Origin of the sequence: Tateyamaria omphalii, from assembly GCF_014651375.1 — a bacterium.
GTDB lineage: Bacteria > Pseudomonadota > Alphaproteobacteria > Rhodobacterales > Rhodobacteraceae > Tateyamaria > Tateyamaria omphalii.
The window spans coordinates 903,354-1,014,676 of the sequence record NZ_BMWT01000001.1; the positions used below are offsets into that span (position 1 = coordinate 903,354).

Consider the following 111,323-nt stretch of genomic DNA (forward strand, 5'->3'; position numbering starts at 1 on the left):
TGTATCCGTCCATCGAAGCCGCAGTTGCCACGGTCAGATAGCGTTGATTGGTTTGGAATGCAGCGTATTTCACCAGGTCGTTGATCACACCCGAGCCAACAGACACGGGAAACAGTTCGTTGTCTTCGGCAAGGCGTGCGCGGAACGGCTCTGCAGTTGTAACCGCGGCTTTTGGCAAGGGGTCGCTTGGCAGAACAAGTGTCTCTGTTTGAAAGCCTGCATCGGCCAGCGAAGCGACGACAGCATCACCGGCTGCGCCAAATCCGGCGTCATCTGCCATGATCAGGGCGCGTGGTTTGTCTGTGACGCGGCGCGCCACTGCGCCTGTTTGTCTGGTCGCGCCGGGGGCGATTAGTAGCTCGTCTGTCGCTTCCGACTGGCGGACAGCCGGGCGGATGAGTTGGTCAAGCTGTGACTGCCAATTTGCCATCCCGAACTACCTCCGCGCCTTTCCGTCGGCATCGAAACGGTGAATTCGGTCCTCCATCAAAACCAGATGGATCGTATCGCCCGACGCGAGCGTATCTTCTCCGTCGGTTTTTACGACAATCTGCGTTCCGTCGCTGTCCGCCGTGTAAAGATAGCTCTCACCACCCAGTTGTTCCTTCACCTTTATGGTGACAGGCAATCCATCGGGCTCGACGCGAATGTGTTCTGGCCTGATGCCCAGCTTTGCCGTGTTTTTGTCCACGCCTACAGCCTGAGCCAATTGGCTTGCCGCGGGCACGATGTTCATGGCAGGGGACCCAATGAAGCTTGCAACAAATTCCGTGGCTGGGCGGTGATACAGGTCCATTGGCGCGCCTACCTGCTCAAGTTTCCCGCCATTCAAAACGACAATCTGATCCGCCATCGTCATTGCTTCCACTTGATCGTGGGTGACATAAATCATCGTTGCGCCAAGCTCTTTGTGTAGCGCTTCCAGTTCGATCCGCATTTGCACTCGTAGCTTGGCATCAAGGTTCGACAGCGGCTCATCAAAAAGGAACACTTTGGGGTTCTTCACAATTGAACGCCCAATGGCTACGCGCTGACGCTGGCCGCCGGACAATTGCGAAGGTTTGCGATCAAGTAGCTCCGAGAGCTGCAGAATTCTGGCCGCCTCTTCGACTCGGCGCGCGCGTTCATCGGGCGCAACCCCACCCACTTTCATGCCGAATTCCATATTGGCGCGAACCGACATGTGAGGATAAAGCGCATAAGATTGAAACACCATCGACAGGTCGCGGTCGGCAGGCTCAAGGTCCGTTACGTCTCGTCCGTCAATCTCGATCGTGCCGGTGTCGATCCCTTCAAGCCCTGCGATAGACCGCAAGAGAGTCGACTTCCCGCAACCTGATGGGCCCACAAAGACCACGAACGCGCCATCCTCGATATCCAACGACACCTCGGTCAATGCTTGTAAGGCGCCGTAAAACTTATTTATTTTCGAGAGCTTAACCTGAGCCACGCGTGTTTCTTCCATCTCTGTGCTACATGCCAGCATCGTGACATTTTACATTTGAATGTTGACTTATACATCTGAATGTACATTTGTATGCTTCCAGAAACAAAAGATTGTCAACCTTTTCTGGATGGGAGGATCACATGAATTTCAGAAAGCTAATGGCGTCGACCGCAATGGCGGCGACGATGGCCACGACGGCCGTCGCAGATGGCCACGGTTGGTCGCTGAAAGAGGCGGCGGCCCCCTATGCGGGCACCACTGTAGATGTCGTTTTTCTTCTGCGTCCTGGGTATGAAGCGATCGAAGCGATGCTGCCGGCCTTCGAAGAAGAAACCGGCATCAAGATCAACATCATCAAACACCCGTACGAGAATGCCTTGGGTGAGCAGGTCCGCGACTTTGTGGCCGGAGGGGATCTGGATATTGCCCTGATCGACCTCGTTTGGATCGGCAATTTTGCCGAGAATGACTGGATCCTGCCCTTGGCGGATGTGCAGGCGAAATTCCCGGATGCCGTCGATCCTGATCTGGACATTGACGATTTCTTTCCGCTGGTGCTGAACGCCTTCGGTGGCTGGAACGAAACCCTCTATGGGCTGCCGTTCGACAATTATTCCGGTCTGATGTTCTACAACAGCTGCATGTTGAAAGAGGCTGGTTTTGATGGCCCGCCTGAAACGTGGCAACAGCTCAAGGATGAGTACGGTCCTGCGCTCACCAAGGATGGGAAATACGCCTTTGCGCTGCAGTCCAAGCGTAACGAAACCCAATCGGCAGACAGTTTTGCCCGGGTCCTCTGGCCCTTTGGTGGCTCGTTCCTCAATGATGAATTCAAATCGAACCTCTTGAGCGAAGAAAGTCAGGCGGGTCTTCAGTTCCGTCAGGACCTGATGCAATACATGCCTGACGGTATCGTGGCCTATGACCATGCCGAGACTGTCAACGGCTTCGCCCAAGGCGATATTGCGATGATCACGGAATGGTCGGCCTTCTACTCGACCGTCGTTTCGCCTGAGACATCGACCGTGGCAGATTGCGTCGAGATTGCACCTGAACCCATGGGACCTGCGGGTCGCAAGCCTGCGCTGGGCGGTTTCTCCCTGGCCGTTGCAGCGCAAGCTGATGATGCTGAACAGGCGGCTGCCTACTTGTTCATTCAATGGGCCACCTCGAAGGCCAATGCGCGTGAATATCTTGAACGCGGCGGCGTTCCGGCCCGTCAGTCGGTTTACGTGGAAGATGGGCTTGAGGACTTCAAATTCGTCCCGGCTCTGGTCGAGTCCTGGCAAGACGGTGTGCCGGAATTCCGTCCACGTTTTGCCGAGTGGCCAGAGATCACCGAGATTGTCCAGGAGTGGGGCACCAAGATGATGCTGGGTGAAGTGACCACCGTGGAAGGGGCCGAAGAGATCGGCACCCGTATGGAAGCCGTCCTTGAAGAAGCGGGTTACTATTCCGGCGAAAAGCCAATGGCACAGTGACACGTATTCCTGAATAAAGACCGGAAGGGCGCCTTAGAGCGCCCTTCGCGCCGAGGTAATAGGAGCAGAAATGCGCGGAAAAGTATCCCGTAGAACGATCTTCGCGTTCATCGGCCCCGCGGTCATAGGGTTGGCAATGGTCGGTATTGCGCCGTTGCTTTACGCGCTGTGGACCTCGTTGCACTTTTTTAACCTGACCAAGTTGAAGAAGGTTAAGTTTATCGGGTTCGAGAATTACTGGACCGTGCTCACAGACGAAGTGTTTTGGCAGGCTATGGGACGCACCATGTTTCTGCTTGGCACCGCGCTGCCTCTGCAACTGGCCCTTGGACTTGGAATTGCGCTGGTCTTGCACCAGCCCGGTTTGACGCTCATTAAAACGCTCGCGCGTCTCAGCCTTGTGTTGCCGATGGCGACAACCTACGCCGTTGTTGGCCTGTTGGGCCAGGTAATGTTCAACCAGAAATTTGGCGTTGTGAACCAGCTAATGGGCGGGGCGAACATCAACTGGATTGGTGACCCCGAGAACGCCTTTGTGATGATTGTCTTTTGGGATGTCTGGCAGTGGACACCTTTCGTGGCTCTTGTATTGCTGGCAGGTCTGACAATGGTCCCGGGCGAGATCGAAGAGGCTGCACGGCTGGAAACCACGTCAAAATGGACTGTACTGCGTTACGTGCAACTGCCTTTCCTGATCCCCGGCCTTGTAGCCGTCTTGATCCTTCGTACAGCAGATACGCTGAAACTGTTTGATATGGTGTTCACCCTTACCCGGGGTGGTCCAGGGTCTTCGACCGAGTTTATCTCGCTCATGATCCAGCGCGTAGGTTTTCGCGGTTTTGATCAGGGGTTGGCGTCCGCCCAGGCCATCATCCTGCTGATCATAACCATCATCTTGGCGCAGATTTACATCCGCGTTTTCTATAAGGAGGTCAATTGATGGCCGCCGCCCGCACGCAAAGCCCGCTTTGGGGGCAGATCGCACTGTTAATCGTGATCATCGCCGTCTGCGTCTTCCCATTCTATTGGATGGTCACAACGTCGCTGAAAACCCATGTGGTCGCCCTCGAAGCCCCGCCAGTCTGGATTTTCGAACCGACTCTGGCCAATTATCGAGAGGCGTTGTTCGAAGACGGCGTTTTGCGCACGCTCATCAACTCGTTGGTGATCGCCATATGCACCACAGGCCTTGCTTTGGTGCTGGGGGTGCCGGCGGCCTTTGCACTGGCGCGCTTCGAGTTTCGTGGCAAGAAGGACCTTTGGTTCTGGTTCATCACCAACCGCATGGTGTCGCCCATTGTGCTGGCCCTGCCGTTCTTCCTGATTGCCCGCAACCTTGGCCTTTTGGACAAACACGTCACGCTTATCCTGATCTATCTGACCTTCAACCTGCCGATCGTGATCTGGATCGTCACGGATCAGTTCCGCGGCATCCCCTATGATTTGGACGAGGCCGCGCGCCTCGAAGGCGCATCGCAGTTCCGCATCATGCGTTCGATCTGCCTGCCCCTGGCGATGCCGGGCGTGGCCGTGTCCGCGATCTTTTCTTTCATCTTCTCTTGGAACGAGTTGATGTTTGGCCTGATCCTGACCCGTACCGACGCCAAGACTGCACCCGCCATGGCGGTCAGCTTCATGGAAGGGTACAACTTGCCCTATGGAAAGATCATGGCCACATCGACCTTGATCGTCATCCCTGTCTTGATCTTTGCGCTCTTGGCGTCGAAACAGCTGGTCCGCGGCCTCACGATGGGCGCGGTCAAGTAAGGGGCTGCCATGTCACGGCGAACGAAAACCGAAATCCTCGATGCAGAAGAACAGCTTCTGGTGCGGCTCGCCTATGCCTGCGAAGTGGAAGGCATGACACAAGCGCAAGCCGCAGAGACTTTTGGCCTGACCCGACTGCGCGTGAACAAGGCGCTATCCGACGCGCGCGAGCGTGGGATCGTCCGGGTGTCGATCAACTCTGCTCTTGGTCCCTGCGTTGCGCTGGAATCCGATCTTGTTGACCGGTTTGGATTGTCTTCGGCGACCGTGGCCCCGGTTGGGCAAGAGACATTCAACCCTCACACCATACTTGGCGCCGCACTTGGGCAGTTTCTGACCCGCCTGTTGTCACAGCCGGACATTCGTCTCTTTGGTATGTCCTGGGGCAACACATTGAACATGGCGACCCGTTTCATGGAGCCTTTGAACCGCCCCGATTTGGAAATCACCAGCGTTATGGGCGGTTTGACCAAGGGGTCGGACGTTAACAGCTACGAGATTACAACCCGGCTCGCGGACCTGTGCAATGCAGCCCACAGTTATTTCACTGCTCCGGTTTATGCTGCCAGTGTTACAAGCCGCGATATTCTGCGCGATCAAAAGGAGTTTCGCGGCTCTATCGACAAGATATTGCAGGCTGATGGCTTGGCCCTCGCTGCAGGAGACATGAAAAACTCTCTCCTTCTTGCGGATGGTTTGCCGGACGATGTCTCGGTTGAGAGCCTCGCAGACGCCGGTGCGGTGGGTGACATTATGGGGTACTTTCTGGACGCGAGCGGTGCACTGCTCGACCACGAAATCAATGACCGGGTTCTTGGTATCGCACTTCAGGATCTGGATGATTTGCCGAACGTGGTTGTTGCTGCGGGAGGACTTCACAAGCTGGCAATCGTTCGTGCGATCCTGCTGCGCGGTTGCGTTGACCATCTGGTGACGGATGAGCATCTGGCGCGTGCCCTTTTAGAGACCGCATCTTGATTTTTGCGGGCGTTGATCTGGGCACCTCTGGTATCAAGGTTGCCTTGGTCGATGAAGACGGAGCATGCCTCGCCTCTGCATCGCAAAGGTCGCCCGTAGATATTCCGCAGCAAGGCTGGAGCCAACAAGACCCAGAGCAATGGTGGCGGCTGACCGCTGTGTGTTTTGATGCCTTGGCAAGTGAGCACGCTCATCTTATGGCGCGCCTGAAGGGCGTCTCATTTTCCGGCCATATGTTGGGTCAGGTTCTACTCGACAGAGATAATCACCCAACAACCCCTTGTATTCTATGGAATGATCAGCGGTCGATCATTGAATGTACCGAGTTGCTGGAACGTGTTCCGGATATCGGCTGGCGCACCAATGGACAACCTGATCCCGGCCTTACTGCGCCGAAACTGCTGTGGTTGGCAAAAAACATTCCTGAAGCGTTGGACCGTGCGGATATTCTGATGCTGCCCAAGGATTTTGTGCGGCTTCACATGACGGGTGAGCGCGCAACGGAACTCAGCGACGCTTCTGGCACGATGCTTCTGGATTGCAAAACCGGCACTTGGGACGATGAGTTATTGGCGGCAGCCGGATGGGACCGTGGACGCTTGCCAAAACTTCTCGTGTCTTGCGATCCCGCTGGGCAATTGCGGGCCGACCTGTGCCGTCGTTGGGGGACCCCGGACACCGTTCTTGTCGCGGCGGGCAGTGGTGACAACTATGCCGGCGCTCTTGGAGTGGGAGCAGCACTGCCTGGGCGCGCTGCGCTCAGCGTTGGAACCTCCGGTGTGTTGAGTGCAGTAGACGATCAGTTTCATCCGGCACCGGACAAGGCGATTTTGACCACACCGCATGCTGCGCCAAACACATTCCTTTCCATGGGGGTCGTCATGTCGGCCACTCAGTCCTTGGATTGGTTGGCGCAACTGACTTCGACAGGTCCGGCTGATCTTGCCAGTCTAGCAGAAACCGCGGCTGCAAAAGGTGTTGCGGACTTGCCGATCAGCCGTCCGTCCATCACCGGAATCCGAACGCCTGACAATCGTCCAGATGCAACTGCAATCATATTGGGAATGACAGCCGGACACAGTAAGGCTGAAATCGCCTATGCCGTGATGGAAGGCGTCGCAATGCAAATTTGTGCGGCCTACCAAGCGCAAAGGTCATCCAGCGTTCCAATCGACGACATTCAGGCCATTGGTGGTGGCACGCGGTCTGCGTTTTGGATTGAATTGATGGCAACGCTCCTTAGCACAGAAATCACACTACCGGCCCATGGTGACATTTCGGCCTGTCTTGGTGCAGCAAGGATGGCGATGGCTGCCGTCATGCCGTCCAACACTGAGGAAATCCTCAGTCGACAACCCAAGAGCAAAGCGATGGTCGCGCCGAATCCAGACCTTCACCAACTGTTATCCGAGCGCTACGCACGCCACCGCTCCCTGAGTTTTTGCTAGTTGTCCTTTTGGTCTTGACCATGGCGGTGACACTTACACGCAGCTTGATTGCATGACGCGGCTCACTACGTTTGACATTTGACTGCCCACCGGTGGCACGGCGCGTTTGAGTTCAGTGTTGCGCGCATCACTTCACATGCATGGAGTGAGAACGACCACCGAAAACCTCGCGTCAGCATCCGTATAGCGAATCGCAACGTCCCATCCGGTGCTTTGTGCCAACTCCCTCACGCTTTCGGGCGTGTATTTTCGGGCCGCACTGATATGAATCGCTTCCTCCGCCTGAAATGCGATTGTGTGCCCGGCGAGCCTGATATGTTGATCGTGGGCCGAGACAAGATGCATGTCGATCCGCGCCAGTTCCGAATCCCAGCTGGCTTGGTACCTGAACGCTTCGGTATCGAAATTGGCCCCTGCTTCACGGTTCAATCGAACGAGGATGTTTTTGATGAACTTTGCCGTTACCCCTTGGGCATCATCATACGCGGCCACAAGCTCTTTCGTGTCCTTTACCATGTCCATCCCGACGATGAATGCGGTGATGCCGTCCCAGGCGCGAACCCCGGCCAGCAGGGCCTTTGCGCGCTCTGGTGTAAGGTTGCCAATCGTCGAACCAGGGAAGAAGCCGACTTTCGGAATCTGTGCCAGTGGGTCGGGCATCGTGACTGGAGCGGAGAAATCAGCAACGAGCGGCGCAATCTTCAAAGCCGGGTATCGGTTTTGAAGATCATCTGCCGTCTGCATCAGGAAATCACGTGAAATATCAATCGGCACGTAGGTGCCAAAGTGAGACCCGACATCCAGCAAGGTGCGGGTCTTGATCGATGCGCCAGACCCCAGTTCGACGAGGGCACCGTCGTGCGGGACCAGACCAGACAGTGCAGCAGCATGGTTGCGTAGAATGCCTGCCTCAGTTCTTGTGGGGTAGTATTCGGGAAGATTTGTGATTTGTTCGAACAAGGCACTGCCATGATGGTCGTACAGCCATTTGGGGCTGAGCGACTTTTGCGGTGCCGTGAGACCAGTGAGTGCATCCGCGATCAAAGCGTCGAATTCTTTCTGATCGACCTCAGAAATTCCCAGCGTGCCATCCATTACGATACATCCCGTGCGAGGCGCAGGCCCAACATTTGCCAGCGTTGGTGCGGATAAAAGAAAGTGCGGTAGGTCGGCCGCATTTGCTCGCGTGGGGTTGCGCAGGATCCGCCGCGCAGCACACGCTGGTTCACCATGAACTTACCGTTGTATTCGCCAAGTGCGCCCTCGGGCGGCCGAAAGCGCGGATAGGGGCTGAAGTCTGAGGCCGTCCATTCCCAAACATCACCCCAGATGCCGGATCCGGGCAGGGGGCGCAGCGCGCCCGTCGCACCTGCGTCACCCATGAGGTTGCCTTGGATGGGTGTGTCGCGAAACGCGATCTCGTGCTCGGCCTCGGTTGGCAGACGCCCGCCAGCCCATCGCGCAAAAGCGTCAGCCTCGTAACAACTGACATGCACAACCGGGGCATCAAGAGCGACCGGTTGGGGCCCGCGCAGTGTGAATGTCCACCATTCATCGTCTTGCTGCCACCAGTACAGTGGATGCGACCACTGTTCTTTCTGTGCGACCGCGTGCCCCTCCATCAACCAATGGCGGGTGTCATCGTACCCACCATCTTCCATGAACGCGATCCAATCGCGATTGGTGACGGGCCGGTCGGCGATATCAAACGAGGCAACAAAGGTTTTGTGGCGGGGGCCTTCGCAATCATATGCGAAACCGGGCCCTTCATGCCCGATTTCAACAAGACCACCATCGTGGCGAGTGTACGTAAGCGGTACTTCTGATGTGACAGGAAGTGGTTCCGGGTCCTTGTAGACTGGCAGTAGCGGGTTGAAACTGAGCCCGTGCAGCAGATCCGTCACCAGAAGTTCTTGGTGTTGCATTTCGTGATGGCAGCCCAGTTCAACCAAGGCGGCAATATCATCAGTGTCATCACGTGAGGCGGTCAGCAAATCGACAAGGCTGTTTTCGACATGCGACCGATAGGACCGAACGTCATTGACTCCCGGACGGGAAACAAGGCCGCGCTTGTCGCGAGCATGCCGCGGCCCCGCCTGCGTGTAGTACGAGTTGAACAGAAAGGCGAAACGGTCGTCAGGTGATGTGTAGCCCGGCATTCTGGGTTTCAGGATGAACTCTTCGAAAAACCAGGTGGTGTGCGCCAAATGCCATTTCGCAGGTGAAGCGTCCTCCATGCTCTGCAACATCATATCTTCGGCTGTGAGCGGGGCCGCCAAAGCATCCGTGCGCGCCCGCGTGCGAGTGAACAGTTCAGTTACTCTGTTCGGCGCGATAGAAGAGTGAGTAAGCGTCATGACAGTGATGTTCCTTGGATTGCGAATGATGCGTTCATCTGATCCGTTTGTCTGAGCCAATGTTGTCAGGAATTGACGGCAGAACCACAGGCTACACGCGAAAGTGTAGTGCGTTGATTTTCCAAGCGATGCAGCGAATAAGTCGGCATGGTGGATCGAATTCGATCCGTTGCGAGGAAGGCAGCAATGAATTGGGATCATATGCGCATCTTGCTGGCACTGCATCGCGCGGGCAGCTTCCGTGGTGCGGCAAGTGCGTTGAAAGTAAATCACGCCACCGTTGCACGAGCATTGGAAGGGGCCGAGCACAGCCTTGGGACCCGGTTGTTTGACAGATCCTCTCGTGGTTTGACATTGACCCAACCTGGCGAGCTACTGTTGCCGCACGCTCAGGAAATGGAGCAACGGATGCTGGAAGTTCAGCGACGTTTGACCGGTCTAGACAATATCCCCAGCGGGACATTGCGGGTCAGTTTGCCACCGTCCTTTGGCCATTCATTCTTTGTTTCGATACTTGTGGAGTTTACAGAACGATTTCCGGATATTCGCATTGATGCGGTTCCAACCAACAAAATCTCGGACTTGTCGCGGCAAGAGGCTGACGTGTCGATAAGAGCGGCGAGACAGATAGATGATGATCTCGTGGGGCGAAGGTTGGTCGACTACGTGAACGCGGCGTTCGCTACGCCTGACTATATCAGGGACCATCCTGATCTAGCGGCCTCGCATGGCCAAGGCGCGCATTGGATTGGATGGGAGGCTGACGACAAGTGGATTGCTCAAACTCCGATGCCAATGGCTGCGCCGCGCCACAAACTTCCTGAAGTTTTTATGCAGACCGAGGCGGCGGCCGCGGGGCTTGGCATGGCCTGGGTGCCCGCCTTTCTTGGGGACATGCATTCTGGACTAGTGCGTGTTCCCGACGTGCCGGTTGGGCCAGGGCGCAGCATCTGGGTGTTGATGCACGGAGATCTGCGGCACAGTGCCCGTGTCCGCGCTTTTGTCGATTTCATTGCGGAATGGTTTGCGGTGCGCAGACCAATGTTTACAGAATAGCCGTCAGCGCGTGATGATCGGTCGTGCGCGATCACCGGACAGGGATGCAGCACTGCTTTGGCCATCCGCGGGTCGCAAAAGTGACGCCCGTTGGCCTTGCGCCTCTGGCACAAGAACAGCACGACGCGCAACGAACCGGCCCGTGTAGGGACCGAAATAGACTGCCCGGCTGTTTGCGAAACTGGCCAGCTGAAGGCGGTTGTCAAAACTGTGGCCCAAACCCGCCAGACGGAAGCCCGGCGCTTGAACCACAGGTTCAAGGTACCCCTCCACCGACAACTGTCGCAATGTCTCTCCACCCTCGCGGAAACGCCCGAACCGCAGGGAATGCGCTTGCAATGTGCCATGGGTGAATTGCCCTTTGGCCACCACGAATTGCCCGCCGATCAAGCTTTGTCCGCTTGGGGGCGTGATCGGGGTTTGACCTATTGTCCAGCCAGTGGATGCAGACCCCTCCAAAACACCTGAAACACTATCTTCAGAAGCCGATGCGCGTCGTATCAGGCTGGTGCGCACCGACCCGTCAGCTTGCCAAATCCCGCTCACAGACACCCGCTCGCCAACACGTCCGGAGGCATCATTGATGCCGCGCACCGGTGTGCTGTTGACCGAATAACCGTTTGCCTGCCTCAACAATATGCCGGTCAAAGGATCATCAATGTCTATGCGCTTCGCTTCGAAGCGACCCAGCCTAGCCCGGGCCAGCATCGTAAGTGTTCGACCAGGCACAAGCAGGGTGTCGTTGGTTCGTTCATTGGCATGGAAAATGCGCGTCGCAGATGTAACTTCGACCCGAAGCCCGTTCACGAGCACGCTGCCGGTACCCGTCATCAAGCCAACAATCCCGGTGCCGCCGATACCCCCCTCAAACGGGTCATCGCCCAGTTGGGACGTCGAGATGGCGGGGGAACAAGCAGTAAGTGCAGTGCCCCCCAAAAGCCCAAGCGCATTCCGTCTGGTCAAGCGTGTCACGGATCGTGCGCCTTTTCTTCTGTTTCCGCGTCTTCCCGATAGAAGTAAATGCCCAGCCGGTAGCGTTGTCGAGGGCCATCATGCCTTTTGCTTGAATGGTGAAGTTCGCTCGACTGCCTGTTCAGGTCTTCAAGAAGACCCTGAGCTTGCATGCGCGCAGCAGCCTCAATCGTATCGACAGCCTCTGGAGGAAGCTGGTTGTAAAATACCGCGCGTTCAAAAAATGGCGGTGCTTCGGCCAGCAGGTTTTCTGTCGCTGCGGCCAGGTGGTCGCCGACATTCGCTGCAAAGAACGCCTCTTTGTCTGGCGCGCTGCGCGTTCCGACGACGGCTTCTGCTTCCAGCTGCAACAGCCCGTCGCTGGTTTCCGTCACCATGCCGGCATACTGCAATTCGTCCAGTACAGTGCGCGGCCGCACGTCTCGGCTGACGGATCGAACGAGCGTCTCAAAATTCACTGCATCGTCTGACTGCCGCGGCAACCGAATTGGAGAACCATTGCTGTCCGTGAAATCCGGTGCAGACATCCACTGCCCGATCACCGTCGCGAGCAGCGCGCTGTTGCGGCGCGTCTGGCCCGTCGTGTCGGTGCCCTCGGCTTTAATGGTCCGAATATCCTTGCGGTGCACACCCGTCAAAAGGGCGATCCGACTGTCAGTCAAAGGTTTGTTATCAAGTCCAAAGGACTCTTCGGCGACTTCGACATAGACCCGCTTGAGCAGGTTGTAGATGGCTGGAGCGGTCAAACCACGCGCAATCATTGTACGCACTAGAGGCCGTAGTAACCCTCTGAGAACACGCAGAAATGCGTCGGATGCGTCGGTTTGCTCGCCTCTTGCCATACATCAACAATATCGTGCGTGGAAATTTTTTCCACGCAAAACCTTGAAATCTGATGGGTCTGCGTCATTTCGCCATGCGTGGGAAAAAATCCCACACAAATCTTCGGCCCCGCGCCATACCTTTGAGGAGACACACCTATGAAACGCCGTTCCTTTATGAAGATGACCGCCGTCGGCGCGGCCCTTGCCACTCTTGGCGCATGCGCCGACATGAATACACAGCCCGACATTGTTGATACTGCTGTCGCTGCCGGATCGTTTAACACGCTGGTTGCCGCTGTGCAGGCCGCTGATCTGGTCGATACGCTGAAAAGCCCTGGACCGTTCACTGTTTTCGCGCCAACGGATGAAGCCTTTGCTGCACTGCCTGCAGGCACAGTTGAAAACCTGCTGAAGCCTGAGAACAAAGACCAGCTGGTCAGCATTCTGACCTATCACGTTTTGCCGGGGCAAACCCTGTCGTCGGATTTGGCCGGTCAACGTCTGGGCGTTGCAACCGTCAATGGTGCCAACGTCCACATTGATGGTCGCAATGGCGTCAAAGTTGAGAAGTCGAACGTGATCCAAGCCGACATTCTTGCATCGAACGGCGTTATCCACGTGATCGACCGCGTTCTCATTCCCTGATTGCCCCCCAGGTTTCAGGGATGATGCTTGCTCGAAGCCGCAAACGGGTGGGCATCTAAGCGGCGGTTCTGCACGAAGTGGGAGCCGCCGTTTGTCTTCCGAGATCATTTGCGCATAGCGCTATTGCCCGAGGCTATGCGACAGCTGCACGTCTGTCCGAAGATGCCAGTTCACCTTGCGCAAAAACTGCCAGTGACCAAAACGTCCTGACTGCGCCCTTTGCTTGGGCGCGCATGTTCAAGCCACTTGGCGTCCTTGGCTGAACACTTCGCGCGCGACTGCACTTCCGTCCAATTGGGCAAAGCGGACCAAATCGGCCCGCTTGCCAATGGCGATCTCACCGCGATCATCAAGTCCGACCGATGTGGCAGGCGTGCGGGTGACTGTCGCGATGCCGCGGGCCATATCGCCCCACATGTTGCCCAATTGTACGGCAGACATAAGCAGTGCTGCCGGTACGTAGTCAGAGGACAGGATGTCGAGAAGGTCACGCTCGGCCAGATCCTTGGCCGCGACATTGCCTGAGTGGGACCTACCTCGCACCAGGTTGGGTGCGCCCATAATGATTGCAATGTCTTTGGATCGACACATCTCTGCCGCTTCAATGGTAGTTGGAAACTCGGCGACTGCGACGCCGTGTTGCGCAGACGTCACGACCTGATCAGACGTGGTGTCGTCATGGCTGGCCAGAACTGCACCCAGCCGAGCTGCTTCTGCAACCGCTGCTTCTTCGTGCTTCTTGCCAAGTCTGTCCTGCAAGCCTTTCAGTTTTTCGACATGTGCCGCGAACTCCTCCTCGCTGAGGCTGTTCTTGCCCATCACGTAGGCTTTCATCTTGTCGAGGTCACGGAACTGTCGTTGGCCGGGAGTATGATCCATTAGGCTGACGATGCCCACGCGATCCTCGGGCGTGAATTCTGTGAGTTCGTCCACAAGCGTTTCGGAACAGATCTCGGCACGCAAATGCAGAAAATGGCTGATCTTGAGGACACCCTGGGCTCGCATGGCTAGCATTTCCGAAGACAACTCGCGCGCATACTTCAAGTACCGCCCCTTGCCCGATGGAATTGAGCCGACGCGCATGGCGTCAAAGACCGTGGTGATGCCGGTGCCGGCAAGTTCCCGGTCATGTGCCAGGATCGCCGGACCGTGCGGCCACGGCACTTTGGGTCGGGGGGAAATATGTCGTTCGAGATTGTCGGTGTGCAGTTCGATCAGACCGGGGGCAAGGAAATCCCCACCGCAATCGAGTGCGCCGGTGGGCACGGATGCGCCGGCTCCAATGTCAATGATCAAGCCGTCGCGGACGACGACATGCCCAATGACCACTTCGTTTCGCAGTACGAGCTTGGCGTTGGCGAGGATCGTATCTTGTGTCATGTGCCTGTCACCTCGAACTGGAATGTGATGGAATATGTTTAAGCGCTACGCCGTCTACTACACGCCCGAAGAGGGCACGCCCCTGGCCGAATTCGGGGCGGCTTGGCTCGGGTGGAACAGCGCCAAGGGTACGACAGCTCAGCATCCCGAAGCGGGAGGTCTGGATGTTGCCGCGATCACGGAAACACCGCGTAAATACGGGTTTCACGGAACAATCAAGCCGCCGTTCCGGCTGGCCGAAGGTGCCTCGGTGGATGATCTGCAAACAGCCCTTGCTTCGCTTTGCACCTCGGAACCGGTTGTAACCCTGACCAGTCTGCGGCTGGCCCGATTGGGGCGTTTTCTGGCTCTCGTGCCATCTGATGATGCCAAGGCGTTGGGAAGCCTGGCCGCTCGCGCCGTCCGCGATCTTGATCCGTTTCGTGCGCCACAGACGCATGCGGAACTGGCCAAACGGCGGATCGCTCGGCTGACGCCGGCTCAGGACGCACATCTGGTCAAATGGGGATATCCCTATGTGCTTGACCAGTTCCGGTTTCATTTGACGCTCAGTGGAAAGCTGGACAGGTCCACGGCCGACCGGGCCGAAGCGGCGCTTGTACGGCATCTGGATGGTCTCACGCTTGAGCCGTACCAAATCACAGGACTGACTCTTTTGGGTGAGGACGCGAAGGGTATGTTTCATCAAATCCACCGCTATGCCTTGACCGGATAAAGAACGTCGAGCGCGGTTCGAACTGTTTTCGCCAGCGCGCCGGAATTATCGATGATGGTTGGATTCACGCCTGGAGGCATCGGCAAATCAGCGCGAGCAAGACGCTGGGAAATATCTTCGCTCTTTTCTCTTCCGCGCGCCGCCAATCTGTTCGCCAAAACATCCGGCGCTGCAGTCAGAGCAATGACAGTCATGCCCGGAAACCGCTTTTGTGCGCGGGACAATACCCCGCGTGACAGATTGGCCAACACATCCTTGCCGCACGCTAGCGTGGTGTCGACTGACGCTGGGATGCCGTAATGCAACCCATGTGCAGTCCAAGAAAGTGCAAAGGCCCCTGCCTGTTCCATGGCCTGAAAGGCGGGTACGGTCTGTCCATCAAACTGCTCGCCCCCGGCACCAGTTGGGCGCGTGATTACGCGCCGAACCAGTTCAAGCCGTGGCTCGGCGGATGCCAACGCTTCCATCACGGTGTCTTTGCCCACGCCGGACGGGCCGACAATGGCGATCAATCGACCTGTCATGCGATGTATCCAGGGGTAAACGTGCTTACATCCACTTCGCGGTCGCATACCTGCGCTCGCGCTGCTTCGTCATGAAAGATACCTACGATTGCTGCGCCGCGTGCCTTGGCCCTTTCAATTAGCTCAAGAACCACGGCGCGGTTGGTCGCGTCCAAGCTCGCTGTCGGCTCGTCCAGCAACAGTGCTGGATAGTCATGTGCAAAACCACGCGCGATGTTCACACGCTGCTGTTCTCCTCCGGAAAAGGTGGTGGGGCTCAGCGACCAGAGACGTTCCGGAATGTTGAGCATCGCAAGCAAGTCTTTTGCCCGCGCTTCGGCGCTCCCTGCCTCCATACCCACAGCGCGCAAGGGTTCTGCCACCACCTCCAGTGTCGGTACACGCGGTACCACGCGCAGAAACTGGCTGACATATCCAAGTGTTTCGCGTCGTAGTGCCAGGATATCGCGCGGCGGGGCCGAAGCGACGTCGACCTCTCCGACAATGATGCGCCCGGCTTGCGTGGTGTAGTTGCCATAAATCATGCGCATCAGCGTAGATTTGCCGGCACCAGAAGCACCGACCAAAGCGATACATTCGCCAGCGCTGACCGACAGGCACGCGCCGTCCATGACAGGGATGATTGCACTCCCTTGATTGTGCAGAACAAAGGATTTGGCGACGTTTTCAACTGTGATCATGTTCTATTTCCCAAATGAAGGGTTTGGCCCAGACAATCAGACCTGCAACACACTCGACACCAGCAGCTGCGAGTACGCGTGTTGCGGATCATCAAGCACCTGATCGGTCAAACCTGTTTCGACGACGTGACCGTCCTTCATCACCATCAGCCGATCAGCCAGCAGGCGTACGACGGCCAAGTCATGTGTGACGATAATCGCACTCAACCCCATTTCGCGTACCAACCCGCGCAACAGATCCAACAGTCGCGCCTGGACCGAGACGTCCAGCCCCCCGGTCGGTTCATCCATGAACACCAGCCGCGGGCCTGTTACCAAATTGCGCGCAATCTGTAGGCGTTGCTGCATGCCACCGGAAAACTGCTTGGGTCGGTCATCAATTCGATCAGCGGCGATTTCGACTCGACCCAGCCAGTCCATTGCTTGATCACGGATGCCTCCGTAGTGCCTTTCTCCGACAGCCATCAGGCGTTCGCCGACATTTCCACCGGCGCTGACATTCATGCGCAATCCATCGCGGGCGTGTTGGTGGACAAAGGCCCAATCGGTTCGACCCAGCATGCGCCTTTCAGGCTCACTCATTGTCACGACATCCCGCATTCCGTCTGTGCGGGTGTTAAAAAGAACCTGGCCAGCGTCAAGCGGTTGGTGCCCGGCCATGCAATTCAGCAACGTCGACTTGCCGGACCCGCTCTCACCGACAATGCCCATCACCTCTCCGGGATAGAGGTCAAAGCTTACGTCTGCACACCCGATGCGTTGGCCGTAAAACTTGGACAGCCGCTCAACTTTCAACAGTGGAGTCACGTGTTTTCTCCAATCGCAGCGCTGAATGCCGTTGGGGTCAAAACAATGTCTTCAATGCCGAGCACAAACGTGCCGTGTTGCGCAGATGTTTCTTTCTTGATTTGAGCCCATTCTTCGTCTGCCATGAAAGAAGCCCAGCGATCCGTCATTTCTGCTTCGCTGCCCCATGCGAGCAAGTAGACAAACCGCAACCGTTCTTCAGTGTGTTCTGTCCACATTGCTTGAATGCGGAAGCCATGGGTTTCCATCAGGCGCTTCGCGTGGTCGCGGAAACGGTCAAGGAATGGTACTTCATTCTCTGGTGGGACGTCATAAATACGCAATTGATTGATCATACCGCTTCCTCCTGAAAGGGCGCTCCTGAAGTGCCCGTATGACCCTTGGCCCGACGGGCGCTACAGAAGTCGGTGTCCGAACACATAAACATGCGCCCTCCTGCGTCATCGACGATCAGCTCGTCCAAGTAGCTGTCGGTCGATCCACACAAACCGCATGAGTGGTTGGCCTTGGTCGCCTCGAAGGGGTAGTCCTCGAAGTCGAGACTGACCACCTGTGTGTATGGGGGCAGGGCATAAATACGCTGTTCTCGTCCGGCACCAAACAGCTGGATTGCGGGCATGCTCAGCTTGGGATTGTCGAATTTCGGAATGGGGGATGGATCCATCACATAGCGATCTTCGACTTTGACCGGGTAGGCATAGGCAGTCGCAATTGCCCCATGGGCGCTGATGTCTTCGTATAGCTTCACATGCATCAGACCGTAGTCTTCCAGCGCGTGCATCTTGCGGGTTTCGACTTCGGACGGTTCCAGAAAACGTAAGGGCTCAGGGATGGGCACCTGGTACACAAGGATCTGATCCTCGGTCAGCGCCTGCTCGGGGATACGGTGACGGGTTTGGATAACCGTCGCCTCAGTTGTGGTTTCCGTGGTGCTCACGCCCGCTGTACGCTCAAAGAACCGCCGTATAGAGACCGCATTTGTGGTGTCATCAGCGCCCTGATCAATGACCTTGAACACATCTTGCGGCGTCATGATTGCAGCGGACACCTGCACCCCGCCAGTGCCCCAGCCGTAGGGCATTGGCATCTCCCGGCTTGCAAAGGGCACTTGATATCCAGGAATAGCGAGACCCTTCAGGATCGCACGGCGGATCATGCGTTTGGTTTGTTCGTCAAGATATGCGAAATTGTAGTCGCTCATTCTGCAGCCTCCTGCTGGCGGTGGCAGCTTGTCGCCTCACGTCTCAGCTTGCGGATAAGCTCCAGTTCAGACTGAAAATCGACGTAATGGGGCAGCTTGATATGTTCGAGGAAGCCGGTCGCCTGAATGTTGTCCGCGTGATAGAGCACAAACTCTTCGTTTTGTGCTGGTGCGCCGACATTGTCCTCGCCCAATTCCTCCCATCGCAGTGCCCGGTCAACCAACGCCATTGAAATCGCCTTGCGCTCGGACATGCCAAACACCAGGCCATAGCCACGGGTAAACTGAGGTGGCTCTGTCTTTGACCCCTGAAACTGGTTCACCGTTTCGCATTCCGTCAGCTCAACTTCGCCAATCTCGATCGAAAACCCGAGCTCGGGAATGTCCATCTCGACCGGGCAGGAGCCGATGCGCAACTCGGCAACAAATGCGTGGTTTCGGGCGTATCCCCGCTGGGTGGAATAGGCCATTCCAAGAATGAACCCTTCGTCCGCCCGGGTCAGTGATTGCAAACGCAGAGGGCGGTTTGTCGGCAATTCGAGAGGCTCTCTTGTCAGATCAGGCGGGCACTCTGCGCCCCCCGGTTCCGGTTGGATCAATCCCTCACGATCCAGAAATGACATGATGTGCGGCTTCGTGTTTGCATCGCCTTCACTTTGAGGCGTGTGTGTCGCTTCGCCCTCAGCGGCCAATTTGAAATCCAGCAGCCGGTGCGTGTAGTCGAATGTCGGACCAAGCACTTGTCCACCTGGCGCATCCTTGAACGTTGCAGACACCCGACGGTCACAGGCCATGTCTTCGGTATTCAGTGGTTCTGATCCTCCAAACCTGGGCAGCGTTGTGCGATACGCGCGGATCAGGAAGATTGCTTCGATCATGTCTCCGCGTGCTTGTTTGATGGCAAGTGCGGCAAGGTCGGGGTCGTAGAGGGACCCTTCGGCTATGACACGGTTCACGGCGAGTTTCAGTTGCCCCTTGATCTGCTCGATCGACAACTCCGCGACATCCAATGGCCCGCGTCGTTCTTCAGCCAACCAGCTATGGGCAGCGTCGATGGCCTTTTCGCCCCCTTTGACGGCAACATACATGTCAGGACACCTTTGTGGTTCGGGGCAGGGCGGCGATTTGGCCGCTGCATGTGAACATGAAATCAAGTCCAAGAGGGAACAGTGCAGCGTTGTTTTGGAGCGCCGCCAGATCGGGCAGATTGAGCTGCGCGGTATCTTTGATACCAGGCCCCACTAGCGTGTGCCCCGTAGCTTCGAGGGCTGGCATTTCGACAATGACGGTTGCTGACCTGTCGGGATATTCCGGGGAACCGGTCGCCAAAACGGTCAGATTCAAGTCTTCCCAACAACCCAGAACAAACTGAGCCATTTCGGCTTCAACCAATGGCGCGCCTGTCTGGAACGTGATCCAATCGCGGACGACTTGCGTGTCGGTGCGTCCCGCCAGATGCACCCCGGTATCGTGATCGCAAAGAGTGACCAGAACCGACCCCGCCGCGACGGAAAGTGGCGCGGGTGGTGTTGCGCCAGTTATGTCGCATATCGATCCCGGGCAGGACATGGCACGCATGATCCCACGAAAAGCGCGCGCGCTCTCTTGGGATGGGTCGGCGAAACCTCCTGCCAGACTCGAAGCTTCCATCAGTCTTCACCCCGCACCATTGTAAAGAAATCCACCTTTGTCGCCGCGGCCTTTGCGGCTCGCGTGGCGCGGCGTCGCTCGGCTGCTTTCAGCAACGGTGTGATGATCTGAGCTTCTACGGCCTTGGCTTCTGAGGTTTGCATAAGGGCGTCTGTCAGCGCAGCTTGTTTCGCATGGTTCTTGTCGCGCCCCTGGACATGGCCATGACCGACTTCTCCGGTGGCGAGACGAACGGAGCACCGCGTTATGGTCATTTCACCCAGATTGAACGGGGCTCCAACAGCACCCGCACGGCCACGGACCATGACGGCGCCAATCTCGGGGGCGCGCAGCACATCGTGTGCCGGATCAAGGCCAGCTTTGATCCAAAGGTCTGCGAGATGAGCAGCAGGTGCTTTGGCAAGCACTGATAGCCATGCCTTTCGCGCTGCATTGGGGGCGTTCGATCCGTCCATCTATACACCTTGTGAAGTTGTCGAGAGATCTATACAACTAGACAAATAATAGGTGAGTCGCTCCGGTGCGTCCACTGGCTTGTTGTGAAAGTTTCGTGACACATGGCGCGCACACCAATCTGGAAGTCTATTTCCGATACGCTTTCTGGCGAGATTGCCGACGGTCTGTACAGCCCGGGCGACAAGCTTCCGACAGAGGCACAGCTTTCAGCCAGGTTCGGTGTCAACAGGCATACAGTCCGCCATGCTTTGTCTGCTTTAGTCGAGGTGGGCACCGTCCACACGCGGCGGGGCGCGGGCGCCTTCGTTGCGCAGCGGCCAACAGATTACCCGATCGGTCGACGTGTGCGGTTCCATCAGAACCTCAGGGCTGCTGGCCGTACACCAGCCAAGAAAGTCTTGTCTGTCATTTCCCGTATTGCCAGCCCCAGAGAACGCGAGGCTTTGCACCTTGACGAGGGTGCTTACGTACATGTCTACGATGGTCTGAGCTTTGCCGATGCCCAACCAGTCGCGCTGTTCTGCTCAACCTTCCCGGCGAACCGGTTTCCCGGCTTGCCCAAAGCATTGGAAGCCTCGGGTTCGGTCACTGAGGCACTGAAGGCCGCCGATGTTTCGGACTATACGCGTTCCTGGACGCGTTTGACGGCAACGGCTGCGACACCAACGCAAGCTCTGCATCTACGCCTTTCCGAAGGGGCACCAGTTTTGCGTAGTGTGGGGGTGAACGTCGATCTGTCCGGCCGCCCAATTGAATTGGGACAGACATGGTTCGCTGGTGATCGCGTTACGCTGACTTTGTCCGACACGCCATGAAAGCTCCTTGATGTCACGGCGCTGACATATCCACAGGCTATTCTAGCAAGACGAGTATCAGAACAAGTGTTTGGGCAGATTGATGCAGCAGTCCTATCCTTCCATACGCATTGTCGGTGCGCAGGTTTTGCTTGGTGACACCTTGGTTGACGCACCCATAAGTATTGCGGGTGGAATGCTGGTCGAGTCCGCGCATCGCGATCTGAGCCTTGAGGGCTACCTGATCATGCCGGGCATTATCGATTTGCACGGCGATGCATTCGAACATCACATGGCGCCCCGCCCCTCTGCGCCTTTTCCCTTGCAAACCGGGTTGGTTGGAACAGACCGGGAAGCCGCTGCAAATGGTGTGACGACAGCCTGGATGGCCCAAAGCTGGAGTTGGGAAGGAGGACATCGCAGCCCGGAATATGCAGAAGCGTTCCTGGCAGCCCATGCAGCGTATCGTTCGCAGATGCAGACGGACCTTCGGGTGCAGATCCGGTGCGAAACACACACGATAGACTATCAGGATCAGTTATTGGCTGCGATCCGCGAATATGGGATCGACTATGTCATATTCAACAACCATCTCGACGAGGCTGTGGAAATGGCGACGGCTGTACCAGATGCAATTGCAATTTGGGCTGCTAAATCCGGGCGGACTCCAGAAGAGCATATGGCTCTGGTCAGAGCAACCAAGGAACGGGACGGGGATGTCCCGCGTTACCTTTGCAATCTCGCATCAGCATTCGACCGCCTTGGTGTGATCTACGGAAGCCACGATGACAACGACGCGGCTACGCGGGAACGCTACTCGATGATTGGGGCCAAGGTTTGTGAGTTCCCGACTTCAATGAGAGCAGCAGTTGTCGCCCGGACATGGGGCGACCCGATACTTATGGGTGCTCCCAATGTCGTGCGCGGGGGCAGCCAGTCAAACAACATCGCTGCTGCGACTTTGATCCAAGAAAACGCCTGTGACGCGCTGGTTTCAGACTACTATTATCCTGCGTTGGCACAGGCGGCTTTCGCGTTGTTTGACCAAGGTTTGCGCAGCTTGCCTGCAGCATGGGATATGATTTCCTCCCGTCCGGCGCAGATTATGGGGTTGGACGATCGCGGCACCCTAGATATCGGAAAACGCGCTGATCTGACCATTGTAAATGCTGACACACGCCGTATCGAGGCGACCATGGTTGGCGGGCGATGGACACATCTTTGTAGTGACGTGGCCAACCGAGTAACGGCACTGCCTGTACCGCTGTCCGTTGCGGCGGAATAGTTCAGCAGCTTTCGAATTTTTCGAGAAACGCCTCGGCACTCAGGCGGCGAAAGTCGTCAAGGCGCGCGCGCAAAGTTGCGTGGTCCCAATCCCACCAAGCAAGCGATATCATGCGAGCGCCTACACCGGGCGCATACCGGTCGCGAAGTTTGGTGGCGGTGACGCCGCCGACAATTGTGTACGGGGCTACGTCCTTGGTCACGATGGCGCCAGAGGCAATGACAGCACCGTGCCCGACAATCACCTCGGGTTTGATCTGCGCGTTGTGGCCAATCCACGTGTCATGGCCAATAAAAGCGCGTCTTGAGGCGCGATGGTCGAACCAATCTGAGTCATCTTCCACGTCCTCCCAATAACTGGCAGAGCGATACATGAAGTGATGCAACGACGCGCGATCCAGTGGGTGGTCAGTTGCACCGATGCGAACAAAGCTGGCGATATTTGCGAATTTGCCAACGGTCACATTGGCCAGATCACAATAGCGGTCGCAATAGCTGTAGTCGCCCAGGTTGACCTGAGCGAGACGGCTGCCTTTGCCAATCTCAGTGTAGCGCCCTAGCGTCGTGTTCACCATGTCCACTTCATCATGCAAAAGCGCAGTTTTGCTTAGTCTGGGCATCATTGGCCGCCTTCGTTGCCGTTAATCAGTTTGCGGCGCAGTAGTCCCGACAGCCAATCCATGAAGATCACCATGATGATGATAAGCATGATGTAGTAGCTGACCTCTTCCCAATCCTTTTGGGTGATGATGGCCTGCGTCAGCAACAGACCGATCCCACCGCCAGTGATAGCACCGATCACCGTTGCGCTGCGGGTATTGGATTCGAGGAAGTACAGGATCTGACTGATCAGTACGGGTGTGATCTGCGGGATCACACCAAATCGGTAGCGCTGTATCGGCTTGGCCCCTGTCGATTGCACGCCCTCGATCTGCTTCTTGTCCACGTTTTCCAACGCTTCCGAGAACAGCTTGCCGAAAGTGCCGGTGTCTGTAATCAAAATGGCCAGTGCGCCGGTCAATGGCCCAAGGCCAAAGGCGCGCGACAGGATGATTGTCCAGATCAGTGCATCCACACCGCGGATGAAGTCGAACAACCGCCGCGTCGCCACCCGTATTGCCGGCAGAGGCGCGAAATTGCGTGCTGCAAGAAATGCCAACGGAAGGGCGACGATGGCGCCACCCATGGTGCCAAGGAAAGCCATCAGAATGGTTTCGAAAATGGCCCATGCGACGTCACCGTGCCGCCACATCTTGTTGCTCCAGAAGTCATGCGCAATGGCGCTGGCCTCACCGCCAAAGGCCCGGCGGATCACCTCGCCAGCCCCCATGCCGTGATAGGGGCTGTCCAGAGTGAAGAAGAACAGTTCCCAGCCAACAAAGTAGCGGAACACCTCGGTCCGGTTGCGGGTGATCGACAGGCGTCCTGCCTCGGTCGTTACGGCCACGCGGTTTTTTGATGCGTTAATCCAGTCAGGAGTATCATCTGTCGGGTAATTTTGAATGACGCCTTGCGACCGCGACACTTCGAAGGTCATCAGCCCATATCCGGGGACATTATATGTCACACCATTGTTTTCGGGCAGATAGGTGATGATGTGACCATCACCCAAATCAATCACAGTTTCATCGTCAAGCGAAACCCAGGCCGGGCCCTCGCCGTCGGGATAGGTTCCCTTGTTCTCGCCCTCAATCGCGACACGTACAGCACCGTTTCGGTTGTCACGCGTCACATGCACTTTGTGACTGTAGGTGTCTGCAATCAGTGTGCGTGCATTCGCCCCGCTCGCCTTGGCGATCAGGTCAGGTACGCCGAAGGCAAAAAACACGTAAGTCAGATAGGCAAGAACCAGCGCGGGAAGGGCGAAACTCACGATCCGCTTGCGCGACATGACGCGGTCGGCGGACCCTTTCAGATCGGCTGTATCAAGCATGGTCATGAGCGGCGCTCCGATTTGGCCCCGTGGGTCAGGCGATCCCGGTAGTGGCTTGAGGTTTGATCAATGACGACAATCGTGATGAACAAGAGCAGAAAGATCGCAGCGGCTTCGTCATAGCGACCCTGGCCCCAGCTGATGGCGTTCTTGAGCTCGTAGCCAAGCCCGCCAGCACCCACAAAACCCAGAATGGCCGAGGCGCGCACGTTGATCTCGAACCGCAGCAGCGCATAGCTTAGCCAGTTTGGTGCGACCTGTGGGATGATGCCGAGTGCCATCTTTTGCCCCCATGTGGCGCCAACAGATGTAAGGCCGTCGAGCGGCTTCAAATCTGCATTCTCATTCACTTCCGAGAAAAGCTTGCCCAATGCTCCAGCAGTATGGATCGCAATGGCAATCATTGCGGGCACTGGCCCGCCACCCAGAATGAAGATCAGGACCAGCGCAACCACGATCTCTGGGATCGCCCGGCTGATGTCCATGAGGCGGCGAAAAACAGGTATCAGCGCCGGAAATCGCGCCATCCCGCGCGTTGACAAAAGCGACAGAAAGATCGCTGCCAAGGCCCCCAGCAATGTCGCCGCGGCCGCGATATTTACCGTTTCAACCAGCGCCGGAAAGAAGGTTACGAAGTGAGCCGGGAACTCGCTCAGCTTACCGCTGGCCTCAATCACCAATTCTGACGGGTAGTCGAAAAAGTTGTCCAAACCACCCCAGAACGACCCGGCGTTTCGCCCGCCTGCAACGGAAAAACCGGCAACCATAAGAGCGACAAAGATAATAAGCAGAACAAGGGAATACAGACGCTTCTGCCGCGTCAAGGCCATGTAATCGTCGTGGATGCCGCCCAGATCGCGCGTACTTGCTGTCGTGTCTGCCATGCCCCTATCCCCAATAAATTACCGGGTCCCCAATCCATTTTGGGGACCCGGCAGAGATGCACTTAAATCAGTTGGATTTGGCTTTACGTGCTTCAATCACGGACACATACGCCTCGTGGGTGATTGGGTCGAAACCGAGGCTTTCACCGGCCGAGATGTTGTATGTGCAATCCTTGTCAGTGTCGTACATGTTGTCGACCAGAGCGGTCATTGTCGCTTTGACATCTTCTGGCAGATCCTTGCGCAGAACGATGGGCCCCTCGGGGATCGGCTTTGATTTCCAGATTTGCACAAGGTCGTTCATGTCGACGAGACCGGCGTCGACCGCCTTGCGCAACGCGCCTGAGTTGTAGCCGTCTTCCCAATCGCCTTGGCCATCGGCCCAGGTCACTCCGCCGTCGATATCGCCATTGTTGACGGCAACGATGGTTTGCTCATGACCGCCCGTGAATTTTACTTCGCCGAAGTAGTCACCGGAGTCCATCGTGATGCCGTCTTTGTATTGTGGAATCTCAATGGACGGGATCAGGTAGCCGGAAGTCGAGTTCGGGTCGCCAAATCCAAAGACCTTGCCAACCATGTCGTCAATCGAAGCAATGCCAGCGTCTTTGCGGGCAAAACCGATCGAGTGATAGCCATAGGAGCCATCAAGGTTGATCTTGACCAGAACGGGTTCAACGGCGTCGGGGTTTTGCAGATATGTCGCGGCGTAAGAAGACGCGCCCAGCCACGCCATGTCCAGCGTGCCGCCAACCAGACCTTGGATCACACCGGCATAATCGGCAGGGGCAAACAGCTTGGTTTCGACACCCAGGGCTTCCTCGGTGTACGCGCGCAGGCACTCGTTCGAGTTCAGGCGGTCCTGTGCGTTTTCGCCGCCCAGGATGCCAATGCGGAATTCCGTGATGTTTTCGGCCTGCAAGGACGTTGCGACGCCGGCCGCCAGTACGGTTGTCGTCATTGCAAATGCGATGAAGGTTCTCATAGTTCTCTCCGTTGGAACGAAAAAACCCCGGCGCAGGATGGCGTCGGGGTTGAAGGTCAGACGTAGGCCTCGGCCTCCATCTTGGCTTTTTCCTGGGCGTCCAATGCCTCGATTTCGGTCGAGGTTGCGCTTTCGGAAAACTCTGCGCCAGCGCCGTAGATTTCGCGGGCCATGGATGTGGTCAGCTTGTCTGGCGTGGCGTCAAAAACGATCTTGCCTGCCCGCATACCGATCACTCGATCACAATAGCGCCGCGCGGTGTCGAGCGTGTGCAGATTGGCAATGACCATACGGCCATCTTCTTCATGGATGCGTCGCAGAGCTTGCATGACGACCTGGGCGTTCATCGGATCGAGCGATGCAATCGGTTCGTCGGCTAGAATGATTTTCGGGTCTTGCATAAGGGCGCGGGCAATCGCGACACGCTGTTGCTGTCCCCCAGAAAGGGCTTCAGCCCGCTTCGGCGCGTGTTCAGCAATGCCCAACCGATCAAGAATGTCGATGGCACGATGGATGTCCTCTGTCGGATACAGGTTGAACAGGGTCGCCATGGTTGAACGCCGGTTCAATGTGCCATGAAGAACGTTCGAGACGACATCCATCCGTGGCACAAGATTGAACTGCTGAAAGATCATGGCGCATTGGCTTTGCCATGTGCGTTTTGCAGCGCCCTTCAGAGCCGTGATGTCCTGTCCGTCGAAGTGTATGGTGCCCGACGTATGTTCGGTGAGGCGATTCAACATACGAAGCAAGGTCGACTTGCCAGCGCCAGAGCGGCCGATGATGCCAATCATCTGGGGCCGCTCGATAGCAACTGATGCAGCATCAACTGCGATATTCTGGCCAAACGCTTTGGTCAGTTTTTCGATTTTGAGCATACCATTCCCCGGTTTTTTGCGGGGTATGAGATGAATTGGATTCGAAAATGTATCAGCGAAACGAAACTTTTGTGACACGACCGCGTTAAAGGCTGTGAAACATAGCGGGATCGAAACCGTGCACTCCGCGTGGCGGCCGAACCGACGCGCGTAAATCAGCGGCACCGTGAAGATGCAAGTGCGCCGGATGGTGCGTTATGTTTGAAAGGGATGGTGGAGCACAGCGGGATCGAACCGCTGTACTCAGAGTGGCTGCGCAGCAGACGCGCGTAAGTCAGCGCCTACAGATACCAACCGGTGCGCCGGTGCGGTTGTGAATTTAGAGAAGGGATGGTGGAGCATAGCGGGATCGAACCGCTGACCTCCTGCATGCCATGCAGGCGCTCTCCCAGCTGAGCTAATGCCCCATCCTTGTTCAGCTGTTTCCAGCCGTGCGCCGCTGATTAGGCGCTTTGCCAAACGGGATCAAGCGAAAAAGACCCCGTTTGACGGATGCGTTTACGACTCGTCTTCTTCGGCGGCCACATCGGCCAGTTCGTCAAGCGAGACGTTGTCTTCGTCGTCGTCATCGTCGTCCAGAAGGTCATCATCCAGCTCGACATCGACATCATCGTCGTCCAGCACTTGATCCTCATCATCCGCAACTGTCTTGGCCTTGTTCTTGGCCGATGCGGCATCTTCGGCATCTGCTGCGATCATGCGGGTTTTCGAGCTGTCGACCTCGACCACATCGCCGGTATAGGGGCTGATGATGGGCGTCCGATTCATATCATAAAACCGTTTTCCGGTCGTCGGACAAAGTCGTTTCGTGCCCCATTCTTCCTTTGGCATGTGTCATCCTCTTGTCTGCGCGTGGCCCGGTCCGGCGCTGTGAAAGCGTGCGAAAGGGCGTGCCTCGTGTTGCGGCGATTCTGGGCAAGTGCCATAAGGCCAAGACGGAGTCAAAGCCTTATGGGCCGGAGTTGGCCCGCGATGCGGAGATGGGATGGCGGATCGGGTACTTCAAGGACACCCTGACATTGCTCTGACGTTGCGCCGGTCTGCCCGGGCACGCCGCATCACGTTGCGTATTTCATCCCTTGATGGCCGCGTCACACTGACCATGCCAAACCATGTGGCGGAACAAGAAGCTCTTGATTTCGCACGTCAGAAAGAGCGCTGGATTCGCAAGCATCTGGCGACACGGGTCGAAGATGTGGTCGTTGGAGCTGGGACACCTTTGCCGATCGAGGGTCAACTCCGCATGATTGTCCAAGGCAAAGGTCGCCGGGTTGTCATGACAGAGGATGAGTTGCTTGTGCCCGGCGGATCCGAAGCCGCCGCTGCCCGCACGCTTGGGTTTCTCAAGGCCCGCGCGCGCGATGTTTTGGCGGCAGCCTGCGATGACTATGCACGGCGACTTGGCCGACCGTACCATGGTTTGACCTTGCGTGATACGCGATCTCGCTGGGGATCGTGTTCGTCGGCAGGTCGGTTGATGTTTTCGTGGCGCCTTATCCTCGCGCCGCCCGAGGTTCTTCAGTATGTGGCTGCGCACGAAGTGGCCCATCTTGAGCAAATGAACCATTCGCCTGCATTCTGGAACGCGGTGACCCGCATTCACGGGCCTTATGACACGCAACGACGGTGGCTAAGGACTGAGGGTAACGCATTGCACCGATTCCGTTTTGGCGATTGACCCGCCTGACATCGTGTGATCACAAATGGTGATGCAGCAGGTTCCACGCACCCGAGATACCGCCTCCGCAGCCCATGATCGTGTCTATCGCCGTTTGCGAACACGTATCATGCATGGTGACATTGCACCTGGCCAGGCTCTTACACTGCGCGGGATTGGCAAGCAGTATGATGTGTCCATGACACCGGCCCGAGAGGCCGTGCGGCGCCTGGTGGCCGAAGGGGCGTTGTCCCTGTCGCAATCCGGTCGAGTATCGACGCCAGAGCTGTCCAATGAACGCATCGAAGAACTTGCAGCCTTGCGTGCCTTGATCGAGGTGGAGTTGGCGACCCGGGCATTGCCGCGCGCGCACTTGGCCTTGATCGAAAGATTGCAAAGCATCAACGGGGCCGTGGCAGAGGCCGTCGCCCATCGTGATGCCGTCAGTTACATCCGCACGAATCTCGAATTTCACCGCACGCTCTATCTGCGGGCACAAGCCCCTGCTATGCTGGCCATGGCTGAAACGGTGTGGTTGCAGATGGGTCCAACCATGCGCGCCCTTTATGGTCGCCTGCGCCGGACCGAGCCGCCGCGATATCACCGGCTGATCATTGCCGCCTTGCGCGCAGGAGATGAGCCTAGCCTACGGCTTGCGGTGCGGTCCGACGTGACGCAAGGTTTGAGGATGTTGGCGAGCTGATCAGGCAGCCAGGCCGGTGCTGCCAAGGCTAAGGAACTTGTGCCGACGATCGCTTATGAGGGCCGCGCGATCCTTGCTTTCAAGCTCGTCCAGCATGGCGGACAACGCGTTTCCGACGGAACCAATAGTATCTTCGCGATGTCGGTGCGCTCCGCCCACAGCTTCGGGTATGATCCGGTCGGTCACGCCCAGCTGCTTGAGGTCCTGAGCGGTCAGGCGCAATGCTTCTGCCGCCTCGCGCATCTTTTCTGCGTCTTTCCACAGGATCGATGCACAGCCCTCCGGGCTGATCACCGAGTACACCGAGTGTTCCAGCATCGCGACACGGTTCGCTGTGGCAAAGGCAACCGCACCGCCTGAGCCACCTTCGCCGATGACTACGGATACCAGCGGCACACCAATCTGAAGGCACTTTTCGGTTGAGCGTGCGATCGCTTCTGATTGCCCACGCTCCTCAGCACCTTTGCCCGGATAGGCACCGGGGGTGTCCACGAGGGTGATGACCGGCAATCCGAAGCGATCCGCCATGTCCATGAGCCGGATTGCTTTGCGGTATCCTTCCGGTCGGGCCATGCCGAAATTGCGTTCAATGCGAGACTTTGTGTCGTTGCCCTTTTCATGGCCGATCACGACGACCGGCCGATCATTCAACCGCGCCAAACCGCCCATAACTGCATGATCGTCAGCAAAATTCCTGTCGCCCGCAAGCGGAGTGTATTCCGTAAACAAGGCTTCAATGTAATCACGACAATGGGGGCGTTCGGGATGGCGGGCCACCTGGCATTTGCGCCAAGGAGTCAGATCGTCATAGAGATCTTCAAGCATCTGGGCCGCCTTGGCATCCAGCCCGGCGGCTTCGTCCGTCACGTCCATGTCCTCGTTCTGGCGTGCGAGGGCTCGAAGCTCTTCCGCTTTCCCCTCGATTTCAGCCAGGGGTTTTTCGAATTCAAGATACTGCGTCACGCCTGCGTCCCCGATGCGATTTTTCGCTATATGGCCGTAGGATGCAGCATTTGCAACGTTAGGGAAAGATCACGGGGTACAACGACGCAACAAGAAGCGCGGCCATTGACCAGTTGAACACCGACAATCGGGTCGGATTGGTGAGCACGCGCGCCATCTGTTGACCAAGCAATGTCCACGAGCTGACGGACGGAAGGTTGATGGCCCCGAAAACGATTGCGACGACAGCAATTGCCCAGAGGGTGGTCTCTGGCGTGTAGACGGTGACGGCGGTCAGAGCCATCGTCCATGCCTTTGGATTTACCCACTGGAATGCTGCGGCTTGCAGGAATGTCATGGGCACCCCCTTTGCGTCGCCATCTTTCAATGGCGCTGCGGTCGCAATCTTCCAGGCGAGGTACAGGAGATAAGCAACGGAAGCCACTTTCAGGACAGAGTGACTGACCGGGAATGCGTCGAAAACCTGGACAAGCCCTGCGCCGACCAGAAGCACCATGAACACAAACCCCAACCCGACGCCCAGCATATGGGGGATCGTGCGGCGAAAACCGAAATTTGCACCGGATGCCATAAGCATCAAGTTGTTGGGTCCTGGCGTGATCGAGCTGACAAAGGCAAATGCAGCCAGGGCGGTGAGAAGGTCATACGTCATATGCAATAACTGGCGGATTTTGTGCTGCCAGTGATTGTGATCTGAATGTTTTTTCGCGTACCTTTGCAATCAATGTCGAAACTTGACCGAATTAATGAACGAATATTGCATGAGTTGAGCGAGAACGGTCGGATCAGCAATATCGAATTGGCAGATCGTGTGGGGTTGTCTCCGTCCGCTTGCCTGCGACGTGTGCAAGAGCTGGAACGTGCAGGCATCATCTCCGGGTATCGGGCCGTACTGAACAGATCCAAAATGGGCGTCGGATTTGTAGCCTATATTGGTGTGGGCTTAAACAACCACTCGAAAGCCAGTCAGGAAGCGTTTGAGCGCGCGATTTCCCGTGCGCCGGAGGTGCGCGAATGCCACAATATAACGGGCACTATTGAATATCTTTTGCGCATCGAATGCGCTGATTTGCCGAGCTACAAAACCTTTCATACGGAAATGCTGGGTGCATTGCCGCAGGTGAATGCCATCACGTCTTACGTCGTTTTGGGATCCCCGAAGGATGAACGCGCCTAGAGATGCGTTTTATTGTGCAGCTTGATCCGAAATGGCAGTGAAGATTGCATCCAGCTCTTGGGCCAGAGTCGCGAGTTCCGGACCTGCTTCCTCAATGTAAGGCGCAAAAACCATCGAGGGTTTTTTGTAGCTGAGCGTGGCGGTCCCATCCGCATTTTCGGTGACGTATACGCGCACGGGTGCTTCGATCATTGCGGCCGTGGACAGGTTTAGGATGTTGACTGCGTAGACGTTGTTAAACAGGCCAATGACGCGGTTCCCGGGTATGGTGATACCGCGAGATTTTGCGGCCCCGGTTGGTCCTGCCTGGGTCACGACGCCCATCTTGTTGGCCTTTGCTGCGGTTTTGACGTCAGCAATCAGCTGGTCGTAACTTTTGGATGTTGGCGTGACGGACCATCCGTCGCGTTGCGTCATCTCCGCATGCGCAGTGAGCGTGGTGACGATCAAGGAAAGGGTGGCGATTGTCAGGCGCATGCGCTTCTCCGGTGGTGCGATTCCCTCTGCAAGGAAGCATGTGAGCGGGGACTTGCCTAATCACGTCTGTGTGCGTGGTGCAAAGGCTTGCCAGCCTTTAGGCATCCGGCATGACCCGATTTATCATGATTTGTGTTGTTGCCTTGCTGGCAGCGTGTTCTGGCCCGGAACCCGAAGCACCGCCAGTGTCGACGGTGCCCCTTTATCCAAACGAAACGCCGGAGTTGCGGCAACAAATCGAAGCCGCAGCAGCGGCCAATGACATTCCCGTCGCCTTGGTGCAACGCGTTGTCATTCGAGAAAGCACGCATCGGCCAGAGGCGCGAAACGGGCCCTATTACGGGTTGATGCAAATCCTTCCGGCCACGGCACGCAGCATGGGGTTTCGAGGCGAGCCCGTTGACTTGCTCGATGCGGAAACGAACTTGAAGTACGCAACGCGTTACTTGCGTGGAGCGTGGCTCGTGTCGGGTCAGGATATGGATGCGGCGGTGATGTGGTACGCGCGCGGCTATTATTTTGAAGCCAAGCGGTTGGGACTGATCGAAGAAACCGGTGTGGATGGCCGCAAGGTCTGGCCGGATTAGAAACGGTCGGCGGACGCTGTTTGCCTGCGGCAAAGACGCCCCGCCCACCGTCCCGTTCGATCCTCAGTTGGCAGCAATCATTTCTGATTGCCGCACGATGACTTCGGCCTGTTTGATTGACGCAATGTCGACAAGGCGGCCCTTATACACAGTTGCCCCTTCGCCCTTGGCTTTTGCCTCCTCCATCGCGGCGAGGATTTCCCGCGCTTCGGTCACGGCATCTTCGGATGGCGTGAACACCTCGTTTGCAAGTGCGACCTGTTTGGGGTGGATCGCCCATTTGCCGACCATGCCAAGCGTCGCGGAGCGCAGGGCCTGCGCCCGGAATCCATCGTCGTCCGAAAAGTCACCAAAAGGGCCATCGACGGGCAGGACGCCATGGGTGCGGCAGGCCGCGACGATTGCGGCCTGAGCCCAGTGCCAGGGATCGGACCAGTGCTTCTGGCCTTCATGCATCATGTAGTAATTGACCTGTGTTCCTCCGATTCCGGTCGTCGCCATCCCCATCGACGCGGCAAAATCTGCGGCCCCAAGGGACATAGCAGCGAGCCGCGGTGAGGCGGCGGCGATATCTTCAACATGAGCGATGCCCGCAGCGGATTCGATAATGACTTCAAATGTGATCGGTTTCGTGCGGCCTTTGGCGGTTTCGATGGACGTGACAAGTGCATCGACGGCATAGATGTCTGCCGCATTGCCAACCTTGGGGATCATGATCTGGTCCATTCGGTCACCTGCTTGCTCTAACAGATCAACGACATCCCGATACCAATAGGGTGTGTCGAGACCGTTGATGCGCACGGAAAGCGTCTTGTTTCCCCAATCTATGCCGCTGATGGCCTCAATCACATTTGTGCGCGCGCTGTCTTTGTCGCTGGGTGCGACACTGTCTTCGAGATCGAGGTTGATGACGTCCGCAGCCGATGCCGCCATCTTCTCGAAGATTGCTGGACGCGAACCGGGGCCAAACAGTTGGCAGCGGTTCGGACGGGCTGGAGGCGTGGGTTGAAGACGAAAAGACATGGCGCAACCTTTGGTAAGATAATTTCGTTTGAGGTCTCGTGGCTGGTATTAAATTGCGCCCCGCTTCGCAAGTTGGATTTTGCAGGTGCAGCATGACGCAGCGATTCTGCTGGGGTTGCTCACTGCGCAGAAGAATCTTCCAGCTTTTCTACTTTCCGTGCAAAATTCTACGTCAAACAGCGAGATCCGGTGTGGTTTCGCGATGTGATTGCATTCAGGGTAAGTAAAATACCGCGCAACGACAAAGGGGATGTCCGATGATTCAAACACCATATCTTTTGTTCCTTGGCGACGCGCCGGACCAGTTGGCTGCCAAAGTGGCACAAGGGATCAAGGACTGGCGTCCCGAAAATGCCGTGGGCCAGATTCGGCTGGAAGGGTGCGGTGCAGATATGGGCCTGACCGACATGACGCTCGAAGAGGGGCTGGCTGCAGGTGCCAAGACCCTTGTAATCGGCGTTGCAAACCGTGGCGGTGTCATTTCCGATGCATGGAAGGTCGTGCTCGTTAAGGCGTTGCAGATGGGATACGATCTGGCGGCTGGTTTGCACAACTTGCTGCGGGACGAGGATGAGCTTCAGGCGGCCGCACGGGTGAACGGGTGCACGTTGCATGATGTGCGCATTCCCACGATTGCATACCCCATCGCCAACGGGAAAAAACGCAGCGGCAAGCGTGTGCTGGCGATTGGCACAGATTGTTCCTGCGGAAAAATGTACACTGCCATGTCGATGGACGCGGAGATGCGTGAACGCGGTATGAAATCGGATTTCCGGGCAACGGGTCAGACCGGTATCCTGATCACCGGCAAAGGTGTGCCGCTGGATGCCGTGATTGCGGATTTCATGGCGGGTGCGGTTGAGTACCTCACGCCAGACAACGACGATGACCACTGGGATCACATCGAGGGGCAGGGCAGCCTGTTCCACGTCTCCTATTCCGGTGTGACAATGGCGTTGATCCACGGCGGTCAACCTGATGCACTGATCCTGTGTCATGAGCCCACACGGACCCACATGCGTGGACTGCCCCACTATGGGCTACCGTCGCTTGAGCAGTTGCGCGATACAGCATTGCCGATTGCCCGTGTGGCAAACCCGGATTGCTTCGTTGCTGGAGTGTCTGTGAACACCAAGGCGCTGGATGAAGACGCAGCACGCGCATGCCTGGCAGAGATCGAAGATCGCATGGGTTTGCCTGCTGCTGATCCGTTCCGCTTCGGCGCTGGCAAGCTGGTGGACGCTCTTTCATCCTGACGAAATGACAATGGAATTTTGCCCTCTCCAGGGGTGATGCTTGAACAAGAAATGGTGGGCGCATGCGCATTGATGTAACTCAGGATGTTTTTCGTCTGGCGCAGGCATTCACCATTTCTCGTGGGTCACGAACCGAGGCACATGTGCTGACCGCCAAGATCACAGACGGGGTGCATACCGGTGTTGGTGAATGTGTTCCCTATGCCCGCTACAACGAAACTCTGGACAGTGTTGCGGCAGAAATCAAAGCCCTGCCCGAGACTGTGACGCGGGCGGCGCTGTACGACCTTCTGCCCGCCGGAGCGGCCCGCAACGCTGTAGACTGCGCCTTGTGGGATCTGGAGTGCAAGCAAGCGGGCAAGCGCGCTTGGGAACTTGCGGGCCTTCCAACACCCGGCCCCGAGATCACGGCATACACGCTGTCGCTGGACACGCCCGAGGCTATGCAGGCGCAAGCCGCGCAGAATGCGCACCGACCTCTTTTGAAAATCAAGTTGGGCACACCGGATGATATGCCCCGGCTTGAAGCCGTTCGGGCAGGTGCTCCAACTTCCCGCATCATTGTCGATGCAAATGAAGGGTGGTCTGCCGAGATTTACGCTGATCTGGCACCGCATTTGCTGCGCTTGGGTGTGCAGATGGTGGAACAACCATTGCCCGCCGGAGATGACGAGGCCTTGATCGGCCTGGACCGTCCTGTCCCGGTCTGCGCGGATGAATCCTGCCATGATCGATCGGATCTGTCTGCCCTCAAAGGCAAGTACGACATGGTCAATATCAAGGTCGACAAGACCGGTGGGCTGACGGAAGCACTTGCCCTGCGTGAGGCCGCGCGGGCTGAAGGTTACGAGATCATGGTTGGTTGTATGGTCGGATCGTCCCTTGCCATGGCGCCGGCGACGCTGGTTGCGCAGGGAACTGCGGTTGTGGACCTGGATGGGCCACTTCTGTTGGCGGAAGATCGAAAAGCGCCACTGCTCTACGATACTGCTGGTGTTCACCCTCCGACCTCCGAGCTTTGGGGATGAGCGAAACCGCAGCCAATTCTGTTTGTGAATTCGCGACAGCGCCAAGTGCCCCGCTTGTCGTCACCCCGTTGAATGCCAGGCTGAATGCCGACACCGATAAAAATTGGGCGCAAATTGGCATGTCACTCGCCCATGTTCTGGATCCGCTTGACCCAATGCGGCTGTCCGCCCCATTGCCCGCATGCGATACCTGACTTAACGCCCGCATCAAACGCGCACTGCCAGAAGGAACCTCGCCATGACCAGAACCGTATACGTGAACGGGGAGTATCTGCCCGAAACGGAAGCGAAGGTTTCCATTTTTGACCGTGGGTTTCTGATGGCTGACGGGGTTTATGAGGTTACCTCTGTGCTTGATGGCAAGCTGATCGACTTTGACGGCCACGCCGTGCGCCTGCAGCGGTCGCTTGATGAGCTGGACATGCAATCGCCCATCACAAAGGACGATCTTCTCGAAGTGCATCGCGAGCTGGTCCGTGTGAACAGGATCGAAGAAGGCATGGTTTATCTGCAGATCACCCGTGGTGCGCCGGATGATCGGGATTTTGTCTTCCCCGACCCGGAAACAACCGAACCGACCATTGTGCTGTTCACACAGAACAAGCCCGGTCTGGCAGACAATCCGGCGGCCAAGAAGGGCATGAAGGTCATCAGCATAGATGACATCCGCTGGGGGCGCCGCGACATCAAGACGGTGCAACTGCTCTATCCGTCCATGGGCAAGATGATGGCCAAGAAGGCGGGGGCTGACGATGCCTGGATGATCCAGGACGGGTTCGTGACGGAAGGTACATCGAACAACGCCTATATCGTAAAGGGCAACAAGATCATCACCCGCGCCAAGTCAAACGACATCCTGCACGGCATCACACGTGCCGCGGTTCTGCGGTTTGCACAGGAAGCTCAAATGGAAGTCGAAGAGCGCAACTTCACCATTGAAGAAGCGAGAGAAGCGGATGAGGCATTCATCACATCTGCATCGACCTTCGTAATGCCGGTGGTCGAGATTGATGGCGTTGCTTTGGGTGAGGGTGTACCTGGCCGCGTCGCACCGCGCTTACGCGAGATATATCTGGAAGAAAGCCGAAAGGCTGCTGTCTAAGTTCTAAACTCAGGCCCGCTTTTCGATAACTCTTGAAAAGCGGGTTTTTTATACCCATCATGCTATGTAAATAATATTAACATGGAGGTGCATCTTGAATGAATGAAGACCTCATTCTGAACCTGTTGAGCGAGAATTCGGTTCTCATTATTGCTGCAGTCTTTCTGTTTATTTGTCTGTTCCTGGGAGTGCGCATCGTCCCGCAGGCTGACAAATTCGTCGTCGAACGCTTTGGCCGTCTGCATTCGGTGCTTGGCCCTGGCATCAACTTTATTGTCCCGTTTCTGGATGTTGTTCGGCACAAGGTGTCGGTGCTCGAGCGTCAATTGCCCAATGCCAACCAGGACGCCATCACATCAGACAACGTGTTGGTGCAGGTCGAAACCAGCATCTTCAATCGCGTGACCGAACCGGAGCGGACCGTGTACCGGATACGTGACGTGGACGGGGCTGTACAAACGACCGTGGCTGGTATCGTCCGCGCCGAGATTGGCAAGATGGAACTCGACGAGGTGCAGTCGAACCGGTCTCAACTGATTGACCAGATCAAGCATCTGGTTGAAGAGGCCGTTAACGACTGGAGGATCGAGGTCACGCGGGCCGAGATTCTTGACGTGAATCTCGACAAGGCAACGCGCGATGCAATGTTGCAGCAATTGAATGCAGAACGCGCGCGGCGTGCCGCTGTAACCGAGGCAGAGGGAAACAAGCGTGCCGTCGAACTGAATGCTGATGCCGAGCTTTACGCCGCTGAGCAGGCCGCCAAGGCCCGCCGGGTTGAGGCGGAAGCCGAGGCTTATGCAACACAGGTGGTGGCCGAAGCCATCGCGACCCATGGTATCGAAGCGGCGCAGTATCAGGTCGCCTTGAAACAGGTCGATGCGGTGTCGCACATTGCATCAGGGGCGGGGCAGCAGACAATTGTTCTGCCGGCCAGCGCCATGGACGCGTTTGGAGAAGCTTTCGGCATGCTGACTGGGAGGAAGAAGCAATGGCTGCTCTTTGGAGCGTCTGGTGGGTTTGGATCGTAGCGGCCTTTGTGTTGGCCATCATTGAGGTATTCGTGCCTGTCTTTGTTTTCCTTGGTATGGCCATCGGGGCTGTGGTCGTCGGCGTAGCCTTGGGCTTTGGTGCGCTGGGCTGGATCGGCGCCGGACTGCCTGTGCTGCTTCTGCTCTTTGCAGTGTCATCGGTGCTCGCAGCGCTTGTATTGCGCAACGTGATTGGCGTGCGGCGGGGGCAGGTCCGGATCGTGGATCGCGACATCAACGAGTGATACTCTGGGCGGAGGACACCTCCGCCTTACGACAAAATTGCGATTTTCGGCGGAGTGAACTCCGCCTTACGCGCCATTCCCAGAGCGGTCGACGGTCGTTTCTCCGTTGTGGACCAACCGTGTGGTCCAAGGGATCGGGTTGCGTAACGCGAAATGCGCCATGCACGCGCCCTCCGCCTCGGCCAACAGGGCCTCGATTTGTTCGCGGGGTTCGGGGCTTTCAATCAGCACATGGGTTTCAACTAGTTCCGTTTTGCCATCCGTCGTATGGCCGAAGTCGCGCATATGACCGAGGTTCGTGGCGAACCGAACGCGCTGCTCAAGGCGCAGAGATGTGATCTCGATCTTGCGGGCGGTGTAGATGTCCGTCAGGTGCGTCATCAGGCAAAAGCCGATGCCCGCGCAGAAATAGGCAAGCGGTGGCGGGGCCTGATCCTCGCCGACCGGGGGCTGTTCGTCACAATACAGGGTCAGTGGTGAAAACCCGGGGATGTTCACGGAAACAGACCCGGTCTTGTGCTGTTTAGTGCCGGCTTCGGCGACCAGATTAACCTCGAATTGCAACGGGTCAGGAGCCCGGGCGCGCCTGAACGGATCAGGCGTGAACGCAGAGGGTTCGGGCGCAGCGGTTGCCCGTTCACCTACGCGATAAATCTGGTCATCGGACATGATATTGAACCCTAGTTCTTTTCGACGTTTTCGGCGAATGCCGTTTTGAACGCATCCTGCTGTGCGGGCGATGCATCTGTCTGGTAGTTGGCTTTCCACTCGGCCATCGTCATGCCGTAAAACACCTCGCGTGCTTCGTCCTTGGACATTTCAATGCCCTTTTCGGCCCCGGCTTCCTGATACCAGCGCGACAGGCAATTCCGGCAGAAACCAGCCAGGTTCATCATGTCGATGTTCTGAACATCCGTGCGGTCCTCCATCAGGTGTTGGCGCAGACGGCGGAAGGCAGCGGCCTCTAGTTCAATGCGGGTTTGATCGTTCATGTGATGGTCCTTGTGATTGCGCGAGATCAGGTCGTGATGACCCACCATTGCCATTTCAGGTGACAAAATAAACCAGACTAAAGATTGGCCTCATTCCTGGCGGCTTCAAGATGAGTTGCGAGCACTGCTGCCCAATGCTGTTGCCCTGTGGGGTCCGAAATGAGATCCTGCCGGACTTCAAGTATGACATTGGGGCGTCCTGGAATATGTGCGTGCTGGCTCATTGCGTCGCCGGGAAAGAAGCCTGCATAGGGGGCGTTATCACCGACAGGGCTGCTCAGTGTCCGTTGCAATCCGGCGATCAACGGGTTCGCAATGCGCCGGTCTTGTGCCGAGAGAATACCAATCTCCCATGGTCGGCGCGGACGGTTCACAAGCTGGGGCGTAAAGCTGTGGACCGCGAGAAATGCAATGTCGCGCTGCGCGGCTGTACGGGCAATCGCATCGTGGTAGGGCGCATACAGTGTATCAATCCGGCGCTGCCGTTCCGTGTCAGGCAGGACCCGGTTCCCCGGAATGATTGTGCCGTCGTAAAGCTGTGGGATCAATGTTGGGTCATCAGCCCCACGGTTCGGATCGATGACGAGGCGCGAGAAGTTCGCGCTGACCACCGGGGCATTCAGCAATTCTCCCAACGCGTGGGCAAGTGCCAAGGCACCAATGTCAATCGCGATATGTCGCGACATCTCCGTTTCCGGCAGGCCCAACGTGCCGCCGTTCACATGGTTTGGCACAGTGTTCGTCGCATGGTCACAGGTGATCACCCAGCCACCATTGCGGTCCGCGCCATCGATGAGAAAGGGTGTGTGTGTCATCTGTCTGTCACCAATTGTGTCGCAGGTTTAGGTCAGTTGCCTCGGGATGTGAATTGGGCAATAAGGGCGCTGTTAGCGGTATCAGAAAAGGGCAAGACCATGCGACGCCTGCGGAACGTGAAAATCGTGGCCACTCTCGGCCCGGCCTCCGACACCTATGAAACGATCCGGGCGTTGCACGAGGCAGGGGCGGATGTGTTCCGCTTGAACATGTCTCACGGTAGCCATGAAGAGATTGCCGAAAAACACGCCATCATCCGGAAGGTGGAAGAAGATACAGGCTCCGCGATCGCCATTCTGGCCGACCTGCAGGGGCCGAAACTCCGAGTTGGCGTCTTTGCCGGTGACAGCGAAATGCTCGATGAGGGTGCAAAGTTTCGTCTGGACCTGAACGAAAAGGACGGTGACAGTAGCCGTGTTTGCCTGCCGCATCCGGAAATCTTCGAAGCGTTGGAAGTGGGTAAGACCCTGTTGGTCAACGATGGCAAAATCCGCTTGAAGGTCGAGGATTGTGGTCCCGACTTCGCCGATTGTGTCGTGGTTGCGGGTGGCGTGATCTCCAACCGCAAGGGCGTAAACGTTCCAGATGTTGAGCTGCCGCTGGCGGCGCTGTCCGAAAAGGACAAGGCGGATCTGGCATTCGTGGCTGATCTGGGTGTGGATTGGATCGCCCTCAGCTTTGTGCAGCGGGCAGCGGACGTTGAAGAAGCCAAGACTTTGATCAAGGGCCGCGCAGCGGTGCTGTCCAAGATCGAGAAGCCGAATGCCGTTGATCGGTTCGATCATATTCTGCAGGTCAGTGACGGGATTATGGTCGCGCGCGGCGATCTGGGTGTTGAGCTGCCGGTTCAGAACGTGCCGCCCATCCAGAAGCGTTTGGTGCGCAAGTGCCGCCATGCAGGAAAGCCGGTGATTGTGGCAACGCAGATGCTGGAAAGCATGATCGAAAGTCCCATGCCGACGCGCGCCGAAGTCAGTGATGTTGCTACAGCGATCTATGAAGGTGCGGATGCCGTCATGCTGAGTGCAGAAAGTGCTGCGGGCAGCTATCCGATCGAAGCGGTCACAACCATGGACCGGGTTGCAGCCGAGGTGGAACAGGACCCGACCTACACTCAGATCATCGAGGCCAGCCGGAGCGCCAGCCGTGCCTCCGTTGCCGATGGCATTGTGGCTGCGGCGCGCGAGATTGCAGAGACAACCGACATCAAGGCAATCTGCTGCTTCACCCAAAGCGGCACAACCGCTTTGCTGGTCGCGCGCGAACGGCCCCGTGTGCCGATCATTGCACTGACTCCGCTGGCGCGCACTGCGCGGCGCATGGCGCTGAGCTGGGGATGTAACTGCTACATCACGACAACGATGGAGCGTTTCAAGCAAGCAGTCGTCGGTGCAGCCCGTGCGGCGCGCGAAGGTGGCTTTGCCGGACCGGAAGATCAGATCGTCGTGACTGCCGGTGTCCCCTTCAACGTGCCCGGTACCACCAATATCCTGCGCGTTGCGCCATGTGATGAACGTTTGATTTACTCGACTGATCCGGAGTAACGTGACCTGACTTAAGGTAAGGTCACGTTCATGAGCCCCGACTACTACTTGGTTTTTGGCATCCTGCTTGCAGGGTTTTCCATACCTTCGGTGCTTTCCGCCATCTCTGATCGACGCGCGCCGCGTGCGTCGGCCATCACGATCCTAATCGCTGGCGGCCTGATCCTGCTGGCCATTCAGACCAAACCGGGTGGCTACAGCATCGAAGAAATCCCCGATGTCTTTGTCCGTGTGATTGCCGCCTTCATATAATCGAACGCAAGGTCGGCATTGCACTGCAAACCCCCCTTGCCATGGGGTGTATCTGCCCCTATACGCCTCTTTCATTCCGCGCGTCCGGCCCAAGTGGCATGCCGAGTCGCGCATCTACCGCACTCAAACGATGGAGACGGAAATGCCCAAGATGAAGACCAAGTCGAGCGCCAAGAAGCGCTTCAAGGTGACAGCGACCGGAAAGGTCATGTCAGGTCAAGCCGGCAAGCGCCACGGCATGATCAAACGCACCCGTAAATTCATTCGTGACGCCCGTGGCACCACGACCCTGTCTGCCCCCGACGCGAAAATCGTCAAGGGCTTCATGCCCTACGACCGCTAAGAAGAAGGAGCAGATACATGTCCCGCACCAAAGGTGGAACCGTCACCCACGCCCGTCACAAGAAGGTCATCAAGGCCGCCAAAGGTTACTATGGCCGCCGTAAGAGCACCTTCAAGGTCGCCCGTCAGGCCGTCGATAAGGCCAACCAGTACGCAACGCGTGACCGCCATAACCGTAAGCGCAATTTCCGCGCCTTGTGGATCCAACGTATCAACGCGGCCGTCCGTGCCCATGACGAAGCACTGACATACTCGCGCTTCATCAACGGCCTGAACCTGGCTGGCATCGAAGTGGACCGTAAGGTGCTGGCCGATCTGGCCGTGAACGAGCCCGAGGCATTTGCTGCCATCGTGGATCAGGCCAAGGCCCAGCTAAACGCGTAAGTACACGCGAGAATTGATTAAGGCCGTCCTCGCTTCGAGGGCGGTCTTTTTTTGTGCGATATGATGCGTTTGGCCGCTGGTTTCGCTTGATCATGTGGTTCATAGGACGCACCATACTAGATATGCCGTTTGTCTGGGGGGACGACCAATGAATTTGACGCGCCTTGTCTATTACTCACAGCGAAATCCGTCCGAAAGTATGGATGCGCAGGAATTGATTGCGACCTGCGAGCGCAACAACAAACGCCTGAACCTGACCGGCATGCTGCACTACAATGGCGATCACTTCCTGCAGGTGATCGAGGGTGGACGGGTCGAAGTATCGGCTCTCTATCACCGGATCGCCCGTGACCCACGGCATAGTAACATCATTCTGCTGTCATGCACCGACGTGCGCGAACGCATGTTCCCAAACTGGTCCATGGGTATGCATCAAGGCATGGATGACCGCGCGCGGGGCATCTACCTGCGCTACTTTTCTACGGATGATGTGAACCCCGAAACAGTGAACGTGGAGAGCCTGCTGGACGTGCTGCAGGACTTGTCGGTCGAGATGACCCCTCGGCTACGGGTCAGCAACGGTTAACGGCGTAGCCGTCGCCGTTTGCGCGTCAGTGCGTTCTCGGCGGCCTTGGCACGATCCTCAGCGTTGTTTGCGCGGCGACGCCATTTGGCAGTCTCACCGGCCAGCAAAGCAATCCGCGTTGCATTCTCGCTGCGATACCGCTGACGGGCCATAGCAAACCCGATGGCAGCCGCCACGCCCATGAATGCAATTGCCAGAACGAATTGAATTATGAAGGTCGTGCTGATCATGGCTGTGCCTCTGCCCGCATGACCCGTATTTCAACGCGGCGGTTCAGGTCTGACGTGGTGTCACTGCCCTGTTCCAATGGCACCCGTGATCCAAAGCCGACAGCTTCCATCTGGCTGATGTCGATCCCATAGACTGCTATCGCATTGACGGTATTTTCGGCGCGCGCCCAGCTGAGTTGAAGGTTCGAAAGATCGTCGCCAGAGCTGTCCGAATGCCCCGCGACCTGAACCTGGGCCTGCGGACATGCATTGATGCGTTCGCCCAGTCGGCGCAATCGCGGTTGTGCCGTCGGATCAATGTCTGCACTGCCCGGCTCAAACTGTAAAACAACACCTGAGATTTCAGATGTAAGGGTGGAAACGCAGTCCGTAATCTTTGTTGAACCAGCGGTTGCCTCAATAGGCGTGGCATTTACCTCACTAGTCGCCTCCCGAAGGGCAACAACCCAAGGCAGCTCGTCTGACCCCACGGGATTGGGCTTGAGTGTTCCGTCCTCCGCAGCCACTGTTTCAGCCACGGCGGTTTCGGTTTGTGAAACCTCTGCGGCAGGTCGCGCCTTGGGTGCAGTGGTTTCAGCCACGGGGGATGCAACTGCCAGATCGGCGTTCTCAGCCACCGGCAAATTCATGGTGTACACTCCAACTCCTGCCATCACTGCAATCGCTGCAGTGCCGACAGTGGCCAAAGCCCAGATCGATCCGCCCTTTTGTGATGCCAACCTGTCTGCGCTTGCGAGCGTTAATCCGGCCGCTCTGAGCGTGCGAAGGTCTTGGCCTTTCATGCGTGTTTTCATCAATTGTCCCCCCAGACAAACTCACTGATAAAACGTAACCGACACACTGCTTTCGTTTGGTTCAAAATGGACCTGGATACCGAGAAGTGATGCGGTTTCGCGGATCATGGCCTCATTTTCGCTTAGGCTGACTTCGGATCGGCCATCGTCCAGAACAACGGTCAGCCCCAGCTCGCGCACACTGTGCTGCAGAACCGACTTCAGCCGGTGCGAATACATAATGGGTGCCATGAAGCTTCCTGAACGCCAGTCTATTCAATTTGATCCTGCGTACACCAGATGCAGTGTTCTGAAAAGAAGTTTGGGCTAAATATCGTATTATTGTGCACGCTATTGAGTGGCTTACACGCGTCTTGTCGGTGTTTGCCATCCCGCTGCGTTGTGGTAGCAGGGCACCGAATAAAGGAGCACGTCATGGACGACCTCAAAGCCAAGTATTTGACACAGATCGCGGACGCGGCAAACGAGGCGTCTTTGGAAGACATTCGCATCGCGGCCGTTGGCAAAAAAGGCGAAGTCGCCCTGAAGATGCGCGAGCTGGGTAAAATGACGCCCGAGGAACGGCAAGTGGCCGGTCCCGCACTCAACGCGCTTAAGGATGAAATCAACAGTGCCATCTCGGCGAAAAAGGCCGCCCTTGCTGACGCTGCTCTGGACGAACGGCTGCGCTCCGAATGGCTGGACGTCACCCTGCCGACCCGCACCCAGCGCCGCGGTACGATCCACCCCATCAGTCAGGTCAGCGAAGAGGTTACGGCGATCTTTGCTGAAATTGGCTTCTCCGTCGCCGAAGGGCCGCGCATCGACACCGATTGGTACAACTTCGACGCCCTGAACATCCCCGGACACCACCCCGCGCGGGCTGAGATGGACACGTTCTATATGCACCGGGCCGAGGGCGACAATCGTCCGCCCCATGTGCTGCGCACCCACACGTCCCCGGTACAGATCCGGTCGATGGAGGCCACAGGCGCCCCCACCCGCATCATCTGTCCCGGCGGTGTGTACCGTGCCGACTACGACCAGACGCATACGCCCATGTTCCACCAGGTCGAAGGCCTCGCCATCGACAAGGATATCTCGATGGCGAACCTGAAATGGGTGCTGGAAGAGTTCGTGAAATCTTATTTCGAGGTGGACGGGGTCGACCTGCGCTTCCGCGCCTCGCACTTCCCCTTCACCGAACCCTCGGCCGAAGTGGACATCCGTTGCTCCTGGGAAGGCGGCACGCTCAAAGTGGGCGAGGGCGACGATTGGCTCGAAATCCTAGGCTCCGGCATGGTGCACCCCAAGGTGCTGGAAGCGGGTGGGATCGACCCCGCCGAATGGCAGGGCTTTGCCTTCGGCATGGGCATCGACCGGATCGCAATGCTGAAATACGGCGTTCCGGACTTGCGCGCGTTCTTTGACAGCGACCTGCGCTGGCTGCGCCACTATGGCTTTGCGGCACTGGACGTGCCGACATTGCATGGTGGTCTTAGCCGGTAGTGCCATGACCGCAAGTGAAAGCATCTACGCGGATTTCGGTGGATTGATTAAGTTGTTGTCTGATTTGGGCCCGGTGATTGTCGCGTTGATGACGCTTTCGGTCACGCTCTATGTGGCAGGACTGTACAAAAACCAAAAAGCTATTGATCGAGAAACTGAGATCAAGAACCTTGCCAGACAGATATTCGTTGATGTTCTTTATCAAGCAGAGCAACTCCGCAACGGAGCGCTGGCAGGAAAGCCCCAAGTCTCAGATATTGAATTTGACACCTTGCTCAGAGATTTTGAGTTAAATCGAAGGAAGCTGTCAGTCCTGAGCGAAGATGCTGTGTGTACCGCGATGAATGAGTACTACTACAACTGCTATCAAGGTAGGGAGTGGTTTGGCAGAGATGTGTTTCCTGAAGAAGAGCGGATGCACGCCGCAAAGATAGACAACGTCAATGCTGGCTATGATCACTTGACCACGGAAATGCAGAAATCCGTTTCTGCCTCTCACGATGTCAAAACGTTCAACTGAGATTGTATGCCAACAGGTATTGATTGCTGTGGGCGCGCTAATGTTGTTGAGCCAGAAATTAACCCCCAATCGGCGCAATTCAGACCACGACAATGTGACGTGACATGCGGAGCGGAATGGATAGCGTGCGGCGCATGACACGTCTTCTTGCTCTTCTCGCGCTCACCAGCGCGCTGCCTACCATCGCTGCTGCTCAGACCCAACGCGACATATGCCATCTGGATGTGCCATGTGCCGTTGGCGACCGATCCTATCACGTCAAGGAACCGGACGGTTGGGATGGCACCAGTCCATTGCCTGTGCTGATCCACTTCCACGGCTGGCAACGGACCGGGGCTTTGCCCGTGCAGCACCAGCGTATCTCGGGTGCCACCCGGCGGCGTGGGGTGCTACTGATCGCGCCCAACGGCAATCGCAAGACCTGGGACATGTGGTCACCCGAAACCGAGGACGTGCAATTCGCAGCCGACGTGCTCGACGATGTGATCCGGCGCTATCCTGTCGACACCGACAACATCTTTCTGTCCGGGTACTCTTACGGTTCCATAATGGCATGGCGGGTTGCCTGCGATCGGGGAACGGATATGAACGTGCGGGCCCTTTTGGGCATCTCGGGTACAATTAACCTATCCGAAGACTGTGCACAGGCCCCGCGTGAGGCGCGCCATGTCCACGGTCTCAACGACAACGTGCTTGATTTTCCCTACGGGGCAAATGGCGACACGACCTTTCCCGTATCGCTGTGGCGCGACCGGCTGGGTTGTACCGAGGCGCAAACCGATGGTGGTGACTGGTCTGCGGTTGAATTCCTGACCCTGTCGCGCACCGAATGGCAGGACTGTGCGGGCGGTATCAAAGTTGCGCTCGACACCCATCCGGGCGGGCACTTCATCCCCCATGGCTGGATTGCCCGGCAACTGGATGAGCTGTTGGACCGCACCCCGGTCTATCCCTGACCAGCGGGGCGGACGACACGTCCGCCTTACAAACCACACACCGCAAGGCGCAGGGGCTCTGCGCCCCTCCTTTGCTTGCACCTTGGCCCGATCTTTGCCATTGCAGGCTCGTATTGGAATGCAGGGGACGCTCCCATGAAATTCACGCTCAGCTGGCTCAAGCAGCACCTCGACACCGCCGCTTCGGTGGACGAGATCACCTATGCGCTGACCGACCTTGGACTGGAAGTCGAAGGGGTCGAGGATCGCGGGGCAAAGCTGGCCGACTTTACCATCGGCAAGGTGCTGAGCGCCGAAAAACATCCCGACGCCGACCGCTTGCGCGTCTGCCAAGTGGCGACGGATGAGGGCGAGAAACAGATCATCTGCGGCGCCCCCAATGCACGCGAGGGGATCACGGTCGTCGTGGCCAAACCGGGCGTCTATGTCCCCGGTATCGACACCACCATTGGCGTGGGCAAAATCCGCGGGATCGAGAGCTTCGGCATGATGGCCTCCGAACGCGAGATGGAGCTGTCGGACGAGCATGACGGCATCATCGAACTGCCCTCGGGCGAGGTGGGCGACCGTTTTGTCGACTGGCTGGACGAGAACGACCCGGCCAAGGTCGACCCGGTGATCGAGATCGCTATCACCCCCAACCGCCCCGACGCGCTGGGCGTGCGCGGCATCGCCCGCGATCTGGCCGCCCGTGGTCTGGGCACGATGCGTCCAAACCCGGTGCCCGAGGTCGAGGGAGCGTTTGTCTCCGACATCACGGTCAGCATTGATGACGACACGCTGGACGGCTGCCCCGCCTTCTTCGGGCGGCTGATCCGGGGCGTTCAGAACGGACCAAGCCCGCAATGGCTGCAGGACCGCCTGCGTGCTATCGGCCTACGCCCGATCTCGTTCCTTGTCGATGTCACCAACTATTTCACCTACGATCTGAACCGCCCCTTGCACGTCTTTGATGCCGACAAGGTCGCGGGCAATCTGCGGGTACACCGTGCCAAGGGTGGTGAAGAGATCGCGGCGCTTGACGAAAAGACCTACACGTTCCAGCCCGGCCAGATGATCATCTCGGACGACAACGGCCCGGAAAGCATCGCCGGTATCATGGGCGGGGCGGAAACCGGCTGCACCGAAGAGACGGTGAATGTCTTTGTCGAAAGCGCCTACTGGGACCCAATCCAGATTGCCTATGCGGGCCGCGCGCTCAAGATCAACTCGGATGCACGCTACCGCTTTGAACGTGGGGTCGATCCGGCCTTCACCCCCGTTGGATTGGATCATGCCTGTGCCATGATCCTCGAACATGCGGGCGGAACCGTCTCCAGCATGATCAGCGCTGGAGCCGTGCCAGACACGCGCCGCGCCTACAGGCTGGATGCCGCGCGGGTGCAAAGCCTGGTGGGCATGGACATCCACGAAAGTGAACAGCGCCAGACGCTGACCGCGCTTGGATTCAAGCTCGAAGGGGACATGGCCCACGTGCCCAGCTGGCGCCCCGACGTGATGGGCGAGGCTGATCTGGTCGAAGAAGTGGCACGGGTCGCGTCGCTGACCAAGTTGCAGGGCAAACCCTTGCCAAGGTTGACACCCGGTGTGCCGAAGCCAGTGATGACACCCATCCAGCGCCGCGAACAGATCGCGCGCCGGACGGCGGCAGCACTCGGCTACAACGAATGCGTGACCTACAGCTTCATTGATCAGGCCTCGGCCAAGCTGTTCGGCGGCGGCGATGATGCGACGATGCTGGAAAACCCGATCTCCAGCGACATGAGCCATATGCGCCCCGCGCTGCTGCCCGGTCTGTTGCAGGCAGCGGCGCGCAACCAGGCGCGCGGCTTTGCCGATCTGGCCCTATTCGAAGTGGGTCCTGCCTTCCACGGTGGTGAGCCGGGGGAACAGCATTTGCTGGTTTCGGGTCTGCTGGTCGGGCGGACCGGCCCCAAGGACGTGCACGGCGCATCCCGCCCTGTTGATGTCTATGACGTCAAGGCGGATGCCGAGGCAATCCTGTCAGCCATCGGCACGCCGGCCAAGGTGCAGATTCTGCGCGGCGCGCAGGATTGGTGGCACCCGGGGCGTCACGGCAAGATCTGCCTTGGTCCCAAGAAGGTGCTTGGCGTCTTCGGCGAACTGCACCCACGCGTGCTGGAAGCGATGGATGTGAAAGGGCCTGCCATGGCCTTTACCCTCTGGCCCGCCGAGGTGCCTTTGCCGCGCAAGGCGGGCGCCAATAAGGGTGCGCTGGACATTAGCGATCTTCAGGCGGTGGAGCGTGACTTTGCCTTTGTCGTCGATGCCGAGGTCGAAGGGCTGACGCTGGTCAACGCGGCCATGGGTGCGGATAAGACGCTGATCGAAGATGTGCGCATCTTTGACGAGTTCATCGGTGGCTCCTTGGGCGAGGGCAAGAAGTCCCTTGCCCTGACCGTGCGCCTGCAACCGAAGGATGCGACGCTGAAGGACGCTGATATCGAAGCGGTGGCGCAGAAAGTGGTCGACAAGGTCACCAAGGCGACAGGCGGCAGCTTGCGCGGATAGGTTCGGCGTTGGGGGCCAGCCCCCAAGCCCCCGAAGTTTATCCGGCAAGATGAAGGCGTGGGTCAGGTCTCGCTCAACATCTCTGCGAGCAGATCAAACACCAGGCGAATGCGTTTGCTTGTGTGCAGCTCGCGGTGGGTGACCAGCCACACCGGAAAGCTGAGGTCGGTGACGCCGTCCAGCAAACGGACGGCATCATCAAACTGGTCGCCGATGTGATCTGACATGGGAAAAATGCCAAAGCCTTTGCGCAACAGCTCCCATGTGGTGATCCCGCTGGTGGACCCGGTGCGCAGATGTGGGCGGCTTACGGGGATACCGTACTTGCCCATAGCCGCGACAAATGCGTCATCATCGGCCATGCTGATGAAGTCATGGTTTTTCAGATCATCAATCGTTTCGGGCATGCCGCGCGCCGCCACATAAGACTTCGAAGCATAAAGATGGGCCGATGAGTCGCCGATCTTGCGGGCAATCAGGTCGGGCTCTGTTGGCCGCACATGACGGATCGCAATGTCCGCCTCGCGTTTCAGGATGTCGCGGATGTCGTTGGCGGCAATCACGTCAACGCGTAGGCGGGGCGCAAGGTCGTGCAATTTCAGCAGGGTGTCGGGCAGGACATATGCACTCATCATGTCAGAGGCTGTTACGCGGATCGTGCCTTCCAACCCTTGGGTTCTGCCTTGTGCAATGACTGCGATGCGGGTGGCGGCATCTCCCATCTTGCGGGCTTCAACCAGCAGGTCGCGGCCCGCATCCGTTAGCGTCATTGCGCGGGATGTGCGCTCGAACAGGGCAAGCTGCAACTCGTCCTCCAACGCGCTGACTTGTCGCCCGACCGTGGGCTGCGTCAAGCCAAGTTGCCGTGCCGCTGCGGAAAGTGAGCCAGTCTCGGCGGTTGCCAGAAATGCGCGCAGATGCGCCCAATCAAATCCTTGATCCATGCAAATTCGTATACATCCCTTGCAGAATTCGTCAATTTATTGACCCGGCGGACACCCGTATATGCAGCTGTGAAGGAGATCTATGATGAAGCCGAATGCACAGTTCTGGGACAAGGTGGCCCTGAAATACGCCGCGCAACCCATCAGCAACCCGGATGCCTATGAGCAGACGCTCGATCGGGTTGTGTCTTACCTCAAGCCAACGGACCGGGTGCTGGAACTGGGCTGCGGGACGGGCAGCACGGCACTTAAACTGGCGCCGCATACCGGGTCGATCCTCGCCACTGACTTCTCCGAAGGCATGATTGCGCAGGCGGAGGCGAAGATGGGTGTGGACAACGTCCGCTTTCTGCAGGCCGATACGTTCAGCCCGTTGCTTGAAGATGGATCGTTCGATGTGGTCATGGGATTCAACCTGTACCACCTGGTGGAGCGCATTGACGAGGCGATGGCGCGCGTGCACGACCTGTTGGTTCCGGGTGGAGTGTTCATCTCGAAAACACCCTGCATTGGCGAGCGATCGCTCGGGTTGAAGTTCGGGCTTTTGAAACGGCTCATTCCGCTGATGCAGCTTGTTGGCAAAGCACCATTTGTCCGGTTCGAAACCATCGCGGGCCTTGAAGCGCGAATTGCCAACGCAGGGTTTGAAATCATCGAGACAGGAAACTATCCGCTGCGGCCGCCCAATCATTTCGTTGTGGCCCGCCGCCTTTGACCCTTGTTTTTGGCTGTGTCAAACGCAGGTTAGATGCAGCTGGCAACAAAGGAGCGCCGCGATGTTGAACGTATACCTGTCCGGGGAAATTCATACTGATTGGCGCGAGCAGATCGTGGAGGGCGCGCAGGGGCTTGATGTGACCTTTTCCGGGCCGGTGACGGACCATGCGACCAGCGATGATTGTGGCGTTGCTATCCTTGGAGCCGAGGACAGGAAGTATTGGCATGATCACAAGGGGGCGATGGTGAATGCCATCCGCACCCGCAAGGGGATTGCAGATGCAGACGTTGTCGTTGTGCGCTTTGGCGATCAGTACAAGCAATGGAACGCGGCTTTTGATGCTGGCTATGCGGCTGCGTTGGACAAATCCCTGATCATCCTGCATGGGCCTGACCACGCCCATGCCTTGAAAGAGGTCGATGCGGCGGCCCTGGCCGTGGCCGAAGAGCCGGGCCAGGTGGTGGATATCCTGCGCTACGTGCTGACGGGATCCTTGCCCGGATAAGTCGACGCGTGGCTCTGTTCCGGGCTTTTGGCCCGAAAGGCGCCCACCCGCCGACCCTTGGTCACGCTTGTCATGCTGCTGGTGCGCTCTTAGCCTTTTGTGAGGGAGGAGCACAGATGAAGTTCGACTACGTGATCGTTGGAGGTGGGTCCGCCGGATGCGTGATGGCGTCCCGGCTGAGCGAAGACCCTGCCGTGTCGGTGTGCCTGATCGAAGCGGGTGGGACCGGGCGCGACATTTTTGTCCGTGCGCCTGCACTGGTGGCTGGCATGATCTCTGGTCGTCCCAAGATCAATAACTGGGCCTTTCATACGGAACCGCAACCTGAATTGAACGGTCGACGTGGGTTTCAGCCGCGTGGCCGAACTCTGGGCGGGTCAAGTGCCATCAATGCGATGCTCTATGTGCGCGGACATCAGCGGGACTATGATGAATGGGCTGATTTGGGGGCTGAAGGCTGGGATTGGGACAGCGTCCTGCCCTATTTCAAGCGGTCCGAAGGCAATGCGCGCGGTGCCGACGATTTGCATGGGGGCGATGGCCCTTTGCAGGTGTCAGAGCAGTCCGAACCGCGTCGGATCACACATGCCTTTATCGAGGCCGGCGCACAGCAACAGTTGCGTGTAACAGAAGACTTCAACGATGCAGAACAGGCCGGTGTGGGCCTGTACCAGGTCACGCAGCGCCATTCCGGCCCCGCCAAGGGTGAGCGGTGTTCGGCGGCAGCTGCCTATTTACCAGATCAGGTGCTGGCACGGCCAAATCTGACGGTGCTGACCCGTGCCATGGCGCAGAGGGTGGAGATGGAGGGCACGCGTGCTGTAGGTGTCCGGATCAGGCATCAGGGCAAGATCAAGCTGGTGGAGGCGGGGCGCGAGGTGGTTCTGTGTGGCGGTGCATTTGGGTCGCCCCAGTTGCTGCTTCTGTCGGGGATTGGTCCGCGCGATGAATTGGTTGCCCACGGGATTGAACCCGTGCACGAATTGCCCGGGGTAGGACAGAACCTGCAGGATCATCTGGATTACATCCTGAGCTATCATTCAAAGCGCGACGACGTTGTGGGGCTGGGCCCCAAGGGGCTGATGGCGCTGGCCAAGGCGGGGTTGCAGTGGCGCAAGGATGGTTCCGGCATGTTCGCCTCACCTTTCGCGGAAGGGGGGGCATTCCTGCGCTCCGATCCGTCGGTCGACCGCCCTGACCTGCAGCTGCACTTTGTTGTGGGCATTGTGGATCAGCATATGCGGAAGATTCATGTGAAGTTTGGCTATTCCTGCCATGTCTGTGTGCTGCGTCCGCACAGTCGTGGTCATATCGGCCTGCAGTCTGCTGACCCGTCTGCACCGCCGCGGATTGATCCCGCGTATCTGACTGATCAGCGCGATCTCGACCTGATGATGAAGGGCGCGCGCCAGATGGAGGCTATTCTGACCGCGCCGCCGTTGGAGCCATGGCGTGGAAAGCAACTCTATCCCCATGATGGCAGCGACGCAGGGTTGGAGGCTGATATCCGTGCGCGCGCCGATACGATCTATCACCCGGTAGGCACTTGCCGGATGGGGCGGGATGAGATGGCGGTGACCGATCCTGCGGGTCTTGTGCATGGGGTTGAGGGACTGCGGGTTGTCGATGCTTCGCTCATGCCGCGTTTGATTGGCGGGAACACGAATGGCCCCACCATCATGATGGCTGAAAAGATCAGCGCCGGGATGCGTTTAGCCTGATCCAACGGGCGCTGCGCGACACCTTCCGTGATTGGGGGTCAGCCCCCAAACCCCCGAGGTATTTTCAGCCAGAAGAAGGGATCAGGGGCGGGGTGGAATGTTCTTGGCCTTGTCCACAGCGGGGCGCGCCATGAACCGGTCGAGGTAGGCCACAAGGTTCTTGTGGTCGTCCCAGCCGACACGTTCCTTGGTTTCGTAGAAGTTCAGGGCGTTCAGCCAGGGCGCGATTGCGATATCTGCGATTGAGTATTGGCCGGTGATCCAGTCCTTGCCCTCAAGTTCCCTATCGAGCACGCCAAGTAGGCGCCTGCTTTCGTCGACATATCGCTGTTGCGGGCGCTTGTCTTCCCATGCGCTGCCTGCGAATTTCACGAAAAAGCCCATCTGCCCCAGCATTGGGCCAAGCCCGCCCATCTGAAACATCAGCCACTGGATTGTTTTGGCTTTGTCGCTGGCGGTTTCTCCGATCAGTTTGCCGGTTTTTTCGGCCAAGTAGATCAGGATCGCACCGGATTCGAAAAGGCCAATGGGCGTCCCATCGGGGCCGTTCGGGTCGATGATGGTCGGGATCTTGTTGTTGGGGTTCAGCGACAGGAATTCGGGGCTTTTGACGTCTGCATCCGCCAGGGTGACCAGATGCGCCTCATAAGGGATGTCCATCTCTTCCAAGGCGATGGAAACCTTTATCCCGTTGGGCGTCGGAAAGGAAAACAGTTGCAGGATTGACGGATCCCGGGGGGTCCATTTCTGCGTGATGGGAAAGGCGCTGAGATCAGCCATGGGTCGTCTCCTTGAAATGATGGGTCCCAGATAGGCGAAATTCCCCCCCAAAATAGTCTTTGTGATGTGAGAAGATGTGTTAACCAGTGTTTGCACGCGCACATCAAAACAAAATAGAGCGTGCGGAAGCCAACAAGGGACTAAATATGCTAAACGAATTCAAAGATTTCATTGCCAAGGGCAATGTTATGGATATGGCTGTCGGGATCATCATCGGTGCCGCCTTTACCGCGATCGTGACGTCGCTGGTGGGTGACCTGATCAACCCGATCATCGGTCTGTTCACCGGCGGGCTGGATTTCACCAACAACTATGCCGTTCTGGCAGGTGATGTGGCAGAGGGCTCATCGCTGGAAGCCGCCCGCGAAGCCGGGGCAGCGGTTTTTGCCTATGGCGCGTTCCTGATGGCTGTCATTAACTTCCTGATCATCGCCTTCGTGGTGTTCATGCTGGTGCGCTATGTGAACAAAGTCAAAGCGGCCGCAGAAAAACCGGAAGAAGCTGCGGAGGAAGCCCCGGCAGGCCCGTCCGAACTGGATGTGCTGCTTGAGATTCGCGACGCCTTGGCCAAACAGGGCTGAGCCCGGAAACAAGATGAAACATGGCCGCCGGGTGTCACCCGCGCGGCCACTTTTTCATTTGAGGACGAGGTTTGGTGAAACCACGTCGATACCCAATGCCTTGCCAACCGCGTAGTAGGTCAGCTTGCCTGCATGCACGTTGAGACCAGCCATCAGGTGTGGGTCATCGGTGCATGCCTGGCGCCATCCTTTGTTGGCCAAGGCGAGCATGAACGGCATCGTTGCGTTGCCAAGCGCGATGGTTGATGTGCGTGCGACAGCGCCGGGCATGTTTGCAACACAGTAATGCATGATCCCGTCAACGTCGTAGATCGGATCATCGTGCGTGGTCGCGCGGGATGTTTCAAAACACCCACCCTGGTCAATGGCCACGTCGACGATTGCGGCACTCGGTTTCATTGTCGACAACTGATCACGTGTCACCAGCTTGGGTGCGGCTGCACCGGGGATAAGGACGGCTCCGACAACCATGTCTGCCTCGGCCACCAACTCAGCTGTATTTCCCGCGCTGGCGTAGCTTGTTTTGAACAAGCCTGAAAACACATCGTCGAGATAGCGCATACGGGGCAGGGACCGGTCCAAGACCGTCACGTCCGCGCCCATACCGGCAGCAACGCGCGCTGCGTGAGTGCCAACAACGCCGCCGCCGATGACGACAACCTTGGCGGGTCCTACACCAGGCACGCCGCCCATCAATACGCCGCGGCCACCATTGGCCTTTTGCAGCGTCCATGCGCCAACTTGCGGGGCCAGACGGCCCGCCACCTCGGACATGGGGGCAAGCAATGGCAGGCCGCCAGCGGGGTCCGTCACTGTTTCATAGGCGATCGCCGTGCAACCGGATTCGAGCAAGTCATGGGTTTGCTCGGGATCGGGGGCCAAATGCAGGTATGTGAACAGAAGCTGCCCTCCGCGTAGCATCTTGCGTTCGACCGCTTGGGGTTCCTTTACCTTCACGATCATGTCTGCAATGGCAAAGACCTCCTCCGCCGTGTCCAATACCTGCGCGCCTGCTGCGATATAGTCAGTGTCTTCGAACCCGGCACCTTTCCCGGCACCAGCCTGCACGCTGACGGTATGGCCATTGGCTACAGCCTCGCGCGCAGCATTTGGGGTCAGGCCAACGCGGTACTCTTGGGCCTTGATCTCAGTTGGGCATCCGATGTGCATAACAGTTTACTCCTCCAGTTACGTGTAGAGTCGCGCAATTGGCTTGCAATTGGACACGAGAAATGGATCGTGTTGGTGCGCAAACATCGAAGAACTGTGCGAACTTATGCTTTTTTGACGAAGGATCCTGCATGTATGGTACTTGACTCAACAGATCGCCGTATCCTGTCTGCGTTGCAAAAACAGGGGCGCATGTCGAATGCGGACCTGAGTGAAGCGGTGCATTTGTCTCCATCCGCATGTCACCGGCGTGTGCAGCGGCTCGAACAGGCGGGCTACATTCGGGATTATGTTGCCTTGCTCGATGCACGCAAAATGGGTGTGCCGACAACCGTTTTTGTCGAGATCACGCTGCAGGGTCAGGCCGACGAAGTGCTTGACGCTTTTGAAAAAGCAGTCGCACGCATCCCGGATGTGCTAGAGTGTCATCTGATGGCAGGTACCGCGGACTACATCCTCAAGGTAGTAGCAGAAGGGACTGAGGACTTCGCACGCATCCACCGTCAATATCTCGCGCGCTTACCTGGCGTGGCACAAATGCAGTCAAGTTTTGCACTTAGAACTGTTTTTAAAACAACGGCTTTGCCGGTCTGACCTGCACCGCGACATAGCGCCACTATTTTGGCTGTCGTCATACAGCGGTGATGTTCATCAGGCACGCACACGGAGGGCGCGAATCGCCGCAATCCAACTACTATATTTGGGAGTTCACGATGAAAGACGCAGATACTCAGGACTTGTCCTTTGACGATTGGGACGAGCTGACATTTCCACGTAAGACGACTCAGGGCTTTGACGAGGTTGTAGAGCGCGCAATTTCGCGACGCGGTTTTCTGGGGGGCGTGGTGGCCTTCGGGTCGGGTGCGGCAGTGATGGGCACCAGCATGCTCAAGGGCACGACAGCCATGGCCGGCCAAACTTCGCGTTTTGCCTTTGAACAGCTCCCGATACAGACCGACGGCACCGTACATGTGCCTGAAGGATACTCGTGGGACGTACTCGTCCGTTGGGGCGATCCGTTGTTCTCGGACGCACCCGCATTTGATCCGGCGAACGGCGTACCTGTGGAAGGGTCTGACCGCGTCTTCGCTGAAAACACCGACGGGATGCATCTCTTTACCGTGGGCAACAAGCAGATCCTCGCGGTCAACAACGAGTATGCCAACCGCAAAACCAACCTGCCCAACAACGCAGACGGCGTGCCTGCCTCGGCAGACGATGTGCTGATCTTCCAGAACCTTCAGGGTGTTACCATCATGGAAGTCGCCGAAGGCCACGATGGCTGGGGGGTCGTGGTGGACAGTCCCTACAACCGCCGCATTACGCACAACACGCCGATGACGCTGGACGGTCCTGCAGCCGGTCACGACTTGCTCAAGACCGAGGCTGACCCCACAGGCACGGCGTCTCTGGGCACCATGAACAACTGCGGTTCCGGCCCGACCCCGTGGGGCACCTATCTGACTTGCGAGGAAAACTTCAACGGCTACTTCGGTGCGACAGGCGACATGCCGTCTGACGAGACCACTGCCGCAGGCTTTGCGCGCTATGGCGTTGGTCCGGACGGGTGGGGATATGACTACCACAAGTGGGACGCCCGCTTTGATGTCAGCCAGAACCCGAATGAACCGCATCGTGTGGGCTACGTGGTTGAAATCGACCCAACTGACCCCGATGCCACGCCCGTGAAGCATACTGCGCTTGGCCGCTTCAAGCACGAGAACGCGGCCTGTGCCCTCGCACCCGATGGCCGCGTTGCCGTCTACATGGGCGACGATGAGCGGGGCGAGTTCATGTACAAGTGGCTGTCGCGTGACGTGTATGTGCCGGGTGGTGACACCTCGACACTGTTGAGCGAAGGGCAGCTTTATGCCGCCAAGTTCAACGACGACATGACCGGCGAATGGGTGGCGCTGACGCCCGATGCCACCGGCATGGACGAGGCGCATATCGCGATCTTCACCCGCACGGCCGCCTCGGCGGTTGGGGCCACAACGATGGACCGGCCCGAATGGGTGGCCGTAAACCCAACGGCGGTCGAAGCCTATTGCTGCCTGACCAACAACAAGAACCGTGGTGTGAAGCCGAACGCCGGGGGGGATGACACCTCGGCCAATGGTCCCAACCCGCGGGACGCGAACAACTTTGGTCAGATCGTTCGGTGGCGTCCCCACGGGGACAACCATGCCTCCAACACCTTTGACTGGGATCTGTATGTGATGGCAGGCAACCCCATGACTCAGGAAGGTGCCTACAAAGGGTCGTCCAACGTCAACGAAGGCAATCTTTTCAACTCGCCCGATGGCATGGTCATCGACACGACTGGCCTGATTTGGATCCAGACCGATGGCGATGACAGCAATGAGGGTGAGTTCGAAGGCATGGGCAATAACCAGATGCTGGCGGGCGATCCGGTGACGGGTGAAATTCGTCGCTTCCTCACCGGTCCCAACGGCTCTGAAGTGACGGGCCTGACCTGGTCAGCCGACCGCCGCACGATGTTCGTGGGTATCCAGCATCCAGGTGCACCATTCCCTGATGGCGACGGGTCGTTGCCCCGCTCAGCCATCGTTGTCGTCAAACGTGACGACAACGCTCTTGTCGGCTAAGCCGTATTGAGAACGGATCGGCGGGACCAAGTTAAAACGTGGTCCCGCCTGCATTGTGAGCTGTGCCAGCTCGGTTCGGACTCTCGGCAGACACGGATACCTACTGATTCAGCCAGGGTGCCGATGTGTCCCAAAAAATGATGTCCACCCCAAGATGATCATCGGCAAAATGACGAAAATCGTCCTCTGAAAACGGAGCGCCGGTTTGTGGGTTCGTATACGTCATCGTTGGCTTCTGCACTGCCATCGCCACAAGGGGCAGCTTTTCCCGATACTCATTGAAGAACCCATATGAGTTTTTCATCTGCGCTTTTTTGAACGGAATGATGTCAGGTCCGCCAAGCCCAAAGCCGATATCAGATGCGGTTTCGAACGTCTGTGACATGTAACCGTGATCATCGGCCCACTCGCAGGGCCAGAAGTTCACATATTGAACCACATGGGATTGCTTGAATGCCTCCCGCGCAAAACGTGCAGTTTCCAGTTGAGCTTCAAAGTACAGATCACAATTGAACCCAGCTTCTGTCTCATCTGACACGTCGATTGCCGATTCAGGAAGATTGAGACCATAGATACGCCCATCAAACTGATGTGCCAGTTCAGCAATCAGTTGCTGAAACCGTTCGCGGACGGCTGGGTTCCATTGCTTTGCAACCCACCCCTGACCGACCGGTTTGCCTTCGCCCGCGTTGTCGTACTGTCGGACAAGGCCGCCTTCGTATTCCGGGTCCTGCATGAGATAGTCCGGAACGTTTTTCGCAGTCGGCAGGAAAAAGCGATCCTGGAGCTGAACAAACAGCTTCTTGTCGAGCGCGGTCAGGGTTTTTAGATCCTCCTCGATCTTGCTGAAATCATAGACGCCTTTCCGCGGTTCAAGCTGTTTCCACGGGTATACAACCTGAACGCCCTCGATATCCGGGCGGCTGGCAAAGCTGAGATAATCTGTAACGGCATGTCCGCCGATAAAGACGAAATCGGACTGACTTGTTTCGGCGTACACGCCGTGCGCGCCGCAAAGGAGCGTTGTGAAGAGGAGCGTTCTGAAGCGTGAGAGTGTCAAATGTGGCCTCATCTGATGAAGTCTTCACAATCGGTTTCGACTAGAAGAACGTTTCGATGGATGGTGTGACTCCACGACTGACGGATCATCAGTTGCGGAAAAAGGATGTCGAGTATGGAAATCGGCACCGCGCAAATTTGCGCTTCGCCTAAAGAGACGCTAACCCCGCCAACGCGCTAGGACAAACATCAGAACGTTGTATGGGCGAACATCCGCAGAGTGCTGTGACTCCGTGGCTTTCCATAATGCTCGTGACAAACAAAAAACCCCGCAGCCGGGCGGCTACGGGGTTCTTGAATTCATCAGCTCTCGCTTACGGCTTAAAGCAGCCCTTCGCGTTGTGCTTTTTTCCGAGCCAACTTACGGGCCCGGCGGATCGCTTCAGCTTTCTCGCGCGCTTTTTTCTCGGACGGCTTCTCGAAATGTTGCTTCAGCTTCATTTCACGGAACACGCCTTCGCGCTGCAGCTTCTTTTTCAGGGCACGAAGCGCCTGATCGACATTGTTGTCGCGAACACTAACCTGCATGTGGTTGTCACCACCTTTCTAGATAAGAGTTGCAAGGATTTGCAGGAAATGTGCGCTTAGCAAACCGTATGCGCTTTGTCCAGAGTGCGGTTGGCTGATCAGAACAGGAAATCGTTGGCCTGCAAGGCATCGATGTCCACGTTTAGGAGGACCATGGTGTTCCCATCATGATCATCGATCACAGCATTGTCGGCGACTTGCCGTAAGTGGCCACCGTTCTTGAGGTCGTTGAACGATGTGATTTCCGATGCGGACCGCAAGTTGATGACATCTGACTGTGAGGTGAAGTTGAAGTCTCTGACCGTATCTCGACCGACGGAAAAGACAAAGACGTCGTTCCCGGCACCACCGACAAGCCAATCGCGCCCGTTCCCACCGTCCAGCGTATCACGACCCTCGCCGCCAACCAGAACGTCGTTTCCGCCGTCACCCGACAGACGGTCGTTGCCTTTGGCGCCCATAAGGGCATCATTACCATTGCCACCATTTAGTATATCAGCGCCTGTACCACCATTCAGCCGGTCGTTGTCGGCTCCGCCGCTCAAAGTGTCGAAGTTGTTTCCACCCTGAATAGTGTCATTCCCGTTGCCGCCCTGAATGTTGTCGCGGCCACTTCCACCCAGCAGAACGTCGTTGCCATTCTGACCGCGCAGTTGGTCATTACCAGCGCCGCCGTCCAGCCGGTCATTTCCGTTTCCGCCAACCAATACGTCATTGCCCGCGGTCGGACCCGGATTGGTTGGCGGTTGTGGTGCGCCGGTGTCCAGTTGGACCGGCGCAGATGTTCTGGCGAAGTTCTGCGTCACATAAACAGCGTCATAGCCGCGCCCATCACCTTCCTCGATCCCGATGCCTATCAGTTCGAAATCGGGATTCAGGATGTTGGCGCGGTGGCCCGGGCTGTTCATCAGTGAGTTGTGCAGATCGATAACGTCGTCAGAAATGCCGGGGGCGCCCCGTTCGGATTGGAAGGCGATGTTCTCGCCCCAAGTCCAGTTGCCGGAAAAGTTGAAACCGGCATCACGCATGCGATCGCCAGGGTCGGACTGGTTGATGCCGGTATGACTGAAATTTCCGGTTTGATCCATCCAGTCACTGTGATCCTCACTGGCGTCGTTCAGCCGCCGTTCGAGGGTCAGCGGATCAAGCCCGCGTGACGTGCGCTCTTGGTTGATCAGGTCAAGCATCTGGCGTTCAAACGTGCTTGCAACAGACATGGGTCTTCCTTTCTTGGATGTGTCGTGCTGCTTTGTGTCGGAATGGATGCAGTGTGCGGCAAGCAGGCAGGCAGATGCTGAAATTTTCAGCAAATCGGCGCGTAAACATGGTTCCGGAGCGGCGGCGATCCGCGGTCTGTTCCGGCCGGTGTTTCAATCGGCCAACTGATGCCGTCGTATGGGGCTCTATGCGGCGCAACACTGCTTGGGTGGAGGCCATCGGGATGCGACCGCACGTGCACTTGTCCAGTTACATGCCCAGCTCTACGTTTTTCGTATGACCGATTCACCACAAGATTTGACTGACGTGCTGTTGGACGCTGCCTTGATGCACGTCCCGTTTGATGGCTGGTCAGATGTCACATTCAAGGCTGCTGCGCTTGATGCGGGTGTAGATTTGACATTGGCTCGCGCGGTCTGTCCGCGCGGCGCGGTTGACCTGGCGCTGGCCTACCACGTGCGTGGCGATGCCGCGATGATCGAACGACTGCAGTCAGATGATCTTCCCGACCGTTTCCGCGACAAGATCGCCGCCGGTGTCCGTTTTCGGATCGAGGCGGTTACGGACAAGGAAGCCGTGCGACGGGGCACGACCCTGTTTGCCCTTCCGATTTATGCCGCAGACGGTGCAAAAGCGATCTGGGGAACGGCAGACAAGATCTGGGCGACCCTCGGTGATAGCTCAGAAGATGTGAACTGGTACACCAAACGCGGGACGCTTTCCGGCGTTTATTCCGCTACGGTGTTATACTGGCTGGGTGACGACAGTACGGACAATCAGGCTACGTGGGCGTTCTTGGACCGACGCATCGATGACGTAATGCAGATTGAGAAGGCTAAGGCGCAGTTGCGTGAGAACAAGCTGCTATCGGCCCTCATGACGGGACCAAACTGGGTCCTGAACCAGATCAAAGCTCCGGCGGGTGCGTCCGATAGTGACCTGCCTGGCACATGGTCATCCCCGCGCAACTGACCAGGTCACAATCGCCGCCACCTGAACTGCAACGACGACAAGATTTGTCAAAACCACCGGACTTGCCATTCCCAGAGCAACGACCGTTGCAAGCTTGTAGGTGATCTGAACACCGAACAATGCCAAACTCATTGGCACAGCCCAGTGATGATGTGTCAGGTTCAGGGTGATGAGCACCGCAGTTGCAACAGCGATGGCAATATAGATGCAGATGAGGATGCGCCGCGCATCCGTATCTGGGCCAAACGTTCCATCCATTGTCCCTATGATGAACCCGGCGATCACCGGGATCAGGATCAACAGGTTCAATCCAAGCGCGGCAAGAAGCATGTGGGTTCCTTTCCCTATCCATGCCGGGATACGGTGTGCAAAAGGAAAGGGATCAGAATGGCTCAGGACATGCGCGCTGTCGAAATCACCAAACCAGGCGGGCCGGAGGTGCTGCAGCTCGTCACTCGTCCCCGTCCCGGTGCTGGTCACGGTGAGGTGGTGATTGAGGTGGCCTGGGCTGGTGTCAACCGACCCGACGCGCTCCAACGGGCCGGCCTCTACAACCCGCCACCCAACGCAAGCGACCTGCCGGGTCTTGAAGCGTCGGGCACAATCGTCGAAGTCGGTCCGGGTGTCAGCGGCTGGGCTGTCGGGGACAAGGTCTGCGCCTTGCTGCCGGGTGGTGGCTATGCCGAGTATGTTGCAACACCTGCCGCCCATTGCCTGCCGGTTCCCGACGGTATGGGGCTCAAGGAAGCCGCATGTCTGCCCGAAACCTATTTTACAGTTTGGTCCAATGTGTTTGTCCGCGGTGGTCTTACCGGCGGCGAGCGCTTCCTGGTGCATGGTGGTTCGTCCGGGATTGGGACAACCGCAATTCAATTGGCCAACCATTTTGGCGCGCGCGTGTTTGCCACGGCCGGATCCGAAGAGAAATGCCAGGCCTGCCGCGATCTTGGGGCCGAGGTGGCCATCAACTACCGCGAAGACGACTTCAAGCAAGTGATGAAGGACGAGGGTGGCGCGCATCTGATCCTCTGCATGGTCGGCGGAGCCTATATCGCCCGCAACCTGTCCGCTTTGGCAGATGACGGGCGGCTGGTGCAAATCGCGTTTCTTCAAGGGCCCAAGGCCGAGGTCAACTTTGCCCAGCTCATGACCCGCAGGTTGACCATGACGGGCAGCACACTGCGACCGCAAAGCGATCTGGCGAAGGTGCGGATTGCTCAAGACCTGCGTGAAGCCGTATGGCCACTACTTTCAGCCGGCCGGATCAGCCCGGTGATGGATTCTGAGTTTGCGCTGGAAGATGCGGCGGGTGCGCATGCCCGCATGGAAAGTTCCGGCCATATTGGGAAAATCGTGCTTGAGGTCGGAGGCGGGTAGGAACTGATCCAAAGGCCGCCTGTCGGCGGCGCCACTGTCCAGGGGGCTCTGCCCCCGTCCTTCGGACTCCCCCGTGGTATTTTCAGTCAGAAGAAACAGAGTATAAGGTTAACGTGCCTATCTGTCCTCACGGTACAGGCTGTGGAGCCGATGACCGTGTCAGGAGAAGCGCTCGCTTCCCTCTTTCGCCCGTAGTGCTCACATTGGATGAGTGGCGCGGGCGTTCTTGTTTCTTCTGACTGGAAATACCACCGCCGGAGGCTCCGACATCTTTCACCAGCCTGATGGCTGGAAATGATTTGATCAGGCCTCCTTGAATACAAGAGCGAATCGAGACATATGTGTCTCATGCGAGACATAAACGTATCAACCGTAGATCATATCCTCGAAGCGGCCTTTGAGGTCTTCAGCCAAAACCCTGGCGCGTCATTGGCGGATATTGCAAAGCAGGCCGGTGTTGGCCGCGCGACGCTGCACCGTCATTTCGCGGGCCGCGATGATCTAGTGGTTGAACTGACCCTGACGGCAGCCAAGGAATTGGATGCCGCGGTGGAAGAGGCCACGGTCCACTGCCAGACTTACGCCGAAGCGCTGGAGGCGGCCCTCAACGCCATTCTTCCGCTGGCGGCCCGGCACATGTTCCTAGCCACGGAACCCGCCAGCCACGACCCGCGCGTGGCCGAGGTCTATGCCACCCAAAGCCGCGATCTGGCCCATGACATCGACATGGCCAAAGCCGAAGGCGCGTTCGATCCACATGTCCCAACGGAATGGATCGTGCAGGCCTATGAAAACCTTATCTACGCTGGCTGGGCGATGGTCGCTGCCGGCGATGCAACTCCGAAACAGGCCGCTGCCCTGGCCTGGCGCACCCTGACACAAGGAACCCGCCCATGAGTCCCGACAGTCTCGAAACCCTCGGCACCCAGATCGATGAGGTTTTCTTTTTCATCGGCATTGCCATTCTGTTGATTGAATTGGCCGAAGTGCTGTTCAAGGGCAGCCACAAGGGCCGTACCATCGCCGAAATGTTGGTGAGTGCCAGCACGCAAATCCCGTCGATTGCCGTGCAGATCTTTGTTCTGACCAGCGCCTACATCATCTACTACATCTTGGCCGAAATCGCCCAGCCGTGGCAGATTCCACTAACCTGGTGGGGCATTCTTTTGGCAGTGATCGCTGCCGACCTGACCTACTATTGGGAGCACAGGATCGCGCATGAGGTGCGCGTGCTCTGGACCCAACACGCGGTGCACCATTCTTCGCGTGATTATAATATCATCACGGGTATCCGTTTTGGTCCGCTCGAAGGGGTTTGGAGCCTGATCGTTCATATCCCCTTAGTCTTTCTTGGCTTTTCGCCCGAGATGATTTTTTTCGGCATCATTGTGGTGCTGGCCTACCAGACCTGGATCCATACCGAGCTGATCGGCAAGATGGGGTGGTTCGATAAGGTCATGAACAGCCCGGCCAACCACCGCGTCCACCACGGCTGTGACGACAAGTACATCGACAAGAACTATGGCGGCATCACCGTGATCTGGGACCAGCTCTTTGGCACCTATCAGGCGGAAGAAGAGACGCCACGCTATGGCCTCAAGCGCGACTTCGACAGCCGCAACCCGATCCGCGTCTGGTTCTCGGAACTGCCCGGACTCTGGCACGATGTGGTCAATGCCCGCAGCTGGGGCGAGGCATGGCGCTACCTGATGCGGCCCCCAGGCTGGCAGCCCTCAGCGGACAGGCGTGAATAACGCATCCTTCGCGCGACAGTCCCGCACCACATCCTGTCCGCACGGGACCGGGTCAAGATCGCGGGACAGGCATATCCGGGCTTCCTGGATATGCCCTTCGCGGCAGGTGATGGTCACGCCATCAGGCTCCAAACCCGGATTGGATTGAAGGAACGCCTCTTCCACCACGGATGCTGGCAGCTTCACCGTTTTGTCCAGTTTGCGGAACACAGGCGGGCGCACCACCCGGCCATAGGCCTCGCGCGACAAAGCGTAGTAGGCTGAGGCCGAGAGGCCGGAACACACCCCATGCTTCTTCCACTGATGCCAGGCCAAACCGGATGTACCCATGATATCAGCCATGTCGCGGGTCATCGCACGGCTGGGCGGACGCTCGGCTGTCTGACAGTACTCTGGCCAGCCGCGATGATACTGCGGCCACAGCCCGTGCAGTATCCACCCGTGATCATGCCGCGCGTCACACTGATCCGACCCGCGCGCATCGCCCTCGTAAGCGCACCAGTTCGGCGACCAGCTCAGGGACAGGACGTAATAGTCAAATTCCCCCGACCGATCCTGCGCCCAGGCCCCCGCTGCCAGAGCCAGCCAAATCAAAACAACACGCATCAGGCTTCCCTTTTCCCGTCGATCCGACTATATCGCCTCCAAGTTCCCCCACAACGGAAACCCGCCTTGGACCCCAAGGCCGCCTTTTCAGGCGACGGGAAAGATATGCATAGGAGCATGTGACAATGGCAAAACCGATCATGGCCAAGGCCACCGCCGTCTGGCTGGTGGACAACACGACGATCAGCTTCAAGCAGATCGCGGACTTTGTCGAAATGCACGAACTGGAAGTGCAGGGTATCGCGGATGGCGATGTGGCTGCGGGTGTCAAAGGCTTTGATCCCATTGCCAACAACCAGCTCACGCAGGAAGAAATCGACGCTGCCGAACAGAACCCGCTGCACAAGCTGAAGCTTAAATTCAACGCCGCCGCCGTGGGCGAGGAAAAGCGCCGCGGCCCGCGCTACACACCCCTGTCCAAACGTCAGGACCGCCCGGCGGCGATCTACTGGCTGGTCAAGTTTCACCCCGAACTGAGCGACGGCCAGATTTCGAAACTCGTGGGCACGACCAAGCCGACCATCCAGTCGATTCGCGACCGCACGCACTGGAACATCTCGAACATCCAGCCGGTGGACCCGGTAGCCCTTGGTCTGACCAAGCAGTCTGAACTGGATGCCGCCGTGCAGAAAGCCGCCGCCAAGAAAGCGGCGGAGGGCAGCGTGATGTCCGATGACGAACGTCGCAAGCTGGTCAGCACTGAACAGTCTCTGGGCATGGAAGCCGAACCCAAGATCCCGACAGCCATCGAAGGTCTCGAAACCTTCTCACTGGCCGACGATGACGAAGATGACAGCGAAGACGAAAGCACGCTCGTCGATGCGGACAGCTTCTTCAACCTGCCTAAGGGCGACGGCGAAGAAGACGAACAGCCCTAAATTCGGCCCTAAGTCTATGGTCAGGGCAGCAGCTGTCCTGGCAAGACCTCCGACATGTGATCGATGAACGCCCGCACGGCCGGGCGCATCAACCGGCGCGATGTAAACGCCAAGTGCACTGGCGCGCGGCGCATATGCCACCCAGGCAGCACCCGGCGCAGCGACCCATCTGCGACCGCAGGGGCAGCCACGATATCGGGCAGGACCACCACCAGGTCCGACCGAACCGCCGTTTCCAACAACAGCCACGGGTTCATTGCGATGATGCGGGGCTGGACCGAAACCTCGTGCACATGCCCCTCAGGCGATGTGATGCTCAGGCCAGGGGTTGCCGACATGCCCGGATGCATCAATCCGACGGGGCAAGCTGCCAGATCATCCAGGTTTGCGCACGCAGCGGCTTTCGATCCGCAAAACAGGCTGGCAAAGACCGTGCCTAACGGTTTCGCGATGATTTCATCACTTTCGGGTGGGCCAACCCGCACAACGGCATCGAACCGTTCTTCGATCAGATCGACATGGCGGTCTGATAGGTCCACCTCCAACGCGCAATCGGGATAGGCCGCCAGAAACCCGGCCGCTGCCGGTGCCAGCAAAGCCTGACCAAAGATGGTCGGCGTGCTGATGCTGACCGTCCCGCTTGGAACAGCGCGTAACCCATCTATGGTCAGTTCTGCCGTCTCGGCCGCTGCAACCATGCGCTGGGCCTCGTGGGCTGCGACCTCACCGGCCTCGGTGATGCACACTTTACGTGATGTGCGCTCGAACAACCGCAATCCGGCCCGCTCTTCCATTTTGGCGATCCGGCGGCTCACGGTTGTTGTCGGCACCTTCAACACCCGCGCGGTGCCAGCAAAACTGCCGCTTAAACGCAATTCAACCAGAATGCGCGCATCTACCAGATCACTGATGATCATCCCATTTCCGCCATCGCTGCATTCCGAATTTGTCCAATTGTTTCAATGCGATCCCGGGCCATGTCATGGCGCGGCGGGGCCAAGCCGTTGGTGGCACGGACCCGCCGGCCAATTCAAGACTGAACCCAGGAGAGACACAAAATGGCACTACCGACTTCCGATCTGACCCCCGACAATTGCGTGTTTCTAATGATCGACCACCAGGTTGGGCTGATGCAATTCCTGCCGTCGATCGACCCGCTCCAACTCAAGAACAACATCCTCGGCCATGCCCGCACGGCCAAGGCGTTCGACATCCCCGTGATCATGGGCACCAGCTGGCCGGACGGCCCAAACGGACCAACCATGCCTGAGCTGAAAACGCTGTTCCCGGATGTGAACGTGATCGACCGGCCCTTCGTGAATTTCTGGAAGGACGACACCTCGCGTGCCGCGGTCGAGGCCACGGGGCGGCGCAAGCTGGTCATCTCCGGCCTCGCAACCGAAGTATGCGCTGCATTCCCGGCCATTTCAGCCCTGCGTGACGGCTACGAAACCTATGTCGTTCTGGACGCCTGCGCCGACTTCAACCCGATGATCCAGCAGGTTACAGCTCAACGGCTGGCAGCCGCCGGAGTGATCGTCACCACATGGGTCGCCGTACTGGCAGAGCTGGCCTCGAACACCGAGGTCAATGGCCAGCACATCGGGCGGTTGCTGGGCGATCACATGGGCCAATACTACGCCGCGATGAACAATTTCCTCGGAACCGCAACACATGCAGATGCTGTGCGCGAAGGGGTTGGCTTGACGGGCAATCCGCCGATCCCGGCTATCCTCGACTGACTGTTCCGACCTTGCGTTCCTGGCGGGCGCGCCTACGATTGGCGCGCTCGTATCCATGTCCCGCAAAGGCGTTTCCAATGAACCAATACGCTCAGGTCGAGGGCGACAGCCCCGCCAACATCATCTGTGATCTGCGCAGCGACACCGTTACGCGGCCCGATGCTGCGATGCGCAAGGCGATGGCCGCGGCGGACGTGGGCGATGATGTCTTTGGCGATGATCCCACCGTCAACCGGCTGGAAGCAACGCTTGCCGAGCGGCTCGGCAAAGAGGCGGGATTGTTCCTGACCTCCGGCACGCAAAGCAACTTCGTGGGCATGTTGGCGCACTGCGCGCGGGGCGAAGAGATCATCACAGGCCGCCCCTACCATATCTATCGTTACGAGGCGAAAGGCGCCTCCGTTCTGGGGGGCATAGGGTTTGAGGCTTTGGACGTCGCCGAAGACGGTGCGCTGAACCCCTCCGAAATCACCGCAGCGGTGAAAGAGGATGATCCCCACATGCCGATCACCCGGCTTCTGGGGCTCGAAAACACCCACAACGGCATGGCAATTCCGCTCACCCGCTTGGGCGAGGCGGTGCAGGCAGGCCGCGATGCAGGTCTTGCCGTGCATCTGGACGGCGCGCGCTATTTCAACGCCGTGGCCGCGCTCAACTGCCCCGAAACCGCGCTGGCCGACATGTTCGACAGTGTCTCGATCTGTTTGTCCAAAGGGCTTGGCGCGCCTGTTGGGTCTGTCCTCGTCGGTCCGCAGGATCTGATCGACAGCGCCCGCCGCTACCGCAAAATGTTAGGCGGCGGGACACGGCAGGCCGGTATCCTTGCCGCCGCCGGCCTTCACGCGCTGGATCACAACACCAACCGCCTGACCGAAGACCACGCCCGCGCCACCGCCCTCGCCGACGCCTTGCGGCCCTATGGAGATGTCCAACAGGCCACCAACATGATCTTCTTCACGCCGCAGGGCGGCGTCACGGCAGACCTGCCGCGCCACATGGGCGCCCATGGTGTACAACTGACTGGGGCCATCGGCACAACACGGCTGGTGCTACACAAGGATGTCACTGACGAGGGGCTTGAGGCTGCGATCACAGGATTCCGCAGCTATTTTGAATAGATGCGAGGGCGCGACCCGGCAAAGGTTACCACCAGAGCAGCAGAGGTGATTGCAAACACGCCCAGCAATCCGGCAACGCCTGGCAAAACTGAAAATAGGATCAGGTCAAAACCCAAAGCCCAGATCAAACCGGTGAAGTCAAAGGGGGCCAGTGTGCTGACGGGCGCGCGGGCCACCGCTTCGTTTCCGGCAATATGCGCGACACCGCCAATCACGCCGGCCAGAACCAGCCAACCCAGCAGTTCCATGTCCAATGTCACCCAGCCAAAGGGCAGGGTCGCCAGACCAATGAACGTCGACACAACAGCAAAGTAGAAGGCGATCGTCGATGCTCGCTCGGTTTGCGTCATTGTCTTGGTGTGCACCCGGACAAAGGCCATCGTCACGGCATAGACCAGACCAGCAGCCACCCCGATCAGAGCCCCTTCTCCTGGTCGTTCAAACGCGTCCCATAGCAGCAATACGACCCCGCCAAAGCCCAGGGCGATTGCGAGAAAAACTGCGTTTGTCAGTCTCTCCTTCAGCATGATTGCGGCCAGCGGCAAAACCAGCACGGGGGCGAGGTAAGCCAGCGCTTGGGCATTCGCAACGGGCAGATAGGCCAGAGACAGAAAGGACAGGGCCATGGAAAACGCGCCAAATACGCTGCGCGTGACATGCAGCCTCGGGCGGTTTGTCCGCAACCCGCTGGGAAATTCGCCCAGCCACATCATGTACAGACAGATCGGGATCAGCGCTATCGAGGACCGCCAGAACATGATTTGCCCAATGGGCACAGTGTCAGCGGCACCATGAACCGCTGCCGACATGGCGGTCATAAGGAATGCTGTCAGCAGGCGCAGCCCAACACCCTGCAGAAAGCTCTTGCGAGATGTCATGAATGTTGGTTTTGACAAAGAGCGGGCACAGGCTAGAGCGCCTTGCGTGCTTGCAGGGCGGCGGTGATCGTACCGTCATCCAGATAATCCAGTTCGCCCCCGATCGGCACGCCTTGCGCAAGCGATGTCAGTTTGACTCGTCCTTCCAGCTGATCGGCGATGTAGTGGGCGGTGGTCTGGCCATCGATTGTTGCGTTCAGGGCGAGGATCACCTCGGTGATACTCTCGGTTTGCACGCGGTCAATCAAACGCGGGATGCGTAACTCATCTGGCCCGATTGCATCCAGTGCCGACAGCGTTCCGCCTAGCACATGGTAGCGTCCCTTGAATACACCCGACCGCTCCATTGCCCAAAGGTCAGACACGTCTTCGACAACGCAAATCTCTGAATTCGCCCGTTTTTCCGAGGCGCAAATATCGCAGATGTCGTTTGTGCCGACATTCCCGCAATTCAGGCATTCGCGGGCCGTTGTCGCAACGGTTTGCATCAAGTCAGCCAAAGGGGTCATCAACAGTGCCTGCTTGCGGATCAGGTGCAGCACCGCCCGTCGGGCAGAGCGCGGTCCCAGACCCGGCAGCTTGGCCATCATCTCGATCAGGTTGTCTATGTCTCGGGTGCTGCTCATTGGCTTGATCCTATTGCGAATGTTGCAGAACAAAAAGGGCCTTGTGTGGTTCACGAGTTCGCAAGGAAATGCCCGTAGCGTTTGCCAAAATCGGCAATGAAAGCGGGCAAATGCGGCGTTTCCTCTCTCCACTTGCACAGGCAGTGATTGCGCTTGTGTTTTGGCAAAGTATGGCACTGGCGTGCGCCTACCCGGTCCCGCTGCGGGTGGCCAATGGGACGCTCCTTGCCATTCTTGATGCGGGCGGAAACGTGTCCAATCACCAGCGGGATCGTTTGGCGCGCGCGATGGCACAGATCGCGCCGGATGTCGTGAAGCGGACCTTATCCGACGAGGCACGGCGCCGTGACGCCCGTGCCGCCCACGCCGTGATCGACACGGCCCTCGCCTTGGCAAATGGCCGGGGCATGACAGTGGATGAGGGATTGCGTGATCAGGTTTTTCGACTGGATCAGGCAGTAGATGCGTCCTGTTCGGGCAGCAATAGTGCTGCCAGCGGTGAGGAGGACGCACATAGTTCAGAGCATGGTGTGACGCGGCAAACGGGTGGGGGTGGAAGGGCCCTCACCTTTCGAGAGGGTGTCGCGAGGCTGAGCCTGACGTTCACCCTCTACATGGTGTTTTTGGCATTCTTGTTCGGGTTGCGCAGGCATTTTCGCCAGCGCGCGGCCGATGCCGAGGAAACATCCGATCCTCAGCAAGTGGAGGATATCAAAGCGTCCTAGAACGGCAGTTTCATACCTGGGGGCAGACCCAGACCTTCGGTCAGCTTGCCCATCTCTTCCTGCGCGCGTTCTTGTGCCTTGGCCTGAGCGTCCTTGATGGCGGCAAGGATCAGGTCTTCGACAACTTCCTTGTCATCGCCATTGAATATGGATGGATCGATGTCGAGTGCAGTCAGTTCACCCTTGGCCGTCGCCGTCGCCTTGACCAAGCCCGCGCCGCTTTCGCCTGTGACCATGACGTTGTGCAGTTCGTCCTGCATCTCGGCCATCTTGGTCTGCATTTCCTGGGCTTTCTTCATCATCCCGGCCATATCGCCGAGTCCGCCAAGTCCCTTGAACATTTAGGTCTCCGATCCGTCTGGGCCGCTGGTTCGCGGCTTCGTACACAAAACAATCCCGACACATATCGCAGCGACGGCCACAATGAACAAGGTGGGTGGACCAACACAGCCCTCAACCATCGCCAGCGCCCGGACACCCGTTGGGTCTGCCATGGTGATGACAGTAATGAAAACGGTCCACAGGATCACCGCGACCAAGCCAATCCACTGGTGGCGAAAACGCAGTGCGACAAGCGACAGCAACAGTAGCGCGACACCCGCGGGTGACAGAAACAGATTGGTCGCTTCGCCGATCGCACCCACCGGTGCGCCATCCCAGCCGGGACGTTCCTTGTCGCACACCCCGGCCCACCCGGTGTTCGGAAAAAAAGCCGCAGCGAGTCCAAGGCCGTAACCTTGTCCCCGCGGGGACAGAAGGCCCATCAATCCTCTTCGAAGGGGTCCCATTCGTCGTCCACTTCCGGCAGCGCTTCGATATGAGCCTCTTGTGCGATCTCCTCGGGTGTGCGGATTGCGGTGATCTTGGCCTTGGGAAATTGCTCCATGACAGCCTGCACCAAAGGGTGAGCTTCGGCCTTGGATTTCAGTTCCAGATCAGCTGCATCTCGAACTTCTGCGATAGTCTTTCCACCGCCGTCACTGACAATCGACACCCCCCAACGGTTGCCAGTCCACACTTGCAACCGGGCACTAAGGCGTTGTGCCAGATCGCGCGGTGCGTCCTCGGTTGGCTCAAACTCGATCCTTCCGGGTTGATAGGCCGCGAGGCGAAGTGTCGTTTCCACTTCGACCAAAAGTTTCACATCTCGGTTCGACCGGATCAGCTCAATCACATGCTCAAAGGTCGGATAGCGGGCAAGGGCCTGTGCCGGGTCTTGCGCCAATGCGGTTGCTTGCCCATGGGATGACGGGTTCGCAGCCATGCGGGTCTGCGCCTGCTGTACTGCCTGAGCGCCGGATGACGTGCCCGCGCCCGTTGCGCCGCCATTCCCGATCGACGCGGCTGGTGGCGGGCTGTCCTGCAGCTTTTTCACCAGATCACCGGGGCTGGGCAGGTCGGCAACATGAGTCAGCCGGATGATCGCCATCTCGGCCGCCATCATTGCATTGGGTGCGCTGGCCACTTCGTCCAGCGCCTTCAGCAGCATCTGCCACAAGCGCGTCAGCACGCGCATCGGCAGGGTTTCGGCCATTTGCAGGCCCCGGCTGCGTTCGTCCGGCGAAATGGTTGGGTCGTCGGCAGCCTCAGGCGTGATTTTCACGACCGAGGTCCAGTGCGTGATCTCGGCCAGGTCGCGCAGCACCGCCATGGGGTCTGCCCCATCGGCATATTGTGCGCCCAGCTCGGTCAGCGCTCCCGCCGCATCGCCCCTGAGGATCATGTCGAACAGGTCCAGCACCCGGCCCCGGTCGGCCAGACCCAGCATGGCGCGCACTTGGTCGGCGGTTGTTTCGCCAGCGCCATGAGAAATGGCCTGATCCAGTAGCGAGGTCGCATCCCGCGCCGATCCTTCAGCGGCGCGTGTGATCAGGGCCAGCGCGTCATCCGCGATCTCGGCCCCTTCTGCCGTGGCGATCTTGCGCAACAAGGCGATCATCACCTCCGGCTCAATCCGGCGCAGGTCAAACCGCTGGCAGCGGGACAGGACAGTCACGGGGACCTTGCGAATTTCGGTTGTCGCAAAGATGAATTTCACATGCGCGGGCGGCTCTTCCAGCGTCTTCAGCAGCGCGTTGAACGCGCTGTTGGACAGCATGTGCACCTCGTCGATGATGTAGATCTTGTAGCGCGCAGATGCGGCCCGGTAGTGAACGGAATCGATGATCTCGCGAATGTCATTCACGGATGTGTTCGAGGCAGCGTCCATCTCAAGCACGTCGACATGGCGACCTTCCATGATCGCCACACAGTGCTCGCATTGCCCGCACGGTTCGGTTGTCGGGCCGCCTTTGCCATCAGGGCCGATGCAGTTCATGCCCTTGGCGATGATACGCGCTGTTGTCGTCTTACCGGTGCCACGAATGCCAGTCATGACAAAGGCTTGCGCAATCCTGTCCGCTTCGAACGCATTTTTCAGCGTGCGCACCATGGCGTCCTGACCGACAAGGTCAGCAAAGGTTTCGGGCCGGTATTTGCGGGCCAGCACCTGATATTTCTGGGTCTCTTCTGACATGGGCCTTCGCGCGGATTCGGAGTGACCCGTGGACACTACGGGGCAGGGCGGGCGGCGTCCACCACTGCTGTCAGGTCTGGGGCGTAACCGCTATCTTGCTCTTTGTCTCGCGTGTTTGGGAAGTCCTAGCCGCGCCGCACCTCGCTACAGGCGATCCGTCATCTTCCGGATCACGTCGGAATTGCGGCGCGCGCGGGCCAATGCCCAGCCACCCTGAATCAACATGAACAGGTGCTCAGATTTGGCTTGTGCGTCTTCCGCACTCAGGCCCAGCCGCGCGGCGTGATCCTGAACCTCGGTGATCCACCCTTCGTAAATGTGACTGGCGTGGTCTCTGAAATCTTCGTTGTCGGGGCCTTCGAACAGGGTCGCGGCGATTGGGCACGTGTCCCAACCCGTGATGTCAAAGAGCTTGGCGAGCTTGAAACACAAAGTTTTCGCGCCGTCATTGAAGGTTTCAGAGCCGTCAAAACTCGCTGCGATCAAGCGCAGCATCTCATCCGAAGCCCAGGTAGCCGCCGCCATCGCAAGGTCGGATTTCCCATTCGGAAAGTGGTGATAGAGCGACCCCTTGGGTGCTTTTGCGTCGGCCAAAAGGTCAGCCAAGCCGACACCGTGATACCCGCGTGTGCGGAACAAGGTGGCAGCGGACAGGATCAGGCGATCCTTAGTGGGGAGCGGACGATCATTCATATTTTGACCTTGACAGGAATAGACCGATTGGTCCAGCGTTGCAATTAGACCAATTGGTCTAGAGGTGATCAGGGAGGCACTCCATGTTTGATACAGCTCCGGTGCAGCGCGCGGTGACCGAAAGATCGCTCGCATTCAAAACTCAGGATGGTGCAGAACTGGTTGGTCGGATGTATCGCCCCAACCAACGCCCCTTTGCCGCCGTGGTGCTGAACAGCGCGACCGGTGTGCCACAAACGTTCTACACACATTTCGCCCGGTGGATGGCGGCAGAGCGTGGCATGGCCGTACTGACCTACGATTATCGCGGTCTTGGGCGCTCTTATGCGGGGCCTTTGCGGCGGGTGCAGGCGGATATGACTGACTGGGGCATTCGTGATCAGGTGGCTGCGCGCCGTGCCATGCGCCGAGAAGTTCCCGACACGCCGCTATGGATCGTCGGCCATTCCCTCGGCGCCATGTTGCTGCCCAACCAACCTGAAATGGAGGATGTTGCCCGTGTCATCGGCGTGGCGTCTGGCATGGTGCACCACAATGACCATCCATGGCCCTACCGCGCGATGGCGTTGAATTTCTGGTTTGTGTTGGGGCCATTGGCCACGCTGTTGTGCGGATACCTGCCCGGCAAGTCGCTCCGTTTTGGGGAAGACCTGCCATCAGATGTGTTCTGGCAATGGCGCAAATGGTGCACTTCCCGCAACTTTTATGATGCGGATATTGGGGCCCGTCTGCCTGCGCCGAACTGGCAGAGCAAAGCAAAGGTGCGCCTACATGCCTTTACTGATGACGATCTGATCCCGCCGCCGCAGGTGGCACGGCTGGCTGATGTCTATGGGGCTGAGCCTGTTGTGGTGGACCCGCGAGACCATGGGCTCAGGAATGTCGGACACCTTGGTGCATTCTCGCGCCGGAACAAGGCGATTTGGCCGGTATTGCTTGAAGGGTAGTGGAGTCTTCTCGCGCATCGCTTGTGCGATACGCTGCCAGACTTACGCGCGCCAAGGCGCGCTGAGGTGAGAGATTGACAACGACCCAAGCGGGGCTCGTTACGGCTGCTTCCTTCCGGATCTGACCGGGTTGGCGAGGCGCCTGCCCGCGCCAACCTCTCAAGTAGGCATATAAAGCGGGCACCCATCCAGCGCAAGGGGCGCGCATCTCGTCAAATCGTCACCTCAATCTGAAGAAACCCGCTTTCGTCCAATCCCAAGAGCTGCGGATCAAATTCCGAGATATAGGACAAATGACCTGCTGCCACCGGAGAGGTCTGAATAACGCGGCGCGCACTTTGGTTCGGCTTGAAACGCCAAGGCTGCACACCGGGGACAATGGTGGATGGAAGGTCATGGGTCACTGCCGCCCTTAGGGCGTCGCGCATCTCCACCTGCGTGCGCACAATCTCTGTTTGTGGGCCAATGCCGGGATAGTTTCCTCCGCCAGCGCCACGGTAGCTGGTCATGGCAACCACGAAGCGAGCTTGCGCCGAGACCGGGCGCCCAAGATATGTCAGTTGCCGAATACGGCTGTTATCAGGTCGGATCCGATGCCCGTCGACGCCAAATGCGGCAGGGGTTTCCAGATTCACCTCGACCTCCATGCCATGCAGCATGTCAAAGTTGAAAGCAGGTGCGTCTGGGTTTACCAACGCCGCGCCGTCACCATAAGGCGGGTTGAAAAAGGCCAAGCTGCGCTCGATCCAATTGTACAGGTCTGCTCCGGTCAGGACTGCGGCCCAGACAGTGTTCGGGTAGGGACACAACATGGCGACGTGGCGTTCACATAAAGGGCCTGCCGGAATGTCGACATAGTTGTCTGGACCGGTCCTGCCACCCAGCGCAACTGGCGCAACGCTGGCCAATATGGGTAACCCGTCAAGACCTGTCCCGGCAATGGCGTTCGCGATCGTGCCTGAAAGGGCTGATGCAATCAGCGCCTCGGCTGCGGATGGGCGCAGCATCGAAAACCATGTGTTCAGATGTTCGGGTGTTGTCCCGATTGGCTTACTCAGATGCGTTCGTGCGGTATCAATCACTGGACTGATTATGTCGAACAGATTTTGGTTCGGGGCGTCGCCGCTGCGCACAGCAGAACGCCGCACATTATGTTCGTTGACCTGCCATCCATTCTCGCCATGCAACAAAGTGAGGTCGATCAACCCAAGCTCTGTACCCGCGGGTCCCGGCATCACCGCCGGTACGCCCCAAACCGTGCCGTTGATCGCGTCCACACCCTGAAACCCGGTATGATCGGGGCCGGGAAATCTGAGATGGGTGTGGCCGAGGATCATCGCATCTATCCCGGAAACCTTCGCGGCGATCGCAGCCCCAAAGTTCTCCTCTGCCGCGTCGATATCGTCGTCCAGTCCGCTATGGCATAGTAAAACCACTAAGTCTGCGCCGGCATCGCGGAGGGCGGAAACTGCTTTGCCTGCGGCCTCGACACCGCCTTCGAAGTGTACCTTATCATCAAGGCAGCGCCGGTTCCAAATAGCAGTTTGCGGTGGCAGAACGGATGTCAGACCAACACGTAGTAGGCGATCCTGACCATCCGAGCATGGTAAACTGCGCTTGATGATTGTGAAGGAGGTTGTGCAGGTGATCGCATTGGTGGTCTCACTGGCGCAGAGCACCGGGCAACTGGCCTGCCCCATCACCGTGTTGAGGAAAGACAGCCCAAAATCGAAGTCATGGTTGCCGAGGCCGACCGCATCATAGTCAAGTGCGTGCAGAACGGCTGGCCATGGGTGTTCATCCGGAGAGTCCACGCAAATGTCCCCCAAGGAAGTGCCTTGGAGCGCATCTCCGTTGTCAAGCATGATGAAGCCGCCCTTCGCGCTGCCACGTGCGTCGAAGACCAGGTTGGCGAGACGATCCATGCCCTTGCTCGGCATGTGCTTGTCATGAAGCGCATCCCATCCGGTGAGTTGCATATGGACATCGGATGTGGCGGCGATGCGTAAACAAGCGGTCGGCAGGGTCATGATCTCACTTGCACCCTACGGTTGAGTTCATGGCAAGCTAAAAAGAACATTTCATGCGGAAACAGCCTCATCTGACCATACGCCGGCCCATTGCGTCACCGTCTGGCACATGCCAAGCAAGCACAAACGAAGAAGATGCGAGGGCAGGCATGAAACATGCAGAGACCGTGACATTCGGGGGGTCCAACCTCGACCGGGCGGCAGAGCTGAGAGGTGACGCACAGGCCATCGCAAGGGCGCAATCAGATCCAACGGCGCGTGCCATTCTGATATGGCGTGGTAAACCGCTGATCCACCGGGCTCGGCCTGCGTCTCTGGCACGTTTGGCGATGGATCACCCCGCTTGCGCCGTTGCTGACGCGAATGCTTCGGTGTTCCTTGGGCGTGAGGATGGGGCGCCGCGCTTTGCTCTCGACGTGTCTGGTTGGGCACCTGATGATCTTGACCCGTCAGCGCTTGGTGGTTTCCTGGACCCGACCGAGCAGCAGCATCCCGCCTGCGCCGAAGACGAAGTCTTTGCCGAGTTGCGGCGTACAATGACGTGGCTGACCCCGCGTGACGCAGAGTTGGCCGCCACGGCCAAAGCCGTCTTTGGATGGCATGACAGCCATCGGTTCTGCGCAAAATGTGGCGCAGCATCTGAAATGACCCAGGCAGGCTGGCAACGCACCTGCCCATCATGTGGAGCACACCATTTCCCACGTACTGACCCCGTGGTCATCATGTTGATCACGCACGGAAATTCGGTTCTTATGGGGCGTTCGCCGGGATGGCCTGACGGAATGTATTCATTGCTGGCTGGTTTTGTGGAGCCGGGCGAAACTCTTGAAGCAGCGGTGCGACGGGAAGTCTTTGAAGAAGCCGGCATTCGCGTTGGACCGGTTTCTTATCTTTCGAGCCAGCCCTGGCCGTTTCCGGCGTCTTTGATGTTTGGGTGTCTGGGCGAAGCGTTGAGCCGGGACATCACAATCGATCCAAACGAGATTGAAGACGCGATATGGGTTACGCGTGAAGAGATGTTGTCGATCTTTGCCGGTGAGCACAAAACGGTCTTGCCCGCACGTAAGGGGGCAATCGCACACTTTTTACTTGAGAACTGGCTTGCGGACACCCTTGATTGAGGGGACACTGTCCTTGGTAAAAATCTGCAGGCACATGGAATGAAGTTCTCGGCCCGGGAAGACGTTGCAGCATCAATCGACAAGGTGTTCGCGGCTCTCAATGACTTTGATGGTTTTGAACGGCAGGCCATGCGCCGCGGTGCCGAGGTGCAACGTGTGGATCCGCTGACCCAAGTCGGTGTTGGTATGCGCTGGAAGGTCTATTTCAAGATGCGCGGACGTCGGCGCGAGATGGATCTTGAGCTCACCCGATATGACGCACCGAATGAAATGGTCTTTGATATCAATTCCGCCGGGATCAGTGGCACGTTTTCCATCGAGTTGCTGGCGTTGTCGCGCAGTCGCACACGCATGGCTCTGGCGCTGGATATCACGCCGCTGACATTGTCGACCCGGCTTTTCATTCAATCGCTGAAATTGGCCAAGTCATCCCTTACAAAGCGTTTCAAGTTGCGTGTGGCAGATTATGCCAAGGGGCTGGAAGAACGTCTGGAGCGCAGCGCCTGACCCGGTCGCTGTGCGGCTCTGTTTGACCCTCCCGGGTCAAAGGCGCCCGCCCACCGACCCGTGATCAGTCTCGACCTGCAGCGGCAGGGTATACGCCAAGGATGTCCAACCGGTTTGTGAAATAGTCCAACTCTTCCAAGGCTCGTGCGAGCGGTGGGTCTTCGGGGTGGCCTTCCACATCGGCGTAAAACTGGGTGGCCGTAAACGCTCCGCCAACCATGTAACTTTCCAGCTTGGTCATGTTCACACCATTTGTGGCGAATCCACCCATTGCCTTGTAGAGCGCCGCGGGAATGTTCCGGACCTCAAAAACAAATGTGGTGATCATCGTGTCTGCGCGGCGCGTTGTGTCCTTCTCGGGCGCCATCAGCAGGAAGCGCGTGGTGTTGTGCCCTTGATCCTCGATATCCCGGGCAAGAACATTCAGGCCGTGAATATCTGCTGCGACGGACGACGCCAGGGCGCCGACACCCATTTCGTTTGCTTTTGCAATGGCCGCCGCGGCCCCTGCGCTGTCTGGCGCGGCTTCGGCTGCGATACCATGTGCGTCGAGGTAAGCGCGCGCTTGCGGGATCAAAACGGGGTGCGCACGGACCAGCGAAACATCATCCAGCGTCTGGCCCGGAAGCGCCATCAGCGCGATGCGCACCCGGACAAACGCCTCGTCCACGATATGTAACCCGCTTTGCGGCAGCAGGCGGTGGATATCTGCCACGCGCCCATAGGTCGTGTTTTCAACCGGAAGCATTGCCATGTCGGCCGCGCCGTCACGTACGGCAGCAATGACATCTTCGAAGGCATGGCAGGGGATTGGGGTGGCATCTGGCCGGGCTTTCAGAACGGCTTCGTGGCCGTAGGCGCCCAGATCACCCTGGAACGCAATCCGTGTCGACATCGTTTGTCCTTTGCTGTCGCGCCGCTGCCGATCGTCGGGCAGGGCGATTGGTCGCGCTTTCTATACCTTGCCAGTGACAAGGGGAAGCCGTAGATACCCGCCGGAACAACATGAAAAGCCACGGAATCGGAAGCCAAATGTTCGACACCATGACCTTTACCAAGATTGCGGCCAGCCTGTGTGGTGCGTTGCTGGTGCTTTTGCTCGGCAAATGGGCCGCCGAAGAGCTGTACCATGTCGATGGTCACGGCGAACAAGCATATGTCATCGACACCGGTGCTGACGAGGGCGCAGAAGAGGTTGTCGAGGTGGCCTTTGCCGACGTTTATGCCGCCGCTGACGCAGGTGCGGGCGCGCGTGTTTTCCGTCAGTGCAGCGCGTGTCACAAGCTGGAAGCGGGTGCAAATGGTGCTGGCCCATACCTCCACAATATCGTTGGACGCGCAGTCGAGACAGCTGATGGCTTTGGCTATTCCGGCGCCCTGAACGCCGTTGTCGATGTCTGGACGCCAGAGCATCTGAATGGCTTTCTGGAAAGCCCGCGTGGTTACGCACCTGGCACATCGATGGGCTACAACGGCCTTCGTGACATCGAAGATCGTGCCAATTTGATCGCCTATCTTGCGACGATCACAGACTGATCGTTTCAAAGTCAGACCGAATTTAAGCCGCATGCACCTCGCTTGCGGCTTTTTTCTTGGCAATTGTTACAACCACCTCACGTGCCAGGGATCAAGATCACAGAATCTCAAGTTGCATATTGGCATGTTGGGCATTTAGCTTACCTCCAATCACAAGACGGCCCTGAATGCCACGAACAGGAGTGTACCGATGGAACCCAACCGCAAACATGCCCAGGCACGAACCCGTGTGAGTACGGCGCGGGACAAACACATCCTGTGGGGCGCGTTAGGTGTTCTTGGGCTTTTGGCGACTTTGGCTCTGTCTGGCATGGCACGTGCCGATGAAGACCAAAAAATCATCTCTTCGCACGGGTACTCTTTTTACGGCAATCTGAAGTACCCCGCAGACTACCCACATTTCGACTACGTAAACCCCGAAGCACCCAAGGGTGGGGAATTGGCGATTGCGTTTGTCGGGACGCTTGACTCGATGAACGCGGCGTCGCGCCAGGGCCGAGCACATCTTTTCTCAATTATGATGTATGAAAGTCTTCTCGGGGAAGCGCCCGGCGGGGGTGCAGCGCCCGCGGACACATATGGCGAATACTACTGTCTGTTGTGCGAGCGACTAGAGTACCCCGAGGATCGTTCATGGGTGAAGTTCCATATGCGGCCAGAGGCGCGGTTTTCGGACGGAACACCTGTCAGGGCTCACGATGTTGCCTTTAGCCACAATTTGTTGCTGGATCAGGGTTTCAAATCCTACGCCGATAGCGTGCGTAAACTGGTCCCAAAAGTCGAAGTGATTGATGACCATACGATCAAATTCTACTTCGCTGACGGTGTGTCGCGTCGGACGTTGATCGAACAAGTCGGTGGCGTACCAGTATGGTCTGAGAAATGGTACGAAGAAACCGGCGCGAAGCTCAATGAATCTCGCCTTGAAAACTCACCTGGCTCAGGCGCCTACATGGTCGATACGGTCGACGTGACGCGACGCATCGTGCTCAAGCGCAATCCCGACTATTGGGGCAACGATTTGCCATTCAACGTTGGCAGAAACAACTATGACAGCCTCAGGGTCGAAATATTTGGTGACAGCGCCGCATCTTTCGAAGCCTTCAAAGCCGGGGAATACACCTTCCGTGCCGAGGGAGACAGCCGCATCTGGGCCACGCAATATGACTTTCCCAAGGTTCAGTCCGGCGCGGTGGTTCAGAAAGAGCTGAGAAACGGCGCACCACCCACACCCACAGGTATCATCTTTAACCTTGCATCCGACCAGTTGAAAGATCGCCGCGTTCGCGAGGCGGTGGCTCTGGGGTATAATTTCGAATGGACAAACGAAAGCCTGCAATACGGCCTGTTCAAACAGCGCGCCTCCTTCAGCCAAGGCACGCCCGTCATGGCCACCGATGCGCCAACGGGGATCGAGTTGGAGCTTCTGCAGTCTCTGGGCGACATCGTGCCAGAGGAGATGCTGACAGAACCCGCGCGCATGCCACATACATCCAATCCCGAAACCCTTCGCGATCGCCGCAATCTGCGCAAGGCCATGCGTCTGCTTGATGATGCAGGATGGGAGGTTGGCGACGACGGATTGCGTCGCAATGCAGATGGGGAGGTCTTGAAACTGAACTTCCTGTTCAACAGCTCCGCATCCCCAACACTGACCGGTGTTATGGAGAATTTTGTGTCGAACGTGTCCGACATGGGCATCGACATCACGCTGGAACGTGTGGACCCATCGCAATTCACCTCGCGTGAGCGCGACCGCGATTATGACCTGATCTACGACAGCTATTCAGCCTTTATCGGTACGGGTACGGGGCTTGAGCAACGGTTCGGTTCCGAGGACGCGGCGTTTTCCCTGTTCAACCCTGCCGGGCTCGCCAGCCCGTTGATCGACAAAATAATCGCAGTGTCTTTGCGAGCAGAAACGCAAGAGGAAGAAACGGCGTCAATGATGGCGCTGGATCGGGCGTTGCGCCATGAATTCTTCATGGTGCCTGTCTGGTACAACCCGAACCACTGGGTCGCTTATTACGACATGTACGAACACCCGCCGGTCATTCCACCCTACAACCTTGGCTACCTCGATTTCTGGTGGGTGAACGAAGACAAGGCCGCTGATCTCAAAGCGTCCGGTGCGCTGAGGTAAGGCAATGGGCCCCTATATCCTGCGAAGGCTGCTCTTGGTCATCCCGACCTTGCTGGGCATCCTGTTGGTTAACTTCACCCTGACGCAATTCGTGCCCGGCGGTCCTGTGGAACAGGCCATTGCACGGGCACAGGGTGGGGGCGACGTCTTTGGCGGGTTTGCCGGGGGCAACAATGATGCGGGGGCCGACGAGCTCGATACCGCCTCCAACAGTGAATATGTGGGGGCGCGGGGGTTGCCACCCGAATTCATCGAAGAACTGAAAGCCGAGTTTGGGTTCGACAAGCCGCCCGTACAGCGCTTTCTGAACATGATCTGGAACTATGCCCGGTTCGACTTCGGGGACAGTTACTTCCGATCTATCAGCGTCGTGGACCTGATTATCGAAAAACTGCCCGTGTCGATCACGCTGGGGCTCTGGTCCACGCTTATCGCTTATCTCGTGTCGATCCCGCTCGGCATTCGCAAGGCGGTCAAGGACGGCACGCCGTTCGACACCTGGACGTCTGGCGCCATCATTGCAGCCTACGCCATCCCCGGGTTCCTGTTTGCCATCCTGCTGCTCGTGCTCTTTGCGGGTGGCAGCTACTTCCAGATATTCCCGCTCCGCGGCCTGACCTCTGACAACTTCGATGACCTTAGTGCGTTGGGTAAAGTGGCCGACTATTTCTGGCATATCACCCTGCCGGTGCTGGCAGGTACGATTGGGGCATTTGCAACGCTGACGCTGCTGACCAAGAACAGCTTTCTGGACGAAATCAAGAAACTCTACGTCATGACCGCACGCGCCAAGGGCCTGTCAGAGCGCCGCGTGCTCTATGGCCACGTCTTCCGCAACGCCATGCTGATCGTCATTGCGGGTTTCCCTGCGGTGTTCATCGGCGTCTTCTTCGGCGGTTCCCTGATCATCGAAACTATCTTCTCGCTCGATGGGCTTGGGCGGCTCGGGTTCGAGGCGGCAGTGGCCCGCGATTACCCGATTGTCTTCGGCACGCTCTACATTTTTGGCCTCATGGGCCTATTGGTCGGTATCATCTCGGACCTGATGTACGTGCTGGTCGATCCCCGCATCGACTTTGAGCGGAGGGAAGGCTGATGGCTATGCCGGACCCCGTGATCGAGACGGACACCACGCCCGCCCCTGTGGTGCCAGCCCCACGCCGACCGTTCTTCTCCCTGTCGCCGCTGAACCAGCGTCGTTGGCGGAACTTCAAGAAGAACCGCCGCGCCTACTGGTCGCTCTGGATCTTCTCGATCCTGTTCGGACTGTCGCTGGTGGCCGAACTGATCGCCTACGACAAGCCGATCCTCGTGCGGTATCAGGGCCAGTTCTATACCCCGATCTGGAACTTCTACCCCGAAACCGCTTTCGGCGGCGACTTCCGGACCGAGGCGAGTTACCGCGACCCCGAGGTCGAGTGCCTGATCGTATCAGGCGGGCTGGATACCTGTTTTGACGACCCCGAAGGCGTCATCGAAGACGCGCAGGATGGCGAGGTTGATGGCGAGGCGATCACCAAGGGCTGGACCATCTGGCCTCTTATTCCCTACAGCTTCGACACCGCCGTGGACCGCCCCGGCGCGGCCCCGCTGCCGCCCAACGGAGAGAACCTGCTTGGCACCGATGGCACCAAACGGGACGTGCTGGCCCGTGTCATCCATGGCTTCCGATTGTCCGTCCTGTTCACCCTTGTTGTCACAGGGGCCTCGGCCATCGTCGGCATCTTTGCCGGTGCCATTCAGGGCTATTTCGGTGGGCGCACCGACCTGATCTTCCAACGGATCATCGAGATCTGGTCCTCCACCCCCAGCCTCTACGTCATCATCATCATGTTCGCGATCCTGGGTCGAAGTTTCTGGCTGCTCGTGTTCCTCCTGATCCTGTTTGGCTGGACAGGGCTTGTGGGGGTGGTGCGCGCCGAATTCCTGCGTGCCCGGAACCTCGAATATGTCCGCGCGGCGCGTGCGCTGGGCGTCAGCAACCTGACCATCATGTTCCGGCACATGCTGCCCAACGCCATGGTGGCGACGCTGACCATGCTGCCCTTCATCATCACGGGCACGATCTCGTCTCTCGCTGTGCTCGACTTCCTCGGCTTTGGTCTGCCGTCCTCCGCCCCCTCGCTCGGGGAGCTGACGCTGCAAGCCAAGCAGAACCTGCAGGCCCCGTGGCTTGCCTTCACCGCCTTTACCGTGTTCGCCGTGATGCTCAGCCTGTTGATCTTTATCTTCGAAGGCATCCGCGACGCGTTCGATCCAAGAAAGACTTTCTCCTGATGGCGCTCCTACAAGTCAAAGACCTGCGTGTCGGTTTCCGCCAGGACGGTCAACTGACCGAGGCGGTCAAGGGCGTGTCGTTCCATGTGGACCGGGGCGAGACGGTCGCGCTGGTGGGGGAGTCCGGGTCGGGTAAATCGGTGTCCGCCCTCTCTACCGTGTCCTTGCTGGGCGACAGCGCCGAGGTCACTGGCTCTGTCACCTATGACGGTCAGGAAATGATCGGGGCGGAGGAGCGGCTGCTGCGCAAGGTGCGGGGCAATGACATCTCGTTCATCTTCCAGGAACCGATGACGTCGCTGAACCCGCTGCATACGATTGCCAAGCAATTGGGCGAAAGCCTTGCGCTGCATCAGGGGATCGCCGGGGATGCGGCCCGTGCGCGCATCCTCGAACTTCTGGACAAAGTCGGCATCCGGGACGCCGAAAGCCGTCTCAATGCCTATCCGCACGAACTGTCGGGGGGGCAACGCCAGCGCGTGATGATCGCGATGGCGCTGGCCAACAAGCCGGACGTCCTGATTGCCGATGAACCGACGACGGCGCTTGATGTCACCATCCAGGCGCAAATCCTCGACCTTCTGGCGGATCTGAAGGCGGCCGAAGGTATGGGCCTCCTGTTCATCACTCACGACCTCGGCATCGTGCGGCGCATCGCGGATCGCGTCTGTGTCATGCAGAATGGCGAGATCGTGGAAACCGGCCCGACGAAAGAGATTTTCGACGCACCCAAGCACCCCTACACGCAGAAGCTGCTGAGCGCGGAGCCGACGGGCCAACCATCGCCGGTGCCAATGGACGCGGAACTGGTGGCCGAGACGGAACACCTGAAAGTCTGGTTTCCCATCACGGCGGGCCTTCTGCGTAAGACGGTTGGTCATGTGAAGGCGGTGAACGACGCCACCATCAGGGTACACGCGGGCGAAACCGTGGGCATCGTGGGTGAAAGCGGATCGGGCAAGACCACGCTGGCGCTGGCCATCATGCGGCTGATCTCGTCCGAGGGGCGGATCGTCTACATGGGGCAGGACATCCGGGCGTGGTCCGTGCGCGAGCTGCGGCGGTTGCGCAAGGATATGCAGATCGTATTTCAGGACCCATTTGGGTCTTTGTCCCCCCGGATGACGGCGATGCAGATCATTGCCGAAGGGCTGGGCGTGCACGGCATTGATGATGGGCGCAGCGCACGCGAGGTGGTGGCCGAGGTGATGACTGAGGTGGGCCTCGATCCCATGACGATGGATCGGTACCCGCACGAGTTTTCCGGCGGTCAGCGTCAGCGCATCGCCATTGCACGGGCCATGGTGCTGCGGCCAAAACTGGTCGTGCTGGATGAGCCGACCTCTGCCCTCGACATGACGGTGCAAGTGCAGATTGTTGAGCTTTTGCGCGGACTGCAGGAGAAATACGGGTTGGCCTTCCTGTTCATCTCGCACGACCTCAAGGTGGTGCGGGCGATGAGCCACAAGATGTTGGTGATGAAGCAGGGGGATATCGTCGAACAGGGCGTGGCCGAGGACCTTTTTGAACGGCCTCAGACAGATTACACGCGCCTGCTTTTACAAGCCACGCATTGACGGAGGGCGACGTGCGTTGCCCCTTCGGGCCAACGACACCCCGCCCACCGTCCCTTCAGGCCAGGGCCAGTCCGATCACCATGGCCGCCAGCGCGATGACATGGATCAGAGTCATCGCCATGTCGTTCCAACGCCAGCCCACGATCAGCCAACCGATCAGGCCAGCGAGGAACAGGTACATGTTCAACGGCGCCAGCCCAACGGCTGTTGCGGCATAGCCAAAAATCTGGATGACCGAGGCGCCCCATTTGATCGTGTTTGTTTCGGTGGAGCGTCGTACGAGCGCGTTCATAGCCGTTCCAGATCGATGCATTTGGTGCGTTTGCCGTGCCACCAGCGGGTTTTGGGGAGGTTAACCCGGACACAGCGCCGTTGGCGGGCCGCTGTCATGAAAGTTTGAGCGTAGATGTTAAGCATGGAACACCTCTTGGGCGGTTAAGGAACATGGATTATATATTGATCCATCGCGCTCCTTATGCGACTCAATTGGAATGCTCATGTGTAAGCTGAACTGACATATGGAGTGGCGTAGCCTTCCGCCTCTGGCGGCCCTCCGGGCCTTTGCCGCATTTGTTGATGCGGGCAGTGTTGTTGCTGCAGGGCAGGCGCTGTCGGTCAGCCATGCAGCTGTCAGCCAGCAATTGCGCGCGCTTGAGGCGCATCTGGGGGTGAGCCTTTTTGACCGCTCTGGGCGGGCCATGCGATTGACCTCGGATGGTGAGATTCTGGCGCAAGGCTGCGCAGACGGCTTTGCAAGCATCACGCGCTCCGTGGCACTTGTGACGGGGGCAGAGGCGGCACGCCCGCTGCATATCTCGCCCACACCCAGCTTTGCCTCTGCCTGGTTGATGCCCCGCCTGTCCGAGTTCCGGGTCAAGCATCCCGAGATTAATCTGGTGCTCAACCCGACATCAGACATTGTGAATTTGTCGCCCGGCGGTGTCGATCTTTCCATCCGCTATGGAGTTGGTGGATGGGAAGGGCTCGACAGCGAACTTCTGGTTCCAACATCGATGGTTGTCGTCGCGGCGCCTGACCTTGTTGCCGGTCGCGATGTGTCCGACCCGTCCGGCCTTGGGGCGTTACCGTGGCTGGAAGAGGTTGGAACCACGGAAAGTTCGAGATGGCTGACCCAGCGTGGAGCAGCCGACATGCCAAGGGGGCCGGTGACGCAGGTGCCTGGAAACCTCATGCTCGACGGTGCGCGGGACGGGCAGGGGCTTGCCGTTACTGTCCGCAACTTTGTGGCCGCTGACATCGCTGCCGGTCGGCTGGTTGTCCTGCACGAGGATGCGGTCGATGGCGCAGGGTATCACCTTGTCACGCGCCCTGGCATTCTGCGCCCTGCGCTGCGGGATTTTATGCGCTGGATCAGAAAGGCGGCGAAGGAATGATGTTGTTTCTTGGACTTCTGATCCTGATCGGTGGCTTTCTGATTTGGCGCGCGCGGTCGAAGCGGCAGTGGCAGCAAGAGGTGCTCGCCTCACGCCTGACGGATGAGGAATGGCGCATCATTCGGTCGCAGGTGCCCTTGGCCCATAAATTACCTCCTGAGCTCAAGGAACCGTTCGAGGGCAAGGTCGCGCTATTCCTCAGCCAGGTTGATCTGGTGGGGTGTGACGGGCTTGAAGTGACCGACGACATCGCGCTCAGCATTGCGGGGCAGGCGGCCCTGCTCGTTGTCGGTACGGATGCCTGGTACAAGCACCTGACGACCGTGTTGATCTATCCCGGCGCGTTCAAATCCAAGCAAACCCTGCAGGATGGCTATGTCGTGACCGAGGAAGAGGTGGTGCGCCTTGGTGAAAGCTGGTCACGTGGTCCTGTCGTGCTGTCGTGGCGGGACGCGCAGCACGGCGGTTTGAATGACAGCGACGGGTTGAACGTAGTCCTGCACGAATTTGCCCATCAACTGGATGACCTATCAGGCCAGACCGACGGGGCGCCTCCCATGGCTGAGGGTCAGAGTTTCGCGCGCTGGGCGCAGGTGATCATTGAGGCGTATGATCGGCATGTCACCAACACGCAGGCCGGACGGCGCACTGCCATCGACGCCTACGGCGCGACCAGTCATGAAGAGTTCTTTGCGGTCGCGGTCGAGCTGTTTTTCGAAAAACCGCACGCGCTTCAAGACGCCGAGCCCGAAGTCTACGCACAGCTTTCCAAGCTGTTGAACGTTGATCCAGCCAGTTGGCGCTAGGATTGCGGCCCGATCATAAAGCAGGTCATGTTGCGCGATTGCAGGCGACGGCAGGCCAGATCGGCCCCATCACGGGTCATGCCCATGAAATTGGCGTCAAAGCCCGTCGGGCGGCGGACAACTTTGCGCAGGCTGCCATCCAGAGATGACATCTCGGTCAACGCGGTCTGCAAGAGAACCTTCTCGGCCTTGTAGCGGCTGCCATAGCGACCCACGTTCACACCCCAATGGCGACCTCCGGAGGTGGATACACGGGTTACGACCTCGGGCTCCGCTCTCAGCGCCACCTGCGTGGGACGTGCCTCTGGGCGAACCGTTGGGGGCGCCAACGCGGCAGTGACGGCAGTTGCGGCAGCGGGCGCCGATGTCTCGCTGACTTGCGCCGCGACCAATGCGGTCTGGATGTCATCCGGCAAGACGGTCGATGCGACGGGCGCTTCGGCGACCAGAACGGGGGCGGCGCTGCCAGGACGCATCTTCGGGCGATAGCTGGTCTTGACCGCGCCACTCAGGCGAATGATCTTGCCTGCGCCCTTTGGCGCATTCTGGTTGCCCGCAACGATGACGGGCTCATCCCCGGGCACATAGTTGGGCTTGGACGGCTTGCGCAGGGGCGCACGGCTGGGTGCACGGCGGAACCCAAGGTCCAGCAGCTCTGCCACCTTGGCATTGCGCGATGCGGTGGACTTGCCGCCAAAGACGGTCGCGATGATGCGCTCATTCCCACGCTCGGCCGATGCAACAAGGTTGAAACCGGCGGCGCGGGTGTAGCCCGTCTTGATCCCGTCCGCGCCCTTGTAGTTGGCCAGCATGCGACGGTTCGTGTTGTTCACCGTGGCGATCCCCGCGTTTGTCGAGGTGCGCGAGAACAGGTTGTAATACTGCGGGTAATCGTACAGCAGATGCCGCCCAAGGATCGACATGTCGCGGGCTGTGGACAGGTGCCCGCTCTCGGTCAGACCATGGGCGTTCTTAAAGGTTGTGCGGGTCATGCCAAGTGACTTGGCCGTGCGATTCATACGGCGCGCAAACGCAGCTTCGGACCCCGAAATAGCCTCGGCAATGGCTGTGGCCGCATCATTCGCCGACTTCACGGCAGAGGCTCGAACCAGATAGCGCAGCTTGATGCTGGACCCGGCCCGCAGCCCCAGTTTCGAGGGAACCTCGGCAGCGGCCTTTTTCGATACCTTCACCTTGGTGTCCATTGAAATTTCGCCGCGCTCAACGGCCTGGAACACCACATAAAGCGTCATCATCTTGGTCAGGGATGCGGGGTGCAGCCGCGTATCCGCATTACGCGAATGCAGAACCTCGCCTGTACGCGCATCCATCACCATCGCTGCATAGGGCGCAGCCATGACTGAGGCGGGCACAATGACCACCATCCACAATAACGCAAAAAGAATAAGCCCTAGCCGGGCCGGCTGTGCGCGCCGAACCTTCACGGTAAACCTGCCTATGTCTGCCTCTGGCCGCCGATTATTCGACTGACCTTTTTTGTATTTGCCGTTACGCTAACACAGGTCGCAGTTTCGATAAAGTGTTGATGCGGCTCACGTTTCCGTTTTTCTGCACACGCATCAAACAACATGTGGGGGATGCGGCAACGCATGGCCCCAAAAGGGCGATTGTGGCAGGAATGTGGCGGCGGCTTATCGCTGCGTCTGCAAAAAATCGGACAGCGCACCAAGATCGGGTAGGGCGGCGTATCGTGGGTGTCCCTCGGGCGCGTCGGCCGCCTCCAGATCCCAGGCCAGATCATGGGGCACGAAGACACCAAAGCCGCCTGCGTCAATCATCGGGCGCACATCGGATTTCATTGAATTGCCAATCATCATGCCGCGGTCAGCGCCGCCAAAGCTCTCAAAGATGCGGGCATATACAGCCGGGGTCTTGTCCGACACGATCTCGACCCCATCAAACAGGTCACCCAGACCGGACTGCGCCAGCTTGCGCTCTTGATCCAGCAGATCGCCCTTTGTAATCAACAGGACCGGGCCGTGTTCCTTGGCGCGGGCCACGGCCTCGTCCGCGTGGGGCAAAAGGTCGATGGGATGGCGCAGCATATCCTGACCCGCCGCGATCAGATCGCCAATGACATCTCCCGGCACCCGGTTCTCGGTCACCTCAAGGGCCGTTTCAATCATCGACAGGACAAAACCTTTGACCCCAAACCCGTAGTGCCCAATGTTGCGCCGCTCTGCGGCCAGCAGTTGCGCATCCAGATCGGGCACATCCACATGTGGGGCCAACAACTCGGCAAACCGCTCCTGCGTCAGCTTGAACACACGCTCATTGTGCCACAGCGTGTCGTCTGCATCGAACGCTATACATGCCGTTTCAAAACCCATTCCGCTTTTTGTGACGCGACATTCCCGCGCCGCCCTCTTTCCTAAACACGCCCTTGCGTTATATAGGGTGATCCAAGCTCACCAAGAGATTCCCGTTTATGAGGACGCGCATGCAGTCTGACATGCACATGATGGCACCCAAGTCGGCAGGTCCGGCGGATGATGATGGCGACACCGCCGTCGTCACCGAAACCAAGCCCAAGACCAAGCGCCCGCCGCTCTACAAGGTGCTGCTTTTGAACGACGATTACACGCCCATGGAATTCGTGGTGCATGTGTTGGAACGGTTCTTTGGCCTCAATCACGCGCAGGCATTTGAAATCATGCTGACCGTGCACAAGAAGGGTCTCGCCGTTGTCGGTGTCTTCAGCCACGAGATTGCCGAGACAAAAGTGGGGCAGGTCATGGACTTTGCCCGCAGGCATCAGCACCCCCTGCAATGCACAATGGAAAAAGAGGAATAGGCCGCCTAGGTGCTAGGTGATCGTCTGCCTCTGGCGCTCGATGCGATGGACGCATGGGGCAATGGCCCCGTGGCCGTTCTGCATCCGTCTGAGGAAGCCGACCTGTCTGCACTGCCCAAGGACCGGGTGCACGTCGTGTCGCCCCTGGTCATGGTGTGCGACCGTTTTGAACAGATGGGGTATTCCGTCTCGCCGGAGTTGCCCAAAGACACCCGCTTTGCCGCCAGCATCGTCTGCCTGACCCGCGCCCGGGCCGAGGCGCAATCGCTCGTCGCGGCCGCCATGGCCCAAACCGATGGCCCCGTGATCGTCGACGGGCTAAAGACTGACGGCGCAGATTCCATGCTGAAGGCGCTGCGCAAACGGGTCGAGGTGGGCGCACCCATCTCCAAGGCGCATGGCAAGATCTACTGGATGGCCGGTGTTGCCGATCTCTCCGATTGGGCTCGCGGCCCGGAACTGCATCCCGGTGGGTTCTGGACTGCGCCAGGGGTGTTCTCTGCTGACGGAGTCGATCCCGCGTCTGAAATGCTGGTTGGGGCATTGCCCGAAGCCATGGTGGGCACCGTCGCCGATCTGGGCGCAGGCTGGGGCTATCTCTCGGCGCATGTCCTGACCCGTGATGTCAAAGCCGTGCACCTTGTCGAAGCACATGACATGGCGCTGCAATGCGCCCGCCACAATGTGACGGACCCTCGCGCGCAGTTTCACTGGGCGGACGCTGCCGTATGGTCACCACCTGAAAAGGTCGATGCGGTCATCATGAACCCGCCCTTCCACAAGTCGCGCAGCGCTGATCCGTCCCTCGGGCGGGCCTTCATTGCCAATGCGGCACGCATCCTGCGTCCCCACGGGGCGCTGTGGATGGTCGCCAACCGGCACCTGCCTTACGAAGATGCCCTTGCGTCCCATTTCACCAAAGTGGTTGATCTGGACGGCGATGCGCGGTTCAAACTGGTGCGGGCCGAACGGCCAAAGAAAAACAAGGGGTAGCCCCATGTCCTTTTCCATCAACGGCAAGACCGCGATCGTCACAGGTGCTGCCAACGGCATTGGCCTCGCCATCGCCCGGCATTTCGCGGATCGCGGTGCGAACGTGATGTGCGCCGACATGGATGAAAAGCGGCTGCACGAAGAGTTGGGCGATGTCGCCGAAGAAGGGAACATCCGTTACTTCGCTGGCGACCTGCGGCAACGGCTGACCATCGCCAATCTGGTCTCGGCCACCATTGACGCCTTTGATCAGATCGACATCCTTGTGAATGCATCCCGTCAGGTCATGGAAACCGACGCGCTGGACCCCGAGGATACCTCTGTCGAAACCTTGCTCGAACAGAACCTGATGACGGCCCTGCGGCTGAGCCAGCAGGTGGCGCGGCGCATGATCAAACAGGCCAAGGACAATGAGGATGCGGCCTGCGTCGGGTCGATTATCAACCTCAGTTCCATCGCTGCGCATCAGACACGTCCCGAGTTGCTTGGCTACTCCATTGCGTCTGCCGGTCTTGAGCAGATGACGCGGTCCATGGCCCTTGCGCTGGCCCCAGAACGTATCCGCGTGAATGCGGTAGCCTTCGGGTCTGTCATGTCGGCCTCGCTCAAAGCCTCGATTGCCGATAACCCTGACTGGCGTGAGACCATCGAGGGGCACACGCCTTTGCACCGGATCGCGAGCCCGACGGAGCTGGTGGATGCGGTGCAGTTTCTGGCCTCAGATGGATCCGGGTTCATGACCGGGGATGTGATGACCGTGGACGGGGGGCGCAGCCTGCTCGACCCGGTTGATGCGCCAGCGCATTAGAGTTTGCGCTTGGCCCCGCGGGGACCGTTGGGCTAGAAATCTGTCAACCAAGCAGGACAGCCCGCCATGACCGAACAGTTCGATAGCCAGAAAACCCGCGCCGCTGCGTGGTTCCGTCAGTTGCGGGACGATATCGTGGCTGCATTTGAAAAGCTGGAAGACACCCAAGGCACTGGCCCGATGTCCGATGAGGCGCCCGGGCGGTTCGAGGTGACGGACACCAAGCGCACGTCCGACGATGGATCAGACGCGGGCGGTGGGCTGATGAGCGTGATGCGCGGGGGGCGTGTGTTCGAGAAGGTTGGGGTGAATGTCTCGACCGTCTACGGCACCTTGGGCGAACGGGCGCAGAATGCCATGGCGGCCCGTAAGGGCATTCCGGGGATGAAGGATGACCCGCGGTTCTGGGCCTCGGGCATCAGTCTGGTTGCCCATATGCAGAACCCGCATTGTCCGGCGGTACACATGAACACGCGCATGTTCTGGACGCCCCATGCGTGGTGGTTCGGAGGAGGGTCCGACCTGAACCCCTGCATCGAGTACGCGGATGATACGGCGCATTTCCACGCCCAGCAGAAGGCCCATCTGGATCCCCATGGGGACGCCCATTATCCGCGCCTCAAGGAGTGGGCGGACGAATACTTCTATATCCCACACCGGAACCGTGCGCGGGGTGTCGGGGGCATCTTCATGGATGACCACTGCACCGGCGACTGGGAGGCGGATTTTGCGCTCACCCAGGACATCGGGCGGGCCTTTTTGCCAGCGTATCTGCCTCTGGTCGAGAAGCGTCGGGTGCAGGACTGGGACGAGGATCACAAGCACAAGCAACTTGTGCATCGCGGGCTCTATGCCGAGTACAACCTGGTCTATGATCGGGGGACGAAGTTCGGGCTTGAGACGGGGCACGATGCGAACGCTGTGCTGATGTCCTTACCGCCTTTGGCGAAGTGGGTGTGATTTGTCCCCGCGGGGACAAGCTGTTCGCGGCCTTATCTGAAGATTAATCTGTCTGTGAATGCGTCGTGTTTTCAGCGGGTTGAGCGCCGCACGGTTCGATATGCCTATTTTAACCCTGCGCGTTGCACCCTCGTGCCCAACGGGGTGTGGTTTTTTGAATGTCGGCGGGCGGCTCTGTTTGCGCGGTGCGCAAAGGCGCCCGCCCGCCGACCCGTTCAGCTTTCGAAACTGGCCAGAACGCTTGGGACATTGAGGTCCGTGGCGCTGCCTGCGATCTGACCTGAGGGCGCGTGGATACGGGTGTTGATGAACCCGTCTGCGACTGCAGAAGGCGCTTGGCGGATCAGAACGGAGGCCGCCAGAAGAAGCGCCGTGCGTTCGGCAAAGGCGCGCGCCTCGTGTTCGGCAGGCAGAGCAGGCCAGCGGGCGCGATGGTCTTTCAGGGCCTGGTCGTAGCGGGTGTCCTGCCCGGTCGCACTGTCGAGGTCTGTTGTCAAAGCGTCTCCAGCCTCTGGCTCGCGCGCCAGTGTGCGCAGTATGTCGAGGCAGATCACGTTGCCGGACCCTTCCCAGATGCTGTTCAGAGGCGCTTCGCGGTAATACACTGGCATAGGCGTATCCTCGACATATCCCATACCCCCCAGCACCTCCATCGCCTCCAGGGTCACGCGCGGGCATAGCTTGTTGTTGAGGAATTTGGCGAGGGCCACCGCGATGCGGGCAAAGGGGCGGGCCGCTGGATCGTCGAATGCTTTGGCGACATGCAGTCCAAGGTGTGTCGCAGCCTGCCAGTCGAGGATCAAATCGGCGAGCACGGCCCCCATCAATGGCTGGTCGATTAGGGTTTTCTGGAACGCGCGCCGGTGCCGCGCCCAGTGCATGGCGTGGGTCAGCGCCCCACGCATCAGCCCCGCGGGCGCGATGGCCGTGTCTAGACGCGTGTGGTGCACCATTTCGATGATGGTCTGTACGCCGCGCCCCTCGTCGCCGAGTTGATAGGCGAGGGCGTCGTGATACTCGATCTCTGACGAGGCATTCGCCTTGTTGCCCAGCTTGTCCTTGAGCCGCATGAGGTGGATTGCGTTCCGGTCGCCCTCAAGCCAGCGTGGGACCAGAAAGCAGGTTAGCCCCTTGTCTGTTTGGGCGAGAGTCAGGAAGCCGTCGGACATGGGAGCAGAGCAGAACCATTTGTGACCCGTGAGCCGCCAGTGATCGCCATCCGGCGCAGCGCGCGTGGTGTTGGCGCGCACATCCGAACCGCCCTGTTTCTCGGTCATGGCCATGCCAAGTGTCGCGGATGTTTTTTGATCGATTGGCAGGACGCTGGGGTCGTAAGAGCGGGCTGTCAGCTTGGGCACCCAGGTAGCGGCCAGTTTTGGATCAGCCTGCAGGGCGGGAACAGCGGCATAGGTCATGGTCAGCGGGCAGCAATGACCCGGTTCAACCTGGTTGGCCATGTAGACCATCGCGGCATGTTCCACGTGGCTGCCGCTATCCCAGGCGGTCGCGGCATAGCCTGCGCCTTGGCTGAGTGACATTATCTGGTGATAGGCGGGGTGAAACGAGACCTCGTCCAACCGCCGCCCGCCTGTATCGAAGAGGGTCAGTTCCGGTATATGCCGATTGGCCGCTTGTCCTGTTGCACGTGTGTCGGCCCGCCCCAAGGCAGCGCCATACTCTTTTAGGTGATCGGGCGCGGTCGTGACCAGAATGGGATCGTCTGCAAACAGGTTCACATCACCCAGCGGGTCAGGCTGGTTTTCGACCTCATGCGTGGGCAGATGACGGCGCGGTGTGGGCATGGTGCAAGCGTGCTGCTTTGCCTCTGAGTCGGTCAAGGCCTGAGCCTATTGTTGAGAAAAGCGGTGTCGGTCCGCTCTTCCCTGTTTTGAAAAATCCTCCCCGAAGGGTCGGGTGGCAACTGTGCCGTTCATTGGGGCTCTGCCCTCGGTCTGCGACCTCCCCCGAGGTTTACTTGGCAAAGTGAATTTGGATCAGTGCCAGTCGAAGAAGCCGGGGCCTGCGGATTTCAGAAGGTCTTGGGCCAGGTCGGTGCCCATAGTTGCACCATCTGCAACGGGTCCCTGGCGGGTACTGCTGATCGCGTCCGAGCCGTCGGGGCGCAGGACTTCGCCGGTGAGGGTGAGCGTGCTGCCGTCAAGCGTGGCAAGCCCGGCGATGGGGGTTTCGCAGGAGCCATCGAGCGTAAACAGGAACTGGCGTTCAGCTGCGAGGCGCTGGCCCGTTGGTGTGTCGTGGATGGCCGACAGCATCTCGGCTGTATTGGTGTCATCGATGCGCCGTTCGATCCCGATGGCCCCTTGGGCGATGGCCGGCAGCATATCGGATGGTTCGATGGGCGTGGCTGGCACGTCGGTCATGTTCAGCCGGCTGAGGCCCGCGCTGGCAAGGAAGGTGCAGTCTGCCACGCCGTCTGCCAATTTCTGCAGCCGGGTTTGTACATTGCCGCGGAACTCGACGACGTTCAGGTCGGGCCGCTTGTGCAGGAGTTGCGCCCGGCGACGCAGGGACGAGGTGCCGACCGTGGCGCCTTCGGCCAGATCGGTGATCCGTGTCAGGCTGTGCGACACAAAGGCGTCCCGCACATCTTCGCGCGGGAGGAACGTGTCGAGGATCAGACCGTCCGGCTGGACCGTGGGCATGTCCTTTGTCGAGTGGACGGCGATGTCGATACCGCCCTCGAGCAGCGCGTCTTCAATTTCCCGTGTGAAAAGGCCCTTGTTTCCAATCTCTTTCAGCGGGCGATCAACGGCGATCATCGACCGATTGTCGCCCGTCACCTTGATCACAACGATCTCGAACGCCTCTTGGGCCACGTCGAAGGCGCTGCTCAGACGCTGGCGCGTCTCATAGGCTTGGGCAAGGGCGAGGGGGGATCCGCGGGTTCCGATCTTGAGCGGGGCGGATGGAGTTGGTAGGCGCACGGTCATGACTTTATCTTTTAGATGTGTCAACTTATGTTGACAACTGGAAACGAATAGACAGGGGCGTGTGTGATGAAAGATGGCGGGACCGGCAAGACCATTTTGCGGGCTTTGGCGGGTGAGGTGTTGCCGACGCCACCCATCTGGATGATGCGGCAGGCTGGGCGTTACCTGCCCGAATATCGCGCGACCCGCGCGCAGGCCGGTGATTTTCTGTCGCTGTGCTACAACCCGGAGCTGGCGGCCGAGGTGACGTTGCAACCGATCCGTCGCTATGGGTTCGACGCGGCCATTCTGTTTGCTGATATCCTGCTGGTGCCGCAGGCGCTGGGCGCTGATCTGTGGTTTGTGACCGGTGAGGGGCCGCGCCTGTCGACCATTACCGATCAGGCGGGCGTGGATGCGCTGAAGCCTATGGATGACATTCACGAGACTCTGAACCCGATCTACGAGACGGTGCGCATTCTGCGGCAGGAGCTGCCGGAGGAGACGACGCTGATTGGTTTTGCTGGCGCGCCGTGGACTGTGGCGACCTACATGATCGCCGGGCGCGGGACGCCGGATCAGGGGCCGGCACATGCGTTGATGCAGGGGGATGTCGTGGCCTTTGAGGCGCTGTTGGCGCGGATTACGGCCGCTACGATTGAGTATCTTGCGGCTCAGATCGAGGCCGGGGCCGAGGTCGTGAAGATCTTTGACAGTTGGGCAGGGTCTTTGAAGGGGGAGGCATTTCAGAAATACGCTGTTGCGCCCTGTGCCGAGATCACGGCGGCGCTCAAGGCGCGCTATCCCCACATTCCGGTCATCGGCTTCCCGCGGGAGGCGGGGGATGGGTACATAGGGTTCCACAAGGCGACGGGCGTGGATTGCGTGGCGCTGGACAACTCGGTATCGCCGGACTGGGCGGCGGCCAATGTTCAGACCAGCGGCTGTGTGCAGGGCAACCTGGCCTCCTCGCACATGGTGACGGGTGGTCAGGCGCTGATAGACGAGACGCGGGCCATTGTGCAGGCGTTTTCCAAGGGGCCGCACATCTTCAATCTGGGTCACGGGATCACCCCGGATGCAGACCCGGACAACGTGGCGCTGATGATCGAAACGGTCCGGTCCACAAAGTCCTGATTTCTGTCTTGACGACACTGAGGCGCTGGCATAGGTCACGCCTCCATGGCGCGGTAGCTCAGCTGGTTAGAGCGCTCGACTCATAATCGAGAGGTCGGGAGTTCAAGTCTCCCCCACGCCACCATCATCCACCGGTACGTCTGCTTGGGATGCTGGGCCCGGACAGGGGCCCGACTTACACGCATCGCCATTGGCGTTCCGCTGAGTGCGCGCGTTCAAGCCTCCCCAAGCTACTGACCTATTCCAATGTGCAAACCATGGGTGTCAGTTCGCTGCATTAATCACAGGGTTTTTTGGACGGCACCTAGTCCTGATCCAGAGCAGAGGATTGCAACGACACTAACACCGACGCGGCGCGTTCCGCATCTGGCGCAGGAACGAAGACGTGGTCGTGGTGATAGGCTGCAACCACATTGCAACTTATGCCTGCTTCGGCCAGCGCCACTGCTACAGCCGCAGTCAACCCGATGCCTTCGAGGTCTGAATACACGTTCAGCGTAATCTGGCGCATTTCCAATGAAACATCGTATCCCAGAGTCGCCGCGGTGCCGGCAGGCAGGATGAGTGTCGCCCCCTCGGCCTCGCGGACCAGTGCAAATGCGTCTGACGGTATCGCCGCGGGCGCCGGATCGCTGCAAAACACCCAAGTGCCCGGGCGCAGATCGGGGGCCATGCCTGCGATCATGGATTGGGTCTCTTTCACTGGCATAGTGCTGCCTTTCACATCTTTAAATCCAAGTTTCGCAGACGCTGAAACCGAAGCACCCCAATTGAACGTTCCGGCTTGCCCTTCAATGTTCCTGACAACATGCAATGGAAAGGCGTTCCCATGAAGACTCAAACCCGGTGCGTTGTGATTGGCGGCGGCATTGCCGGTTGTTCCACCCTGTATCACCTGACGCAAGAAGGGTGGACGGATGTGGTGCTGGTCGAGCGGGACGAATTGACCAGCGGCACCACGTGGCATTCGGCGGCGCAAGTGACGAACTTTGGCATGAACCAGACGATGGTGGGCCTCAAGACGCATTCCATCAACCTGTATCAGGAACTGCGTGACGATCCGGATTACCCGGTGCAGTACAATCACGGGGATGGCGGCATCCGGTTGGCCAACACCGAGGCGCAGATGGATGGCTATCGCCATTTCGCGTCCATGGCGCGGGGCATGGGGGTGGAGTTCGAGGTGATTGACGCCGAGGATTGCGCGCGCCGCCATCCGCTGATCTCGACCGACAACCTGTTGGGCGGGCTGTGGGACGGGAATGACGGAGATATTGACCCGGCCTCGCTTTGTCAGGCGCTGGCGCGGCGGGCGCGCAAGGCAGGGGCGGAGGTCTATCGTCAGACGAATGTGACGGGGCTGACCCAATTGAAGGACGACAGCTGGATCGTTCATACAAACAGGGGCGATATCGCCTGCGAGGTGGTGGTAAACGCCTGCGGCTACCGGGTGAACGAGGTGGGCGCGATGATGGGGGTGCACCACCCCGTCATGTCGATGGAGCACCAGTACTTCGTGACCGACGAGATCCCCGGCATCGTGGCGGCAGGCCACCGGATGCCGCTGTTGCGTTGCCCGATCAGCGACTACTACTGCCGTCAGGAAAAGAACGGCCTGCTGCTGGGGTTCTACGAACAGGATTGCAAGACCTGGGGCATGGACGGGATTTCGCCGGACTTTTCCAATGATCTGTGCCCGGATGATTTGGACCGGATCACGGATGTTTTGGAGGGTGCCTTTGCCCGTATGCCCGCACTGACAGAGGTGGGGATCAAGAACGTCGTCAACGGACCGATCACGTACACCATCGATGGGGCGCCTCTGGTTGGGCCGGTCCCGGGCAAGAGAAATGCGTTTTGCATCATCGGGTTGCGCGCCGGGCTGGGTGAAGGCGGCGGCCATGGTTGGCTGCTGGCGCAGCAGATCGTGCATGGGGAAGCGTGCTATGACACGTGGTGTCTCGACCCTCGCCGGTTCACCGGACACGGCAACGTGGAACTGACCGCGCTGAAGGCCATTGAGGATTATCAGAACGAGTTTCGGTTCCATTTCCCGAATGAGCATCGCCCTGCAGGGCGGCCCATGAAGACAACACCGCTGACCCCGGTGTTGGCAGCGGAAGGGGCAGAGTTCACGGTCGTGAATGGCTGGGAGCGGGCGGAGTACTTCAAGCCGTCGCCTGACTTTGACGTGACGCACGGGTTCCAGTTTGACGAGGCGTTTGATGTCGTGGCCGAGGAAGTAACGGCGGTGCAGACCGGTGTTGGCCTGGCTGAGGTCAACGGGTTCAACCGGATCGAGATCACGGGGCCGGATGCACACGACTTCCTTGACCACGTGATCTGTGGGCGAGTGACGCGGAAGGCGGGCAAGGTGGGCCTCGGTTATTTGCTGAACCATCATGGTTGCGTGAAGGGCGAGGCGACGATTGCCAATATCCCTGATGGGCCTGTCTGGTATGGGTCGGCGGCCGCTGCCGAGTGGCATGACATGGACTGGCTGCGCGCACATGCGGACAGGTTTGACGTGTCGTTTCAGTCGCTTACGAACGGCTGGACGATCCTCGTTCTGGCGGGGCCACAGGCGCGAGATGTACTTTCAGCCGCCTCTCGTGGCGATTGGTCAGCGGCGGCGTTCCCCTGGTTGTCGGTGCGCCGCGCCTTTGTTGGGATTGCGCCTGCGGTCGTGATGTCAGTCAGCTTTTCGGGCGAGTTGGCGTATGAAATCCATGTGCCGAACAACCAGCTTTACGCTGCCTATCTGGCGCTGCGCGCGGCGGGTGAGGCGCATGGGCTGCGCCTGTTCGGGGCGCGGGCGGTCGAGTCCATGCGGATGGAGAAGGGGTATCTGCATTGGAAGGCCGACTTGATCACTGAGTTCGATCCGTTCGAGACCGGGCTGGACCGGTTCGTGAAGATAGACAAGGATTTCGTGGGCAAGGCGGCGCTTGAAATGCGGCAGACCAAGGGGCCGACGGCCAAGCTGGTGAGTTTGCAGATCGACTGCACCACCTCGCACGCGCAACCGGGGGCATCGTTGATGCAGGATAACTGTGTCGTGGGGGCTGTAACCTCGGGCGACTGGGGGCATCGGGTTGGGATGAACCTTGCCTATGCCTTTGTGCGTCCTGATTTGGCAGCGCAAGGCACTGAAATCACGGTGGATATGTTGGGTGAGCTTGTGCCGTGCAGGGTCGTTGCACCCGGCCCGTATGATCCCGAAACAACCCGTCCGCGTGGCTGAGCAGCATCGGCCAAAAGCGGCGATATAGTTACAAAGGCGGGTGACAGATTTAGTTGCGTTGCATAACAATCTCTCTGGAAGAGCGAGTCAGGCCGCACGTGCCCGACCGGATAAGGGAGGAAATTCATGTCACTTACACGCAAATCATTTCTGAACATGGTCGGCGCTGCCGCGTTCGCCATCGGCTCCGGCACCGCCGCACTGGCGCAAGAGGTGACGCTGAACCTGCACCAGTTCTTGCCCGCGCAAGCCAACGTGCCCAAGCTGGTGCTGGATGTCTGGGCTGACAATGTCGAAGAAGCCTCGGGTGGGCGGATCAAGGTGGATCGCTATCCATCCATGCAGCTGGGCGGGCGCCCGCCAGAGCTGATGGACCAGGCCATTGATGGTGTGGCGGATATCGTCTGGACCGTGGTTGGTTACACGCCGGGACGCTATCCCAGCACCGAGGTGTTCGAGCTGCCCTTCATGATGACAGATGCCCGCGCGATGTCATCCGCCTACTGGCAAATGTTTGAAAAGCATATGAAAGATACCGAGTTCAAGGATGTACATATCCTTGGGACATGGGTGCATGGGCCGGGCATGATCCACACCAACACCGAAGTGAAGACCCCGGCCGATATGGCCGGCCTCAAGATCAGGGGCGGGTCGCGCACCGTGAATACCTTGCTGGAAAAGATGGGATCTACCCCTGTCGGGATGCCTGTTCCTGCCGTGCCTGAGGGTCTGAGCAAAGGTGTGATCGACGGCACCACGATCCCGTGGGAAGTCACGGGTGCCCTGAAGGTACCGGAACTGGTGGGCAATCACACCGAGTTTGAAGGCAATGCCCTGTACACGCTGACATTTGTGCTGGCGATGAACAAGGATCGCTACGAGTCCCTGCCTGCTGATCTGCAGAAGGTCATTGATGACAACTCCGGTCTGGAGTTCAGCATCTTTGCCGGTGGCACGCAGGCGGACTCAGATGGTCCGGCCCGTCAGGCTGCTGTCGACAACGGCAACAATATCGTGACCGTGTCGGGTGGTGATCTGGAAGCATGGCGTACCGCAGCGCAGCCCATCTATGACGAATGGGTGGCTGATATGGAAAGCAAAGGTATCGACGGGCAAGCCCTGATCGATGAGGCGCGCGCGCTGATGGATGCCTACGAAGGCTAACCGTTTTTTTACCTTTGAAGTCGGGCCGTGGCAGAGATGTCGCGGCCCGATTTTCCAATAAAATGAGGCGGGTATGCACGAGGTGGTGAAATGGCTGTCGCGGATGTCGGCGGTGATCGGGGGGATCGTTCTGGTCATTCTGATCCTGTTGACCACGCTGTCGATCATCGGGCGCGAGCTGTCGAAGCTGGGGCATTCCATGGCCGATGGCTGGATGGTCACCTTGGGTGAATGGCTGGTAGCGACCGGCGTGGATGAAATCAACGGCACCTATGAGCTGACCGAGGCGGGTGTCGCCTTTGCCATTTTCGCCTTTTTCCCGGTCTGCCAGTTCTACGGCAATCATGCGACTGTGGACGTGTTCACATCGTCTATGCCGCGCCGTCCGCTGGGCTGGTTGCGCGCCTTTTGGGAGGTCGTGCTGGCCATCGTCATCGTGTTCATCGCCTTGCGCCTGTACGAAGGCATGCTGCGCTATCTGGGCAATGGTGAGACGACTTTGTTCCTGCAATTTCCGGTCTGGTGGGCCTATGCCGCGAGCGTGGGTGCCGCAGCCATTGCGAGCCTGACGGCTGTTTACTGCGCCTGGGCGCGGCTGGTGGAAGCCGCGACGGGTCGCCACATCTTGCCAGAGGGTTAACGGGCCATGGACTGGATTCGCGAGATTGTCCAATTTCTGGGCCTGACCCGGCTGGAACTGGGCTTCTGGTCGTTCCCTATTCTGCTGGGCCTGATTTTTTTGCGGGCGCCGATTGGGCTGGCCATGTTCCTGATGGGCCTGTTGGGCTGGATATTCGCGATGAACGGCAACCCGACGCCGATCCTCGCCAAGCTCAAATCCGAAACCTACACCACATTTTCTAACTACTCGTTAACCATCATCCCGATGTTCCTGCTGATGGGTCAATTCGCCACCCTGTCGGGCATGTCGACCGCGCTGTTCAAGGCGGCAGAGAGCTTTTTGGGTCACCGCCGGGGCGGGGTTGCGATGGCATCCGTGGGGGCCTGCGCCGGGTTCGGGGCGATCTGCGGATCGTCGCTGGCGACGGCCGCCACGATGAGCCGCGTGGCCCTGCCGGAGCTGAAAAGATACGGATATTCAGGGGGATTCTCGACCGCGACGCTGGCCGCGGGCGGTACGCTGGGCATCCTGATCCCGCCATCCGTGATCCTTGTAATTTATGCGATCATCACCGAACAGAACATTGCCAAACTGTTCCTGGCCGCCTTCATCCCCGGTATTCTGGCGGCCATTGGCTATGTTATCACCATCTCGATCTATGTGCGGCTATATCCGGACAGCGCGGGCACGCGCGCGGCGGTGCCGATGGCGGAACGCTGGAAGGCGCTGGCCGAGACATGGCCGGTTCTGGCGATTTTCGCGCTGGTTGTGGGCGGGATCTATGCCGGGTGGTTCACCCCGACCGAGGGCGCCGCCGTGGGCGCTGCCGGCACAGGGCTGGTTGCGCTGATGGGCGGCAACCTGACGTGGCGCGTGCTGGGCGAAGCCCTGATCGGGACGGCCAAGACCACCGCAATGATCTTTTTCATTGTGTTGGGCGCGTCGCTCTACAACAACTTCCTCGCCCTGTCGGGCGCACCGCAATGGCTGGCTGATTTCGTTTTGTCCCAAGGGTTTACGCCCATCCTGGTGCTGAGCGTGATCCTGTTGTTCTACCTGATCTTTGGCTGCGTGATGGACAGCCTGTCGATGATCCTGCTGACGGTGCCGATCTTTTTCCCGGTGATCTCGGGCCTTGATTTCGGGATGACGCCCGAACATGTGGCGATCTGGTTTGGCATTCTGGTGCTGATCGTTGTGGAGGTCGGGTTGATTACGCCTCCGGTGGGGATGAACCTGTTCATCATCAATGCGATGGATCGCGAGACGCCGATGACCGAGACCTACAAGGCCGTTCTGTTCTTTGTCGGGTCGGACATTTTCCGGGTGATTCTGCTGGTCGCTTTCCCGGCGATCACGCTGTTCCTGATCCCATGACGCGCAACGTTCGTTGGTCTGAACGGCGGGTTTTGCCTGACACAGGCGTTAACGCCATGAAAACAAGGGCGACGGGCCTGTCACCATCCGTACACCCCCTGTGCACCCCCCGTACACCGGCTGGGGCGTTTTCGGCGTGTCGAGCGGGGTTAAGGTCACGCTCGGTGGGTTAACCTTAATGAGCCGTTAAGGGCGGACTTGCCGGAATGGAGGAGGTGTGCTTGGATAGTTATGTAGCATAACTAAAGGGGCGTGCATGCCGGATTTACGGGTGGATGTTCAGGAGGCGGTTGCGGTTCTGACGCTCAATCGCCCGGACAAGCGCAACGCGATGTCGGACGGGCTTTTGGCCGAGATCGATGCGTTCTTTTCCACGCCGCCGGAGGGTGTGCGTGTTGCCGTCATAACGGGGGCGGGGGGGCATTACTGTGCCGGTCTGGACCTGTCGGAGCATGTGGCGCGCGATGCCGAGGGCACCTTGCACCATTCGCGCGGATGGCATGCGGTGATGGACAAGGTGCAGGGATCTGGCCTGCCCGTTGTGTCGGCCATGACGGGCGCTGTGATTGGCGGTGGGTTGGAGTTGGCCACGTCGACCCATGTGCGGATTGCCGAGCCTGATTGTATCTTCCAACTGCCCGAGGGGCGGCGCGGGATCTTTGTCGGGGGTGGGGCGACCGTGCGCGTTGGGCGTATCCTTGGGCCGGACCGGATGACCGAGATGATGCTGACTGGGCGCAAATATGGAACGGACGAGGCCGTGGCGCTGGGACTGGCGCATTATGCGGTTGGTCCGGGTGAGGCGCTGCCCCGCGCGTTGGAGATTGCGGCACAGATTGCCGGGAACGCGCCACTGTCGAATTACATGATGATCCAGGGGATCGCGCGGATTGCAGACATGTCGCGGCAGGACGGGCTGTTTGTTGAAAGCCTGGCCACGGCGTTGTCACAGACCTCTCCCGATGCTGCCGAAGGTTTGGCGGCCTTTCTTGAAAAACGCAGCCCGAGGTTCCGGTGATGGAAAAGCCAAAGGAGAAGCCCGAGGGTGGTGCGTCGGACGCGGCGCTGCGTGATTTTGTCGGCTACAACATGAAGCGTGCGTTCAATGTGTTGCAGGCGGATCTGGCGCGGACGTTGGAACCCTTTGGACTGCGTATGCTGACCTTTTCTGCCCTGTCGATGATTGTTGAGAACCCGGGTCTGCGCCCCAGTCAGTTGGCCGAGGCGCTGTCTGTCGAGCGGGCGAATGTGGTGGTCTATGTGGACCAACTGGAAGAGGCCGGGTGGGTGACACGCGCCCCGAGCGAGACGGATCGCCGCGCCTATGCCCTGCAATGCACGTTGGCGGGGCGGCAGGTTTATGAAAAGGCGCGGGCGGCGGTGCGTGCGCATGACCGGCGCATGCTGGACGGACTGCGCGAGGTTGAGATTGCCGCTGTAAAGAAGGCGCTGATGCGGATCGAGGGGCGGGGATGACGGACCATCTGGACCTGCGGCCGCACAAGGTGGTGCGGGAGGATCGTGCCGATGGGTCGATCCTGTTGCGGTCCGGATACGAGATGTCTGCCGTCGATCGCTGCACGGGGGTGTGGCTGGATCGGTGGGCGGCGCGGACACCGGATGCGGAGTTTCTGGCCGAGCGGTCCGGGGAGGGTTGGTATACGGTATCGTATGTTGATGCGCTTAACCGTGTCCGTGATTTGGCCGCCGGTCTGCTGGCGCGCGGTGTCGATGGGCCGATCCTGATCCTGTCTGGCAATTCGGTTGACCATGCGTTGCTGACGTTGGCCGCGCAATATGTTGGGCTGGTGACCGTTCCCGTGGCCGCGCAATATAGCCTGATCCCGGCGGCTCGGGGACGGTTGAAGTATGTGCGCGACCTCGTGAAGCCCGCGTTGGTCTATGCGGCCGATGATGACGCGTTTGGCCCTGCGCTGGATGTGTTTGAGTGCCCGAAGCTGGTGTCGCGTGTGGTGTCCGGTCGCGCGGCTGCGTTGGATGGTTTGACCGGGTCGGCGGATGTTGCTGCGGCCCATGCCGGTGTTGGGCCCGCGACGGTGACGAAGCTGCTTTTGACCTCCGGCTCGACGTCCGACCCGAAGGCCGTGGTGACGACCCACGGGATGATAACCACCAATCAGGCGCAGATCCGGGATGGTTTGCCCTTTGTCTCCGCCCGCCCGCCGGTGTTGGTGGATTGGCTGCCGTGGAATCATGTGTTTGGTGGATCGCATAACTTCAACTTGGTGCTGGCGAATGGGGGTACGCTGTATATTGACGATGGTGCGCCGATCCCTGCGAAGTTTGCGCGCACGGTCGAGAATCTGGGGCTGGTGTCGGGCACGATCTCGTTCAATGTGCCGATTGGGTTTGCCCAATTGGTTGCGGCAATGGAGCGGGATGCGACGCTGCGTGAGACGTATTTTCGTAACCTTGATATGATCTTTTATGCGGGTGCGTCGCTGCCTCAGGGGACGTGGAACATACTTGAGCGTATGGCGATGGATTCGGCGGGTCGGATGCCGCTGATCACGTCAAGCTGGGGGCTGACGGAGACGGCGCCTGCCGCGCTTTTGCAGCATGTGCCCGCCAAGGGCGCCGGCATTGTCGGCGTGCCGATGACGGGCGTGACCGTAAAGTTGGTGGATGACGGGACGGGGCGCATGGACGTGCGGGTAAAAGGGGACAACGTGTTCTCAGGTTACCACGATGCCCCTGGGAAAACCGAAGAAACCTTTGATGATGAGGGGTTTTTCATCACCGGAGATGCGATGCGTTTTGTTGATCCGGACGATATGGGCAAGGGCTTGCGCTTTGACGGGCGGTTGTCCGAAGACTTCAAGCTGAGCACGGGGATATGGGTGCAGGCGGCGCAAATCCGGCTGGAGATGCTGGCGCTGCTAGGCCCGTTGGCGCAGGATTTGGTGATCTGCGGTGCCGGGCGCGATGAGGTCGGGATGTTGGTGGTTCCGGGGCCTGATGCGGTGGATGGAGCGGCTGATAACGGTGCTTTATGCTGCGCAGCATCATGTGACATACGTAGTCGTATGTTTTCACGATCTGAAACCACCTCTGGCTCGGCCCGGGTGGTGGCGCGCGCCTTGGTTTTGTCGGAGCCGCCTGACATCGGGGCAGGTGAGGTGACAGCCAAGGGCAACCTCAATTTTGCCAAGCTGCTGGAGCGCCGGGCCCACTTGGTGGACCGGCTTTATGACGACAATGATCCTGCGAGTATTGTCCTATGATTGATCTGGAAAAGATCCGCGCCATCGACATCCACACCCATGCGGAAGAGCCGTGCGGGTGTCATGCGGATGACGGCTATGACGACTTGCAATCTACCATGGCGGAGTATTTCCGTGCGCCCTGGAAGCATCCGCCGACTGTGCCCGAGACGGCGGAACATTACCGGGCGCAGAACATCGCTGCCGTGATCTTTCCCGTCGATGCAGAGCGGGAGACGGGCTATCGCCGCTATGCCAATGAAGAGGTGGCAGAGATCGCTGCCGAGAACAGCGACATCCTGATCCCCTTTGCCAGTATCGACCCGTGGAAGGGCAAGATGGGTGTACGCGAGGCTAAGCGACTGATGCGCGACTTTGGCATCAAGGGGTTCAAATTTCATCCGACCATGCAGGGCTTTTATGCCAATGATCGCATGGCTTATGACCTGTACCGCGCTATCGAGGATGAGGGTGGCATTGCCCTGTTTCACACCGGGCAGACAGGGGTTGGTTCTGGCATGCGCGGGGGCAATGGGATGCGCCTGAAGTATTCCAACCCGATGTATATGGATGATGTGGCTGTCGATTTCGCAGACCTGAAGATCATTCTGGCGCACCCATCCTTTCCCTGGCAGGAGGAAGCGCTGGCCGTCGCGCAGCACAAGCCGAACGTCTATATCGACCTGTCCGGATGGTCGCCGAAGTACTTTCCGCCAATCCTCGTGCGATACTGTAACTCGATCTTGCGCAAGAAGATGCTGTTTGGGTCGGACTGGCCCATGATCGCGCCCGAACGGTGGCTCAATGATTTCGAGGGCATCGGCATCAAGGACGAGGTGCGCCCCGGTATTTTGAAGGACAATGCGGCGCGGTTGCTTGGGTTGCACTAAATTGCGCACTGTCCGGCGAATGGTTGCGGCAATTGGGCGCGGGATGCAGGATAAAGCATCTTCATGAGTCTTTGGGAGGGGACGCATGGCAAACGCGGCATCGTATTTCGTGGATCGACATGTCACCGAGGGGCGGGTCAACAAGGTTGCCTTTCGTGAGGTCGGCACGGGGCGCAGCCTGACCTATGGCGCGCTGTCTGACGCGTCGGGGCGCGCCGGAGCGGCGTTTATTGCGGCAGATATCCGGCCCGAGGAACGGGTGGCGATGCTGGTGCTGGATCAGATCGAGTTTCCGATCCTGTTCTGGGGCGCGCTCAAGGCCGGGGTCATTCCGGTGCCGCTGAACACGTTGCTGGCGACCCCTGTTTATGACGCCATCCTGCGCGACAGTCGCGCCACGATGTTGGTTGTGTCGGGAGCGTTGTGGGAGGTCGTGGCGCCCGTTTTGGCGGACAATCCATACCTGCGCCGGGTCGTGGTTATTGGCGACGCCCGGGATGGTGCAAAGACCTATGACAGTTTCATGGCTAGGGCTGATGGTCCGATTGCACCGTTCGACGCCAAGGACGACGAGACGGCCTTCTGGCTTTATTCCTCGGGCTCGACCGGGCAACCCAAGGGAGTGCATCACATTCATTCGGCCCTACGGGCCACGGCCGACACCTATGGCGCACAGGTCCTGCAGGTGCAGGAAGAGGACGTGGTGTTTTCGGCGGCCAAGTTCTTTTTCGCCTATGGCCTGGGCAATGCGATGACCTTTCCCATGTCGGTTGGGGCAACGGTCGTGATCTTTGGCGGGCGGCCCACGCCGGATGTCATGGTGCAGGTGATTGGGGATGAACAGCCGACCGTCTTCTGCGGCGTGCCAACGCTCTATGCTGCGATGGTTGCGCACATGGAGGCGGAAGGGACACCCGATGCGCCCTTGCGCAGGTGCATTTCCGCTGGCGAGGCATTGCCGGAGAATGTTGGCACCCGCTGGGAAAAGCTGACCGGTGTGCCGATCCTGGACGGGGTTGGATCGACCGAGATGCTGCATATCTTTCTGTCGAATGCGCCGGGCGATGTTGTGTACGGCACATCGGGTGTGCCTGTGCCGGGCTATGAGGTGCGGCTGGTGGACGAGCGTGGCGTGGATGTTGGCACGGGCGAAGTGGGCGAGTTGCTGGTCAATGGGGCCTCGGCCGCGGGCGGTTATTGGAACCGGCGCGACAAGACGCGCGAGACATTCGAAGGCGTATGGACATGGACTGGCGACAAATATGAGCGCCGT

At 58.7% G+C, this 111,323-nt stretch carries 120 protein-coding genes, 2 tRNA genes and 1 other RNA gene (2 of these 123 cut by a window edge); 67 read left to right on the top strand and 56 right to left on the bottom strand.

Translation table 11 applies throughout. The features are described 5' to 3' along the window. Positions 1–430, bottom strand: the 5' end (the start) of a protein-coding gene (locus tag IE087_RS04295; RefSeq protein WP_189367981.1) for an iron-containing alcohol dehydrogenase. Its footprint begins 944 nt before the window's first position; the window shows 430 of its 1,374 coding nt (coding positions 1–430); it begins with the start codon at positions 428–430; its stop codon lies beyond the left edge, outside the window. Positions 431–436: 6 nt separating this feature from the next. Beyond that, positions 437–1,465 (bottom strand): ABC transporter ATP-binding protein, encoded by a 1,029-nt coding sequence (locus tag IE087_RS04300; RefSeq protein WP_308425422.1) that lies wholly within the window; start codon positions 1,463–1,465, stop codon positions 437–439. A 122-nt stretch (positions 1,466–1,587) separates the two neighbouring features. On the opposite strand from IE087_RS04300, the gene IE087_RS04305 reads away from it, so the two are divergent. The 5 genes from IE087_RS04305 (at position 1,588) to xylB (ending at position 7,121) form a co-directional block, all read left to right on the top strand. Then, on the top strand, positions 1,588–2,928 hold the full coding sequence (locus IE087_RS04305) for an ABC transporter substrate-binding protein (RefSeq protein ID WP_229801260.1): 1,341 nt from the start codon (positions 1,588–1,590) through the stop codon (positions 2,926–2,928). 70 nt (positions 2,929–2,998) lie between these two features. Then, positions 2,999–3,868, top strand: coding sequence for a carbohydrate ABC transporter permease (locus tag IE087_RS04310; RefSeq protein WP_189367982.1), 870 nt, complete (start codon positions 2,999–3,001; stop codon positions 3,866–3,868). Further along, entirely contained in the window at positions 3,868–4,695 is an 828-nt protein-coding gene (locus IE087_RS04315; RefSeq protein ID WP_189367984.1) for a carbohydrate ABC transporter permease, read from the top strand. The genes IE087_RS04310 and IE087_RS04315 overlap by 1 nt, the downstream gene beginning before the upstream one ends. Before the next feature lie 9 nt (positions 4,696–4,704). Then, entirely contained in the window at positions 4,705–5,673 is a 969-nt protein-coding gene (locus IE087_RS04320; RefSeq protein WP_189367986.1) for a sugar-binding transcriptional regulator, read from the top strand. Next, a complete protein-coding gene (gene xylB, locus IE087_RS04325; RefSeq protein ID WP_189367988.1) occupies positions 5,670–7,121 on the top strand; it encodes a xylulokinase in 1,452 nt (483 codons plus the stop codon). Before IE087_RS04320 ends, xylB begins: the two co-directional genes overlap by 4 nt. A gap of 132 nt (positions 7,122–7,253) precedes the next feature. Here the strand turns inward: xylB and egtD are convergent, their stop codons facing one another. Together egtD and egtB are read right to left on the bottom strand one after the other, a co-directional pair. Beyond that, on the bottom strand, positions 7,254–8,216 hold the full coding sequence (gene egtD / locus IE087_RS04330) for an L-histidine N(alpha)-methyltransferase (RefSeq protein WP_189367990.1): 963 nt from the start codon (positions 8,214–8,216) through the stop codon (positions 7,254–7,256). After that, positions 8,216–9,478 (bottom strand): ergothioneine biosynthesis protein EgtB, encoded by a 1,263-nt coding sequence (gene egtB / locus IE087_RS04335; protein WP_189367991.1) that lies wholly within the window; start codon positions 9,476–9,478, stop codon positions 8,216–8,218. The genes egtD and egtB overlap by 1 nt, the downstream gene beginning before the upstream one ends. A gap of 186 nt (positions 9,479–9,664) precedes the next feature. On the opposite strand from egtB, the gene IE087_RS04340 reads away from it, so the two are divergent. Continuing rightward, positions 9,665–10,534: a LysR family transcriptional regulator gene (locus IE087_RS04340; protein WP_189367993.1), complete on the top strand. Its 870-nt coding sequence runs from the start codon at positions 9,665–9,667 to the stop codon at positions 10,532–10,534. A 3-nt stretch (positions 10,535–10,537) separates the two neighbouring features. On the opposite strand, the gene IE087_RS04345 is transcribed toward IE087_RS04340, so the two are convergent. Together IE087_RS04345 and IE087_RS04350 are read right to left on the bottom strand one after the other, a co-directional pair. Next, entirely contained in the window at positions 10,538–11,506 is a 969-nt protein-coding gene (locus IE087_RS04345; protein WP_189367995.1) for a DUF5666 domain-containing protein, read from the bottom strand. Further along, on the bottom strand, positions 11,503–12,348 hold the full coding sequence (locus tag IE087_RS04350) for a DUF6502 family protein (RefSeq protein ID WP_189367997.1): 846 nt from the start codon (positions 12,346–12,348) through the stop codon (positions 11,503–11,505). Before IE087_RS04350 ends, IE087_RS04345 begins: the two co-directional genes overlap by 4 nt. Before the next feature lie 138 nt (positions 12,349–12,486). On the opposite strand from IE087_RS04350, the gene IE087_RS04355 reads away from it, so the two are divergent. Further along, entirely contained in the window at positions 12,487–12,975 is a 489-nt protein-coding gene (locus IE087_RS04355) for a fasciclin domain-containing protein (protein WP_189367999.1), read from the top strand. A gap of 237 nt (positions 12,976–13,212) precedes the next feature. Here the strand turns inward: IE087_RS04355 and IE087_RS04360 are convergent, their stop codons facing one another. Next, entirely contained in the window at positions 13,213–14,355 is a 1,143-nt protein-coding gene (locus IE087_RS04360; RefSeq protein ID WP_189368001.1) for an alpha-D-ribose 1-methylphosphonate 5-triphosphate diphosphatase, read from the bottom strand. 34 nt (positions 14,356–14,389) lie between these two features. Between IE087_RS04360 and IE087_RS04365 the strand changes: the two genes are divergently transcribed. Further along, complete coding sequence (locus IE087_RS04365; protein WP_189368003.1) at positions 14,390–15,070, top strand: DUF1045 domain-containing protein; 681 nt, start codon at positions 14,390–14,392, stop codon at positions 15,068–15,070. Here IE087_RS04365 and phnN read toward each other — a convergent pair. From phnN to phnG, 8 genes are read right to left on the bottom strand one after another with little or no spacing between them, the layout of a single operon-like run. Continuing rightward, the gene (gene phnN, locus IE087_RS04370) at positions 15,052–15,594 is read right to left on the bottom strand and encodes a phosphonate metabolism protein/1,5-bisphosphokinase (PRPP-forming) PhnN (protein WP_189368004.1); all 543 of its coding nucleotides are present in this window, start codon (positions 15,592–15,594) and stop codon (positions 15,052–15,054) included. The genes IE087_RS04365 and phnN overlap by 19 nt on opposite strands. Beyond that, a complete protein-coding gene (gene phnL, locus IE087_RS04375) occupies positions 15,591–16,274 on the bottom strand; it encodes a phosphonate C-P lyase system protein PhnL (RefSeq protein ID WP_189368006.1) in 684 nt (227 codons plus the stop codon). The genes phnN and phnL overlap by 4 nt, the downstream gene beginning before the upstream one ends. 36 nt (positions 16,275–16,310) lie before the next feature. Further along, the gene (phnK, locus tag IE087_RS04380) at positions 16,311–17,081 is read right to left on the bottom strand and encodes a phosphonate C-P lyase system protein PhnK (RefSeq protein WP_189368008.1); all 771 of its coding nucleotides are present in this window, start codon (positions 17,079–17,081) and stop codon (positions 16,311–16,313) included. Next, a complete protein-coding gene (locus IE087_RS04385; protein ID WP_189368009.1) occupies positions 17,078–17,416 on the bottom strand; it encodes an NIPSNAP family protein in 339 nt (112 codons plus the stop codon). The genes phnK and IE087_RS04385 overlap by 4 nt, the downstream gene beginning before the upstream one ends. Beyond that, the gene (locus tag IE087_RS04390) at positions 17,413–18,282 is read right to left on the bottom strand and encodes an alpha-D-ribose 1-methylphosphonate 5-phosphate C-P-lyase PhnJ (protein WP_189368011.1); all 870 of its coding nucleotides are present in this window, start codon (positions 18,280–18,282) and stop codon (positions 17,413–17,415) included. Before IE087_RS04390 ends, IE087_RS04385 begins: the two co-directional genes overlap by 4 nt. Further along, positions 18,279–19,370: a carbon-phosphorus lyase complex subunit gene (locus IE087_RS04395; RefSeq protein ID WP_189368013.1), complete on the bottom strand. Its 1,092-nt coding sequence runs from the start codon at positions 19,368–19,370 to the stop codon at positions 18,279–18,281. Before IE087_RS04395 ends, IE087_RS04390 begins: the two co-directional genes overlap by 4 nt. A gap of 1 nt (position 19,371) precedes the next feature. Then, a complete protein-coding gene (gene phnH, locus IE087_RS04400; protein ID WP_189368014.1) occupies positions 19,372–19,932 on the bottom strand; it encodes a phosphonate C-P lyase system protein PhnH in 561 nt (186 codons plus the stop codon). After that, complete coding sequence (gene phnG / locus IE087_RS04405) at positions 19,932–20,387, bottom strand: phosphonate C-P lyase system protein PhnG (protein ID WP_189368016.1); 456 nt, start codon at positions 20,385–20,387, stop codon at positions 19,932–19,934. The genes phnH and phnG overlap by 1 nt, the downstream gene beginning before the upstream one ends. A 102-nt stretch (positions 20,388–20,489) precedes the next feature. On the opposite strand from phnG, the gene phnF reads away from it, so the two are divergent. Continuing rightward, positions 20,490–21,203, top strand: coding sequence for a phosphonate metabolism transcriptional regulator PhnF (gene phnF / locus IE087_RS04410; protein ID WP_189368018.1), 714 nt, complete (start codon positions 20,490–20,492; stop codon positions 21,201–21,203). A gap of 82 nt (positions 21,204–21,285) precedes the next feature. Beyond that, positions 21,286–22,467, top strand: coding sequence for an alpha-D-ribose 1-methylphosphonate 5-triphosphate diphosphatase (locus IE087_RS04415; RefSeq protein ID WP_189368020.1), 1,182 nt, complete (start codon positions 21,286–21,288; stop codon positions 22,465–22,467). Position 22,468: 1 nt separating this feature from the next. Here the strand turns inward: IE087_RS04415 and IE087_RS04420 are convergent, their stop codons facing one another. The 7 genes from IE087_RS04420 to IE087_RS04450 form a co-directional block, all read right to left on the bottom strand. Then, positions 22,469–23,086, bottom strand: a complete 618-nt coding sequence (locus tag IE087_RS04420; protein WP_189368022.1) for an LbetaH domain-containing protein — start codon at positions 23,084–23,086, stop codon at positions 22,469–22,471. Continuing rightward, a complete protein-coding gene (gene phnE, locus IE087_RS04425; protein WP_189368024.1) occupies positions 23,086–24,405 on the bottom strand; it encodes a phosphonate ABC transporter, permease protein PhnE in 1,320 nt (439 codons plus the stop codon). The genes IE087_RS04420 and phnE (IE087_RS04425) overlap by 1 nt, the downstream gene beginning before the upstream one ends. After that, on the bottom strand, positions 24,402–25,283 hold the full coding sequence (gene phnE, locus IE087_RS04430; protein ID WP_189368026.1) for a phosphonate ABC transporter, permease protein PhnE: 882 nt from the start codon (positions 25,281–25,283) through the stop codon (positions 24,402–24,404). The genes phnE (IE087_RS04425) and phnE (IE087_RS04430) overlap by 4 nt, the downstream gene beginning before the upstream one ends. 67 nt (positions 25,284–25,350) lie before the next feature. Next, entirely contained in the window at positions 25,351–26,268 is a 918-nt protein-coding gene (phnD, locus tag IE087_RS04435; RefSeq protein ID WP_189368028.1) for a phosphonate ABC transporter substrate-binding protein, read from the bottom strand. A 56-nt stretch (positions 26,269–26,324) separates the two neighbouring features. After that, complete coding sequence (phnC, locus tag IE087_RS04440; protein ID WP_189368030.1) at positions 26,325–27,146, bottom strand: phosphonate ABC transporter ATP-binding protein; 822 nt, start codon at positions 27,144–27,146, stop codon at positions 26,325–26,327. Positions 27,147–27,477: 331 nt separating this feature from the next. Beyond that, positions 27,478–27,553 (bottom strand) — tRNA-Ala (locus IE087_RS04445). 91 nt (positions 27,554–27,644) lie between these two features. Further along, positions 27,645–27,977 (bottom strand): TIGR02300 family protein, encoded by a 333-nt coding sequence (locus IE087_RS04450; RefSeq protein ID WP_189368031.1) that lies wholly within the window; start codon positions 27,975–27,977, stop codon positions 27,645–27,647. Between the two features lie 154 nt (positions 27,978–28,131). On the opposite strand from IE087_RS04450, the gene IE087_RS04455 reads away from it, so the two are divergent. Then, positions 28,132–28,824: a M48 family metallopeptidase gene (locus IE087_RS04455; protein ID WP_189368033.1), complete on the top strand. Its 693-nt coding sequence runs from the start codon at positions 28,132–28,134 to the stop codon at positions 28,822–28,824. A 31-nt stretch (positions 28,825–28,855) separates the two neighbouring features. Further along, the gene (locus tag IE087_RS04460) at positions 28,856–29,506 is read left to right on the top strand and encodes a GntR family transcriptional regulator (protein ID WP_189368034.1); all 651 of its coding nucleotides are present in this window, start codon (positions 28,856–28,858) and stop codon (positions 29,504–29,506) included. On the opposite strand, the gene IE087_RS04465 is transcribed toward IE087_RS04460, so the two are convergent. Further along, on the bottom strand, positions 29,507–30,469 hold the full coding sequence (locus IE087_RS04465) for an acetyl-CoA carboxylase carboxyltransferase subunit alpha (RefSeq protein WP_189368036.1): 963 nt from the start codon (positions 30,467–30,469) through the stop codon (positions 29,507–29,509). Between the two features lie 58 nt (positions 30,470–30,527). Beyond that, positions 30,528–31,121: a LysE family translocator gene (locus IE087_RS04470; RefSeq protein ID WP_189368038.1), complete on the bottom strand. Its 594-nt coding sequence runs from the start codon at positions 31,119–31,121 to the stop codon at positions 30,528–30,530. 72 nt (positions 31,122–31,193) lie between these two features. Between IE087_RS04470 and IE087_RS04475 the strand changes: the two genes are divergently transcribed. Next, positions 31,194–31,646, top strand: coding sequence for an Lrp/AsnC family transcriptional regulator (locus IE087_RS04475; RefSeq protein ID WP_189368039.1), 453 nt, complete (start codon positions 31,194–31,196; stop codon positions 31,644–31,646). 9 nt (positions 31,647–31,655) lie between these two features. Here IE087_RS04475 and IE087_RS04480 read toward each other — a convergent pair whose 3' ends face one another. Continuing rightward, a complete protein-coding gene (locus IE087_RS04480) occupies positions 31,656–32,123 on the bottom strand; it encodes a DUF302 domain-containing protein (RefSeq protein WP_189368041.1) in 468 nt (155 codons plus the stop codon). A 110-nt stretch (positions 32,124–32,233) separates the two neighbouring features. On the opposite strand from IE087_RS04480, the gene IE087_RS04485 reads away from it, so the two are divergent. Next, positions 32,234–32,710: a lytic transglycosylase domain-containing protein gene (locus IE087_RS04485; protein WP_189368043.1), complete on the top strand. Its 477-nt coding sequence runs from the start codon at positions 32,234–32,236 to the stop codon at positions 32,708–32,710. A 63-nt stretch (positions 32,711–32,773) separates the two neighbouring features. On the opposite strand, the gene IE087_RS04490 is transcribed toward IE087_RS04485, so the two are convergent. Then, entirely contained in the window at positions 32,774–33,733 is a 960-nt protein-coding gene (locus IE087_RS04490) for an L-malyl-CoA/beta-methylmalyl-CoA lyase (protein ID WP_189368045.1), read from the bottom strand. A 257-nt stretch (positions 33,734–33,990) separates the two neighbouring features. On the opposite strand from IE087_RS04490, the gene dgcN reads away from it, so the two are divergent. The 5 genes from dgcN to IE087_RS04515 all read left to right on the top strand — a co-directional run bounded on the left by dgcN (position 33,991) and on the right by IE087_RS04515 (position 38,395). Then, positions 33,991–34,989: an N-acetyltransferase DgcN gene (gene dgcN / locus IE087_RS04495; RefSeq protein WP_189368047.1), complete on the top strand. Its 999-nt coding sequence runs from the start codon at positions 33,991–33,993 to the stop codon at positions 34,987–34,989. Positions 34,990–35,051: 62 nt separating this feature from the next. Then, positions 35,052–36,017: an N-acetyl-D-Glu racemase DgcA gene (gene dgcA / locus IE087_RS04500; protein WP_189368049.1), complete on the top strand. Its 966-nt coding sequence runs from the start codon at positions 35,052–35,054 to the stop codon at positions 36,015–36,017. Positions 36,018–36,255: 238 nt separating this feature from the next. Further along, on the top strand, positions 36,256–37,119 hold the full coding sequence (locus IE087_RS04505; protein WP_189368050.1) for a D-amino-acid transaminase: 864 nt from the start codon (positions 36,256–36,258) through the stop codon (positions 37,117–37,119). Between the two features lie 98 nt (positions 37,120–37,217). Next, entirely contained in the window at positions 37,218–38,150 is a 933-nt protein-coding gene (locus IE087_RS04510; RefSeq protein WP_189368052.1) for an SPFH domain-containing protein, read from the top strand. Next, on the top strand, positions 38,111–38,395 hold the full coding sequence (locus tag IE087_RS04515) for an NfeD family protein (protein WP_189368054.1): 285 nt from the start codon (positions 38,111–38,113) through the stop codon (positions 38,393–38,395). Before IE087_RS04510 ends, IE087_RS04515 begins: the two co-directional genes overlap by 40 nt. A gap of 66 nt (positions 38,396–38,461) precedes the next feature. Here the strand turns inward: IE087_RS04515 and IE087_RS04520 are convergent, their stop codons facing one another. The 3 genes from IE087_RS04520 to IE087_RS04530 form a co-directional block, all read right to left on the bottom strand. Continuing rightward, a complete protein-coding gene (locus tag IE087_RS04520; protein ID WP_189368055.1) occupies positions 38,462–39,064 on the bottom strand; it encodes an OsmC family protein in 603 nt (200 codons plus the stop codon). A gap of 11 nt (positions 39,065–39,075) precedes the next feature. Continuing rightward, a complete protein-coding gene (locus tag IE087_RS04525; protein ID WP_189368057.1) occupies positions 39,076–39,387 on the bottom strand; it encodes a DUF1244 domain-containing protein in 312 nt (103 codons plus the stop codon). Between the two features lie 77 nt (positions 39,388–39,464). After that, a complete protein-coding gene (locus IE087_RS04530; protein WP_189368058.1) occupies positions 39,465–40,202 on the bottom strand; it encodes an N-formylglutamate amidohydrolase in 738 nt (245 codons plus the stop codon). Positions 40,203–40,301: 99 nt separating this feature from the next. Between IE087_RS04530 and pyk the strand changes: the two genes are divergently transcribed. The 5 genes from pyk to IE087_RS04555 all read left to right on the top strand — a co-directional run bounded on the left by pyk (position 40,302) and on the right by IE087_RS04555 (position 43,311). Beyond that, entirely contained in the window at positions 40,302–41,747 is a 1,446-nt protein-coding gene (gene pyk, locus IE087_RS04535; protein ID WP_189368060.1) for a pyruvate kinase, read from the top strand. A gap of 30 nt (positions 41,748–41,777) precedes the next feature. Further along, positions 41,778–41,999, top strand: coding sequence for a hypothetical protein (locus IE087_RS04540; protein ID WP_189368061.1), 222 nt, complete (start codon positions 41,778–41,780; stop codon positions 41,997–41,999). Between the two features lie 142 nt (positions 42,000–42,141). Continuing rightward, on the top strand, positions 42,142–42,342 hold the full coding sequence (rpmI, locus tag IE087_RS04545; RefSeq protein WP_189368062.1) for a 50S ribosomal protein L35: 201 nt from the start codon (positions 42,142–42,144) through the stop codon (positions 42,340–42,342). 17 nt (positions 42,343–42,359) lie between these two features. Beyond that, positions 42,360–42,725, top strand: coding sequence for a 50S ribosomal protein L20 (gene rplT / locus IE087_RS04550; RefSeq protein WP_189368064.1), 366 nt, complete (start codon positions 42,360–42,362; stop codon positions 42,723–42,725). A gap of 148 nt (positions 42,726–42,873) precedes the next feature. Beyond that, entirely contained in the window at positions 42,874–43,311 is a 438-nt protein-coding gene (locus IE087_RS04555; protein WP_189368066.1) for a BLUF domain-containing protein, read from the top strand. Here IE087_RS04555 and IE087_RS04560 read toward each other — a convergent pair. From IE087_RS04560 to IE087_RS04570, 3 genes are read right to left on the bottom strand one after another with little or no spacing between them, the layout of a single operon-like run. Continuing rightward, entirely contained in the window at positions 43,308–43,541 is a 234-nt protein-coding gene (locus IE087_RS04560) for a hypothetical protein (protein ID WP_189368067.1), read from the bottom strand. The genes IE087_RS04555 and IE087_RS04560 overlap by 4 nt on opposite strands. Next, a complete protein-coding gene (locus tag IE087_RS04565) occupies positions 43,538–44,335 on the bottom strand; it encodes an OmpA family protein (protein ID WP_189368069.1) in 798 nt (265 codons plus the stop codon). Before IE087_RS04565 ends, IE087_RS04560 begins: the two co-directional genes overlap by 4 nt. Positions 44,336–44,356: 21 nt before the next feature. Beyond that, the gene (locus IE087_RS04570; RefSeq protein WP_189368070.1) at positions 44,357–44,566 is read right to left on the bottom strand and encodes a hypothetical protein; all 210 of its coding nucleotides are present in this window, start codon (positions 44,564–44,566) and stop codon (positions 44,357–44,359) included. 183 nt (positions 44,567–44,749) lie between these two features. Here IE087_RS04570 and pheS point away from each other — a divergent pair, with 183 nt between their 5' ends. From pheS to pheT, 4 genes are all read left to right on the top strand, one after another. Further along, positions 44,750–45,823, top strand: coding sequence for a phenylalanine--tRNA ligase subunit alpha (pheS, locus tag IE087_RS04575; protein ID WP_189368071.1), 1,074 nt, complete (start codon positions 44,750–44,752; stop codon positions 45,821–45,823). A 4-nt stretch (positions 45,824–45,827) separates the two neighbouring features. After that, entirely contained in the window at positions 45,828–46,343 is a 516-nt protein-coding gene (locus tag IE087_RS04580) for a hypothetical protein (protein ID WP_189368073.1), read from the top strand. A gap of 134 nt (positions 46,344–46,477) precedes the next feature. Then, entirely contained in the window at positions 46,478–47,299 is an 822-nt protein-coding gene (locus IE087_RS04585) for a CE1 family esterase (protein WP_189368074.1), read from the top strand. Between the two features lie 135 nt (positions 47,300–47,434). Then, the gene (gene pheT / locus IE087_RS04590) at positions 47,435–49,831 is read left to right on the top strand and encodes a phenylalanine--tRNA ligase subunit beta (RefSeq protein WP_189368075.1); all 2,397 of its coding nucleotides are present in this window, start codon (positions 47,435–47,437) and stop codon (positions 49,829–49,831) included. Positions 49,832–49,893: 62 nt separating this feature from the next. Here pheT and IE087_RS04595 read toward each other — a convergent pair whose 3' ends face one another. Further along, positions 49,894–50,775: a LysR family transcriptional regulator gene (locus IE087_RS04595; protein ID WP_189368076.1), complete on the bottom strand. Its 882-nt coding sequence runs from the start codon at positions 50,773–50,775 to the stop codon at positions 49,894–49,896. Between the two features lie 82 nt (positions 50,776–50,857). Here IE087_RS04595 and IE087_RS04600 point away from each other — a divergent pair, with 82 nt between their 5' ends. The 3 genes from IE087_RS04600 (at position 50,858) to IE087_RS04610 (ending at position 53,719) form a co-directional block, all read left to right on the top strand. After that, a complete protein-coding gene (locus IE087_RS04600) occupies positions 50,858–51,490 on the top strand; it encodes a class I SAM-dependent methyltransferase (RefSeq protein ID WP_308425424.1) in 633 nt (210 codons plus the stop codon). A gap of 61 nt (positions 51,491–51,551) precedes the next feature. Further along, positions 51,552–51,998 carry a YtoQ family protein gene (locus IE087_RS04605; protein ID WP_189368078.1) on the top strand — a complete coding sequence of 149 codons (447 nt, stop codon included), beginning with the start codon at positions 51,552–51,554 and terminating at the stop codon, positions 51,996–51,998. Between the two features lie 116 nt (positions 51,999–52,114). Continuing rightward, positions 52,115–53,719, top strand: coding sequence for a GMC family oxidoreductase (locus IE087_RS04610; RefSeq protein WP_189368079.1), 1,605 nt, complete (start codon positions 52,115–52,117; stop codon positions 53,717–53,719). Between the two features lie 81 nt (positions 53,720–53,800). Here the strand turns inward: IE087_RS04610 and IE087_RS04615 are convergent, their stop codons facing one another. Next, positions 53,801–54,499 (bottom strand): glutathione S-transferase family protein, encoded by a 699-nt coding sequence (locus IE087_RS04615; protein ID WP_189368080.1) that lies wholly within the window; start codon positions 54,497–54,499, stop codon positions 53,801–53,803. 146 nt (positions 54,500–54,645) lie between these two features. On the opposite strand from IE087_RS04615, the gene mscL reads away from it, so the two are divergent. After that, positions 54,646–55,080 (top strand): large conductance mechanosensitive channel protein MscL, encoded by a 435-nt coding sequence (gene mscL, locus IE087_RS04620; protein WP_189368082.1) that lies wholly within the window; start codon positions 54,646–54,648, stop codon positions 55,078–55,080. Between the two features lie 54 nt (positions 55,081–55,134). Here mscL and ald read toward each other — a convergent pair whose 3' ends face one another. Next, positions 55,135–56,250, bottom strand: coding sequence for an alanine dehydrogenase (gene ald, locus IE087_RS04625; RefSeq protein ID WP_189368083.1), 1,116 nt, complete (start codon positions 56,248–56,250; stop codon positions 55,135–55,137). Between the two features lie 135 nt (positions 56,251–56,385). Here ald and IE087_RS04630 point away from each other — a divergent pair, with 135 nt between their 5' ends. Together IE087_RS04630 and IE087_RS04635 are read left to right on the top strand one after the other, a co-directional pair. Next, a complete protein-coding gene (locus tag IE087_RS04630; RefSeq protein ID WP_189368343.1) occupies positions 56,386–56,844 on the top strand; it encodes an Lrp/AsnC family transcriptional regulator in 459 nt (152 codons plus the stop codon). 119 nt (positions 56,845–56,963) lie between these two features. Beyond that, positions 56,964–58,859, top strand: coding sequence for a PhoX family protein (locus IE087_RS04635; RefSeq protein WP_189368085.1), 1,896 nt, complete (start codon positions 56,964–56,966; stop codon positions 58,857–58,859). Between the two features lie 100 nt (positions 58,860–58,959). Here the strand turns inward: IE087_RS04635 and IE087_RS04640 are convergent, their stop codons facing one another. The 3 genes from IE087_RS04640 to IE087_RS04650 all read right to left on the bottom strand — a co-directional run bounded on the left by IE087_RS04640 (position 58,960) and on the right by IE087_RS04650 (position 61,663). Continuing rightward, entirely contained in the window at positions 58,960–59,859 is a 900-nt protein-coding gene (locus IE087_RS04640) for a hypothetical protein (RefSeq protein WP_229801261.1), read from the bottom strand. 380 nt (positions 59,860–60,239) lie between these two features. Continuing rightward, complete coding sequence (rpsU, locus tag IE087_RS04645) at positions 60,240–60,446, bottom strand: 30S ribosomal protein S21 (protein WP_005614280.1); 207 nt, start codon at positions 60,444–60,446, stop codon at positions 60,240–60,242. 98 nt (positions 60,447–60,544) lie between these two features. After that, a complete protein-coding gene (locus IE087_RS04650) occupies positions 60,545–61,663 on the bottom strand; it encodes a CAP domain-containing protein (RefSeq protein WP_189368089.1) in 1,119 nt (372 codons plus the stop codon). Positions 61,664–61,940: 277 nt separating this feature from the next. On the opposite strand from IE087_RS04650, the gene IE087_RS04655 reads away from it, so the two are divergent. Next, a complete protein-coding gene (locus tag IE087_RS04655; protein WP_189368091.1) occupies positions 61,941–62,636 on the top strand; it encodes a COQ9 family protein in 696 nt (231 codons plus the stop codon). On the opposite strand, the gene IE087_RS04660 is transcribed toward IE087_RS04655, so the two are convergent. Then, positions 62,619–62,966: a hypothetical protein gene (locus IE087_RS04660; RefSeq protein WP_189368093.1), complete on the bottom strand. Its 348-nt coding sequence runs from the start codon at positions 62,964–62,966 to the stop codon at positions 62,619–62,621. The two genes, IE087_RS04655 and IE087_RS04660, sit on opposite strands and share 18 nt — an antisense overlap. A 57-nt stretch (positions 62,967–63,023) precedes the next feature. Between IE087_RS04660 and IE087_RS04665 the strand changes: the two genes are divergently transcribed. The 3 genes from IE087_RS04665 (at position 63,024) to IE087_RS04675 (ending at position 65,767) form a co-directional block, all read left to right on the top strand. After that, positions 63,024–64,013 (top strand): NAD(P)H-quinone oxidoreductase, encoded by a 990-nt coding sequence (locus tag IE087_RS04665; protein ID WP_189368094.1) that lies wholly within the window; start codon positions 63,024–63,026, stop codon positions 64,011–64,013. A gap of 348 nt (positions 64,014–64,361) precedes the next feature. Then, positions 64,362–64,910, top strand: coding sequence for a TetR/AcrR family transcriptional regulator (locus IE087_RS04670; protein WP_189368096.1), 549 nt, complete (start codon positions 64,362–64,364; stop codon positions 64,908–64,910). After that, positions 64,907–65,767 carry a sterol desaturase family protein gene (locus tag IE087_RS04675; protein WP_189368098.1) on the top strand — a complete coding sequence of 287 codons (861 nt, stop codon included), beginning with the start codon at positions 64,907–64,909 and terminating at the stop codon, positions 65,765–65,767. The genes IE087_RS04670 and IE087_RS04675 overlap by 4 nt, the downstream gene beginning before the upstream one ends. Here the strand turns inward: IE087_RS04675 and IE087_RS04680 are convergent. Beyond that, a complete protein-coding gene (locus IE087_RS04680) occupies positions 65,747–66,373 on the bottom strand; it encodes a ribonuclease T2 family protein (RefSeq protein ID WP_189368100.1) in 627 nt (208 codons plus the stop codon). The genes IE087_RS04675 and IE087_RS04680 overlap by 21 nt on opposite strands. Before the next feature lie 125 nt (positions 66,374–66,498). On the opposite strand from IE087_RS04680, the gene IE087_RS04685 reads away from it, so the two are divergent. After that, a complete protein-coding gene (locus IE087_RS04685; RefSeq protein WP_189368102.1) occupies positions 66,499–67,251 on the top strand; it encodes a DUF1013 domain-containing protein in 753 nt (250 codons plus the stop codon). A 20-nt stretch (positions 67,252–67,271) separates the two neighbouring features. Here the strand turns inward: IE087_RS04685 and IE087_RS04690 are convergent, their stop codons facing one another. Next, complete coding sequence (locus IE087_RS04690; protein WP_189368103.1) at positions 67,272–68,168, bottom strand: LysR substrate-binding domain-containing protein; 897 nt, start codon at positions 68,166–68,168, stop codon at positions 67,272–67,274. A gap of 141 nt (positions 68,169–68,309) precedes the next feature. Between IE087_RS04690 and IE087_RS04695 the strand changes: the two genes are divergently transcribed. Continuing rightward, positions 68,310–68,993 carry an isochorismatase family protein gene (locus IE087_RS04695; protein ID WP_189368104.1) on the top strand — a complete coding sequence of 228 codons (684 nt, stop codon included), beginning with the start codon at positions 68,310–68,312 and terminating at the stop codon, positions 68,991–68,993. Positions 68,994–69,070: 77 nt separating this feature from the next. Then, positions 69,071–70,111, top strand: a complete 1,041-nt coding sequence (gene ltaE, locus IE087_RS04700) for a low-specificity L-threonine aldolase (RefSeq protein WP_189368105.1) — start codon at positions 69,071–69,073, stop codon at positions 70,109–70,111. Here the strand turns inward: ltaE and IE087_RS04705 are convergent. Together IE087_RS04705 and recR are read right to left on the bottom strand one after the other, a co-directional pair. Next, a complete protein-coding gene (locus tag IE087_RS04705) occupies positions 70,099–70,989 on the bottom strand; it encodes a DMT family transporter (RefSeq protein ID WP_189368106.1) in 891 nt (296 codons plus the stop codon). The two genes, ltaE and IE087_RS04705, sit on opposite strands and share 13 nt — an antisense overlap. Positions 70,990–71,021: 32 nt before the next feature. Continuing rightward, positions 71,022–71,615, bottom strand: coding sequence for a recombination mediator RecR (recR, locus tag IE087_RS04710; RefSeq protein WP_189368107.1), 594 nt, complete (start codon positions 71,613–71,615; stop codon positions 71,022–71,024). Positions 71,616–71,725: 110 nt separating this feature from the next. Here recR and IE087_RS04715 point away from each other — a divergent pair, with 110 nt between their 5' ends. After that, entirely contained in the window at positions 71,726–72,340 is a 615-nt protein-coding gene (locus tag IE087_RS04715; RefSeq protein ID WP_189368108.1) for a hypothetical protein, read from the top strand. Here IE087_RS04715 and IE087_RS04720 read toward each other — a convergent pair. The 4 genes from IE087_RS04720 to IE087_RS04735 all read right to left on the bottom strand — a co-directional run bounded on the left by IE087_RS04720 (position 72,337) and on the right by IE087_RS04735 (position 75,548). After that, positions 72,337–72,681: a YbaB/EbfC family nucleoid-associated protein gene (locus tag IE087_RS04720; protein ID WP_189368109.1), complete on the bottom strand. Its 345-nt coding sequence runs from the start codon at positions 72,679–72,681 to the stop codon at positions 72,337–72,339. The genes IE087_RS04715 and IE087_RS04720 overlap by 4 nt on opposite strands. Next, the gene (locus IE087_RS04725; RefSeq protein WP_189368110.1) at positions 72,682–73,104 is read right to left on the bottom strand and encodes a hypothetical protein; all 423 of its coding nucleotides are present in this window, start codon (positions 73,102–73,104) and stop codon (positions 72,682–72,684) included. Continuing rightward, positions 73,104–74,855 (bottom strand): DNA polymerase III subunit gamma/tau, encoded by a 1,752-nt coding sequence (locus tag IE087_RS04730; RefSeq protein WP_189368111.1) that lies wholly within the window; start codon positions 74,853–74,855, stop codon positions 73,104–73,106. Before IE087_RS04730 ends, IE087_RS04725 begins: the two co-directional genes overlap by 1 nt. A gap of 144 nt (positions 74,856–74,999) precedes the next feature. After that, positions 75,000–75,548 carry a TetR/AcrR family transcriptional regulator gene (locus IE087_RS04735; RefSeq protein ID WP_189368112.1) on the bottom strand — a complete coding sequence of 183 codons (549 nt, stop codon included), beginning with the start codon at positions 75,546–75,548 and terminating at the stop codon, positions 75,000–75,002. A gap of 83 nt (positions 75,549–75,631) precedes the next feature. Here IE087_RS04735 and IE087_RS04740 point away from each other — a divergent pair, with 83 nt between their 5' ends. Then, positions 75,632–76,495 (top strand): alpha/beta hydrolase family protein, encoded by an 864-nt coding sequence (locus IE087_RS04740; RefSeq protein WP_189368113.1) that lies wholly within the window; start codon positions 75,632–75,634, stop codon positions 76,493–76,495. A gap of 64 nt (positions 76,496–76,559) precedes the next feature. Here IE087_RS04740 and ffs read toward each other — a convergent pair. Together ffs and IE087_RS04750 are read right to left on the bottom strand one after the other, a co-directional pair. Beyond that, positions 76,560–76,657: signal recognition particle sRNA small type (gene ffs / locus IE087_RS04745), an RNA gene on the bottom strand. A 50-nt stretch (positions 76,658–76,707) separates the two neighbouring features. Continuing rightward, positions 76,708–78,525: a 5'-nucleotidase C-terminal domain-containing protein gene (locus IE087_RS04750; RefSeq protein ID WP_189368114.1), complete on the bottom strand. Its 1,818-nt coding sequence runs from the start codon at positions 78,523–78,525 to the stop codon at positions 76,708–76,710. Between the two features lie 149 nt (positions 78,526–78,674). Here IE087_RS04750 and nudC point away from each other — a divergent pair, with 149 nt between their 5' ends. Both nudC and IE087_RS04760 read left to right on the top strand, forming a co-directional pair. Continuing rightward, positions 78,675–79,646, top strand: a complete 972-nt coding sequence (gene nudC, locus IE087_RS04755) for an NAD(+) diphosphatase (RefSeq protein WP_189368115.1) — start codon at positions 78,675–78,677, stop codon at positions 79,644–79,646. Positions 79,647–79,685: 39 nt separating this feature from the next. Next, entirely contained in the window at positions 79,686–80,153 is a 468-nt protein-coding gene (locus IE087_RS04760; RefSeq protein WP_189368116.1) for an SRPBCC family protein, read from the top strand. Positions 80,154–80,217: 64 nt separating this feature from the next. On the opposite strand, the gene IE087_RS04765 is transcribed toward IE087_RS04760, so the two are convergent. Continuing rightward, positions 80,218–81,048 carry a prephenate dehydratase gene (locus IE087_RS04765; protein WP_189368117.1) on the bottom strand — a complete coding sequence of 277 codons (831 nt, stop codon included), beginning with the start codon at positions 81,046–81,048 and terminating at the stop codon, positions 80,218–80,220. Positions 81,049–81,185: 137 nt separating this feature from the next. On the opposite strand from IE087_RS04765, the gene IE087_RS04770 reads away from it, so the two are divergent. The 5 genes from IE087_RS04770 (at position 81,186) to IE087_RS04790 (ending at position 87,686) form a co-directional block, all read left to right on the top strand. After that, positions 81,186–81,689, top strand: a complete 504-nt coding sequence (locus IE087_RS04770) for a c-type cytochrome (protein WP_189368118.1) — start codon at positions 81,186–81,188, stop codon at positions 81,687–81,689. 190 nt (positions 81,690–81,879) lie between these two features. Further along, positions 81,880–83,832 carry an extracellular solute-binding protein gene (locus IE087_RS04775; RefSeq protein ID WP_189368119.1) on the top strand — a complete coding sequence of 651 codons (1,953 nt, stop codon included), beginning with the start codon at positions 81,880–81,882 and terminating at the stop codon, positions 83,830–83,832. A gap of 4 nt (positions 83,833–83,836) precedes the next feature. Continuing rightward, a complete protein-coding gene (locus IE087_RS04780; RefSeq protein WP_189368120.1) occupies positions 83,837–84,928 on the top strand; it encodes a microcin C ABC transporter permease YejB in 1,092 nt (363 codons plus the stop codon). Next, positions 84,928–86,109: an ABC transporter permease gene (locus IE087_RS04785; RefSeq protein ID WP_189368121.1), complete on the top strand. Its 1,182-nt coding sequence runs from the start codon at positions 84,928–84,930 to the stop codon at positions 86,107–86,109. The genes IE087_RS04780 and IE087_RS04785 overlap by 1 nt, the downstream gene beginning before the upstream one ends. Further along, positions 86,109–87,686: an ABC transporter ATP-binding protein gene (locus tag IE087_RS04790; RefSeq protein ID WP_189368122.1), complete on the top strand. Its 1,578-nt coding sequence runs from the start codon at positions 86,109–86,111 to the stop codon at positions 87,684–87,686. The genes IE087_RS04785 and IE087_RS04790 overlap by 1 nt, the downstream gene beginning before the upstream one ends. Positions 87,687–87,741: 55 nt before the next feature. Here IE087_RS04790 and IE087_RS04795 read toward each other — a convergent pair whose 3' ends face one another. Further along, positions 87,742–87,978, bottom strand: coding sequence for a DUF6552 family protein (locus tag IE087_RS04795; RefSeq protein WP_189368123.1), 237 nt, complete (start codon positions 87,976–87,978; stop codon positions 87,742–87,744). Positions 87,979–88,204: 226 nt separating this feature from the next. Between IE087_RS04795 and IE087_RS04800 the strand changes: the two genes are divergently transcribed. Both IE087_RS04800 and IE087_RS04805 read left to right on the top strand, forming a co-directional pair. Further along, positions 88,205–89,080 carry a LysR family transcriptional regulator gene (locus tag IE087_RS04800; RefSeq protein WP_189368124.1) on the top strand — a complete coding sequence of 292 codons (876 nt, stop codon included), beginning with the start codon at positions 88,205–88,207 and terminating at the stop codon, positions 89,078–89,080. Beyond that, on the top strand, positions 89,077–89,886 hold the full coding sequence (locus IE087_RS04805; protein ID WP_189368125.1) for a M90 family metallopeptidase: 810 nt from the start codon (positions 89,077–89,079) through the stop codon (positions 89,884–89,886). Before IE087_RS04800 ends, IE087_RS04805 begins: the two co-directional genes overlap by 4 nt. Here the strand turns inward: IE087_RS04805 and IE087_RS04810 are convergent. Together IE087_RS04810 and IE087_RS04815 are read right to left on the bottom strand one after the other, a co-directional pair. Continuing rightward, positions 89,883–91,331, bottom strand: coding sequence for a D-alanyl-D-alanine carboxypeptidase family protein (locus IE087_RS04810; protein ID WP_229801262.1), 1,449 nt, complete (start codon positions 91,329–91,331; stop codon positions 89,883–89,885). The two genes, IE087_RS04805 and IE087_RS04810, sit on opposite strands and share 4 nt — an antisense overlap. A gap of 207 nt (positions 91,332–91,538) precedes the next feature. After that, positions 91,539–92,237, bottom strand: a complete 699-nt coding sequence (locus IE087_RS04815) for an HAD family hydrolase (RefSeq protein ID WP_189368127.1) — start codon at positions 92,235–92,237, stop codon at positions 91,539–91,541. Between the two features lie 110 nt (positions 92,238–92,347). On the opposite strand from IE087_RS04815, the gene clpS reads away from it, so the two are divergent. From clpS to hemF, 4 genes are all read left to right on the top strand, one after another. Further along, positions 92,348–92,701, top strand: a complete 354-nt coding sequence (gene clpS / locus IE087_RS04820; protein ID WP_189368128.1) for an ATP-dependent Clp protease adapter ClpS — start codon at positions 92,348–92,350, stop codon at positions 92,699–92,701. Positions 92,702–92,710: 9 nt separating this feature from the next. Then, positions 92,711–93,694: a class I SAM-dependent methyltransferase gene (locus IE087_RS04825; protein ID WP_229801263.1), complete on the top strand. Its 984-nt coding sequence runs from the start codon at positions 92,711–92,713 to the stop codon at positions 93,692–93,694. Positions 93,695–93,698: 4 nt separating this feature from the next. Beyond that, entirely contained in the window at positions 93,699–94,502 is an 804-nt protein-coding gene (locus tag IE087_RS04830) for an SDR family NAD(P)-dependent oxidoreductase (protein ID WP_189368129.1), read from the top strand. Between the two features lie 66 nt (positions 94,503–94,568). After that, the gene (gene hemF / locus IE087_RS04835; RefSeq protein ID WP_189368130.1) at positions 94,569–95,462 is read left to right on the top strand and encodes an oxygen-dependent coproporphyrinogen oxidase; all 894 of its coding nucleotides are present in this window, start codon (positions 94,569–94,571) and stop codon (positions 95,460–95,462) included. Positions 95,463–95,677: 215 nt separating this feature from the next. Here the strand turns inward: hemF and IE087_RS04840 are convergent, their stop codons facing one another. Further along, positions 95,678–97,264, bottom strand: a complete 1,587-nt coding sequence (locus IE087_RS04840; RefSeq protein WP_189368131.1) for an acyl-CoA dehydrogenase family protein — start codon at positions 97,262–97,264, stop codon at positions 95,678–95,680. Between the two features lie 192 nt (positions 97,265–97,456). Beyond that, the gene (gene hemC, locus IE087_RS04845; protein ID WP_189368132.1) at positions 97,457–98,413 is read right to left on the bottom strand and encodes a hydroxymethylbilane synthase; all 957 of its coding nucleotides are present in this window, start codon (positions 98,411–98,413) and stop codon (positions 97,457–97,459) included. A 66-nt stretch (positions 98,414–98,479) separates the two neighbouring features. Between hemC and hemE the strand changes: the two genes are divergently transcribed. Together hemE and IE087_RS04855 are read left to right on the top strand one after the other, a co-directional pair. Then, a complete protein-coding gene (gene hemE, locus IE087_RS04850) occupies positions 98,480–99,529 on the top strand; it encodes a uroporphyrinogen decarboxylase (protein WP_189368133.1) in 1,050 nt (349 codons plus the stop codon). Positions 99,530–99,576: 47 nt separating this feature from the next. After that, positions 99,577–99,653 (top strand) — tRNA-Met (locus IE087_RS04855). 180 nt (positions 99,654–99,833) lie between these two features. Here IE087_RS04855 and IE087_RS04860 read toward each other — a convergent pair. Beyond that, on the bottom strand, positions 99,834–100,238 hold the full coding sequence (locus tag IE087_RS04860; protein ID WP_189368134.1) for an ACT domain-containing protein: 405 nt from the start codon (positions 100,236–100,238) through the stop codon (positions 99,834–99,836). 120 nt (positions 100,239–100,358) lie between these two features. Here IE087_RS04860 and IE087_RS04865 point away from each other — a divergent pair, with 120 nt between their 5' ends. The 9 genes from IE087_RS04865 to IE087_RS04905 form a co-directional block, all read left to right on the top strand. Continuing rightward, the gene (locus IE087_RS04865) at positions 100,359–102,773 is read left to right on the top strand and encodes a GcvT family protein (protein WP_189368135.1); all 2,415 of its coding nucleotides are present in this window, start codon (positions 100,359–100,361) and stop codon (positions 102,771–102,773) included. A gap of 126 nt (positions 102,774–102,899) precedes the next feature. Then, the gene (locus IE087_RS04870; RefSeq protein ID WP_189368136.1) at positions 102,900–103,937 is read left to right on the top strand and encodes a TRAP transporter substrate-binding protein; all 1,038 of its coding nucleotides are present in this window, start codon (positions 102,900–102,902) and stop codon (positions 103,935–103,937) included. 73 nt (positions 103,938–104,010) lie between these two features. Then, complete coding sequence (locus IE087_RS04875) at positions 104,011–104,577, top strand: TRAP transporter small permease (protein WP_189368137.1); 567 nt, start codon at positions 104,011–104,013, stop codon at positions 104,575–104,577. Positions 104,578–104,619: 42 nt separating this feature from the next. Further along, positions 104,620–105,936: a TRAP transporter large permease gene (locus tag IE087_RS04880; protein ID WP_189368345.1), complete on the top strand. Its 1,317-nt coding sequence runs from the start codon at positions 104,620–104,622 to the stop codon at positions 105,934–105,936. Between the two features lie 256 nt (positions 105,937–106,192). Beyond that, on the top strand, positions 106,193–106,954 hold the full coding sequence (locus tag IE087_RS04885; RefSeq protein WP_189368138.1) for a crotonase/enoyl-CoA hydratase family protein: 762 nt from the start codon (positions 106,193–106,195) through the stop codon (positions 106,952–106,954). Then, positions 106,954–107,412: a MarR family winged helix-turn-helix transcriptional regulator gene (locus IE087_RS04890; protein WP_189368139.1), complete on the top strand. Its 459-nt coding sequence runs from the start codon at positions 106,954–106,956 to the stop codon at positions 107,410–107,412. The genes IE087_RS04885 and IE087_RS04890 overlap by 1 nt, the downstream gene beginning before the upstream one ends. Then, positions 107,409–109,181, top strand: coding sequence for an AMP-binding protein (locus IE087_RS04895; RefSeq protein ID WP_189368140.1), 1,773 nt, complete (start codon positions 107,409–107,411; stop codon positions 109,179–109,181). The genes IE087_RS04890 and IE087_RS04895 overlap by 4 nt, the downstream gene beginning before the upstream one ends. After that, positions 109,178–110,050, top strand: a complete 873-nt coding sequence (locus tag IE087_RS04900; protein WP_189368141.1) for an amidohydrolase family protein — start codon at positions 109,178–109,180, stop codon at positions 110,048–110,050. Before IE087_RS04895 ends, IE087_RS04900 begins: the two co-directional genes overlap by 4 nt. A gap of 85 nt (positions 110,051–110,135) precedes the next feature. Then, a protein-coding gene (locus IE087_RS04905; protein ID WP_189368142.1) for a benzoate-CoA ligase family protein crosses the window boundary here: on the top strand, positions 110,136–111,323 show its 5' portion. It continues 339 nt past the right edge of the window; the window shows 1,188 of its 1,527 coding nt (coding positions 1–1,188); it begins with the start codon at positions 110,136–110,138; the stop codon falls past the right edge of the window.

Coding starts and splice junctions, on each gene's coding strand:
- phnF (WP_189368018.1), top strand. CDS start 20,490: ATGGCGCGCACACCAATCTGGAAGTCTATTTCCGATACGCTTTCTGGC.
- IE087_RS04860 (WP_189368134.1), bottom strand. CDS start 100,238: ATGCCAGTGAAAGAGACCCAATCCATGATCGCAGGCATGGCCCCCGAT.
- IE087_RS04680 (WP_189368100.1), bottom strand. CDS start 66,373: ATGCGTGTTGTTTTGATTTGGCTGGCTCTGGCAGCGGGGGCCTGGGCG.
- hemC (WP_189368132.1), bottom strand. CDS start 98,413: ATGACCGTGCGCCTACCAACTCCATCCGCCCCGCTCAAGATCGGAACC.
- IE087_RS04480 (WP_189368041.1), bottom strand. CDS start 32,123: ATGCGCCTGACAATCGCCACCCTTTCCTTGATCGTCACCACGCTCACT.
- IE087_RS04365 (WP_189368003.1), top strand. CDS start 14,390: ATGTTTAAGCGCTACGCCGTCTACTACACGCCCGAAGAGGGCACGCCC.
- IE087_RS04655 (WP_189368091.1), top strand. CDS start 61,941: ATGACCGATTCACCACAAGATTTGACTGACGTGCTGTTGGACGCTGCC.
- phnE (WP_189368024.1), bottom strand. CDS start 24,405: ATGACCATGCTTGATACAGCCGATCTGAAAGGGTCCGCCGACCGCGTC.
- IE087_RS04775 (WP_189368119.1), top strand. CDS start 81,880: ATGGAACCCAACCGCAAACATGCCCAGGCACGAACCCGTGTGAGTACG.
- dgcN (WP_189368047.1), top strand. CDS start 33,991: ATGATTCAAACACCATATCTTTTGTTCCTTGGCGACGCGCCGGACCAG.
- IE087_RS04685 (WP_189368102.1), top strand. CDS start 66,499: ATGGCAAAACCGATCATGGCCAAGGCCACCGCCGTCTGGCTGGTGGAC.
- IE087_RS04735 (WP_189368112.1), bottom strand. CDS start 75,548: ATGAATGATCGTCCGCTCCCCACTAAGGATCGCCTGATCCTGTCCGCT.
- IE087_RS04385 (WP_189368009.1), bottom strand. CDS start 17,416: ATGATCAATCAATTGCGTATTTATGACGTCCCACCAGAGAATGAAGTA.
- ald (WP_189368083.1), bottom strand. CDS start 56,250: ATGCACATCGGATGCCCAACTGAGATCAAGGCCCAAGAGTACCGCGTT.
- recR (WP_189368107.1), bottom strand. CDS start 71,615: ATGAGCAGCACCCGAGACATAGACAACCTGATCGAGATGATGGCCAAG.
- IE087_RS04520 (WP_189368055.1), bottom strand. CDS start 39,064: ATGTCCGATGACCAGATTTATCGCGTAGGTGAACGGGCAACCGCTGCG.
- IE087_RS04555 (WP_189368066.1), top strand. CDS start 42,874: ATGAATTTGACGCGCCTTGTCTATTACTCACAGCGAAATCCGTCCGAA.
- IE087_RS04650 (WP_189368089.1), bottom strand. CDS start 61,663: ATGTCTGTTGCAAGCACGTTTGAACGCCAGATGCTTGACCTGATCAAC.
- IE087_RS04840 (WP_189368131.1), bottom strand. CDS start 97,264: ATGCCCACACCGCGCCGTCATCTGCCCACGCATGAGGTCGAAAACCAG.
- phnC (WP_189368030.1), bottom strand. CDS start 27,146: ATGCTCAAAATCGAAAAACTGACCAAAGCGTTTGGCCAGAATATCGCA.
- IE087_RS04320 (WP_189367986.1), top strand. CDS start 4,705: ATGTCACGGCGAACGAAAACCGAAATCCTCGATGCAGAAGAACAGCTT.
- IE087_RS04665 (WP_189368094.1), top strand. CDS start 63,024: ATGGCTCAGGACATGCGCGCTGTCGAAATCACCAAACCAGGCGGGCCG.
- phnD (WP_189368028.1), bottom strand. CDS start 26,268: ATGAGAACCTTCATCGCATTTGCAATGACGACAACCGTACTGGCGGCC.
- IE087_RS04670 (WP_189368096.1), top strand. CDS start 64,362: ATGCGAGACATAAACGTATCAACCGTAGATCATATCCTCGAAGCGGCC.
- IE087_RS04475 (WP_189368039.1), top strand. CDS start 31,194: ATGTCGAAACTTGACCGAATTAATGAACGAATATTGCATGAGTTGAGC.
- rplT (WP_189368064.1), top strand. CDS start 42,360: ATGTCCCGCACCAAAGGTGGAACCGTCACCCACGCCCGTCACAAGAAG.
- IE087_RS04885 (WP_189368138.1), top strand. CDS start 106,193: ATGCCGGATTTACGGGTGGATGTTCAGGAGGCGGTTGCGGTTCTGACG.
- IE087_RS04630 (WP_189368343.1), top strand. CDS start 56,386: ATGGTACTTGACTCAACAGATCGCCGTATCCTGTCTGCGTTGCAAAAA.
- clpS (WP_189368128.1), top strand. CDS start 92,348: ATGCAGTCTGACATGCACATGATGGCACCCAAGTCGGCAGGTCCGGCG.
- IE087_RS04415 (WP_189368020.1), top strand. CDS start 21,286: ATGCAGCAGTCCTATCCTTCCATACGCATTGTCGGTGCGCAGGTTTTG.
- IE087_RS04675 (WP_189368098.1), top strand. CDS start 64,907: ATGAGTCCCGACAGTCTCGAAACCCTCGGCACCCAGATCGATGAGGTT.
- IE087_RS04635 (WP_189368085.1), top strand. CDS start 56,964: ATGAAAGACGCAGATACTCAGGACTTGTCCTTTGACGATTGGGACGAG.
- IE087_RS04870 (WP_189368136.1), top strand. CDS start 102,900: ATGTCACTTACACGCAAATCATTTCTGAACATGGTCGGCGCTGCCGCG.
- IE087_RS04720 (WP_189368109.1), bottom strand. CDS start 72,681: ATGTTCAAGGGACTTGGCGGACTCGGCGATATGGCCGGGATGATGAAG.
- IE087_RS04510 (WP_189368052.1), top strand. CDS start 37,218: ATGAATGAAGACCTCATTCTGAACCTGTTGAGCGAGAATTCGGTTCTC.
- IE087_RS04515 (WP_189368054.1), top strand. CDS start 38,111: ATGGCTGCTCTTTGGAGCGTCTGGTGGGTTTGGATCGTAGCGGCCTTT.
- IE087_RS04460 (WP_189368034.1), top strand. CDS start 28,856: ATGCAGCAGGTTCCACGCACCCGAGATACCGCCTCCGCAGCCCATGAT.
- IE087_RS04600 (WP_308425424.1), top strand. CDS start 50,858: ATGATGAAGCCGAATGCACAGTTCTGGGACAAGGTGGCCCTGAAATAC.
- IE087_RS04310 (WP_189367982.1), top strand. CDS start 2,999: ATGCGCGGAAAAGTATCCCGTAGAACGATCTTCGCGTTCATCGGCCCC.
- IE087_RS04595 (WP_189368076.1), bottom strand. CDS start 50,775: ATGGATCAAGGATTTGATTGGGCGCATCTGCGCGCATTTCTGGCAACC.
- IE087_RS04790 (WP_189368122.1), top strand. CDS start 86,109: ATGGCGCTCCTACAAGTCAAAGACCTGCGTGTCGGTTTCCGCCAGGAC.
- IE087_RS04760 (WP_189368116.1), top strand. CDS start 79,686: ATGAAGTTCTCGGCCCGGGAAGACGTTGCAGCATCAATCGACAAGGTG.
- IE087_RS04900 (WP_189368141.1), top strand. CDS start 109,178: ATGATTGATCTGGAAAAGATCCGCGCCATCGACATCCACACCCATGCG.
- IE087_RS04690 (WP_189368103.1), bottom strand. CDS start 68,168: ATGATCATCAGTGATCTGGTAGATGCGCGCATTCTGGTTGAATTGCGT.
- IE087_RS04615 (WP_189368080.1), bottom strand. CDS start 54,499: ATGGCTGATCTCAGCGCCTTTCCCATCACGCAGAAATGGACCCCCCGG.
- IE087_RS04565 (WP_189368069.1), bottom strand. CDS start 44,335: ATGAAAACACGCATGAAAGGCCAAGACCTTCGCACGCTCAGAGCGGCC.
- IE087_RS04455 (WP_189368033.1), top strand. CDS start 28,132: ATGGCGGATCGGGTACTTCAAGGACACCCTGACATTGCTCTGACGTTG.
- IE087_RS04740 (WP_189368113.1), top strand. CDS start 75,632: ATGTTTGATACAGCTCCGGTGCAGCGCGCGGTGACCGAAAGATCGCTC.
- IE087_RS04815 (WP_189368127.1), bottom strand. CDS start 92,237: ATGGGTTTTGAAACGGCATGTATAGCGTTCGATGCAGACGACACGCTG.
- IE087_RS04540 (WP_189368061.1), top strand. CDS start 41,778: ATGAGCCCCGACTACTACTTGGTTTTTGGCATCCTGCTTGCAGGGTTT.
- IE087_RS04570 (WP_189368070.1), bottom strand. CDS start 44,566: ATGGCACCCATTATGTATTCGCACCGGCTGAAGTCGGTTCTGCAGCAC.
- phnG (WP_189368016.1), bottom strand. CDS start 20,387: ATGGACGGATCGAACGCCCCCAATGCAGCGCGAAAGGCATGGCTATCA.
- IE087_RS04360 (WP_189368001.1), bottom strand. CDS start 14,355: ATGACACAAGATACGATCCTCGCCAACGCCAAGCTCGTACTGCGAAAC.
- IE087_RS04315 (WP_189367984.1), top strand. CDS start 3,868: ATGGCCGCCGCCCGCACGCAAAGCCCGCTTTGGGGGCAGATCGCACTG.
- IE087_RS04875 (WP_189368137.1), top strand. CDS start 104,011: ATGCACGAGGTGGTGAAATGGCTGTCGCGGATGTCGGCGGTGATCGGG.
- IE087_RS04585 (WP_189368074.1), top strand. CDS start 46,478: ATGACACGTCTTCTTGCTCTTCTCGCGCTCACCAGCGCGCTGCCTACC.
- mscL (WP_189368082.1), top strand. CDS start 54,646: ATGCTAAACGAATTCAAAGATTTCATTGCCAAGGGCAATGTTATGGAT.
- IE087_RS04560 (WP_189368067.1), bottom strand. CDS start 43,541: ATGATCAGCACGACCTTCATAATTCAATTCGTTCTGGCAATTGCATTC.
- IE087_RS04485 (WP_189368043.1), top strand. CDS start 32,234: ATGACCCGATTTATCATGATTTGTGTTGTTGCCTTGCTGGCAGCGTGT.
- IE087_RS04895 (WP_189368140.1), top strand. CDS start 107,409: ATGACGGACCATCTGGACCTGCGGCCGCACAAGGTGGTGCGGGAGGAT.
- hemE (WP_189368133.1), top strand. CDS start 98,480: ATGAAAGATGGCGGGACCGGCAAGACCATTTTGCGGGCTTTGGCGGGT.
- phnE (WP_189368026.1), bottom strand. CDS start 25,283: ATGGCAGACACGACAGCAAGTACGCGCGATCTGGGCGGCATCCACGAC.
- IE087_RS04805 (WP_189368125.1), top strand. CDS start 89,077: ATGATGTTGTTTCTTGGACTTCTGATCCTGATCGGTGGCTTTCTGATT.
- rpsU (WP_005614280.1), bottom strand. CDS start 60,446: ATGCAGGTTAGTGTTCGCGACAACAATGTCGATCAGGCGCTTCGTGCC.
- phnL (WP_189368006.1), bottom strand. CDS start 16,274: ATGATCACAGTTGAAAACGTCGCCAAATCCTTTGTTCTGCACAATCAA.
- nudC (WP_189368115.1), top strand. CDS start 78,675: ATGAAACATGCAGAGACCGTGACATTCGGGGGGTCCAACCTCGACCGG.
- IE087_RS04355 (WP_189367999.1), top strand. CDS start 12,487: ATGAAACGCCGTTCCTTTATGAAGATGACCGCCGTCGGCGCGGCCCTT.
- IE087_RS04890 (WP_189368139.1), top strand. CDS start 106,954: ATGGAAAAGCCAAAGGAGAAGCCCGAGGGTGGTGCGTCGGACGCGGCG.
- IE087_RS04605 (WP_189368078.1), top strand. CDS start 51,552: ATGTTGAACGTATACCTGTCCGGGGAAATTCATACTGATTGGCGCGAG.
- IE087_RS04750 (WP_189368114.1), bottom strand. CDS start 78,525: ATGACCCTGCCGACCGCTTGTTTACGCATCGCCGCCACATCCGATGTC.
- IE087_RS04715 (WP_189368108.1), top strand. CDS start 71,726: ATGCGGCGTTTCCTCTCTCCACTTGCACAGGCAGTGATTGCGCTTGTG.
- egtB (WP_189367991.1), bottom strand. CDS start 9,478: ATGACGCTTACTCACTCTTCTATCGCGCCGAACAGAGTAACTGAACTG.
- ltaE (WP_189368105.1), top strand. CDS start 69,071: ATGAACCAATACGCTCAGGTCGAGGGCGACAGCCCCGCCAACATCATC.
- IE087_RS04705 (WP_189368106.1), bottom strand. CDS start 70,989: ATGACATCTCGCAAGAGCTTTCTGCAGGGTGTTGGGCTGCGCCTGCTG.
- IE087_RS04305 (WP_229801260.1), top strand. CDS start 1,588: ATGAATTTCAGAAAGCTAATGGCGTCGACCGCAATGGCGGCGACGATG.
- IE087_RS04395 (WP_189368013.1), bottom strand. CDS start 19,370: ATGTATGTTGCCGTCAAAGGGGGCGAAAAGGCCATCGACGCTGCCCAT.
- IE087_RS04785 (WP_189368121.1), top strand. CDS start 84,928: ATGGCTATGCCGGACCCCGTGATCGAGACGGACACCACGCCCGCCCCT.
- IE087_RS04340 (WP_189367993.1), top strand. CDS start 9,665: ATGAATTGGGATCATATGCGCATCTTGCTGGCACTGCATCGCGCGGGC.
- egtD (WP_189367990.1), bottom strand. CDS start 8,216: ATGGATGGCACGCTGGGAATTTCTGAGGTCGATCAGAAAGAATTCGAC.
- hemF (WP_189368130.1), top strand. CDS start 94,569: ATGACCGAACAGTTCGATAGCCAGAAAACCCGCGCCGCTGCGTGGTTC.
- IE087_RS04765 (WP_189368117.1), bottom strand. CDS start 81,048: ATGTCGACACGGATTGCGTTCCAGGGTGATCTGGGCGCCTACGGCCAC.
- IE087_RS04420 (WP_189368022.1), bottom strand. CDS start 23,086: ATGCCCAGACTAAGCAAAACTGCGCTTTTGCATGATGAAGTGGACATG.
- phnN (WP_189368004.1), bottom strand. CDS start 15,594: ATGACAGGTCGATTGATCGCCATTGTCGGCCCGTCCGGCGTGGGCAAA.
- IE087_RS04770 (WP_189368118.1), top strand. CDS start 81,186: ATGTTCGACACCATGACCTTTACCAAGATTGCGGCCAGCCTGTGTGGT.
- IE087_RS04490 (WP_189368045.1), bottom strand. CDS start 33,733: ATGTCTTTTCGTCTTCAACCCACGCCTCCAGCCCGTCCGAACCGCTGC.
- IE087_RS04610 (WP_189368079.1), top strand. CDS start 52,115: ATGAAGTTCGACTACGTGATCGTTGGAGGTGGGTCCGCCGGATGCGTG.
- dgcA (WP_189368049.1), top strand. CDS start 35,052: ATGCGCATTGATGTAACTCAGGATGTTTTTCGTCTGGCGCAGGCATTC.
- IE087_RS04730 (WP_189368111.1), bottom strand. CDS start 74,855: ATGTCAGAAGAGACCCAGAAATATCAGGTGCTGGCCCGCAAATACCGG.
- IE087_RS04350 (WP_189367997.1), bottom strand. CDS start 12,348: ATGGCAAGAGGCGAGCAAACCGACGCATCCGACGCATTTCTGCGTGTT.
- IE087_RS04830 (WP_189368129.1), top strand. CDS start 93,699: ATGTCCTTTTCCATCAACGGCAAGACCGCGATCGTCACAGGTGCTGCC.
- IE087_RS04780 (WP_189368120.1), top strand. CDS start 83,837: ATGGGCCCCTATATCCTGCGAAGGCTGCTCTTGGTCATCCCGACCTTG.
- pheS (WP_189368071.1), top strand. CDS start 44,750: ATGGACGACCTCAAAGCCAAGTATTTGACACAGATCGCGGACGCGGCA.
- IE087_RS04450 (WP_189368031.1), bottom strand. CDS start 27,977: ATGCCAAAGGAAGAATGGGGCACGAAACGACTTTGTCCGACGACCGGA.
- phnH (WP_189368014.1), bottom strand. CDS start 19,932: ATGGAAGCTTCGAGTCTGGCAGGAGGTTTCGCCGACCCATCCCAAGAG.
- IE087_RS04530 (WP_189368058.1), bottom strand. CDS start 40,202: ATGACACACACACCCTTTCTCATCGATGGCGCGGACCGCAATGGTGGC.
- rpmI (WP_189368062.1), top strand. CDS start 42,142: ATGCCCAAGATGAAGACCAAGTCGAGCGCCAAGAAGCGCTTCAAGGTG.
- IE087_RS04695 (WP_189368104.1), top strand. CDS start 68,310: ATGGCACTACCGACTTCCGATCTGACCCCCGACAATTGCGTGTTTCTA.
- IE087_RS04800 (WP_189368124.1), top strand. CDS start 88,205: ATGGAGTGGCGTAGCCTTCCGCCTCTGGCGGCCCTCCGGGCCTTTGCC.
- IE087_RS04470 (WP_189368038.1), bottom strand. CDS start 31,121: ATGACGTATGACCTTCTCACCGCCCTGGCTGCATTTGCCTTTGTCAGC.
- IE087_RS04660 (WP_189368093.1), bottom strand. CDS start 62,966: ATGCTTCTTGCCGCGCTTGGATTGAACCTGTTGATCCTGATCCCGGTG.
- IE087_RS04865 (WP_189368135.1), top strand. CDS start 100,359: ATGAAGACTCAAACCCGGTGCGTTGTGATTGGCGGCGGCATTGCCGGT.
- IE087_RS04300 (WP_308425422.1), bottom strand. CDS start 1,465: ATGGAAGAAACACGCGTGGCTCAGGTTAAGCTCTCGAAAATAAATAAG.
- IE087_RS04390 (WP_189368011.1), bottom strand. CDS start 18,282: ATGAGCGACTACAATTTCGCATATCTTGACGAACAAACCAAACGCATG.
- IE087_RS04525 (WP_189368057.1), bottom strand. CDS start 39,387: ATGAACGATCAAACCCGCATTGAACTAGAGGCCGCTGCCTTCCGCCGT.
- IE087_RS04505 (WP_189368050.1), top strand. CDS start 36,256: ATGACCAGAACCGTATACGTGAACGGGGAGTATCTGCCCGAAACGGAA.
- IE087_RS04725 (WP_189368110.1), bottom strand. CDS start 73,104: ATGGGCCTTCTGTCCCCGCGGGGACAAGGTTACGGCCTTGGACTCGCT.
- pyk (WP_189368060.1), top strand. CDS start 40,302: ATGCGACGCCTGCGGAACGTGAAAATCGTGGCCACTCTCGGCCCGGCC.
- pheT (WP_189368075.1), top strand. CDS start 47,435: ATGAAATTCACGCTCAGCTGGCTCAAGCAGCACCTCGACACCGCCGCT.
- IE087_RS04580 (WP_189368073.1), top strand. CDS start 45,828: ATGACCGCAAGTGAAAGCATCTACGCGGATTTCGGTGGATTGATTAAG.
- IE087_RS04795 (WP_189368123.1), bottom strand. CDS start 87,978: ATGAACGCGCTCGTACGACGCTCCACCGAAACAAACACGATCAAATGG.